The organism is Thalassospira tepidiphila MCCC 1A03514 (assembly GCF_001662875.1).
Lineage (GTDB): Bacteria > Pseudomonadota > Alphaproteobacteria > Rhodospirillales > Thalassospiraceae > Thalassospira > Thalassospira tepidiphila.
This window is the reverse complement of record NZ_JPVZ01000007.1, coordinates 1-115,343: the sequence shown is the minus strand read 5'-3', so window position 1 is coordinate 115,343 and position 115,343 is coordinate 1. Positions and strand designations below refer to the sequence as shown.

Sequence of the window (115,343 nt, the reverse complement as noted above, 5' to 3'; positions counted from 1 at the left end):
ATGAACTTTTCGTCCCTGTCCCTTGGCGCGAAGCTGACTCTTGTCAGTGCCGTAACCATCGCGCTCTGCCTGATTGCAGGCATATCTCTTCAAACCGTCCAAACAAGCCAGACCACCGAGGAACTGACTGTCGGCGAAGCACGTGGGGTTGCAAACCATCACGCAGAGCAGGCTGGTAGTGTTCTGAATGGCGGGATGTTGGTCGCAAAAAACCTGGCCGGCGCCTTTCGTGCGATCCGCGAAAAAGGCGGCGTTGATCGCGCGGCATATAACGAAATTCTCAGTCGGACCCTGATCGATAATCCGACACTTGCCGGCGCATGGGCGGGCTTTGAAACCGATGCCCTTGATGGCAAGGATGCCGACTACGTAAACGAGGGTGAGCCATTCGGCGATGGCAGCGGCAAATACGTCACTTATTATTATAATTTTGGTGACGGTATTACCCCCTACCACCTGACTGGCCTCGATAACCCCGAGATCAACGAGTATTACACCACCCCGCGTGACACCAATCAGCCCTATGTCACCGACGCCATCACCTATGACATTCAGGGCCGTGACGTTGTTCTGACATCCTTTGTCTATCCGGTACAGAACCCGAACGGTGATTTTCTGGGGGTGCTGGGCGTTGATCTTGAACTCAATGCCCTGTCAGAACGCTTTGCCGAACTGACACCGTTTGGCACCGGCACGGTCAATCTTGTCTCCGCCCAAGGCACCTGGGTTGCCCACGAAGACCCGGAAATCCGTGGCACCACCCTTGATGGCAACAACCCGATCCATGCGGCCATCCTCAAAACCATGCAATCGGGCGATCCGATGCGCATTGATGATGACACAACCATGCACATGATTGTCCCGGTCGAGATTGCCGGATACCCCAACAAATGGGGCGTTGTGGTCAATGTGCCGCTGGCGACCGTCTTTGCCCCGGCAGACAATCTGCGCAATATCACCCTGATCGGCGGTGTCATCCTGTTGGCCATTGTCATTGCGGTGGTTCTTTTGTCGACCAGAACCCTGGTTGCACGCCCGATGACACGGGTGACCAGTGTGATTGATCACCTTCAGAAGGGTGAGTTTGACATTACGGTGCCCTACCTCAAACGCGATGACGAGATCGGGGCAATTGCCAAGGCGCTTGAAGCCTTCAAGGAGGCCTCAGCACGCATGCAGATGGCCGAACGTGAAAAGCTTCAAGCCGAACAGCGCGCCAGCGACGAACGCAATCGCACGCGCTTGCAGATGGCCGACGAGTTTGAAAAATCGGTCGGCTCGATCGTTGTCAATGTGTCTGACAAGGCCGGAAACATGGAACAAGTGTCCCGGCAAATGCGCCGCGCTGCCGATGAAAGCTCTGAACAGGCTGTTGTTGTTGCCGCCGCCGCGGACGAGGCAAGTGCAAATGTCCAGACCGTGGCGTCTGCGACCGAGGAACTGTCTGCCTCCATTCAGGAAATCAGCTCACAGGTGGCGAAGTCATCTGACATCTCCAACACCGCTGTCGAAGAAGCTTCACGTGCCAACGCCATGGTCACCGGCCTGGCCGAGGCGGCAGACCGCATTGGCGAAGTGGTTAACCTGATCAATGACATTGCCGCCCAGACCAATCTTCTTGCACTGAATGCCACCATCGAGGCGGCCCGTGCCGGTGAGGCCGGCAAAGGCTTTGCCGTGGTCGCACAGGAAGTCAAAAACCTGGCCAACCAGACCGCCAAGGCGACCGAAGACATCGCTCAACAGATTGGCTCCATCCAGTCCGAGACGCAAAATACCGTTGGTGCGATTGAACGGGTGACTGAAACCATTTCCAACATTAACGAAATCGCCACCGCCATCGCGTCCGCGGTCGAGGAACAAGGGGCTGCCACCGCCGAAATTTCAAGTAACGTTCAACAGGCGGCGGCGGGCACCAACGAAGTTTCGTCCTCTATCGGGATTGTTCGCAACACATCCCAGGAAACCGGCGAAGCAGCGTCAAACGTTCAGGCCGGGGCAACCCAACTGGCCGAAGAAGCCCGCAATCTTGACGCACAGGTCAAAAACTTCCTGGATCGCCTGCGCAACATCTAAGGCGTAATAACACCTTTCAGCACATGACAAATCGGACGGCACCTTGATTGGTGTCGTCCTTTTGTTTGATCCAAACTGCGTTCAGTGATTGAATTCGAAAATAGTTTCACAATCCTCTTCACAAGCCGGGAATATTGACATGCTGCCGCTGCCCGTAACCATCTTTATCACCGCCGTTTTTGTTTTGATGCTGACCGTACTCAGCCTGATGGTTTCGATCCGGCGCGCCCAGCTTAATGTGCTGAGCGGGGATGGCGATGACACCACCCTGCGCCGGCGCATTCGCGCGCATGGCAATTTTGTTGAAAATGCCCCGCTTTGCATTCTGCTGATCCTTGCCATCGAGGCGATCCTGGCAACATCGACCATCATCTGGATTGTGGCTGCCATTCTGATCGCAAGCCGGATTTTGCATGCCATTGGTACCCTGACCCGGTCCAAACGCATCATCGCACCGGCCATGGTTATGCAGCATATTACCCTTGCGATCTGTGGTGTCTGGCTTCTGATCCAGTCCTTTGGCAATCTGAGCGCTGCGGGCATGTGATGGGGTCAGGGGGTTTCGCAAGCCCGGATGTTGCGGCAAAATTCAATGCCTGCCCGGCGCACGCCCGGCGGGCATTGATGTCGATCCGCGACTGGATTTTTGAACTGGCGGGCGAAATTGACGGGGTTGGCCCGATCACCGAAAGCCTGAAATGGGGCGAACCGGCCTGGCGGCCAAAATCGGGATCGGGCATTACCATTCGTGCCGACTGGAAAGCCAAAACACCTGATCAGGTCATGATCTTTTTTGACTGCAAGACCGACCTGATTGACCGGACGCGCAGCCTGCTTTCGACCGATCTGATGACCGAGGGCAACCGCGCCATTATCCTGCCGCTGGATCGACCCCTGCCTGAACCGGCGATCAAGACCGCGCTTGGCTGGGCGCTGACCTATCATCGGGACCGGAAACAGGATCTCAAACAGCAGGCCACATAACAGCGATCAAATCTTCTGACCGCCAGCCTCCATCTGATCGCGCATGGTCCGCAAATCGCGGTTCAGGCGTTTGGCGGTCTCGATATCAAGTCCGGTGGCGTCAAGAATGCAGGGCGGAACTTCTTCTGCCTTGTTGCGCAGATCTTTTCCGGCCTCGGTCAGGCTGACACGCACAGATCGCTCGTCCTCCGGATCGCGCTTGCGGCTGACAAGTCCGTTGGCTTCAAGGCGTTTGAGCAACGGTGTCAGCGTACTTGATTCCAGATACAGCTTTGCGCCAATGCTCCGCACAGACTGGTTATCTTCCTGCCACAGGGTCACCATCACCAGATATTGCGGATAGGTCAGCCCCAGATTATCCAACAGCGGCTTATAGACCCGGTTAAAGGCATGACCGGCTGAATAGATCGAAAAGCACAGAAACTTTTCGAGCTGAAGCAGATCATCTTTGGATGAATTGTCCATTTGTCTGGTCCTTTAATGTGGGGCAAAAAGACATCGCATTGCGCAGAATTCTGCGACTTCCATACCCGCCGACGATGTCCGTCTTCTCAAAACATCTTGGGTTTGAAATTTTCGAAGCCAAGTAAAATAAATCGCGCGCGATTAAATAACAAGCGATTTTATTGCATGGCTGGGTTTCTGATTTTTATATCGCGCACGATTAAATTGTGTTCGATATATCATTCAACAAAACGCAACGCCGCCCATCAAACATCCCGGACGGCCCATTTAAAGGATCAGACCCATGAGCCCATTCAATTCAAAAGTTGCTGCTGCTGTCTTCTCTGGCGCACTCTTCACTGGCGCACTGGCAATGTCGACCTCCCTGACCAGCACCGCAGCCTTCGCAGAGCCGGTTCTTGAAAACACCACCCAGGAATTCATTGATGTCCTTTCCGCGTCCGGCGGCCCGGCGATCTACACCCTGACCCCTGCTGAGGCCCGCAACGTTCTGGCGGGCGCACAGTCCGGCGAGGTTGCCAAACCGGCCGTTGATATCACCGACACGGTCTTTGGTGTTGGCCCGACGGGTGCCACCAAGGTCCGCATCATCCGCCCGGCGGGCAATACTGATCGCCTTCCTGTGATTGTTTATTTCCATGGCGCAGGCTGGGTGATGGGCGATACCGGCACCCATGATCGTCTGGTCCGTGAACTCGCCGTTCGTGCCAATGCCGCCCTGGTGTTTGTGGATTACGAACGCTCCCCCGAGGCGCGCTATCCGATCGCGATTGAGCAGGATTACGCTGTCACCAAATATGTTGCTGAACATGGTGAACAGCTCAATATCGATCCGACCCGTCTGGCAATTGCCGGCGACAGTGTCGGGGGCAACATGACCGCTGTGGTCTCGCTTCTGGCCCAGGAACGCAAAGGTCCGGAAATCACTGCACAGGTTTTGTTCTATCCGGTGACGGATGCCGATTTTGACAACGGATCCTATACCGAATTTGCCAACGGCCCGTGGTTGACCGAGCCTGCGATGGAATGGTTCTGGAACCAGTACCTGCCTGAAGGCGTTGATCGTACTGACCCGAAAATCACACCGATCCATGCGAGTGCCGATCAGCTTGCCGGTCAGGCCCCGGCACTTGTGATTACGGCGGAAAACGACGTGTTGCGGGATGAAGGCGAAGCATATGCCCGCAAACTGAGCCAAGCTGGCGTGGATGTTACCGTCACGCGTTACAACGGCACGATCCATGACTTTGTCATGCTCAATGCCCTTGCCGATACCCCGGCTGCCAAAGGCGCAATTGCCCAGGCCGGTCAGTATCTCCACACCGCCCTGCACGGCGAATAACACGACGAATACAGGGGAATTGTCCCCAAACTTTAACACTCTTTCGGGTAGGTGCGGTTGCACCTGCCCGCCCCCGGCGACATATGAACCTAACAGCCGGGTAATCACCAACCGAACCAATGTTCAAACAAAGGATGAAAACCATGTCTGTTGATGTCAAATACACCGCACTCGCTTCTGCAACCGGTGGCCGCGATGGCCGCGCCTCGACTGACGATGGATCGCTTGATGTCAAGCTGTCCACGCCGAAGGAACTCGGCGGTGCTGGCGGTGACGGTCATAACCCGGAACAGCTTTTTGCCATGGGCTACTCGGCCTGCTTTATCGGCGCCATGAAGGCTGCCAGCGGCCAGACCAAGATCAAGGTGCCAAATGACGTCGGGGTTTCGGCTGAAGTCGGTATCGGTCCGCGCGAAGCAGGCGGCTTTGGTATCGCGGTCGAACTCACTGTATCGCTGCCGGGTCTCGACAAGGCCGATGCAGAGAAGCTTGTCGAAACAGCGCACACCATTTGCCCCTATTCCAACGCAATTCGCGGCAATGTCGATGTTACCACGACCATCGCCTGACTTTCGTCTCCCCCCTGCTGGTCAGCTCCCCCCAAACTGCTGACCAGCAATTCCAGGCCCGGTGTCCCCCGCACCGGGCCTTTTTCTGTTCTCTGCCTGCTTGTGAAACAAACATTTGTCCTGCACTGTGGGTGGTGATGATCTAGGCTCAGGACCTACTAATTTGATTTGAATGGCAGAGGTTATATTTGTGAAATCCAAGGAAAAGCCCGCAGGTCGGGCTGGCATCCCGGCCAAGGGATTTGACGCAGGAGTTTGCAAATATAACCTCTGTCCTTCGGATTAACCGGATTTGCACGGGCTACTTTGTCGTAAAACCTTGAAAGATGTATATCTTCCCGCGGCTTTACTTCGCGTATCCGCACAAATCCGGTTAACCATTCGAACCAAATTAATAGGTCCTGAGCCTAGCCAAAAGCCAAACAATTAAAATGACAGGAAACCGAAATGTCCAAGCAGCTTACCGTTGTTGCCACCGCACGCGCCAAACCCGGCATGGAAGAAGAACTCGGCAAACGGCTTTTGGCATTGGTTGAACCGTCGCGCGCCGAGGAAGGCTGCATCAGCTACGACATGCACCAGTCAAATGACGATCCTGCCCTCTGGTTGGCTTATGAAAACTGGCGCTCGGAAGAAGACCTCGCCCGGCATTTCGAGATGCCCTACCTGAAGGCCTTTGGCGAGAGCAAGGATGAAGTGCTTGCACAGCCGCTTGATGTCCGTAAATTCAGCCTCAAATCATAACGCCTGACTTGATCTGACTGGCTTTTACACGTGCTTTTCGCCCTTTTCCTGTCCGCCCTGACATCCGCAACCATCCTGCCCGGCACGTCCGAGGCGGCGTTGGCAGCCCTCATTGCGTCTGGCGATCATGCCATATGGTTGTTGGTGCTGGTCGCCACGGTCGGGAATGTTCTGGGGTCGCTCATCAACTGGTGGCTTGGCCTTTATGCCGAGCATTTCAAGCACAAGCGCTGGTTCCCCGTCTCCGCCGAGGCACTGGATCGTGCATCGCGCTGGTTTGGCAAATACGGACTGTGGTCATTACTGCTTTCATGGCTTCCGATTATTGGTGATCCGCTCACGCTGTTTGCCGGGGTCATGCGGGTGCGCCTTCTGCCCTTCATCATTCTGGTGACCATTGGCAAGGCGGCGCGCTATGCCATGATTGCCGGTGGGGCAACTGGTTTGTCGAACATGTTTTCCGGTTGAATCACGAAATAATTCTTCGAAATATCGAAAAATAAAACCGCTCCCCTTCAGAAAATTCACCTTTGATTTAAATATTTAAAAATAAATCAATTGTAATATTACATCATCAATGTTTTCCTTTGATCTAACAGAGCCGCGAAAAATACTTTTCACGGCCTGATTAAAAGGAATTTTATTTATGGCTATCGAAATCCCTGCATGGACAAAGCCCGGAATTTGGGGCGGCATTATCGGCGCCGCACTGATCACCATTGTCGGTTTCAGCACCGGCTCGGTGGTGTCTGGTGGCACTGCGCAGGAAATGGCCGATGCAAGCGGCAAGGAAGCAACGATCTCGGCAATGGCACCGGTATGTGTCGCCCAGTTCAAAATGCTTTCGCCCAACAATCAGACGGCGGAACTTACGGCCCTCAAGGCCGAAAGCTCTTACAAGCGCGACGATTTCGTGATTGCAAAAGGCTGGGCAACCATGCCGGGCAGTGACGAACCCAACAACGAGATCGCTCCGCGCTGTGCATCGCTTCTGATGGATCTGACGGCAAGCTGATCTGACACCGGTTCCGGCACACCAACCGGAACACGGATATCGACAGCACGCAACGCAACCGGCTCCACATCCGGTTGCGTTTTTTTATGCCCAAAGCCGAAATCAACTTCGCGCAGGTCAATTTTGTTCAATAAACGCGCCGCCAGACAGCGCATGTTGATCAATAACAAAAACACTACCCTGCGAGGAACACCAAGATGTCCGGCTTTAGCGCAACCCTCAGCCTGTATCTTTCGATGGCGGCCTTTGCCTTGGCCGCCTCCATCACACCGGGACCGGTCAATATTCTGGTGCTGAGTTCTGGCGTGCAATATGGCTTTCGCCCATCCCTTCGCCTTGTCTTTGGCGCAACCGCGGGATTTTGCCTTTTGCTGCTTTTGATCGGGCTGGGCCTGCATGAAATGCTTGAAGCCTTCCCGCAACTGACCACTGTCATTCAGTGGGCCGGGGTGGCGTTCTTGCTGTTCATGGCCTGGAAGCTGGCAACGTCAGATGGTGAGTTGGGCAAGGGCAACGCCCAAGCCGGGCCAAAGGCAATCACGGGGGCCGTCATGCAGTGGCTCAATCCCAAAGCCTGGTTGGCATCCATCGCCGGGATGGGCGCCTATGCCGCGTCCGGCACGCCAACCCTGATCTGGGAATTCACCGCCATTTACTTTGTCATCTGCTTTGCCTCGGTCGCGTGCTGGGCCTATGCCGGCGCATTCCTGTCTCGTTTCCTGGGCGAGCCTTCACGCATCCGCGCATTTAACAGGGCGATGGCGGTGTTGCTGATCGCCAGTGCCGCCTATCTGGTTTTCGGATGAATGCGCCTGCCTAACTTGCGGCGACTGATCCCCGCCTGCGCGAGAATGACGAAGCAGCAAACCACCAACCGTCATGCCCGCGAAGGCGGGCATCCACTGCCCCCAACTTACGCCGCCTGGGCCCGGGCATATTGCCGTGGGGTTGTCGCCATCAGACGCTTGAAAATACGCTGGAAATGCGCCTGATCCGCAAAGCCGGTTTCAAGCGCGACATCAACGATCTTTTCCCCACGCCTAAGCGCATGGCGTGCGCGCTGCACCCGGCAATTGATCAGATAGGCATAAGGCGTCATGCCAAAACTCTTTTTAAACGCCCGCACCAGATAGGACCGGGAATAGCCAACCAGTGCGGCCAGATCATCCAGACTGATATTTTCGGCATAATGGGCCCGGATATACTCGCCCACCCGGGCCATCTTGCGATCATGGACCGCACCGTTGGAACGCATCTGTTCGCCCACCAACACACCGCGCCGGTCAAGCTGCACATGCAGATCGCCAAAAAACGACACCAGTGCCGTTTCCTTGCCGAGAATATCGACATCCGGATTGGCCAGCATATCGGCCAGATCAATCAAGCCATCATACAGGTGCGGATCGTGGCTGAGCGTATCGGAAAACATGGCAAACTTTCCGGCCGCATCGGCATCCAGCTCAATCTGCAAATCCAGAAGCCAGTCCGGATCAACAAACAGCATGTCATAGACCCAGTCCGCCCCCTTGACCGGGTTGCAGCCATGCACGTCCTCCGGGTTGAGGATCACGACCGACCCTGCCTGCGTTTCATGGGTTTTGCCCCGGTTCCAATAGGTACTGTAACCACCCTTCACCGTGCCGATGGAAAAGGTATCGTGGCTGTGGCGCTCGTAACAAACAGCATGCCCGTCCGCCACACGCCGCAACTCGACAAACGGCATGGCGTCATCGCGCCAGAAATGCTGATTGCGGGTATTGGGGGCTGCCATTGTGGTCCGTCTTCTTGTGTTTGGGTGTTTGCTTTATAAATTCGAAGATAGGTCAATTTCCCCGGTGGCGCCACTGTCGCTGTCTGCTTATAGTGCCCCAAATGTTCGATGATCGTTCCGAAGAGTCCCAACCGCGTTTCATGCCGCCCAACGCACCAGTCATGGTCGTTGGATTGCGTCATGCCGTGTTTTTATCGCCCGATGGCGAGATCGAGGAACTCCCGCACGGTGCCGCGGCCAAACGTGCACGGTCATCACGCCCCATTCTGGTCCATACCCCGGCCTGTGCAAGGCGGCTGAAATCCGATCCGTTTCCGGCCCATGACCTGCTGGAGCTTTTTGCCTTTGTCCGCCCGGCACAGTTTTGTGTGCCGACCCCGCGCGGTATTGCGCTTGCAACGGGTCAGAAACCGGCCGATGACCTGATCGGTCAGGCAGAGGCACTGGCAGAAGCCATGAAACGGCTTTTGCAGGAACTCGCCACCCTTCATCGCAACAAACGTGGGCCCGCACTTTCGGTTGCATGGCCGATGGCGCGCGGCCACTGGCCGTGGGGTGTTTCGGTTCTGGCCGCCCTTGGGGCTGATGGTGATGGCCCGCATCGGTATGCAGTGTATGAGGGCCTCAAAGTCTGGAAAAAGCTTGGTGAATGGGCTGAACATGCTCCGCCGCCGCCACCGGCCAATTATCCGGTTGATCCCAAGGATGCCCGTAAACGCCTGAAGGAACTTCTGGGCGAAGGCGCGGAAGAACGCCCGCAACAGGCCGATTATGCGTCATCCGTCTGTTCCGCCTTTGGCCCGCGCCTGCATGATGGCGCCCCCAATATCGTCCTGGCCGAGGCCGGAACGGGCACCGGCAAGACACTGGGTTATGTCGCCCCGGCATCGCTTTGGGCCCAGAAGAATGACGGGGCGGTCTGGATTTCAACCTATACCCGTAACCTGCAACGCCAGATCGATCAGGAACTTGATCGCCTGTATGACGACCCCAAGGACAAGCGCCTGAAGGCCGTCGTGCGCAAGGGCCGGGAAAACTATTTCTGCCTGCTGAATTTCGAAGAAGCCCAACGCCCGCTTAATCAACAGCCGCATCAGGCAACGCCACTTGGCCTGATTGCCCGATGGGCATCGCATACCCGTGATGGCGATATGGTCGGCGGTGATTTCCCCGCCTGGCTGACCGAATTGCTGGGCAATCGTTTTACCGGCGCATTGGCCGATCAGCGCGGCGAATGCATCTATGCCGCCTGCCCGCATTATTCAAAATGCTTTGTCGAAAAGACCGTACGCCGCGCCCGCTCGGCCGAGATCGTGGTGGCAAACCATGCGCTGGTCATGGTGCAGGCGGCATTGGGCGGGCTTGATGATGCCTCCATGCCGACACGTTACGTGTTTGACGAGGGCCATCATTTGTTTGACGCGGCGGACAAGGCATTTTCATCGCACCTGACCGGGATGGAGGGGCAGGAACTTCGGCGTTGGCTTCTGGGCGCAGAGCAAAAGGGATCATCGCGTGCCCGTGGCCTGAAGCAACGCCTTGAAACGCTTATTCTGGACCGTGACGAGCTGCGTGATGCCGTCAATGCCGTGATTGTCGCCGCGCAATGCCTGCCTGAACAGGGTTGGCTATCGCGCATTCATGATGGATCACAACATGCCAAGGGCCCGGCGGAGGTCTTTTTGGCCCATGTCCGGGCACAGGTTATGGCGCGTTCCGCCGAGGGGGATCGGGGATACTCAATCGAGACTGATTGCAAACCGGCGCTCAACGAAGTTCTGGCCAGTGCGGCTGATCTGGATCGCGCGCTGGAGGCCATGGAAAAACCGGCCAAATCGCTGATCAAGATCATCGCCCATATGTTGGACGAAAAGGCCGATGAGCTCGATAGTGCCGAACGCCAGCGCCTTGATGCCGCCATAAGGTCGCTTGAACGCCGCGCGATCATGCAGGTTGGCGCGTGGCGTCAAATGCTGGCATCCCTGGTCGAGGAAACACCTAAAACCTTTGTCGACTGGTTTGCGATTGAGCGCCAGTTTGGCCGGGATTTTGATGTTGGCATGCATCGTCATTACCTTGACCCGACCATCCCGCTGACGACATCGCTTGCCCCCACCGCGCACGGCATGGTGGTGACATCTGCGACCCTTCGGGATGGCACGGGCGACGAAGAATTCGACTGGGCCGTGGCCGAGGATCGTACGGGGGCCGCCCACATGCCGCTTCCGGCCATCCGGGCGGCAATGAAAAGTCCGTATAATTACCGCGAGCAAACCCGCGTTTTCATCGTCAATGACCTTGGCCGCGATAACCCGGACCATGTTGCGGCGGCCTATCGCGAACTGTTTTTGGCATCCGGTGGCGGTGCGCTTGGCCTGTTTACCGCGATCAACCGGTTGCGGGCGGTGTATGAGCGCCTGACCGGGCCGATGGATGAAGCCGGCCTGCAACTTCTGGCCCAGCATATCGATGGTATGGATGTCTCGACCCTGATTGACATTTTCCGGGTGGAGCGCGATGCCTGCCTGCTCGGCACCGATGCGGTGCGTGACGGGGTGGATGTGCCGGGTGATAGCCTTCGCCTGATCGTCTTTGACCGCGTGCCATGGCCCCGGCCCGACATCCTGCACCGTGCGCGGAAATCGGCGTTCCAAGGCGCACGCTATGACGACATGCTCACACGGCTTCGTATGAAGCAGGCCTTTGGTCGCCTTGTCAGGCGCGCCGAAGATCGGGGTGTGTTTGTGTTGCTTGACAACCGCATGCCCTCCCGGCTGCTGGGTGCCTTCCCCGAAGACGTCGAAGTCCAGCGCGTTGGATTGCGCGAAGCGATTGAGCAAACGCGAAACTTCCTTGGCAACGACCGGGATAGCGAAGGTTAATCGGTTTCTTTGGCCTCAATTGTGACGGCGGAAAGGACGCATCATGCATGTCATGCTGATGACCTATGGGACGCGCGGTGATGTGCAGCCCTTTGTCGCGCTTGGCCGTGGGCTCATCCAAAAGGGGCACCGGGTCACCGTGGCCGCGCCGGAACGCTTTGCCGGTTTTATCACCGATCATGATCTTGAATTCACCCCCCTGACCGATGCGCTGATTGCGCTTATGGATGATCCGCAATTTGCCCACGCGTCTGATCCGAAGGCATCGGCGTTTCAAAAACTGAGATCGTTACTTGCCATCGGCAAAAAGGCGCGCAGCCTTCAGGACCCACTGCTTGATGACATCTTCCGCGCCATTGATCAGGCCAAGCCCGACGTCATCGTTTTTCATCCGAAAACCTTTGGTGCGCTACCGATTGGCAGGCACTTCGGCATCCCGGTTATGATGGCGCAACTGATCCCGTCCTTCCTCCCGACCGGCGACTATCCGCATATGGGCGTTCCCGATCTTGGGCTTAGAGGTGCCATGGCTCGCTGGTATAACCGCGTGACCGGCAAGCTGATCTATAGGCTGTTGAACGCAACGCTGCGTCGCCAAGTTCACAGATGGGCAGCGCGACGTCAAAACGGGATCAATGCCAAGGGCTTGGACATCCTTCAATCTTGTAACTCCGGCACGCTGCCCATCATCCACGCCTTTAGCAATGCTGTGATCAGTCGCCCCAAAGATTGGCCGGAACATGCAACTGTCACCGGATACTGGTTTCTGCACGGGAGCGCGCAAACAAACCCGCCCGACCCGGCAGTACAAAACTTTGTCGAAAGCCACAAAAACCTGATCTATATCGGGTTCGGGTCAATGCCCGGCAATGATCCGACCGCGATGGCAGAAATGATTGCAAAGGCAGTGTCGCAGGCCGATGTTAGCGCTATCATCGCAACTGGCTGGGGCGGCATGGGTGACATTGACTGGCCATCCAACATCCTTGCAGTGCGCGAGGTTCCCCATGACTGGCTGTTCCCAAACGTCGATATCGTCATTCATCATGGCGGGGCTGGCACCTGTGCGGCCGCCATGCGCGCCGGTCGCCCATCCGTCATCATTCCGTTTTTCGGCGATCAACCTTTCTGGGCAAAATGCCTGCACAGGCTTGGCGTTGCGCCACGCCCGATCAAGCCTGCAAAACTTGATGCCGGGGTGCTGGCCCGGCAAATCAAAACGGTCCTTGAAACGCCGTCCTATCGCAACAACGCCGAACGCCTTGCAAGCAAGATCGCGGCTGAAGACGGCATCACCAATGCGATTGCCGAAATCACGCGCGCGGTTGGGCAATCTGACCTTCCCAAAACTGGAAGCCTTTGACACATCCCGGTGAAGGGCCTAAACACGATCCAGACAAAGCTTGATGGATCGCAACACGTGCAGCGCAAACACCAGATCAGTCTGATGTTCAGACAGGGCCTTTCGGCACTGGTGGCTGTGTTTTTCCTTGCCAATACCATCATGTTTGGCTTCATGCATGTTCCGATGGCAAAGGCCAACGGGGCATCGCTGGCCTCTGTAATGGATGGGGTGGTGCGCATTCCGATTGTCATTTGCACCGGATCCACTTTCAAAACCGTTCTGGTCCGCGCCGATGGGCTGCCCGATGAACCGGGCCAGAATGCAGACGCGCCGGATGGCTTTGAATGTGCGTTGTGCGGTTTGGGTAATTATGCTTTTGGCATGCCGGTCACGCCGGAACTTCCCGAACTTGAAGCAATCCAACTTAGCAACGCAGTTGCTGCCCTTCACATTACCGCGCGCAAGCATGTCTTTTGCGCGATTGCGCCATCGCCGCGCGCCCCGCCTGCTGTTTCTTGACCATTTGCCTTAGCACGCCTGAAAACCCGCAAGTTCCATGACAGGATAATTGCGCGTTCAGGTCTGCTTTTTCCCTAAATTACTTGTGCCCTTGTCGTGCCAACACACCGTCGCACGCCTTGCGCACATGCATGGACAAGAAACATGACTGAAACTTCCAAATCCCCGGCATCACAGGGGAATACAAGCCTGTATCGCGCTGTCTGGCGCTGGCATTTTTATGCCGGTCTTCTGATCCTGCCCTTCATGATCCTGATGGCTATCACAGGGGCGGCTTACATCTATCGCGATGAAATCGATGACTGGTATCACGCCGACCTAAAATTTGTTGAGGCATCGGGCCAAGCGCCCCTGCCGATAAGCCAACAGATTGACGCGGCCCTGCATGCCGTTCCGGGCAGTGCCGCCAAGGTCACGCCCCCGGCAAGTCCGGATCGCAGCAGTGAAATCGTCATTGCCACTGAGGCCGGCGGGCGCGAGGCGGTTTACGTTAATCCTTATACTGGTGACGTGCTGGGCCATATGCCTGATCGCACCACGATCATGTGGGTGGTTCGACGTATTCACAGCCTTGCCGAATTTGGCACCATCCCGAATTACATCATTGAAATTGCCTCGGGCTGGGCGATCCTGCTTGTTCTGACCGGGATGTATTTGTGGTGGCCGCGCGGCAATCAGAAAGGCGGGGTTGTCAGCCTGCGTGAAACACCCAAACGCCGCATCTGGTGGCGTGATGCCCATGCCGTCACCGGCATCTTCATTGGTGTTTTCATTATCTTCATGGCAGCGACCGGCATGTTCTGGTCGGTATTCTGGGGCAAATATGCCAACCAGTTTGCCAATGGCACGCCCAATGGATATCCGTCCGGCGTTCGGGTCGAGGTGCCGCTGTCGACCATTCCGATGATCGATGCATTTGGCGACGTAAGTTGGACCAATGAAAACATCCCGCTGCCGCAATCGGTTGATGGTGGCAGTGATCCGGTGACAACGCCGAACCCCATCGGTATTGATCAGGCCGTCGCAAAGTTTGAGGAAATGGGCATTACACCGGGCTACGCGGTTGCCCTGCCGCGCACTGAGACCGGGGTTTATTCTGCATCGATCTATCCCGATGACTTGTCGCTTCAACGGGTCATTCACTTGGATCAGTATTCCGGACGGCCCCTGATCGATATGGGCGTTGCCGATTACGGGCCGTTTGGCAAGGTCATGGAATTTGGCATCAATGTTCACATGGGTCAGGAATTTGGCATCGCCAATCAGATCATCCTTCTGGTGATCTGTGCCCTGATCATTTTCATGTCGGTATCGGCTGGCGTGATGTGGTGGAAACGGCGCCCAGCCGGTGCCCTTGGCGTTCCGCCGATGCCGCGTGACACAAGCAAGCTCAAAATGGTCACCGCCATCCTTGCCATTGGCGGAATCATCTATCCGACCGTTGGTGCATCGATGATCGCGATCTGGCTTCTGGATTACCTGCTGGTCGCCCGCCCGCAGCGCAAATTACGCACGGCATAAACCCCGCTACCTCGTCGCGGTCCGGATTACGTTCGGGCCGCGACTTTCCAACGTTCTAGTCCTCGACAATATCCGCATCGATATCGTGACGCAGGGCCAACCGGAGCGCATTAAGGATCGCAATCACATCAATCCCTTCCTGCAACAGCGCGCCCGCGACCGGGGCGATATAGCCTGCGGCGGCAAAGCCCATGGCGACGATGGAAAGCACCATGCCGCCGATCACGCTTTGCAAAAGGATGCGGCGCATCGCCATGCTGATGTGAAGCAGCTCGTCAACAGTGACAAGGGATGCTTCGGGGATCACGGCACCTGCGGCATCGGCGGTCACCGCACTTTCCTTGCCAAAGGCAATGCCGACGGTGGCAACCGCGAGTGCTGGCGCATCGTTGATGCCATCGCCCATGAACAATGTCGGGGCCTTGGCAGTTTCTGCGCGGACGATCGCGACTTTCTGTTCCGGGCTTTGCGATGCCAGACTTTCGGAAATACCCAGCAATTCGGAAAGGTAGCTGACCTCGCTTTCGCGGTCGCCCGATAGCAGCATCACCTTTTTGAAATGATGGATATCGCCCAGATGACCGACAAAGCTTTCGCCCTCTGCACGCGGGGTATCGCGGAAGCGGAAGGTCGCGCCATATTTGCCATCGACCAGCACCACGCATTCAAGCCCGGCGGCGGTATCGGGTAGGAGCCCCGCGATATCGGGATCGGATTTCATCAGTTTGTTGCGGTGGGTCACGGCAACTTCATGGCCATCCACCTGCCCGCTTAAGCCCTGCCCCGGCTTTTCCGAGGCATGATTAACCTCATCAAGCGGCAGTTTGCGATCCCGTGCCGCATTCAAAACCGCCGAGGCCAGCGGATGTTTGGAATAACGTTCAAGGCTGGCCGCCAGTCGCAAAACAAGGTTGCCATCCATGCTGGGCCCGGCCAAAACTTCCACCAGTTCCGGTCGACCATAAGTCAGCGTGCCGGTCTTATCGAAAATCGCCGTTTGGCAAGTTGGCAAGCGTTCCAGAACCGTGGGGTCGCGGATGACAATACCGCGCCGGGCGGCGATTGAAATCGCACTCATCACCGTGATCGGAATGGCAATCAAAAGCGGACAGGGTGTCGCCACCACCAGCACCGCCAGAAAGCGCGATGAGTCGTCACTCAGATACCCGACCAAGATCGCGAACAACAGGGCCGCCGGGGCAAACCAAGCGCCGATCTGGTCACCAAGACGGCGAATGCGCGGGCGTTTTTGTTCGGCCTCGGCCATGACATCCATGATCTGGGCATAGCGGGAATCCCGCGCGCGCTTTTCCGCCCGGATGATCAGGACGGCCTCGCCATTGATCGCGCCCGACAGCACATTGGTGCCCGGTGCCTTGGCAACCACATAGGGCTCCCCGGTCAGGTAGCTTTCATCCATGCTGCCATGGCCATCAACAACGATGCCATCGGCGGGCGCAGTTTCATGCGGAAAGACCGCGATCAGATCGCCAATGTCGATCTCATCAATCGCGATATCAGTAATTTCGCCATCATCGGATTTGCGATGCGCGACACTTGGCATGCGCTTGGCCAGGGCATTCAGGGCCGACGACGCCTTGCGCATGGCAAAGCCTTCAAGAACCTGCCCGCCGGTCAGCATCAAAATGATCAGGCTGGCGGCAAGATATTCCGCCAGCACCACACCGGTGACAAAGGCAATGGCGGCCAGAAAATCAGCGCCCATTTCACGCCGCAGAAGCTTGATCGCAAGCTGCGCCAAAATGGGGATGCCACCCACCACAAACAAAACCAAAAGCGGCAGGTCTGCGGTGCGTTGGCCCAGCATCCTCTCGGGCAGACCAAACACCCCGGGAAACATCAGGATAAAATGCCCCGCCATGGCAAGCAGGGTAATGATCAGAATGGCGCGGTTAAGGCCCGGGGCGGACAAGGCATCATCACACCTTTCAAGAACACCAACTGGTGGCGTGTTTGCCATGCCTTACCCCTTATGTGTTTATGGTTTTCGGGCCTGCGAAACCTTGCCCATCGCCATTGATACCATCAGATAGCTGAAACCCGACGACAACAAATTGATGCCAATCAACAAACCAATCGCCCAGGTGGCAGAGCTTGGCAGTTCGGCAAAGATCAGGACACCGGCCAGAACCGAAATCCCGCCAGAAACCAGCATCCATTTCCAGCCCGGAAACTGTTTGAGCCACAGCGCCATCAGGGTTTCAAAAATCCCGTGCAGCAAAAAGGCAATGGCCAGCAACACGGTCAGTGTCACAATGCCGCCCTCTGGCATGAAGGCCAGCCAGCCGCCAATCAGGGCAAAGACAATCCCCTGAACAACATCAAGGCTGCGCCGTGTCGGGGTATCGGCATTCCAGGCCCCGTAAAAATGCCCCAGCGCCCCAAATAGGAACAGCCAGCCAATCACGGTTTTAAAGGCAATTGTCGTCACAAAGGGAAAGGCCACCGCCAGCACGCCCAGGATCAGCATCACCACGCCGACGTTGCGCAACCGTTTGCGCCCCTTTTCCAAAAGGCCACGCATTTCCGGCGTTCCGTCATTAACGATCAAGGTCATGGTAGGGTGCTCCTGACTGCTGTGGATCGCGGCAATATCAACCTGAAATTGCTGCAAATTATAGCCCATCTAACGCCTGTCGAATAGGACAAGTTCCCAAGGGGCTGATCTTAATCACAGGCCTTTGCCGCCGTGATCAGGCGCTCTGCCACCGCACGCACAGCCGGGCGCTGGTCATAGGCCGGCTGCACCAAAAACGTCGCAAGCGGGCTTCGAACCGGTGCGAAAGGCAGCATGATCAGGTCGTGATTTCCAATTGCCGTGCGCGCAAACGGCAGGCGGGCCAAAATCACACCAAGCCCGGCATCCGCCGCAGACAGCCCGACACTGTAATCCTCTAAGCGGCGATCAGATGGCTTGGGCCGATACTTAACCCCATGTTCGGCCAACCAATGCCGCCACCCGGTCGCGTCGCTGTCATTTAAAAGCGGAAGGTTGGCAATTGCATCTGCATCAAGGCTTTGCGGTTCGAGCCCGCCGAGGAGCTTGGGGGAAATCAGCGGCACCAGATCATCGGCAAACAGCAAGCTTGATTTGGTACCCGGCCATTGTCCCTTGCCACAGCGAATGGCGATGTCGGTCTGCCCGCCATCGAAATCGGCCAGCCGTTCGGTAATTTCAAGTTCAAGCCGCACATTCAGATCACGCTCGATCTCGGGCACAAGCTTAAGGAACCAGATCCGGGCATAAGATGGCAGCAAACTTATTTTGATGACATCCGGTCCACGGCGTTGCCGCCAGGGCTGCGCGCCTTGCGACAAAAGATCAATCGCCGCCTGTGTTTCGCGCAAAAACCGTTGCCCATCAGGCGTCGGGCGCACCCCGCGGCCATAGCGTTCAAACAAATCATAGCCAAGCCATTGTTCGACCTGTGCAACATGGCGGCTGATCACGCTATGCGTCACACCCATTTCACTGGCGGCGGCCGAAAAGGACCCGTTGCGCGCCGCGGCCATCACCGCGGGCAAAAGCGCAAGAGGCGGAAGGGAAAGGTCATTGCTGTGCACCATATGCACATCTGATCCCCAAGCTATGTTCTATGTCAACACTCATGATCGCGCTATCAGCAAGACAGAAGACAAATTCATTCGCATAGAACGAGGGGAATGCTGATGTTCTCACAAGCCACTTTGGGCCTTGCCTGTGCCCTGATTACGGTTCTGTCCTGGGCGGCGGCCTTTCCGTTGATCGGGGTTGCGCTTTCGGGGCTTGATCCCCTGCCCCTTGCCGCTGTGCGCTTTACACTGGCGGCCTGTCCGGCTGTGATCTGGCTTGCGATCAAACGCCCGGAAATGCCCAAGCTGGTTGATCTTGCACGGCTTGGATTGGGCGGTGCGCTTGGCATCAGCATCTATAACTGGTTGCTCAATACCGGGCAGCAAACGGTATCACCGGGCGCGGCAAGCTTTATCATCAATACATTACCGATCTGGACGGCGATGCTCGCGACAGTGTTTCTGCGTGACCGGTTCGGGATTGGTGCCTGGATTGCCACAGCGGTGAGTTTTTCCGGCGTTGTCCTGATCGCCGTTGGTCAACCCGGCCCGATGCGTTTTGGCAATGGCAGTTCGTTGATCTTGCTGGCATCCATGCTGTCAGCCACCTATTTCGTTCTGGTGCGTGGGGTGATTGCGCGATATGGCCCGGCCACCTGCACCTGCTGGACACTGATCACCGGTGCGCTATGGCTAACACCCTGGTTGCACGACGGGATGGCACAAATCAGTGTGGCTTCGGTTTCGGTGATTTCGGCGGTGTTGTTCCTTGGTCTTGTTTCCGCATCCCTTGGCTATGCCACCTGGAGCATCGCAATCGGCCATTTCGGGCCGGCATCGGCGGCAAACTTTTTATATCTGGTGCCACCCATTGCCGTTGTGCTGGCATGGACTCTAAACGGTATTACGCCCGATATCCTGACCCTGATCGGCGGCGCGGTGGCGATAACCGGTGTGGTTATGTTGCGCATTTCCATGGCAAGATCGGCCCGCAAGGCAACGGCGTAGCCAAGGGTGTGCCGGGCCTGGCCCGGCATATCAGAACGATTATAAAGAAAAACTGATAACTGGTTCACAATTCGATGCTTTGACATGGGGGTTTCAAGGGTCTATCAAATTCCAGACCTTATCCAATCTGGATGGAAACCCGTGTATTTCACACCGCTCAACAGCTTGGTTGCACGACGCACCCTGTCACTTTGTGTGGCGTGGCTGTTGCTGGTCAACGCGCTGTTTTTCGGGTTCATGCACGCGCCTGTCGCCCTTGAAACAGTGCCGACGTCGAACACGGAAGTTTCCCAGACCTATGTCCCGCTGATTATCTGTACCGCAAATGGCATCAAAACCATTTCGGTTCCAGCCGACCTTGCCGCAGATCGCACTGCCAATCCGCACAGTTCCGACGCCTTTGATGGCTTCCAGTGCGCCAGTTGCGGCCTTGGCAACCACGTGGTCGGCATGCCGGTTGAACCTGAATTACCGTTGATCCATCGGATCCGGCTGTCTAATAAGGTCACGGCCCTTCACATTACGGCACGTCTGCACGATTTCTGCCCGATTGCCGCATCCCCGCGCGCACCGCCGGTCGCCATCTGACCGGATTTCCAAGCACTGTCTTTCAGGGCCTTGTTGGCGGTTTTACGCCACAACTGTATCTGACGGACGTGGTTCTATCCGATCATCATCCCATGCCAGCCGGTAAAGCCGGCGACTTCCGGGACATCCCGGTTCACAGACTGGTGTCGATACGCGACGGCATTGCCGCGTATCTGTAAGGTTGCCAATGGGAGATCCCCATGAACAAAGACGACGCCTTGCTTGTATTGGAAAAACTTGCCGAACCCGCCGTTTTGACTTTGCCATCCGATGCCAGCATCGGACATCACAGCCAGGACCACACATATGTTTACATTGTGCAGTCCGGGTTAGCACTGCGCTGCAAATACACTGAACAGGGGGAAAGGCAGGTCTGCCGGGTTTATCGCCCTGGCGATCCGATCGGCCTTGAAATGCTGGCGGTGACCGACCCGTCGCTTGTGATTGAAACCATCGCACCCTCGGTAATCAAACGCATCCCGATCCAGCGGATCCGTCTTGCCCAGCAAAACGATGCCCGCACGCAATCGGCTGTGACATCTCTTCTGGCAAGCGAGGTCATGGATGGTCAGCAGCTTAAGATCAGTTTTGGCACCGGATCGGCCATGCGCCGGATTTGCCGGTTCCTGTTGTGGTCTGCCCACAATGATCTGGTATCGCTGCCCAACCGTGAAAAGCTTGGCAATATCGTTGCGACCACGACCGAAACGGCTAGTCGCATGATCGCCAATCTGAGGCGTGAGGGCGCAATCACCCGAAACCCGCGCATGCCATCGACCATGCGGATCGATCGCGACAAGCTGTGCAAGGTCGCAGGCGACCCGCAACAGCAATCCGCGGCATAACTGGCCGTCACGATCATCAAACAACAAACGCACCGGGATACCGTTCCGGTGCGTTTTCTTTTGGACCAACACTAATGCTGATTATGAACTGGGTTGGGCAACCGGGAAACGGGCGGGCGAGGTCAGGTTGGCCTTAAGCAGACTTTCCATATCGCTGGCACTGATCGGCTTGCTGAAATAGAAGCCCTGAACTTCATCGACACCCTCGGACGCGATATGTTCAAGCTGGGTTTCGGTTTCAATGCCTTCGACATTGACCGCCATGCCAAATGATCGCGCCAGGAACACAACCGCGCGCACAATCGCGGCATTGCCATCAGAACTGTCGATATCAATGATGAAGGACCGGTCGATCTTGATCTTGTCCACCGGGAAGCGTTTGAGATAGGCCAGCGACGAATACCCCGTCCCGAAATCATCAATCGCAATGCGAATGCCCTGATTTCGCAGGATACCAAGCGTGATGGCGGCTTCGCGCGGATTGTCCATCACGGCCCCCTCGGTCACCTCGAACTGCAACTGATGGGGATCAAGTTCCGTGCGCGAAAGCACTTCGCCGACACTTTCAATCAGGTCTTCGTGACGGGCCAGTTCAAGCGGCGAAAGATTGACCGATATGGTCAATTGGCCATAGCCGGCATCGCGCCATGCCTTGGTCTGTTCGCAGGCACGTTTCAGCACCCATTTGCCGATATCGGCAATGATGCCCATGCGTTCAGCCACCGGGATAAAATCAACCGGGCTGACCTGGCCGCGTGACGGGCTGAACCAGCGCACCAGTGCTTCCATGCCGATGATGCGATGACCGACGATATCAATGATCGGCTGATAGAACAGCTCCAGCTCGTCATTTTCAATCGCATGGCTCAGATCGCGTTCCATCGCCTTGCGTTCCTGAACCTCGACCTGAAGTTTCGGTTCAAAGAAGTGATAGCGATTGCGCCCCTCGGCCTTGGAACAATAAAGCGCCAGATCCGCATTGCGTAGCAGGTCCTTTTCATCGCGACCATCCTGCGGATACATGCAAATCCCGACCGAGGTCGATGCCTGCACTTCATTGCCATCCAGCATGAAACGTTCGGAAATGCGTTCGATCAGGCGCTGGGCGACAAAGGTCACTTCCTCGACCGAGCCCGGCTCGTGGATCAGAACTGCGAATTCATCACCGCCAAGACGCGCGACCACATCCTCGTTGCGCAGGCAAACCCGCATACGTTCGCCCACCCCCTGCAAAAGAAGATCGCCAATCGGATGGCCAAGCGTGTCGTTGATGTCCTTGAAGTTATCAAGATCAAACATCATCAGGACAAAGTGGCAGCGTTCGCGTTTGCTGCGCGCGACTGCGGCTGCCAACCGTTCCTGGAACAGGGTCCGGTTCGGAAGCCCGGTCAGCCCGTCATGATGGGCAAGGAACTGAATGCGCGCTTCGCTGCGTTTGCGATCAGTAATATCAGTGATCGATCCGTCAATAAGGGTCGGACGGCCCTTCTCGTCGCGGACAAGACGGGCATTTTCCTCGACCCAGATGATTTTGCCGTCTTCGCGGCGCATCTCGGTTTCAAAGCCCTGCACAATCCCGTCGCGCAACAACCGGCCGATAAACCGCAACCGATTGACCGGGTTCAGATAATGAAACGCCCAGTCATGTTCCTTGGCGATCAGGCTTTCGACCGCGTCATAGCCCAGAATGGATGCAAAGGCCGGATTGGCCGACAGGATCGGGCCAAGCGGGATGCTTTGAAACAGGCCTTCTGCCGAATTTTCGAAAATGCCGCGGAATTTTTCTTCGGCATGGCGGAGTGCCCGTTCGACCGACAGTTTTTCGGTCACGTCCTGACCGATGCAGATCACACCGGCAACATCGCCATCTTCGCCGAAATGCGCGCGTGCATTCCACTGCAACAGGCGGATTTCACCGTCGCGGCGCTTGAATGACAGGACCTCGTCCTTGATGATTTCGCCCGACAGCAAACGGCGCACTGCGGTGCGGACCCGTGCGCGATCCTCCTCGACCAACAAGAAGTCAAAGAAGTTCTGGCCCGCGGCTTCCATCCAGGAATAGCCGAAAGTCCATTCGCATTCGCGGTTATATTCCAGAATGCGCCCCTCGGCATCGAGGAACAGGATGACGCTTCCCGCCGTCTGAACCAAGGCGCGATAGCGTTCCTGACGCCGACGCAGGTCATATTCCGCCTGACGGTTCTTGGTAATGTCGGTGATGGTAACGCTATAACCCAGCAGCATACCGCCTTCGCCACGAATTTCGGTGGCATTCACGCGCACCCAGATCTGGCTGCCATCGGCTCGGCGCATTTCAATATCGCGGGCCTGAACCCCCTTGCCGGATGCAAGATCACGACGCAGCTGAATGCGGTCGCTGTCGCTGGCATAAAAGGTTTCGGGATGGCGAAAATAGGCCTGGGTCACTTCGCGTACGGAATCATAATTGAACAGTGACGCGGTTTCTTCGTTCACATTGGTAATCGTGCCTTCAGCATTCAGCTCGATAATACCATGCACCGCATGTTCAAGGGCACGGCGATAGCTTTCCTCGCGCGTGCGTTCCTGACCAAACAGCACCAGACAGCCCGAATTTTCCAGCGTGATATATTGCCACTGGAAGAACCGCTGCCCGTAATGGACGGTGCGCGGACTGTCGGTGTCAAATTGCGGACCTTCGTCACTGACCAGCGGGCGCTGGTCGCTTGGATGCATCAGATCAAGCGGCGATGCCATGCCCATTTCAAGGGCAAGCTGCTCTGCTGCGCAATTGGTGCTGCGCAGGCGACCGTTGGTTTCCACCAGCAACACCGGTTGCGGTGAAATCAACGATCCGATGCCCGATGAAACGGTGGCTTCAATGGTTGTAAAGCGGATATAGGTGCGCCGACCGATGCTCAGCTTCCAGCCGAACAACACACATGCAGAGTCCCGGAACCCGCATTCGATATAATGGTAGCCGCCAATATCAAGAAGCCGTCCGGAAAGTTCGGCCAGCGGTTTCGACAGACCTTCAACCGCGTCCGGAGAAACCCATTCGCCGACCTGGACACTCTCGTCATAGGCTTCGCGCCATGCTGAATTTACGAGCAATCGTCCTTCGTCTGGATCATATGCTCCAGACGGCAAACACAGGTGGCTGATCAACGCCGTCAACATACCGACGGAATCGATTGCGTTGATGTCTCCCATAGCGGCTTTATTCGTCATGTTTGTTGTCGCTGCGCGACCATAACTGCTACCCCATGCAGTGCAAAGCCAAATTTTCCCCGACGAGAGCCACCAACCCCAATCATTTTGCTTGTATTTTTGTAGCGGCTTCATTTTTTGTTCTTTTGGTCGCGCATGCCGCCTTTTTCACGGCTTTCAACGCCCGCGCGACCGGTGCCGACAGAATGAACGCGATTTCACTACGTAATCCTTAAAATCCTTGAAAATTCATCGGTTAACTGTTGCCCGTGGAAGTTTATCGGCATACCATCGCTCGGCTCGGTGGTTTTCACACTGTCCGGATCCCAACGTCAAAGTCCGGATAAAAGCGTTTCAGGGAACCATCCTCGATAAGGAGTAACCAACGTGATTTCGCATCAGGACGCCTTGATCTACACAATGGTTATGGTATCGGCCGCCGATAACGATATCACCGACGCCGAACTTTCCGCGATGGGCCGCCGGGTCCGTTATCTTCCGATTTTTGCCGGATTTGACAATGATGGCGTCACCAGTGTTGCGCGCGATTGCGCCAAACTGCTGGGCGAAGAAGACGGCATGGACCGCACGCTGGATATGATCCGCGATGCCCTGCCGCGCAAACTGCGCGAAACCGCGTATGTCTTCGCCTGTGAAATCGTCCTGTCCGACAGCGAAATCAGCCAGGAAGAACTCCGCATTCTTGAATTGCTTCGCCACCGGCTTGATATTGACCGGTTGGTCGGATCGGCCATCGAACGCGCCATGGCAGCGCGCTATGTCCGGCCCGGTGATTTTTGATGTTTGCAACGACGGCTGCGGCACCTTGCCAGCACGGCCTTGTTGAGTGAAAAACGGTTAATTCAGCATTCCAACTTTGTGTTGGGCCTGTCTGATCGAATTTGTGGAACACAAAGCGCATTTTGGGCGTTACGCCCTGAAACTGCTGCTCTTGGTCATCCACAATGGGTCAGGACCCAGCCAACAAAACTTTCCGGTTTCGGGCCAATGGGCGCGGACCGTTTTTGCGTCGCCAATTCAGATATCGCTACCGTCACACAAAGGGATCGCCGTCATGACCGCTCTTTCCGGGGAAAACATCGCCTTTATCGGACTTGGATTGATGGGGCGTCCGATGGCGCTCAATCTTGAAAAGGCCGGTGCAGTCCTGACCGTCAATACCCGTAACCCCGAAACCCTCAATGCCTTCGAAGACCTTGGCATTGCAACGGCCGGCACCCCGGCCGATGCCGCGGCCGAGGCCGATATCGTCATCATTTGTGTTGCCAACACGCCCGCACTTGAAAATGTCCTTCTGGGCGAAGAAGGCATTATTGACGGCCTCGAAGAAGGCACCATCGTCATCGACATGGGCACAACCTCGGTCGAAGCCACACGGCGCTTTGCCGATGTGGTCGAAGAAGCTGGCGGCACATGGATTGATGCCCCGGTTTCCGGTGGCACCCACGGGGCTGAGAACGGCACACTTTCCATCATGGTCGGTGCATCGCCCGAAGATTTCGAACGTGCCCATCGGGTGTTTGACGTCCTTGGGTCGCGCGTCACCCATGTGGGCGATGTCAGTTCCGGCCAGATTGCCAAGGCGGCCAATCAGATGATTGTCGGCATCACCATCGGTGCCGTTGCCGAAGCCTTTTCCATGGCCGATGAAGCCGGTGTCGATCTTGATAAGCTGCGATCTGCCCTGACCGGTGGCTTTGCCGATTCCGCCATCTTGCAAAAGCACGGCGAACGCATGATCGAACGCAATTTCGAACCGGGCGGCAAGGTCGTCACCCAGCGCAAGGACCTGTTCCAGGCGCTTGAATTTTCCGAAGGCGAACTGGGGGTCGAACTGCCCATCACCCGTCTTGCCATGGAACTTTATGACGAATTGATCGACATGGGTCATGGCGACCTTGATCATTCAGCATTGATCAAAGTCTATGAAGAAGACTGATGCCAATCATGTCGAACTGGTCTCGGTTCTGACCTGCCCCGAATGCGGGCATGTCGAAACCGAAACCATGCCGACCGATGCCTGTCAGTATTTTTATGACTGCAAGGGATGCGGCGAAGTTCTGCGCCCCAAGGCCGGTGATTGCTGCGTTTTCTGTTCTTACGGCACCGTCCCCTGCCCGCCGATTCAGTTGCATGGGCGCGATGCGGACGGTGGCTGTTGCGGACATGGCAACTAAGCCTCACGGCTGATCAGGCAACAATGCCCGGCTTGTGACTGCCGATACGATACAGATAAATGTGGTCTGATCCGGTTTTCATCGGCACCTCGCCAAACGCCTGCCAGCCGGAAATGGCAAAGGCGCGTGATATCAAAATGCCGCCATTTGCCATGCGCTGATCCAGCACATCGCCAACATCGCCCATCACCCTTGGGTCAAGAAAACACACAACAACGTCGCCCGGATCACGATCAAGGGTTTTAAAATCGCCCCGGATGAAATCAAGGTTGGGCCGTGCAGCCAAAACCGCCCGCATCCGGCTGATGGCATAGGGGATTGGCGAAAGCTCGATACCGGTTACTTTGACCTCCGGCCTCGAACGCGCAATCGCCAGTGCCAGATCCCCCCATCCAGATCCAAAATCCGTCACCGCCTTGGTATCACCCGGGATATAGGCGATGATTTCGTCGGCTGCCTTGGCCGATGTAGGCATCGGAACGGCCTTTAGGCGGATTGCATATCCCGCAATCAGCGCCAAAATAATGCCGACAAGGGCCAGTACGGATAAATCAGTCATCAACCATCCAGATATGTTAGGGTCCGTGCCGCGCAGTGGTGCCACAGGCATGCGCGTACCGCAAGTCACGGCATACACAGCCAACTGAACACATTTGCAGAAGATACCGGAATGAGCCACGAAGAAACCGACACCCGCATAACCGAGCTTGAAATACAGCTTGCCCACATGGAAACCGTCGTCACCGACCTGTCTGACATGATCAAAAAGCAGTGGGATCGCATCGATCTGCTTGAACGTCAGAACAAATTAATGTCGTCTGATGTTAAACGCATGATCGATTTCCTGCGTACAGCACCCGAAGACGACGCACCACCGCCGCACTATTGATGGCACGCAGGGTTTGCTGGTTTCTGGCAATCGCGCCTGCCAATGAAAGATCGATTTGACCAACCTTTATCTCGACATACCGACCTTTGACGACTTCGGAAAGGTCCTTGATGGCACGGTGTATCATGCCCTGCCAGATGACTGGTGGGTTGGCACATCCGACGTCATTGGATCGACCAAGGCGGTCGAAGCCGGTCGATACAAGGACGTCAACATGGTCGGTGCGTCGGTGATCTGCGCGGTCAGTAATGTGCTTGGCCATTCCGATTTTCCGTTTCTGTTTGGCGGTGATGGCGCAAGTTTCGCATGCCCCCCGGATCAGATTGACGGCGTGCGCGATGCGATGGCCGCCACAGCCACATGGGCCCGTGAAACACTCGATCTTGAATTGCGGGTCGGGCTGGTTCGGATTGGCGACATCCGTGCCACCGGTCGTAATGTGCGTGTTGCCCGCTATGCAGTGTCCAAGCCGGTTTCCTATGCCATGTTCAACGGGCGCGGCCTGCAATGGGCCGAAGACCAAATGAAACAGGGCCATAACCTGATTACGCCGGCACCACCGGGCACCCGCCCGGATTTAACCGGATTGTCTTGCCGCTGGTCACCCATCCGTGCCGAGGACTCTGATGTTATCTTGTCACTCATTGTTGCCCCGCGCGACCACCCGGACCGTTTTGATGAAACGGTCCGCACCCTGTTTGCCATTCTCGATGACAGCCCGCGCAAAAGCAGCCCGATCCCCGAAAACGGGCCCGGTGTCGCCTTCCCGCCGCCCGGCATGCATCTTGAGGCAGAGGCCACCAAACACAAGGAAGGCGGTTATATCAAAGCATGGCTCAAGGCGCTTTATATCGCGCTGATCGCAGCCATCCTGATGAAAACCGGCTGGAAACTGGGCGCGTTTGATCCAAGGCGCTATCGCGATTACACCGGCTATAACACCGACTTTCGCAAGTTCGGTGATGGGCTTTGGATGACGGTGAATTGCAGTTTGACCCGTGCTGAGGAAGTCGAAGCCCTTTTGCATGCGGCAGAACTGCAAGGTGACATTCATTTTGGCACCCATCGCCAACGCAGCGCGATCATGACCTGCATCGTGCCCTCCATCACAAGTGATGCGCATTTCCATTTTCTTGATGGCGGCGAAGGCGGCTATACCGCGGCGGCCACGGCATTCAAGGCAAAAAGAAAACGCGATCAGGACCTTGGCGCATCCCCCGCCAATGCATGAAACGCATCAATTGTGACGCTACAATAGATTTCTTGCATGACCATGAATTATCCCGGACACTTCCCTGATCCCGAACGGATCAGGATAGCCCCATGGACACCCGCGAGCTTGAAACCCTTATCGCCGTTGCAGACGCGCAATCCTTTCACGGTGCGGCAGATCGCCTTGGCCTGACCCAGCCTGCCGTCACCCGCCGTATTCAGCGCCTTGAAGAACGCATTGGCAAAAGCCTGTTTGACCGGGCCACCAAGCCCCTGCAACCAACCATCGCCGGGCACCGGGCGCTTACCGAGGCACGCGATCTGTTGCGCCGCCTTGAAGGTTTCAGTGACTCGGTTCTCGGCAACACCAAACGCCAGGGCCCGTTTCGCCTCGGCGTAAGCCACGGGGCCGCCCCGCTTTTGGCCGCCCAAGAACTCCGTTCCCTGCATCAGGCCTTCCCGGATATGTCGCTTTCGATCAAAAGCGGCTGGTCGGCCGAACTTCTTCCGCTTCTGCGTCGGGGCGAAATTGATGCCATGCTGTCGCTTGACGGGCCTAATGGCATTGTTGGCGGGGTGCAAAGCCGCGATCTGCCGGCAAGCTTGTCACCGCAAACCCTGCTGGATGATGAAATCGTTGCCATCGGCCCGAAATCATCCCGTCCCCATCCGACCACCATCACAGAACTTGCCAAACACCCGATGATCCTGATGCCCGAAGGATGCACCTTCCGTGCGCTTGGCAATGCATGGGCGCATAAAAACGGGGTCGAATTCACCTCCGTGCTTGAGGTATCCGCCCTTGAATTGCAGATCGAAATGGTCGCCGCCGGGGCCGGTTACGGGATCATGGCGCGGCGGTTTTGCCAGCACAGCCCAGCCGCAAAGCGGATCAAGATCCTGGATATTCCCGGCATGAACTGGGGCATGGCCATCACCCTGATCCGTCGCGCATCAAGCTCTGATCTTGACGATATTATCGACAAGGTTGGCGAACTGGTGATTAATGCGGGCAAAGCATCCGATAACCCCCATGCAGAAATGTTATCAGCATCATAATCCGAATGAATTGGACGCATAGCGCCACCGCGTTCAATATCGCCACCAAACAATAATCCCTCTCGGAGGAACGCCTATGAGCCCCACTCAAAGCTCGCCCCAAAGTCCGCCCCACAGCCCCACACGCATGACCATCATGCGGGCAAAAAAATGGTTCCCGTGGCTGGTTCTACTTTCGGGCTGCCTTGTGTTGTCGTTAAACCTTGGTGTGCGTCAGTCACTTGGCCTGTTTATCCCCGATATGCTCAATGACACCGGCTGGAACGCTGCCACCTTTGGTCTGGCCTTTGCCATTCAAAACCTGATGTGGGGCATATCCGCCCCGATCGCCGGTGCCATTGCGGACCGTTTTGGCACGGCCCGGACACTGATTGGCGGTGGCATCGTTTATGCGCTTGGGCTTTATCTGATGGGGACATCCGCGTTCCCCGGCGAGCTCTACCTCACCGCAGGTTTCCTGATCGGTACCGGTGTTGGCATCACGAGTTTTCCGGTGGTGCTTGCCGCCATCAGCCGTGTTTTCAGCAACGAAAAACGAAGCTTCGCACTGGGTCTGGCGTCCGCTGGTGGTTCAGTTGGTCAGTTGGTAATGGCTCCAACCACCCAGGCGCTCAACAGCTCGCTTGGTTACGTATCGGCGCTTGTTATCCTCGCAGCCATTTCGATGCTGATCATCCCGGCCGCCTTTGCCATGACCGGCAAGGCCGAAGGCAACAGCCCGACCGCCCCCCCCGATCTGGGTCCGCAGGGCTTGGCCGCCGCGTTTCACGAGGCCCGCAAACATCGCGGTTTCGCACTGCTCAATGCCGGTTTCTTTGTCTGCGGTTTCCACATCGCGGTGATCGCCACCCACCTTCCAACCTTTACAGAACTGTGCGGCTTGCCCCGTTCTGTCGCGGCCGAAGGTCTGGCATTGATCGGTCTGTTTAACATTGTCGGAACGCTTACGGCCGGCTGGGCCGGTGGCAAATGGCGCAAGAAATATGGCCTGTCGTTTATTTACGGCATGCGTGCGCTGGTCATCGTGATCTTTATCTTCGCACCCAAAACATCTGAAACCATCTTGCTGTTTTCGGCATCGATGGGCGCACTTTGGCTTTCGACCGTGCCGCTGACCAGTGGCCTGATCGCACAGGTCTTCGGGCCGCGTTACATGGCAACCTTGTTTGGCATTGTCATGCTGTCTCATCAGATCGGCGCGTTCTTTGGCGCCTGGATGGGTGGCATTGTCTATGACCTGACCGGTAATTTCGATGCGGTCTGGTGGGCATCGGTGGCACTCGGCGTCTTTGCCGCCATCGTCCATATGCCGATTGACGATCGCGAACTTCGGGTCGCGGCCAGAGGATAACCGACAAGACCAAACTTTGCCTTCACAAAGCAAAGCAGTACCGCAATACAAACGGGCCGTGACGCACAATTTGGCGTCACGGCCCGCTTTTCATTGAAACACTGTGATCAGGCCATCGTGACAATGATCTTGCCGCGTGCCCGGCCCGATGATTGTCGCGCAAAGGCTTGTGCGAAGGCATCAAACGGCACAGTCTGGTCGATCAGAATACGCACATTGTTCTCGTGCAGTGCCGAAACGACCCGTGCCAGGCGATCCGTGTCAGACATATGAAACACAAATTGCGCATCGATATTGTGGGCATTTGCCAATACCTCGTCAGGCGGTGCAACAAGCGATAGCAACTTGCCGCCCCTTCGCAAGACGCCGAACGATTTTTGCTGTGTCTCTCCGCCAATCGTATCAATCACCAGATCGATATCCGCAAGCGTTTCGGCAAAGTCGGTGTGGCGATAATCGATCACCTGATCCGCGCCCAGTATTCGGACAATATCAATTCCGTCACCCGATGCGGTTGCAATCACGCGCGCCCCGGCAGCACGGGCGAACTGAATGGCGAAACTGCCGACGCCGCCCGCACCGGCATGGATCAGAACCGTCTGCCCGACATCAAGATTGCCCATCTCAAACAAGGCTTGCCAGGCTGTGCCCGCTGCGGTCGGGATTCCCGCCGCAAGTTCAAACGCCATACCGTCCGGCACCTTCACAAGATAATGCGCCGGAACACAGGCAAACTCGGCAAAAGCACCGCCCGCAACCGGATCCAGTCGGGCGATAACCTTATCCCCCCTGCGCCAGTTCGTCACATTTGCCCCGACTTCTTCAATCGTTCCGGAAAGATCCGTTCCCGCCGTATATCCGAATTCCAGCGGGAAATATTCATGCAGGACACCGCTTTGCAACTTGATATCCAGCGGGTTCAATGCGGCTGCACTGACCCGGACAAGGACGTCATCCGGACCGATATCAGGTGTGGCAATATCGCCGATTACCGGTGCCCTATTGTAGCTATCAAGTCTGATCGCTTTCATCGTGCATCCCCCTGATCGGCGGCAGGCAATGCGCCCACTTGATGCAGCCAACCAAACCAGTCCTCAAGATGCCAGGTATGGGTCACCTTGCCATTTTCGACATAGTGGAATTCGTGGATCGGCATGCGAAATTCCCGTCCGCTCGCAGCAATCCCGAACCATTCGCCTGAATGCGTGCCTGTGATTTCAGCCCGCACTGCAACCCGGCCCGGCCCACCAATCATCTCATGGATGATGATGTTCAAGTCTGAGAATGCAGCCTGAAACGCCGTGATCAATGGCTTCATGCCATCGCGTCCCGGCTCCTGCCCGGGCGCAAGCGGAATATCCTGCCAGTCGCTGGTCACCGCCTCGTCGAGAAAGTCCACACCTTCTGTAAAGGCGCGATAAAGTGCCTCGACCGCTTTGCGGTCCGGGGCAGACACCCCGGAAATCACCGGTGTATTAAGTTGATCTGTCATTTTGATTACCCATTCAGGATTGTTGAATATCGGGCAATGCTATCGGCTCCTTCAGCATACTTGAAATCAATATAAATTATGCAGTAACATCCACCTGATGGATTTACATGGCATCGACCTTAATCTGCTGGTGGCTTTCGATGCGCTGATGAAAGAGCGCAGCGTCACAGGTGCGGGCATTCGCATTGGCCGCACACAACCGGCCATGAGTGCAGCGCTGTCTCGGTTGCGCGGATTGCTCAATGATGAACTTTTCATCCGCAGTCCTTCTGGCCTGCAGGCCACCCCGCGTGCCCTTGAACTTGCAGAACCACTTGGTCATGCGCTGGCCGAAATTCAGCGCACACTTGATTTTACCCAGACCTTCGATCCGACGACATCCACCGCGACGTTTTCCATCGCGGCCTCCGATCATCCGACCTTCAAGGTCCTGCCTGTCCTATTTGAAGCCCTGCGCCAGAAGGCACCGGGCATCACGCTTAGGGTCGGGAATTTTACGGCGCGCGACGATGCCATTGCGCTGCTTGATGCGGGCGAGGCCGACCTGACGATTGGCGTGCCGCCGACAGCAACGGGACGCATTCTGAACCAGCCACTTTTTTCGGAAAACTTCGTTTGTGTTCTGCGCCGTGACCATCCGGCAACCAAGACACCGCTGGATCTTCCGGCGTTTTTGTCGCTATCGCATTTGCTGGTATCACCGGAAAATGACCGCTTTGGTCTGGTCGATGCCGCACTGGCGAAGATGGGACATAAACGCCGCCTTGCCGTAACCCTGCCGACCCTGTACGCCGCCCCGCTTATGATTGCGCGTTCTGATCTGATCGCAACCCTGATGGCTGGCGTCATACCGGCATCGGGTCAGGCCGACGCGCTTGCGATCCGGCCGCTTCCTTTGGAACTTGAGCCGGTCGTTTTTTACATGTCCTGGCATCGCCGCAATGACGTACACCCCGCCCAACGCTGGCTGCGTGATTTCATCGCGGATCTGTCGCTGGATGGCTGACAAAAAGGGACCTGGCGTGAATGCACAGGTCCCCTGTCATAACGATCGGAATATAAAGTGACGGCCGATCAGCCCGCCTGCATGAAATAGCGCAGGGTCGGCGCGACAAAATGCGGATTTTCCCAGGTGGCATAGTGCCGACGGATTTGCTGTTCCAGTGCGGCGGGATCGCCGGTGGCATTTTGCACACGCTGTCTGACATCGGCGAAATAGGCCAGAACCGCCTCGGGCAATTCAGTACCGGCAAGATTGCCATGGCCGGGCACAATTATGTTGGGTGCAAGGCTGATGATATCGCGCAGAACCGTCTCCCAGCGGGCGATATCGATTTCCTCGGCCTCGATCATCGGCGGGAAGAACGGAACGATTGGAAACATGCGCTCCTCCAGCAAATCACCGGCAAAAACGATCCCCTCGTCTGGCAGATGAATGATCTGGTCACCCGGGGTATGCGCCGTTCCCCATGTCCGCATGTCAACCACTCGATCGCCAAGATCAATCCTTGCCGTTGCACCGTCATACGTCTCATGCGGCCCTGTCAGAACCACACCATCGAGAAGATGGGTCTGCTCGGGTGGCAGAACCCCGTTGCGAAAACCGTCCAGAAGAATATCGCCACGTCGCGCAAGATGATCGCGCTGTGCACTGTTGTAATATATGCGCGCATCCGCACTGAAAACCTGTGCACCAAAGCCGTGTTCGGGATGGGCATGGGTCACTGTCAGAATGATCTTGCGGCCCGGCGCCAACCGCCGCGCGACATCAAGAACATTCTCGGCACTTTCAATACCCAACCCGCAGTCAACGACAAGGACACTATCGCGCCCGACAATGATCCCGACATTGGGCACGAGCGTGATCCGCTTGTCCGGCAGGATGAAAACACCGGGCGCGATCTCAGACGGGAACCGGGCATCGACAACCGGCACCGGATTCGACGAAACCGGCGGATCAACGATGTCACCTGCTTCCTGCGCCATGGCCGGAAAGCCTGGTAACATGCCCGCCAGACCGGCGAACAACGAAAGTTTGAACAAGTGTCGACGGTCCATCGTGGCGAGATCAAACGAGGAGGACTTTTCCATTTCAGTCACCTTTGCAAACAATGATCGGGGTGCGGTGGCACCAGGGACATTTAAACAATGGATAAAGTTTGAGACCGGCGACCATTCCTCTCAAATCGATAATCGATATATGGCTGCATCTACGATTACGATGTCGAAATCGCCTCTTTCCCGCGACACGGCCTTGCGTTAAAACCCGCGAATGGACAGACCGATTTACATCACCCCCGAAGGGCTAGACGCCCTTAAGTCCGAACTCGACCACCTTTGGAAAAAGGAACGGCCGGAAGTCGTGGCCGTTGTCCATTGGGCAGCGGGCAATGGCGACCGTTCGGAAAACGGGGATTACATCTATGGCAAAAAGCGCCTACGCGAGATTGACCGCCGTGTGCGATACCTGCGCAAGCGGATCGAAGACGCCGTCGTCGTCCGCACCGAAGAACAGCCCGATCATGCCCACATATTCTTTGGCGCAACGGTCACGTATGTGAATGCCCGCGACGAAGAAAAAACCATCCGTATTGTTGGCGAGGACGAGGCAGACAGCCTCAATGGCAAGATCAGCTGGATTTCGCCTGTGGCCCGCGCCCTGATGAAATCGGGTGTCGGCGATGTCGTCACCGTTCGCACCCCCTCGGGCGAGGATGAGCTTGAAATCCTTGAGATCAGCTACCCCGGCTAATCATCACGAACCGTGCGAAGAACGGCCAAAACCGCGGGCGATTTGAATAACATATTGATATCATGTACACTTGCCCCATTCAGGACAGATGGAGAGCAAGCTTATGGGGACCGAAAACCCACTTTTGACGCGCGCCTATGCCCTGGCCGGGGACCGCGATGATATTCGCGCGGTATATGCCGATTGGGCCGAAAGCTATGACGATGACACCCTGATTGGCATGGGCTATGTCGCCCCGGCGATTGCTGCCGAAACGCTGGCATCTGAAATCAGTTCGTCGGACCGGGTTCTTGATGCCGGGTGTGGCACCGGACTGGTTGGCAAGGAATTGCATGAACAGTGCGAACCCACGATTGATGGCGTCGACCTGAGTGCTGACATGCTGAAAAAGGCGCGCCAAAAGGGCGTTTACGACGCACTTGAAACCGCCGACCTGACCCAAAAGCTTGATATCAAGGATGATGCTTACGACGGTGTCATTAGTGTCGGCGTGTTTACATCCGGCCATGTCGGCCCGAGTGCTATGAATGAACTCGTGCGCGTGATCAAGCCCGGCGCACCGGCTGTTATCACGGTTCATGAAAAGGTCTGGGACAAAGACGGCTATGCCGAGCATCTTGAGCAGATGGAACAAGACGGCATCGCCAAAATCCGTGAAATCCGCGAGGCCCCCTATCACCAAAAAGAAGGCTATTCCTGCAAGCTTTGCATTCTTGAAGCGGCCTAAGCGCGCTCACCCTACATCCGGCTTTTGACCCGACGCGTTGGCTCGGCGATCAGGGGATCGTCGGGCCAGTAATGTTTGGGATAGCGTCCCTTCATCTCGGCCTTCACCTGCGCATAGGACCCGTTCCAGAACCCGATCAGGTCACTTGTCACCTGAATGGGGCGTTGCGCGGGGGATAGCAGATGAAGCGTCACCGCGACCTTGCCATTCGCCACCTTTGGCGTTTCGGTGGCACCAAACATTTCCTGCATGCGCACCGGCAAAGCGGGTGTTGCACCGCGATAATCAATGCGGATGTTTGAACCCGTGGGGACCTGCCAATGGGTGGGGGCCAAGCGATCCATTTCCTGTCGCTGGTTCCAGTCAATCCCGGCAAGCAGCGCCTCAGACAGATTGATCTGTTTAAGCTGGCCTCGTTTGGTAATGCCGCCGAGATAGGGTGCGATCCAGTCTTCGAGTGATCCCAGAAGGCCGTCATCCGAAACATCGGGCCAGACATCGCCCTCCACCCGATGAAGAAAGGCCAGCCTTGCGCGCAAGCCTTCTGATGCCTTGTCCCATGGCAGGCAATGCAGGCCGAGCTTGCGGATACCCTCGATCATGGCCGCTGTAATCGCATCGGGATCGGCTTCGTCATGGGTGGCTTTTTCATCCAACACCAGTGCGCCAATCCGGCGTTGCCAGCGGGCGGCAACCGCATCGCTTTGCGCGTCCCAGAAGACTTCCGTGCCCTCGGAAATCTGATCAGCAAAACGGGTCTCAAGGGTGGCGCGCGCCACCGGGGCTGCAAGGTAAATCTTGGCCTCGCGCGCCTGCCCGTCGAGTTCGGCCACCGCGATATAGGGCTCCGACGCCAAGCTATCTTCATTGGGCAAAACACCGCCGCGCCCGCCCGACAGGCGATAGCGCGCGTCCGCCCCCTTGCGCCGCTCCCCGATCCGGTCGGGATAGGCAAAGGCCAAAAGCAAGCCAACCTCATCGGCCTGATCCACGCGCGCGGTATCGGGTTTTGCCAATCCGCCGTGCTTGACAGCATCGCGCAATCGGCGGGCAAGTTGCTTGGCGGCCTCCGATATCATTTTGGGCGCCCGGCCCTTGATGATCGCCTCCACCCGAATGCGCAAATCCGCCCCGCGCCCGCGCATGAAATCACGATCAGACAACAACGCCGCCAGCGCACAGGCGACATCATCAAGGCCAAGCTGCGCGCCGCGCAACATCATATGCGCCAACCGCGGATGGACCGGCAATCCGGCCATGGCAGTGCCCATCGGCGTAATGCGGTTTTCGCCATCAAGTGCTTCAAGGCCGCGCAAGACATCGCGTGCCTGATCGATCTTGGCGCGATCGGGCACATCGAGCCACGGCAGCGTTTCGGGGTCGGGAACACCCCAACGCGCCAGCTCCAGCGTCAGCGGTGCCAGATCGGCATCAGATATTTCGGGCGCGGTAAAGGGCGCACGCGCACGCTGTTCATTTTCCGGCCACAGGCGATAACACACGCCCGGTTCCAGTCGCCCGGCGCGGCCGCGGCGTTGCTCGGCACTGGCTTGTGATGATTTGACCGTGACCAGCCGCGTCATGCCCGATGCCGGATCAAACCTTGGCAGGCGTTGCAGGCCGCTATCGACCACCACCCGGATGCCATCAATGGTCAGTGACGTTTCGGCAATCGCGGTGGCCAGAACGACCTTGCGCTTGCCGTCCGGGGCGGGCTGGATCGCGATATCCTGTGCCTTGGCATCCATCGCGCCATAAAGCGGGGCTATGATGACATCACTTCCCACCGCATCCTTAAGCGCGCCTTCAACCCGGGTGATTTCGCCCTGCCCCGGCAGGAAGGCCAGGATCGATCCGCTTTCCTCGCGAAGGGCCGTTTTGATCGCGCCGGTCATTTCCACATCAATGCGGACATTGCCCCATTTATCGGGCTTGGGGGCCAAGTATTTCGTTTCAACCGGATAGGCGCGGCCTTCGGATGTGATCACCGGGCAATCGCCCATCAGTCGCGCAATCGGTTCACCATCAAGGGTGGCGGACATGACCACAAGGCGCAGATCATCACGAAGTGCTCCCTGCGTTTCAAGGGCAAGGGCCAAGCCAAGATCGGCATCCAATGATCGTTCGTGAAATTCATCAAACAGCACGGCGGCAATGCCGGAAAGTTCCGGGTCATCCTGAATCATGCGGACCAGAATGCCCTCGGTCACGACCTCGATCTTGGTGTCCTTGGAAATCTTGCTGTCAAACCGGACGCGATAACCCACACGCCCGCCAACCGCCTCGCCGAGTAACTGCGCCATGCGCCGCGCACTGGCACGCGCGGCCAGACGACGGGGCTCCAACATGATGATCTTCTGATCCCCGCGCCAGGCGCAATCAAGCAACGCCAAGGGCACCTTGGTCGTCTTGCCTGCACCCGGTGGCGCCTGCAGCACGGCATTGGTGCCCAGATCAAGCGCAGAGACAAGCTCTGGCAGGACGGCATCAATTGGCAGGGCGGGAAATCGGGAACTCATATGTTTTCAATACTCAGCTTGGCACGGCAGATGTCTGTTTGCGGGCATTGCCTAGCAATATCCCGGCGGGGTTGGCCGGGGCAATGAAAATCACGCCAGAATTTATTCTGGCAGCGGATGCCGATTGATCGGCCTCAATGCGCGCACCCCTGATCATGATAGAATGATTTTATTGTTTTGGGCAGTTTCCCGCCTTCGACCTGCAAACACGTGACGGGTCATCTGCACATAATGGTCTCATCCCTTCGGAACAGGAGACTTATGATGAAAAGATATCTCGCAATTACCGCAATCGGACTGATGCTTGCCGGTGCGCTTGGCGTCGCTCAGGCCCAACAAAGCCCGCAAATGATGAACCCTAACGGCCAAGGTATGATGCAAGGACAAGGTATGATGCAGGGTCCGGGCAACGGACAAGGTTACGGTCCCTGCAACACGATGCCGTGCAATAACGGTGCGATGGGCCCCGGTATGAGGAATGGTACTATGATGAACGGTGGCATGATGATGGGGGGCATGATGGGAAAAATGCATGGCCCGGAAATGATGATCGTCATGATGGACACCAACGGCGATGGCCAATTGGCGCTTGAAGAATTCCAGGCCGTCCATAACCGGATGTTCAACTATCTTGACGAAAACGGCGATGGCCAATTGACCGCTGACGAGCTGCGCCAACGCTAACCACCGAGTTTAGCCACCGCGCCTGATGCCAAGGATGATGCCCTGCTCCGCCCCGATGCGCTGCAGGGTCTTCATCCCGCGGGTCAGGCCATAAAGCGTTTCCATCGCGCCCTCAGCCTTGGCCCGCGATGCTGCCACGCGTGTGATGTCGTAAAGTGCGCGAAACACAGGTTCGGGCAAGGCGCGCAGGGCCGCCTCTATCTCCGCCCGGTTCGGATCGGGATGGGCAAAGCTGAGTGGCGCGGTCGGGTCAAAATTCGACATGGTTTGATCTTGCGGGCTCGACGGGTTTGGGTCGGTGTTTTCTATCACGATTGACAGTGCCCAGACCATCCACGCCTGCGTCCAGCGCATGTAATTGCGCCGATCCGGTCTGCCGTCCTTCTTGATCCCGGCAAAGAACAAATCGCGACCAGGATCAAAAAGCTTAACTGCTGCCCTTTCAGACACCCGGATCGCTCCGTCACGGTCCCCAAACCGACAAAGACTTGCCATCGCCTGTGCCACTGCATGGGCATCGAGATAGCCATCCCGCCCGGCAAAGTTGCGCGGCAGACCATCTGCTTCAAAGCACTCCGCACGATAAAATTGCCACCCACATGCAATGGCATTGTCCAGCCCCTCCATCCCCGACGTCCGCAAGCGGTCGAGAAGATCAAGAACATAACCCGTGTGAAATCCGTCCACAAACTGGTGATGGGATCGCGTGCCATAGGCCCAACTGCCATCAGCCTTTTGCGCATTGATAACGCGCTCCACTGCCTGTACGGTTTTATCATTCGGCCCGATGATCCGATGCAGCGCAAAGGCGGCCCACAAGCTGGCATTATGGATTTCAACGGCAACATGGTCGAAATAGGCGAAGTAGCCATCGCGCCAGAGTTTCTGCTCGACAAACCTTGCTGCCTCCACGAGCGCAGCCTGATCCCTGTTCATCCCGCCTTCAATCAAGGCATCAACCACGAAACTCGTCACAATCGCATTGCTTTGATGGCGCTCGGCGTGAAAAGCCCGCGCCTGCCATTCAAACGGATATCCCCATCCGCCATCCGGGTTTTGCAGTTCCAACAGGCGATCACGAACGTCACAAAGCACCACGCCCTGCGCGGCCCCACACAGCAAGGCCAGCGTTTTCGGATTGACCATCTTGGGAATGCGAACAACCTTGCGCAAACCTTCCGGACCACGCTTGATTGCCTGTAACCATGCCAACCGCGCCAAGCGAAACCGCCCAAGGCCGCTTGCGCGAAAGACAGCACTTTCAAGCCCGTCAAACGGATCGGCCCCGGCAAAGCCATCGGCGACCATGCCTGCCAGCACGCGATCCCGGATATCGATCAGATGATCCCTATCCATGATGAGGCCCCTCGCGCGCGGCAATCCCGGCAGCAATTCCGCAACAGATCAAATAATGCCCATAATTCAGCGTATTATCCGTCACCATGGTCAGCATGACCGAAAGCAGGATACAGACGGCAAGACGCGCATGGCGCACGGTCCAGAGCATCACAATCCATCCCGCCACCCAAAGCATCGCCCCGATGGTTCCGGATTCAAACAGCATGCGGAAATGATCGTTATGCAGGGCACCAAAGGATGCAAAGGATTGATAGCCAGACAGGATTTCCTCCACCGACCCGGCCCCGAAACCAAGCCATCTTTGCCCGGCAGGGCCGCCTTGCCACATCCCCCAGAAATCCTGCCAGAACGCCAAACGCCCACTGCCATGGGTCAGAAACAGGCGCGGTAGATGCGACATTGCAAACCAGCCAGCCACGGCCAATGCGACACTGCCGACAAGCCAGGTCATCGCCCGCGAAAACCGGATCATGCCCAGCAAATTGACCAACATCGCCAACACCGCAATCCGTGTTTGGCTGAGCAACACCGCCAAGGCCGATCCCGCCGCAAGCAGCCGACAGCCCCGCCACCGGGCAACCGAACAGAGCGCAAAAAGCCCCAGAAACAGAAACGGCTGATTAAGGCGCATGCCTTCATGGGTCATCTGAAACGAACTTGAAAGCAGCAGATAAAGCACCAGAACCGGTATCATCACCCGAAGGCTGTCCCGGCCAATCACAAGCCCGACCAACAGCCCGACCGGCAGCATCAAAAGGTTCCCGATCAGGCGAAGCTTTTCGAGGTTAGCCCCATTCCCAGTGGCGATGACACCAATCAGCCCGGAAAGAACCAAACTGCCAGCAAGCAAATCTGACGTAATGCGAACCGGTCGAGCGTAAGCGCACAGCATCGCAATCCAGAAACCAAGCAGAATAAGCTTAGCCGCCATCCCGCCCGCTGCGATCAGCCAGAGCGAGGCACCCATCAAAAGATTACCCGCAAGCACCAGCCAGATCGGCAGTGATACTGCTTGGCTGTCGGCTCCCGGCCCCTGCCCGGCGTAATACGCAGCCCCGGTCTCAATAGCTTTCATCGCCGAGCCCCCTGCGCAAGCAGCGCGACAGGGTGCGAAAATTCGGCTAGGCTGAAGCTCTTGATTTCAAAGCAGATTGGCTGACCTTGATGCTCTGGCTGGCGCAAACCTGTCTGATGGCGCAGATCATTCTGGCCCCGCTGTTGCTCGGCGGATTGCGGCCATGGGCGCTTGCCATTCTGGCGATCCTGACCGGTATTGGCGTGCTTGCGATTTGCCTGCGCCCCGGTCCCGTGCAAATCGGCAAGTACCTGCTTTATCTTTGGATAGGTATCGCTGCGCTGATTGGTTGGGCGATCCTGCAAAGCCTGCCGATCTGGCCAGTTCAAGCTTATCCGTTCAATGCGCCGCACATTGCACTCGCCCCGTATGGTTGGCTGAATATCGCGGCCTATCTGATCTGGCTGGGCGGTGCTGCGAGCCTGACCGCGCTTTTGGCGCGCCTCAACAACCATCTGAACATCACCATCGCCCGCACCATTGTCATCACATGCGCCGTTCAAGTGGTGCTGGCCGCTGGTACCGATTTGATGGGATGGCAGACCACATTCTGGTTTGCCAAACAAGCCCATCTTGGCGACTGGACCGGCAGCTTCGCCAATCGCACGTCGTTCGGAATTCTGATGGGGTTGGGTATTCTGGCCAGCCTGTTTTTGTATGATCAAAGCAGGGCGCTGAATACGGCCAAGCGCCTTGATCAGGCCGGTGGTTGGCTGGCGATTGCTGTACTTTTTGCAGCGGCCCTTCTCGAAAGCCACTCGCGTCTGGCCTTTATAATGGCGCTGGTTGGCGGGGCACTGTTTATCATTCTGACCCCGCGCGAAAACGCCAACCACTTCAAGCGGCTGATTGTGATCGCCCTTGGCATCATCGCGACCATTGCCGTCACAGCCTTCGCATCGCTGGAACTTTTCGACCGCTTCAAAGACCTTGCCCGCAACGACCTGATCCAGCGAGATGATTTGTGGATCACCGCCCTGCATGCGATTGCAGAACGACCATTTACCGGATGGGGGGCGGACAGTATTGGACTGGTCATTGCTCATTTCACCACCCCGGACCTGAACGCAAATGCCCATTGGTTTAGCAGCCATAACCTTTGGCTTGATGGCGCAATCGTTTTTGGGGTTCCGATTATGCTGATCCTGGCCACGGCACTGATCATCGCGATCAAAACGGTTCTTGCCACCTGCCAGCAACCCGACACGCGTGCGCTTTTGATTGCCCTTTTTTTTATGGCAATGATTGGCAGCATGGGCGACTGGGTCATGCTCATGCCTGCCCTTATTCTGCCAGTTGTGATGCTGGTGATGTCAAGCTTTGAAGCCGCATTTGCAGCCCATCACGCAATGCCTGCACGCGGGGATCACGCGGGGCAATCACCTGCGCCTGATCGAAAAGCTTTGCGCTAAGCGCCAAATCATCCTTGACCACTATTCCCGCCTTCAGCCCCAGCAAAACCGGATCAAATGGCCGTTCGATCAGCCGATATTTGAGTAGCTCGTCAAGTTCCGTACTATCGACCACCATCGCATCACGCTCTGCACCAAAGCCGTCTCCGTTGGCAAAGGCGGCACGTTTATTTTCAAGCTGCGATAGCGCCCTGCCTTCCGAAACCAGGACCATGCCGCCAGAGCCAAGCAACAGCAGGGCAATCACAATCAGGGCTGCCTTCATGACGTCGGCCCCTCGGTCGCCATGGCCGCCTGTGGCTTGCCATAGGCGGCACGCGGCTTGGCACCGTTCAAAACAATACCCTCTGGCACAATATTGGCCGCGCGCAGTTGCGACAGGGCCTGGGTGATATCGCGGCGCTTGCTGTGGCCGCAGCGCAGCACAAACAGCCGGACATCAGCCAGTCCCAGCGCAATCACACCATCCGCAACCGACAGGATCGGCGGGGTATCAACAATCACATGATCAAACCGGGTGCGCAGGCGCTTTATCAAATCAGGCAATTGACCATCTATCATGCCTGTTGCGATATTCCCAGGTACTGGCATACGCGCACCAAGATATCGATACCCCTCGCCGTTTTCTGCGCCGGCGAGGGCGGCATCCAGATCCACAATCCCTGACATCACATCAGTCAGATCAGCAGTCATTTCACCATCATGCCGCGCCCGGTTTGGCGGTGCCGGGTCATGCAAATCGGCATCAATAACCATCACCGATGCCCCCAGGCCGGCCAGCTTTTGGGCCAGCGCATGAACGACGTGACTTTTGCCATCGCCCGAGAGTGCTGAGCCGAGCGCAATCACCTGTCCGTCCTTATCGGATTTGCTTTCTGCATCTCCGCCCTGCACCATGATCCGCATCAAAACTGCCAGATGGCCTGCGGCCTCGTCATGGGCAGCGGCGCTGGCGACCTTGTTCGCCCAGGACCGTTCCGGGATACGGGCAAATAACGGAATGCCCAACGCCGCCTGAGGATCAAAGTCGTCATCAATGCTCTGATCGAAATAGTGACGCAGCAATGCGGCAACCACGGCGGCAAACAACGCCATCATGATCGCCAACATGGCAAGATCGCGCTTGGCGGGAAATTCGGTTGCTGCGGGCAAAGTAGGCGCATGCAGGATCGCCGCATCCCCCTGAAACGCTGCCATTTCACGGCGCAAAGCTTGTACCTGCTGGCCCAGCTCCTGAACATTGGCGCGCGCCATGGCGACAGATCGCACCAGGGCAGCCTGCCCCTGAACGCTTGTATTGCGGAGAGCCATCCGATCCTGCCAACGATCCCGTTGGGCCGTGATCAGACGCAGCTTTTCTTCCGCCCCGGCAAGGGTAATATCCATTTGACCGGCGATGTTGCTGGCGACAGCAGCCAGTTGGTTATGAAGATCATCCAGTTCTTGCTGCTTGCCCTGCATGGTCGGATGCTTGGGACCGTAACGCTGATCAAGCCTGACAAATTCCTGTTTTGTCGTCTCGAACTGGGCCGAGATTTGGCGCACCATCGGATGGCTAGCCACATCGTCAATCGCCAGCAAATCATCAAGGTTTGCCGCCTCATTGCGGCTTTGGCGCGCAAGCCTGAGGCTGACAACCTCCTGCCCCAGTTTTTCAGCCTGCTCATCGAGTGCATAGATGCGATCCAGCATCCGCGCATTCTCATCCGGGTCCAGAATACCGGCGCTGTTTTGCAAGCTGGCCAGATCTCCTTCCAGACCATCCAATTCAGTTTGCGCAGATTGAAATTGCGCCTCCGCCTCGGCAAGTTGTCTTCGAATGGCGGCTTTTTGCCGGTCTTCGCGCTGCCAAAGATAACTTTCAATAACGGCCATCAACGCCTTTTGCGCTGTTTCCGGCTGGCTTGCGACAAAGGCCACTTCAATGACCGCCGCATTGCCAACCCGGGTGGTTTCCAAAGCATTGCGAAGATGAGAGATCCCGTCTGTTTCGAGATCACTGGATACCGGCATATCCGTCAGCGAAACACCCTCTCCGCGCATAACCGAAAGTGCGGTGGAAAGTGTTTTCTGCCCTTTGATTTCCGCAATTGCCGTTTCGATTTCCTGGGCGGTTACAATGCGCCGGTCGGTGTTGAATGCCGCTGGCATCTGGCGTTCCGCGATTTCCACATTTGCAGAAAGCCCGATTTCGGTGACGGATCGATAATCCCCCTGCCAATTGGCGATCCCGCTCAGAAGCGCGATCAGGACCACAACAAAGGTCAGTGCGACAACCCCGCGCCGTTGCCAAAGAATGCTCAACAAATCGCGCAAGGACGGATCAAACCGTTCTTGCGTGACGCCGGTAATCGCGACGGGATGGTTGGGATGCTCTGTCATCTCGGGCTTGCATCCTCAAGTTCTGGAATTCCGATTGGTTCCTGATAATCCTCAACTCCCCAATAGCTATCGACGACGGGGTTTCGCGGGCCACCAACAAAAAGAAGCGAATAACGCAGCGCCCGTTCGGTTTCAGGTGGCCGCACGGAACCGACAACACGCGGTGCGACTTCGGGCTCGATGCTTGCGGTAAATGATTGTTGTTCGCCTGCGAATATCAGTGCTTGATTGGCATTGCGTTCAAACAGGCGCTCTGCCAAATCCGAAGAATTACCCCGGACGATTTCCGAAAGGCGCCCCGGGTCGGGATGAAGATCAAGCAGACGCAGGACCACCCCACCCAGCACGGTCTCCAGCAAAAAACGGCTACTGCCGCCGCCCAGAACCACATCAAACAGACCAAGCAATACTTTAAGGCTGTCCTCTGCCACCTGCCAATCGATGTCAGATTGTTGGTTGGTGCCATCCTCTGACAGCACAGCTCCGATAAGTGCATCAATCAATTTGGCGACGTCTTCGGTGGCTTCGACCTTTGCGATTTCGGCCTCTATCCAGCTGATCGCCGCCTGCCGGTTTTCCAGATCAAACGTCGCTGTGGTTGTTGGCTGCGCCTGTAAATCGGCGGCCGTTGTCAGCATCATAAAGATGAGCGAAATGGTTGCCACTTTTTGTAGGGCACACCAAAAGCGCCGGAGTTGAAAACGCACAATCCGTGGCGCGACAAGGCGGGCAAATGCCCAAAGCCCAGGCCCATAGCGCGGGATCATGTAGCGTGGCTGACAGAAGATACGCCAAAGGAACTCCAACCCGCACCGCTGCCAGATAACCGGGGCCCGCCGGACATTCCCGGCCAGAACATCAAACGCCCCGCCAACACCCATGGCAAAACGGCATCCGGTCTTGGCCGCGTACTGGTCAACGAACAGCTCCTTGCGCGGCGATGGCAAGGCGACAAAAACGGCATCTGGTGTGGCCTGTGCAACACAATCAGCCAGCTTTTCATCATCGGGCTCATAACCGTGATGGGTACCCGCGATGATCAGTCCGGGAAAACGTGCAGGCAATGTCCCCTGCAACTGATCCAACACATCCTGACGCGCCCCCAACAGGAAAACCCGCGTGCCATCCTGTGCGAACTGCGCCAGAAGATCGGTCATCAGATCAATGCCAGTGACGCGCTCGGCAACCTTGATCCCCAACAGGCGGGCTGCCCACACAATCCCCATGCCATCAGCCGACAGGCAATCTGCACGCGAAAGTGCTGCAAACAAACGGTCATCGCGCAGGGCTGCGGGCAGTTTGGTCGCATTCAGGCAATGATGACGAAAACAGGCTCGGTTGGCAGTCGCTGTACCTTTGCGAAGTCCCAAGGCGATATCGGCACAGACGAGACGATGTCGTCTCGTATCCAGCGGCAACCCGAAGAAGGCAGCTTTGTGCCCTTTGAGTTCGTCACGCATGCGCCACCCCTGTCACCCCGGCCCGACACTTAAAAACGGCAGAAACACAAAGTTCCTGCTGTTGGCGTCCGTCTTTCGCAGCCGTCGACGATCTAAGTCACGGCTAATTGGTTGAATTGAATGGTAACTTATGATTGAGTTGCAGGCAATATTAGCATCTCAAGGTGATCGCCGCGGTGAGGGTGACTTTGCTGACCAACCTTGTGCCACCCTACCGATCTGATGCCTATAACGCGCTTCATCATCGCGCGGCGGCCGCAGGCGGAGGTTTGCGTGTACTATGTACCCAACATCGCGAACCACAACGCAACTGGTCGTCCCCCTCGCCTGCGTTTGATCATATGACCTTGCCGGGTGTGCGAATTCCCCTTGGTGAAAACCGAACCCTATCACTTCCGTTTGGCGTCACACGGGCTGTTTGCCGTGAACCAAGTGATGCGTTGATCATAAACGGTTTTGGCATCGCGCAATGGCAGGCTCAGAACTGGGCGCTGAAACATCGCATTCCGACCGTTCTGCAATTCGATGGCTGGGCAGGCTCCGATGCCGCCTATGACAATCCGCTTCGGCGCAGATTACGCCGGGTCATGATTTCCCGTGCCGATGGCTTCGTCGCCGCCAGTTCGCGCGGTGCGGCGTGGTTCGAAAGCCATGGCGCATCGCCAGATCACATATGGATTGCGCCCATCCCTGCGTCATTTCCCTTACCCGATATTTCCGCCAACCAAACCTTGGCGGAACGACAATATGACATCGTCTGGTGCGGTCGCACGACGATTTCAAAGGGCTTTGATCTCTTCATGCGGATCGCAGCGGGACTGTCACAAGCAGGCATTGCAAAACGCATCGCCATCGTTGGCAGTACCAACATTAAAAACACCACAAGGCTTACGCAATCTTCCGGCCTTGGTGATCAAGTGGATATATTCGGACAACTTCCCCCCAATCAACTGCCGCCCATTCTGACCAACAGCAAGATCGCCCTTTTTCCAAGCCTAAATGATGCCTATGGCGTTGGCGTAGTTGACGCAATTGCCTGTGGTGCAGTGGCGCTTGCAAGTCCACTCACCGGCTGCGCCCCGGATATTTTGCGCGATCCCGAAATCCTGCCGATCGATAATCCTCAAGGTTGGATCGCGACCTGCAAACACCTTCTTGATGCTCCGCAACTTCTGGAGGACACGCGCCTGCATCAAGCAAGGGCAATTGCCAATAATAACCCCGCCCATCACAGCGACACCATGTGGCAGGCAGTTCATCAGGCGGTTAATCATAACCCGGACGTGCGGCGGTGGGGATGATCACACCGCATCGCAATCGCAGTCTGAAATCCGAACCTTCGGTCTGGATGATCAGCCGTGTCGATCAGGCCAGAATTCTTGCCAAGCACCTCGCCGATCAGGAACGGCTGGTACGTTGGGACAGTTTTTGGCGCCATGACGGTACGGGTCTTATCCGCCCGCCATCACGCCATGTCGGCACTGCGCTTTGCAAAATCCCGGGCCGTCACCTTCTGCCTGATCTGCTTGGCAAAGCGGCCCAAAAGCTTCGGTTACCGGCGCGCAATCTTTATTCTGATATTCCCCTGTCGCTGCTGGCCGCCTTTCAAATGCCAAACGCCGACATCCTGCATGGGCAGGGCAATTACAGCCTGCCTGCGATGCGCCGGGCAAAGGCACGCAACATGATCACGATCTCCGATGTTACCGGCCAACTGGCCGAAACCCGCCATGTTCAGCTTGTCGGCGAATATGCATCCCACGGTCGCACCCACCGCGAAATATCGACCTTCCTTGCCGGTCGGCGCACGACCGAAGCCCGATTTGCCGATGCGGTATTTGCGCCCTCGGATACGGTCGCGGACGGTCTGCAAAGAACCGGTATTGCGCCTGACAAGATATATCTGGTCCCCTTCACATCACCACATTGTCAGGCGCTATTGGGTCGAAAACGCTTCGCGCGCGACGATACAGTCATTCGGCTTCTTTATGTCGGCAACCTGTCGCTTGCCAAGGGCACCGCCCACCTTCTGGCGGCTTGGACAACAATTCGCCGCCAGTTCCGCTTAAGGGTCGAGCTTACCCTGATCGGGGCGGCACAACCCTGTGCCAAGGGCCTGCTTTCAAATCTGCCCGACGGGGTGAAGTGGTTTGGCACCCTGCCGCACGATCAGGTTGCTAATCACATGTTATCTTCCGACGTCTTTGTCTTTCCCAGCCTGACAGAGGGCAGTAGCCTTGCCACCATGGAGGCCATGGCAGCCGGTTGTGCTGTCATCACCACATTCGATGCCGGAAGTCCGGTCATCAATCATCAAAGCGGCCTGATCATCCCACCCAGGGATCGGGATGCGCTTGTAACAGCCGCAGCGGCACTGATCACACAGCCTGAGATGCGTCGAATCATCGCCCGAAAGGCCCGCGATCAAATCGCCAGCGATCTTCACGACGCCTATGGCACGCGGGTCGATCATGCATATGAAACCATTCTGTCGCGCCATGGCTAGATGGTCCGCCCTCCCAAAATCAGCGGGTATTCGCCTATATCCTATGTGGATGATCGGCGCCAATATGATCGCGCGGTTGGGCGGTATGGCAATCCTTGTTCTGATTGGTCATGCCTATTCAGAGGCCGATCTTGGCACCTATTTCCAATTGCTCGCGATGGTCGGTCTTGCCGTCACGGCAACGCAGGCTGGCAGCGGTCCGCTTCTGGTACGACTGGCACAAAATGCGGCCTTTGGACAGGCCATACATGTTGTCGGAACAAGGTTCGTAATTGCGGGGTTCACCTCGATCCTGATTGTCACGACAACCAGCGTCCCGTTTGCGCAATATTGGCCACTAACCCTGGTACCGTTTGCCGCCGCCCTTTCGCCTGACTGGATGATTGTGGCCAAAACCCGGTTTTCACGGCTTGGCATGATTGCGGTTATTGGTCAGGCATGCGGGATAATGGTGTCGGTTTGGGCGTGGCTTAGCCCTTCAGATTTGGCGCTTTACCTCATTGCACCTGCGATTTCTCTGACAAGCCTTGCGCTCGCAACAGTATTTGCATTTGAACAATCCTCCACCAAAGCCCCACTGGCCAGTACGGGCAGCGCATTCGGTCTCGTCGGCTTTACCCTGCTCGCCGGGTTCCTGCCAAACCTTGACTTTGTCCTGTTGGGCGCAGACAACGATCCACTATTTCTGGCACAGCGGATTTTCCTGTTTTGCGCTGGCCTGATTGCGGCCATTGCCTCAACCCTGTTTGCCAAAAACGAGGTGGGCCAAATACGTGACATCTGGCTTTTGGCACCAATGGTATTGATCGCAGGCCTGCTGTTGTTCCTGCCAGACAAATTGGCCGATCTATTTTATGGCAGCCCGTCAGATGATCTGATCACGATCCTTCAGGTCGGTGCAGGCTGGCCGGTATTGATGGCGTTCATCGCCCGACAGATCCTGATCTTGCAGGAAATATCAGCGGCAAAATGGCTGGGTTGGGGATGCCTTGCACTGATGATCATCTCGGCATCGGCCATGCTGCCCCGCGACCTCGCACTCGACATCATGATGCTGATCGAAGTCCGCTTGGCCTGTCTGGTTCTGATCCTGCTGGCCTGCCAAAAAGTCGCAACAAGACGGCAGGTCATGGCATGACGAAACCGACCGTCACCATCACCAACAATAAGCTGATCAAAGGCCAGTATGGTGACATCATCTTTGGTCCGTGGGGTCTGGAATGCTCGGACCAGCATTCATTTGTGACACTCACCGACCAACCGCGAAACGCCAAACAGATCAGCGATGTCTGGCACCTTTCTGGTGGTCGAATACATATCGCGTACGAAACCCGCAAGCGCACCCCAAACACAATCGGACTTAAGCTACGCATTCGGGCACTGGACAATATCCTGCTGCAAGATGCCGTCATCCGGCTGGTATTTGACAAAACTGCCATTCAACATGGTTGTATCGCCGGGAAGACAGTTCACCACACCAACAGCGACAAATACCGTCTTCATCCAACCAACAAGGTCACACTGATCGGGAAGGATGGCGCAACCATATCCGTGACACTGGATCACGCCGATGGGGCGGGCCGGTTTGACCCATACATGTATCTCCGCGATCGCGACGATCACTGGATCATTCATGCACGCCTGCTGCCAAGTGATCCGGTTGATCAGGTCTGGCTGCGCTGGGCAAACCGATTTTTCACGCTATCGGCACCGGGTTGGCTTTCAGCTTTGCTCTGGCGTATGCCGGTTTTGAAAAAGCTGCTGTGGCGCTTGCGCGAACGCATGGGCCGTCACTGCCCGGAAATTCAGGCCGTACCCCTGAACTGCCTCTGCGCAGGCCAGTCCTTGTCGATGGAGGTGACATGTCACTTTCAGTAACCCATGACGCGCTTCGCTTACGCTGCCTCAATCTGGCCAAGCGGATTGCAGACGATCTTGCAACACGTCAACTGACGACTGGGCATTTTGAACAGCCGGACTTTTACGCCAAGGCCTTCGCCGTAAATCTCTGGACGCAGACTGATCCTGTTAAATTTGGCCCCAATATCGACCGCGCCCTTGATGCCCTCCGATCAGAGCCGCGCGATAAAACCTGGCACCGCGAGTTCATCGAATATGCGTTGCTGGATACGCCAGGCCTGTCATCGGATACCATCACCGACATCCTTCGGGGTGCGAAACCGCAACGTCCCGATGTCGCCAACTGGCAAATACTTGGCCTGATCAATCGGCAGAAACGAAAAGCAGGACTAACCGCAAAGCTCCTCAACCACGCCCATTTCGGGTTCATCTTGCTTCGCTATTGGCGTGCACCGGTTTTCATGGATCGACCAGACTGCTTCTCCGCACAATACCACGCCTTTTGCACAGCACTTCTGTCTGACAGTCCCAATAAACGGCATCAACGCATTGCCAACCGGGCCACCGAAATGCTGGGACAACTTGCTGGCACCCATGGATTTGTCAATCTGCTCGGACGTGGTGCTGGGCAAAGTTTTGGCGCGACCTGCGGGCTTTATGTGTTGCTTAAAACCGGCTACCCCAACGAAGCTGATGCAATCCTTCATCGGCTCGAAGACGCTTTTTTCAGGGCAGGACACCTGCCGCTCAACCTGCTGGCACCTGCCCCGTTGCCCGAGAATCCCGGCCCCGAAAATCCACAAACACCGTGCTGGTACAGCTATAACCGCCATGATGATTACCTCGCCTTTGCAGGTTATTGGCTTCTGAAGGCTTCACAACTGCCTGCACCAAAGATCCGCTCACACGCATCGGAAAACACCTCGAACAAGATAGTCACGCAGTTTTCATCCTCGTACTATCAAGCGCAAATGACACTACGTGGCCGACAGAATTTTGATGTCTCCGGCGCCCCCGTCATTGTTTCGGGCCACGGAAAATCTGCCCGCATCTTCCTTCCTCCAACTGGCGGAGAACAGGATGCGCCCAGCCTTTATGATCAAGCCTCAAACCCGCTTCCCGCCATTGGCGAGACAGAATTTGCCCGCTTTCTTCAAACCCGCCAGATATCTGACAACAAGATTGATGTAAGCTTCGAGCTTGCCGGTATTGTTGGTCATCGAATAATCGAATTTCAAAACGCCCGCGTCATCATCTCTGATCAGATTCCCGACTGCGCAGCTAACGAACTCGAACTCTTCCGAATTCTGATTGATGGCAACATCGGCCTGACTCAGATCGCAGAAGACACCATCATCTGTCCAGAACTCGGAATAAAGCTGACGGCAAATGCCTCGCTACACATGATCCCACAAGCAACATTCAGCGCTGCTGGTCAGGCAACAAGGATCAGTGCGAAGACAGGGCAAGGAAATTGCGCCACTCTGACCATCTCATGGGGAGGTTCTGATGCGTGGTGATCCAATCACCATCATCACGACCGTGCGCGATGGCGACGCCTATCGGGATCGCTATTTCGGCAATCTGCGACAGATACTCGGTCCCCATGATCATGCGGTTATTGTCGATGACGGTTCAACCGCGCCCCTTGCAACGCCATCAGACTGGCACAACGAACAGAGACTGATCATCCTTTATCCCGGCAGGATTGGACGCGGCGCTGCACTTAATCTCGCGATTGAAAACAGCCCGACCGATCTGATTGCCATTCAGGATATTGATGATCTTTCTCTGCCTGATCGGCTGGGTCGACAAGTTGACGTGCTTTGCTATGACCACAATCAACTTGTCTTCGCGCGCGCCATGTCCGATCCGTGGCGACCGACTTTGGCGGCCTTACAACATTTTTCACCCGCACGGCTTTATTTCAGCAATCCACTGCACCATTCGTCACTTGCCATGCATCGCTCTGTTTGGGCTCGTGCGGGTGGTTATGCGACGGATTTGCCCTGTTGCATTGATCTGGATTTCTATCTGCGCGCCTGCTGCGTTGCCAAGGCCCGTATCAGTCGACTTAACAGGCGCCTGATCGAACGTACCCTTGATCCGGGCACTCGCCATTTCGCAAGGATACCGAACGCGCTCTATAAGAAAACGCGTGCGTCCGTTCTTGCGCGTTACCGCCCTGACCTGCCTTGGTCAATCTGGCTGGCGGCTGCCAAACTCCGCGAGTTGCAATTGTTTTCGGCAAGGGACGTTCGATGATCAACCGCCCGAAAATCATTGCCATGGTTCAGTTGCCACCGCCCATGCACGGGGCGGCCCAAATGAACCAGTTTGCCATTACGGCTTTGGCGAAAGAATTCGATTTGCATGTCATTGAAATGCGCTTTGCCCGGACATTATCGGAGGTAAATCAATTTTCGCTGCGCAAGATCGGGTTGGCGGTTTGCTTGTTGCTGCGTCTGATCCGGGCATTTCCGCGCACCAAGGCGCTATATATCTGCTTTGCGCCAAATGGTTTCGCCTATTACCGCGATTGCCTGTATGTGCTTTTGGCCAAGCTTTTTCATGTGCCTTCAATCCTGCACCTGCATGGTCGCGGTCTTCCCGAAATGCGAAGATCCAAGTGGTCTGACTTGCTTCAGAAGACGGTTTTTAAAGGGCAAACCGTCATCCTGCTCGGCGAGAGCTTGCGCGCTGAAATCGAAGGCCTTGATTGCAAGTCTGCCATCATCGCCAACTGCCTGGATGATAGTGCCTTCGTCGGTCCAGCCACCAAACAATGGGTGCCCCATGATCCGATCCGGCTTTTATGGTTGTCCAACCTGTTTCAGGCCAAAGGCATCGAAACCCTGCTTGCCGCCTGTGAGATCCTGCGCGCGCAAGGTATCGCTTGCCATTTGGCAATTGCCGGGGCCGAAGGCGACATCAGCAAAGTCGAACTCGCCACATTAATTGAAAAATATCACATGCATACGGCAGCGACATATCTGGGACCAGTTTCCGACCCTGAACGGCAGGATGCCTTTGACAACTCCGACCTCTTCATCTTTCCCAGCCACTACCCCAACGAAGCCCAACCGCTTGTTGTACTCGAAGCCATGGCGGCCAATGTGCCGGTAATCACAAGTAACATCGCAACCCTGCCCGAGTTTGTCCGGGACGGCGAAACCGGGCGACTGTGCCCGCCAAAAGCCCCGGAACAATTGGCAAAATCGATCATCTCAGCAATCAATTCTCCCGACATAACAACTGCTATGCGCGATGCTGCCTATCAGATGTGCCGACAGAACTTCCGTCAAGACAGGTTTGCCGAAAAACTGCGCCAACGGGTTCACAGCATTATCGAAAATCACTGACGTTCGGCGGGTGATTGCGTACCATCAACACCAACGGCAAACGCATGAACAGGATGGCCAGAATGGATCGGGACGAATTCAACGCCTTTTGCAAATCCCTGCCGCAGACAACCCACGTTGTTCAGTGGGGTGGCGCGGATGTCTGGAAGGTCGGCGGCAAGGTGTTCGCCATTGGCGGCTGGGCCACAAAAGAGACATTGGGTGTCACATTCAAGACATCCGAAATCGGCTATGAAGTCTTGAAAGATATGCCCGGCCTGCGTCCTGCGCCCTATCTGGCATCGCGTGGCATGAAATGGATCCAGCATTATGATACGCCGGGCTTGAGCGACGATGACCTGATGGACCATTTAAAAAGCTCGCACCGCATCGTCGCCAAGGGTTTGACGAAAAAACTGCAACGCGAGCTTGATCTGTATCAGGACAAATAGGACCGGAAGCCTAGAGACGCCAAAGGTCGATGCCGGTCGGCACCGCATCGCGCGGCAAAACCGCACGTACATCAGCCACGAAGCCCTTGCCATCTTTAAGCAAGCTGCTGACGAGCGGCCAGCCCTTGGCAACATATTCCTTGTGCGACACGGCCAGAACCACCGCATCGGCGGGTTCCAAGCAATTATCCGAGCAAAGCTTCAAGCCATCAAATTCGTGTGCCACTTCGTCCTCATCCGCATGCACGTCATGGACCTGCACAGTGACACCGGCCTCTTCGAGCGACCGAACGATATCAATCACACGCGTATTACGAATATCAGGAACGTCTTCCTTAAAGGTCAGACCAAGTACCGTGACAGTCGGGTTCTTGGTTGCCCCTTCACGCAGTAATGCCCGGATGACCTTGTTGGCCACCACATCGCCCATGCCGTCATTGACCCGGCGACCGGCCAGAACCACCTGCGGGTAATAGCCTAGCTCTTCGGACTTATGGGTCAGGTAATAGGGGTCAACACCGATGCAATGACCACCGACAAGACCCGGGGTGAACTTCAGGAAATTCCATTTGGTGCCTGCAGCTTCAAGCACGTCACGGGTATCAATGCCTGCGCGGTCAAAGATCAGTGAAAGCTCGTTCATCAGTGCGATGTTCAAATCACGCTGGGTGTTTTCAATCACTTTCGCCGCCTCGGCCGCCTTGATGGTCGGGGCCTTGTGAATACCAGCGGTCACCACACTGCCATAAACAGCGGCGACGATATCAAGCGTTGCCTGATCCTGACCCGAAACAACCTTGGTAATGGTAGTAAAGCGATGTTCGCGATCACCCGGGTTAATACGTTCCGGAGAATAGCCGACCGTGAAGTCTGTGCCCGATTTCAGACCCGAAAGTTCTTCGAGGATCGGCACACATTCCTCTTCGGTCGCCCCCGGATAAACCGTGCTTTCGTAAACAACAATGTCGCCCTTTTTAAGGATAGCGCCAACGGTTTTCGAAGCAGAGCGCAGCGGCGACAGGTCCGGACGGTTGGAACTGTCGATCGGTGTCGGCACGGTTACGATATGGAAATCGGCCTCGGCAAGATCCTTGGCCTCAGCCGTCAACAAAAGATCGGCTGCGGCAAGTTCATGGTCATCGACTTCGCCGGTTGCGTCATGTCCCGCTTTAAGCTGGGCAATGCGCGCCTGATTGATATCAAAGGCGACGGTGCGACCACACGATGTGCCAAATGCAACCGCCACTGGCAATCCGACATAGCCCAACCCGATAACTGAAATCTTGCGCCCGTGGCTCATTGGTAAAACCTTGCAAATAATCTGGTCGCCGATTTGTAGCCAGCCGACCATGCCCCGTCAATTGCTAAGCGCTTTGCGGCAATAGAGAGCGCCCTTGTGCCGTCTCCCGGAACGTGATCTAGTTTCTTCTCATGCTCTGCAACATGCGACCTTATTTTGATGCGCTTTGTCTTCCTCGCCTTTGGCTGCCTTCTAATGTTCACCGGACACGTATTGGCCGCGCCATCATCGTCACCGATCCGGGTGGTTTTTCCCTATATTCCGCTGATGGCGGAAAGCAAGGATCACGGTGTTTTCATCGATATGTATGCGGAAATAGCAAGGCGGTCGGACACTGACGTCGTCATTGATATTCTGCCGGTACGGCGCGCGGTGCAGGACTTCATAAGCGGTAAATATGATGCGCTAGGCGCATATCCGTCGCTTTCTGAAATTCCGGTCTCGCTGGCCTCTGTCCCGTTTTATCGCCGCGAAAACCTGATCTTTTACAGCACTGATCAATTTGGTCATGGCAATGTCACCAAGCTCGAAGACCTTGATGGCACGCGCGTTGGGCTGGCCGCTTATCATTACCCTGACTACATTCTCGATCGTCAGGAACTCAACCTTGAGCGCGTGCCCGACGATGCGTTTTTATTGCGCATGATTGCCAGCAACCGCCTTGATGCCGCCATCATCGAACGTTTTTCGGGCAACCATGTCCGAAAGCTGCTTGGCCTTGAAGACACCATCTCTGTCTCCGAGGATCCGGTCACCAGCGAAAATGTCCTGATCCTGTTCAAGGCCGATCTTGCCGGGATTGAGAACCGCAAGGCCTTTAACAAGGCGATCTATGAAATGCTGTGCGACGGGAGCCTGGCAAAACTGTTTGGCCGCGCAAGCCTGCTGCCAGATCAAAAGATCATTGAGCGCGAATTGCCGGCCTCCGCAATCATCAGCGATTGCGACCCCAAGGCCATCTTTGCAGACCGCTAACCCGCGACGAAAAAAGGGCACGCTGCCAAAGCAACATGCCCTTCTCGTAAAATCCATCCTCGCAGTCTGGGCTTAGCCCTTCACCACGATATTGACCAGTTTCGGCGTCGGCTTGGCGACGTAGATCACCTTAACGATCTCCTTGCCGTCCAGATGGCGGGCAACGTTTTCGTCGGCCTTGGCAAGCGCTTCGACCGTTGCCTGATCGGCATCGGCTGCCACCATGACAGAGCCACGCTTCTTGCCATTGACCTGAACCGGCACTTCGAACTCGTCATCCTTGGCCTTTTCAGCATCGAACTCGGGCCAGTCGAACTTGATCACCGATTTCTTGGCACCGAATTCATCGGCTGCCATCCGGCTCATCAGTTCCTCGCCCAGATGCGGGGCAAACGGGGCGACCATCAATGCCAAGGCCTTGGCATGATCGTCATGCACCGCATTCTGCTTGGTCAGCGCGTTGGTGAGCTCGATCAGTGCCGCAATCGCGGTATTGAGGCGCAGATCGGCAATATCGCCGGTCACCTTGGCAATCGTCTTGTGCAGAAGCGTTTCGATCTTGCCATCGACGCTATCTGTCCGCTCCATCTGGGTCGTGACTTTCCAGACGTTGGACAGGAAGCGCATCATGCCGACAATCGCATCCGACTGCCACGGTTTGGAGCTATCAAGCGGCCCCATATACATCTCATACGTTCTGAACGTATCGATGGTGTACTGATCGCAGATTTCCTCAGGCGGGATACCGTTTTTGTAACGCTTGCCCATCTTGCCCGGAACGGTAATCAGCTGCTCGTCGGTTTTGGCGTTGAACGGTACCTTCTTGCCATCGACATCGCGCATTTCAACATCATGGATGTCGACATAAACGCCGCGCGCATCGGTATAGGCATCGGCCGTAATCATGCCCTGGTTAAACAGCTTCTGGAACGGCTCGGGCGTTGCGACATAGCCAAGATCAAACAGAACCTTGTGCCAGAAACGCGAATACAGAAGATGCAGCACCGCATGTTCCGCGCCGCCAACATAAAGGTCAACCGCACCCGGAAGGGCATTGCCATCCTTGTCCGTGCTGTTTGCCCAATAGGCCGCCGCATCATCTGATGCAAATTTCGCATCATTCTTGGCATCGAAATAGCGCAGGTAATACCAGCACGATCCCGCCCAGTTCGGCATGGAGTTGGCATCGCGTTTGAACGCGCGCACTTCATATTCCGCGCCCTCATGGGTGTGTTTGGTGCCAACTTCTGCATCCACCGGCAGAACCGAACCATCAGAAAGGACGATGCCGGTAACTTCCATCCAGTCCTTGGCGCGCGCAAGCGGCGGTTCCGGCTCGGAATTCGGGTCTTCGTTTGATTTCGGTTTGAAATCGGTCATTTCCGGCAGGACGACCGGAAGCGCCGCCTCGGCAATGCCGTGAACCTGATCGGTTTCCTGATCGAACAGAACCGGGAACGGCTCCCCCCAATAACGCTGACGCGAAAACAGCCAGTCGCGCAGCTTGTACTGCACGCGACCACGGCCAATGCCCTTGGCTTCCATCCATTCGATGATCTTGGCCTTGGCATCCGGGGTCGAAAGACCGTTGATTGAAATCTCGTCATTGGCGGAATTGATCGTCTCGCCAACTTCGGTCTGGGCAAGTTTGAATGCGCCCGGCTCCGCCTCATACCGTGCAAGCAGAGTTGCCGCATCAGCATCCGCCGCATCTGCCGGTGCGTTGTCCTTCAACCAGCTCTCAGATGGCTTGGTGGTTGCCTTGATCGGCAGATCGAATTTATGGGCAAATTCAAAGTCGCGCTGATCGCCAGCCGGCACAGCCATGATCGCACCGGTGCCATAGCCCATCAGGACATAGTCGGCAATCCAGACCGGGATTTCTTCGCCGGTGACCGGGTTGGTCGCATGCGCGCCAATAAACACACCGGTCTTTTCACGCTCGGCATCATCCTTGGCCGAAACAGCCTTAAGCTCGGACGCCTGCGCACGATAGGCCGCAACATCGGCCTTTTTATCCGCTGCACACAGCTTATCAACCAGCGGATGCTCAGGGGCTAGAACCATATAGGTCGCACCAAAAATCGTATCCGGGCGGGTGGTATAGACCGCGATTTTTTCATCCGCACCATCGACAGTTTTGACCGGGAAGTTCACCCGCGCACCAACAGAACGGCCAATCCAGCCCTTCTGCATCTCGACCACGCCGTTTGGCCAATCAAGTCCTTCAAGGTCGGCCACCAGACGATCGGCATAGTCGGTAATGCGCAACATCCACTGTTTCAGCGGACGTTTATACACCGGGTAATCCCCACGTTCGGACTTGCCTTCGTTGGTGACTTCCTCGTTCGACAGAACCGTACCCAGCATCGGGCACCAGTTGACCGGCACTTCATCAACATAGGCCAGACGCCCGCGATCAATCGCACGATCAATCTCTTTGCCCTCGGCTTTGGTGCCTTCGCCAATCACCGATTTCGGCTGCGGCACGCCATCTTCGTCAAGCAGCCATTCGCCGCTCTCAAGCAACGGGCGCAGTTCGGCAATCGGGCGCGCGCGGCCATTGATCACCTGCCCCTGCGGGCCTTTCCATTCGACGGTCGGATCATAGAAGCTGTTGAAAAGCTGCAGGAAGATCCACTGCGTCCATTTATAATAATCGACATCGGTCGTGGCGAAACGGCGATGCGGGTCATGACCAAGGCCAATGACCTGCAGCTGACGCAGCATGTTTTCGATATTGGCTTCGGTCGTGATGCGCGGATGCTGGCCGGTCTGGATGGCGAACTGTTCTGCCGGCAGGCCAAAGGCATCAAAGCCCATGGAATGCAGAACGTTTTTGCCACGCATGCGCTCAAAGCGCGCCTTGACGTCGGTCGCGATATAGCCCAGCGGATGGCCGATATGCAGGCCAACCCCGCTTGGATAGGGGAACATGTCCAGGATGACGCTTTTCTTTTTGCTTGCGTCGAAATCGGCATCGCCGGGATTTGGCGTGCGATAGGTATCATTTTCCCGCCAGTAATCCTGCCAGCGCTTTTCAAATTCCCGCGCACTTTCCTGATAGTTCGCCACGCTCAATCAACTCCTGCCTGTCCAACTCCGACCCTGACGTCCGGCGCCGCCCAAATGGCGCGCCTCCCCCGGATCGGGTTCCAAAATATTCTTAAGCTGTGTTCATAAGCGCGCTTTGATCGACGTGCAACATCAGATAACGAGATTTCTGGCGAAAACCCGACGATTTTGCCAAACATTCGCCACCTGCCACCAACCACCCGCGCCAACCGGGCGGAATGCATACGCCCGTGCCCCACCATCAACCCGAACTTGCACATCAGCCCTGATACAACAACACTGGATTTTCCCGGCCATCCATGCCATATTAAAAGGTGAAATTTGCCAAGTCTTTGTTCGCGCGCGAAACTGTCGCGCGAGCTTGCTTGGAAAAGTGCTGATTGTCAGCACAGCTCTCAAAGCTCTCCGTCCAGGGAGGACGATTATGGATATCACCATTGGTGGTCTGTCATCCCAACAATCCGGCGCGTCTACGCGTTCGGCACAATCCTATTTGCCGGGCCAAGGCGATACTGAAAAAGCTGGCAACAATAATGGCACGTCCGCCTTTGCCGCTGCGACGTCTGTGTCGCTGTCTTCTGAATCGGCAAACCGGCTGTCGGCGGACAATATCGTTGCCGCAATCAATGAAAGCCTGCAATCGACCGGCCTGTCGATCCAGGGCGTTAATCCCGACGATTACACGCCCGAAGGTGTTGCTGACCGCATTCTCGCCCGCGTTGGCGATCTGATTGCATCGAATGCAAGTTCCGAGGCCGAAGCCCGCGAGATCTTCGATCAAGCCAGTGAAGGCATTCAAGCCGGTCTTGAAGATGCCCGCGCCATCCTCGACGGGTTGGGCGCGCTGAATGACGAAATCAACGGCAATATCAACGAGACCGAAGAACGCCTCAATGAAGGCCTGCAAAGCATCGAGCAGCGCCTGACCGAGCTGTTTAACAGCAGCGCGTCAGAAGAAGCCGCCGAAGCCGCAACGCCGGAACGCGATGAACAGGTCCTGCAATCGCAGGTCACCCAGACCGCACAGGCCAGCCAAGCCTACGCCGAAGCTGGCAGCAATGCCCAGCGCAACGCGCCGCGCTACGGCACGAACGGCTAACGCCCCAAACATCTCGTTCGCACAGATTAAAACCGGCTCCCTTGGGGCCGGTTTTTTGTTTTCCGCACCTGCGACTGCCTTCAGCAGACAAAAAGGTTCTAGTTTCTTCGCTCTGCGCCTATTTCGGCATTAGAAAAAAATGAAATATCACTATGTCTCTCATTGAGTCGTTGAAAACATCCCAATTTTCGACTTAAAATTGAAGCAACAAATTACCTTACCCCATCCCGAGGAAGTGCCACTTTGCCCTTAGAAGAAGAAGTAAAAGCCGCGCGAACTGAAATCGTGTCCGATGGCTACGAGATGTCAATTGGCGAGATAATCAACCTTTACAAGGATCAGGAACTCATAATCGACCCTGCGTTCCAGAGGTTGTTTCGCTGGGATGACACAAGGAAAACTCGCTTCATAGAGACTTTATTACTTGGAATCCCTGTTCCACCAATCTTTGTTTTCCAAGATGAAAACGGTGTGTGGGAGTTGATTGACGGCCTCCAACGTTTGTCAACTGTATTCCAGTTTGCTGGCGTACTCCGAAAGAATGACGGTGAAGCGATCCCACCTCTTCATTTGAACGCAACCAACTTCCTACCAAGCTTAAATGGCAAAACTTGGGATGCATCTAATGAAGACCCTGAGAGCGGAATTGGCCAAGCACTTCAACTTGAAATAAAGAGGGCAAGAGTTCGAGTTGAAATTTTAAAAAAGGAAAGCGATGCTCAGGCGAAGTTTGAACTCTTCCAACGCTTGAATACCGGTGGCGCCCCTCTGTCGGAACAGGAAATCCGAAATTGCGTAGCTGTTATGGTTAACCGAGAGTTTTACGACTGGTTGATCCAACGCTCGGATAACAACGACTTCAAAGTCACGACCGCTCAAACTGAAACTGCGATAGCCAATCAGGCCGGTGTTGAATTGGCCCTGCGCTTCATTGCATTTAGACACTCGCCATACGACGGAAAACTCGATGTCCACGAATACTTAGATAACGCAATTTTCCAGATTGCTTCTGATAAAGCATTCGACAGAGCGAGGGAGACCGAGGTCTTTGAGAAGACATTCGCACTCCTGAACAGCTCCTTAGGAACCAATTCCTTTAAGCGCTGGAACGGCAATGAGTTCAAAGGAAAGTTCTTAATGTCGGTATATGAGGTGATTGCGCACGGAACAGCATCAAACCTGGACGCTATATCGGCACTGCCAGAGCAAGAACAGCGAGAGTTTATAATCAACAAAGCGAAGAGCCTCTGGGATGAAAAGACGTTCGACAACAATAGTGGCGGTGGCGTACGTGGAACCACCAGACTCTCGAACTTGATTCCTTTCGGCGCTGAGTTCTTGAAACCCTGAGATCGCATTCGCATGGGCAAAAAAATCAGGAATTTATCTCAACTCCAAGACAAGCTAGACCAAGAGCTGTCTTGGAGAATTAAAGAGATATCATATGTCAAGTCTGCAATTAGGGGATCTAAGGAGCTACCTAAGCGAACCCTGTTGCGGGCTGGAGTAGCAATACTCTACTCCCATTGGGAAGGTTTCATTAAGAATGCGTCTGTTGATTATCTAAACTTCATAAACTGCACGGGAGAAACGTATTCAAATCTCAAAGACTGCTTTGTTTTTCTTGGCGCAAAGAAACATCTCAACACTCTCGCTGAAACCAAGAAAGCCGAAATGGGCGTGGCTTCACTAAACTTCTTGAGAGACAAATTGGATGAACCTGTAAATATTAACTATGAGCTGGCGATAGATACTCAATCCAATTTAAGCTCTTCTGTATTTGAAAACATTGCAAAAACTATCAACGTACAACTGACATTCTACCAACCATATTACAATCTAATTGATGAAAGCCTTTTATCGAAAAGAAACAAAATAGCACACGGAGAAACGCTAAACATTGAAGGGAAAGACTGGGAAAAACTTTCTGACGAAGTAATAAAACTAATGAGAAAATACAAAACAGACATTGAGAACAACGCAACACTTAAAGATTATATTATCTAGACAACATCAATATACCTAGATATACAGAACCAACGACTTTCGCGCAGGACAGATAATCATATTTCTGTAATAAATACATACAAAAATATTAATATCTGAGAAATTCACCACACAATCTCGAATACCTAAGTTACCACCGAACAACTTAGTACTGTGAACAGCCCGCTAGCCTGACCCCAGATTATCCGCCACCCGAAACCACTTTTTCCGGTGAACTGGATGCGGGCGAAGGCGTCTTCGGCCATAATGCCCGAAACAAAAGCCATGAAGGTGACAAAGAACGGGCAAATTCGATTTTGGCGGAGCCGTCCGGGCCACCCTAGCTAACCATAAGCATTGCGGCCTCGGCACAGGAGAAGATGATCATGTCAGTGACAATACCCTCGCAGGACATGACCCACAATTGCTGACGATTCGAGGATTTGGCTCAATTACACCCATCTGTGCACGGGGGATGGCGTGTCAGTTGTTTTTGCGTCTTCAGACTCAGCCATGTCGCGAACTGATTTCAACATAGACAAAATGCAAAAAGAGCGCTCGACCCAATTACGGGGAGCGCTCTTAATGGATGGGAAGGTCTACCGTTCCAGCTATCCAACTTGCCGAAATTGCACAATATACAGACAGTACAGTTTCGAAGGTTAGAGTTGCGGAATTTACCTCGCTGCGAGCCACGTAAACGTTGTTTCGTTTTTCAAATATCATGGAATACTCCTTTCGCTTTAGTAGCCAGAATTGGCCAAGTACAAGAGAAGCAACCACGACAAGCAAGATAGCAGGATTTGAACCTACGACCATCCCCGAAAGACATGCTAATATATACTCGTTAAGGTAGAAAAAATCAACCCTCAACGGAATCAACGTGTCATGTAACAATCCTAACACTCCACACCATCGCCCAACGCACTATCTGACAGTATCTAGCGCTCTCCACCCGCCCTAACCTCACCCGTGATCATCCGTCACCCGAAACAGCTTTTGCCCGGCCGCTTGAATGCGGGCAAAGGCGTCCTCCGCCATAAAGCCCGAAACAAAAGCCATGAAGGTCACGAGAAACGGGCTGATGTCGATTTGCCCTGATCCGTCGGGTCCGCCCTGGCTGACCATCAGCACCCCTGCCTCTGTGCACAGGAAGATGGCCATGGCGGCAGCGATCCCCTCCCCCGTCATGACGAGCAGCCTTGCGGCGGGTTTCAGGCTTTTGCCAAGCTGTGCCCATCCCTGAAGCCTCGGCAGTGTTTCAGCCTGCGGCGCTGGCACTGCCTCCGGCGCGTTTTCATCCATGGCATTTTGATCTGCGGCATTGTGATCCGTGGCATTTTCATCAGGCGGTGTTTTGGGCAGCATTTTGGGCGGGGGTGGCTGGCCGAAATTCTGCCTGGTAAAGGCAACCACCGCGCCCAATCCGCCTGCGGCGACTGTGACCAACAAGGTCAGCATGATGGTGGGCAACTGGATCAAATAGGAAAGCATATAGCCTACGGGGTGTTGAAACAGGGCGACCAGCGAAACCGTGTCCTGGCCAAACTCTTCGTCCTGACGCCGGATCTCTGCCTCGATCTCGGCCAGCTCATTTTGCAAGCTCGTTCTGAGCTTTGCGGCGTGCTGGTTTTCTGCGCGGATATTGGCCCATTCGATCTGGGCACGGGCGTTTTTCTCGTCAAACCGGATCATTGAACTTCGGATGGCATCAACTTGCTGGCCGGCGCGATCCATCAGTGTTTCCGGGGCTTTGTCGGTGAATTTCGGGTGATCAAGCAGGGCGTGAAGCCGGGTCATGATTTCAATCCCGTCGGCGCGACGTTTCCTGTCCGCATCGCTTTCCCCGAAGGGCACATCAAGCATTGGCGATCCGGCGCGGCCAAGGGTTGTACCGCCGCCGCCGACCATTCCGGTTGGCGCATCAAACAACCCGTCGGTCGGCATGGCGGTTTGCTGGCTTGTCACGAATTGATGCGCCGCATTGAGCGCACTCAAGAACGCGCCTGCGAATTCGGGGTCAAATGCATCGCGATTACTGGCAACGGTTGCGCCAAGCCGTGAATAGCTGCCAAACGCGTCCCACCATGCGGCAATCGCATCCTTGCGCAAGGCCAATCCATTGCGGGTTTCTTCGAGGGATCTGGTATCAATCGCGCGCATATCATCGCGCAAAGTACCGGCCTCTTCGCGCAACGCGGCTTCGTGAAAGGCTTGCAGGACCAATCGTTCCAACATGCCAGGCGATGACACGCCGAGTTCGCGCAGCAGGGAATCGCGCTGAATATCGGCGGTAAATCCGGCGAAAAGCGTAATCACAAACCCGAAATAAAGCACACAGGTCAATCCGGCCAATATGGATGACCCCGCCAGCCGCCAGATGTTCAGGCCTTCTTGTGTTTCTTGCTCCATCGGGCACCTTCATGCGTTTCGTCCCCTGTCGACGTGCAGCGAAAATGCCTGTGAGGGCGCGCGTTATCGCGGGTTTAAGTTAACAGCCGCAAAACAGCTGTTTTCCATCCGTATGAGACACCCCCTCTTTCGCGTAGGGTGGCATATTTCTTATATTTTTCAGATACTTAATATTAAGAAGATTCTAATATTAGATATTGCCATTTAAGTTTTATCTAATTAACATTGCCCTCAGCCGATCTCAGGAGGAGGTCGTCCACGCCGCCACCCTTTATCTTTGCTTGTTCAGGTAGGAACTGCGTTATGGCGTTAAATATCATATCCGACCACGCGGCCAATCTGGCGCACCGCAATCTGGCGCGTGCCGAGGAGGCCGCGAACAGATCGCTTGCCAAGCTGTCATCGGGGAAACGTGTGGTCTCTGCCCGCGACGATGCCGCGTCAATGGCCATCGGGTCGCGGCTGAACTCGACGGCCTCTGCTTTGACATCGGGGATTGTCAATATCGGTCAGGGCAATTCCATGCTGCAGATTGCCGATGGGGCCATGGCCACCATCGACGATGTGCTGGTGCGCCTGAACACACTGGCCGTTCAGGCCGCATCGGAAAACCTGTCGGACACGGAACGCGGGTTTCTCAATGACGAATTCGTCGCCCTGCGTACCGAGATCAATCGCATTGCGGCCGCAACCAATTTCAACGGCATCCAGTTGCTGGGTGATGGCAGTGATGTGTCCCTTGATTATTCGGATTTGCAGGCTGGTGGCTCTGCCGAGGTTCTTTCGGTTGCCAATGGCTTTTCAAATTTCACCATCACCGATGACAATTACTGGGCGCGTGATGCCAACGAAAACGGATCGGCGGACAATCAGCTTCGCTTTGATGTGCTCAAGACCGGGGATCGCATTTTGCTGAGTGCCATATCCGAAATCGATGGCACCAGCCCGCACCGGACCCAAAGCATCGATGTCACCGATTATGCGTCCGGTGGCAGCAAGGCGCTTAATGCCGGTCAGACACAGACACTCGATTTCGGGGATGTCGGTGTGAAAGTGAACCTGAACTTCAATATCGCGACCACCATCACCAACGCCCTGGCCCAAGGGTCCGATGGCGCCGGTGCCGATGGAACGACCACGACCCAGATTTTTGGCGCCAGCCCGGTCTTCTCGGTTCTTGAGGATCAGGGCAACAAACTGCCTGATAAGATCTATTTCCAGCTTGGCGGCGGCAATACCGGCGGTGCGCAGCTTTCGATCCCGACAACCGCGGTTGATGGTGCCGCCCTTGGCACCGGCAAAAACGGCACGGAGACAAGCCTTGATGAGCTGGGCAGCAATGCGATTGCCACATCCGCCAAGGCCCAAAGTGCGATCGAGGCCGTGGCGCGCGCGATTGATGACCTGCAACGCGCACGGGCAAATATCGGCACCAACCAGAACCGTCTGGATGCTGCCAGCGAAAGCCTTGCCTCGACGCTTGAAAACGTCAAGGAGGCGCGCTCAAGCCTGCTTGATCTCGACGTTGCGATGGAATTGACCAACTACGCATCGAAACAAATCCTGATCAAATCAAGTGTCGCGATGTTGGCCCGCGTCAGTGAAATGCGCCAGAACCTGATACGCTTGCTGGCAGGTTGAAGAGCCACCTCTCAGCGAGTGTAGGAAGCCCCGCGCCCCCGCGCGGGGCTTCTGACCCTCATTGCGCTGCAAAACATCCTTTAAACGGCATGGGGTTTAAGTCTATGGTCTTTGCGGAACGCAAAGGGAAACATATCGACCATGACCACCCCGACATCCGACAACACACCCGACACCGCCGCCGATAAATCATCCCAAACCTGGCAAAACCTCTCGACCGACTGGATCACCTGGGCCGAACGCCTGGCACCGGCGGCCGAAAAGATCAACCGCCACATGATCGAGGCGGCTGACCTTCCGGGGCTTGCAACTTTGCGCAATGGCGCGCCACTTGATGTGCTTGATCTGGCATCCGGGGTGGGCGAACCGGCCTTTTCCTTTGCGCGTGCCTTGGGCAGCGGCACGGATGATAGCGCTAACATCCCCGGAGTTGCGGGGCACGTGACCGCCTCCGATATCGTTTCGGATATGTGCGATGCGCTTATGGAACGCGCCGCCGAGGAAGAAATTTCCAACATCAAGGCCGTTCCGGCCAATATGGAAAAACTGCCGTTCGAGGATCAAAGCTTTGACGTGGTGTCGTGCCGTTTCGGCGTGATGTTTTGCGAGGATCCGGACAAAGCGCTTCGCGAGGCATTCCGCGTTCTGCGCCCGGGTGGCAAGGCGGTTTTCATGGTCTGGGCGCCGCTCGTGGATAATCCGTTATTTGCCGCCATGGACGCGGTTCTTGGCAACATCCTTGGCATCGGGTTTGATGCCGCCGGGCTTGACCCGTTCTGCTTTGGCGATGCCGATCAATCCATGATGCGCTTTGAGAAAGCAGGCTTTACCGGGATTGAAGCAACCACCCACAGCCCGGCGGGCCGTATTCCCGAAAACGCCCCGTTCTGGAAACCGCAAATGGATATGCTGTTTGGCAATGTCCTGCGCAAATCATCGGACATGGAAGTCGGCGCGATCAATGCCGCGATGTTTGAAACATTGGCGCCCTATATCGAAGACGGCCATTTTCAGGTCCCGATTTGTTTTCATGTACTTAGCGCAAAGCGCGCCTGATCCGGCCACCCCGTCTGATCGCTGATTTCGTGTAAAACCCAAGCATTCCTGCGCATCACGCATGGCCGCATGCGTGGATTTGTGCTTGCGTTTTGGCAACCGGCATGGCAAACCCCGCCCCCTTGGAAGGATGATCCTTCCCCTGTCGTAGCACCAGGTTAAAAACACGAAAGACTGATCATTATGAAGACGATTGTCGTCTGCTCTGGCGGGCTGGATTCCGTCACGCTGGCCTATAAGGTCGCGGCCGAGCACAAGCTCCATTCCCTGATTTCGTTTGATTATGGCCAGCGCCATAAAAAGGAACTCGATTTCGCCGCCCGTGCGGCGCGTAATCTTGGCGTCAAACATCACATCGTTGATCTGACTCCTGTCGGTGCGCTTTTGACCGGATCGTCGCTTACCAGTGATGATATTGATGTGCCCGATGGCCATTACGCCGAAGAAACCATGCGCATCACCGTGGTGCCGAACCGCAATGCGATCATGTTGGCTGTTGCCTTTGGGGCGGCGGCCAGTGCCGGGGCCGATGCGGTTGCCGCCGCCGTGCATGGCGGGGATCATTTCATCTATCCCGATTGCCGTCCCGATTTCATCAAATCGTTCCAGACCATGCAGGACCACGCCCTTGAAGGTGTCAAGGACGTCAAGCTGTATACGCCGTTTGTCAATGTCTCCAAGGCCGATATCGCGCTTGAGGCCGGGCGTCTGGGCGTGCCGGTCGATCTGACTTGGTCGTGTTACAAGGGCGGGGAAACCCATTGCGGACGGTGTGGCACCTGTGTCGAGCGGCGCGAGGCACTTGAACTGGCGCGCGTCAAGGATCTGACCGTTTATGTCGATCGCGATTACTGGAAACAGGCCCGTGCCGACCATATGGCGCGCAAGTTTGCCAAAGGCGAAAACGACGCCGCCGAGTAACTCCTTATAACGGCCTTGCTGTATGGATGCCCGCCTGCGCGGGCATGACGTTTGGCTGTTGTGTTGCCAAACGCGTACCGTCATTCCCGCGAAGGCGGGAACCCCGGGCCAAGCGCACCCTTCAGCAAGACAAGACGACACCGAAAGAAAACCGATGTTCACCATCACCAAACAATTCGCCTTTTCCGCAAGCCACCAACTCAGCGGCCTTGAAGAAGATCACCCGTGTGCGCGCCTGCATGGCCATAACTATATCGTCGAGGTGGAGCTTAAAGGTGCCAGCCTTGATGAACGTGGCTTTGTCCGTGATTACCGCGAATTGGGGCCGCTCAAACGGCTGATTGATGACGAGTTTGATCACCGGCATCTGAATGAAGTTCTTGGTCACGATCATCCGACTGCCGAACGGCTTGCGCTGTTCTTTTACGAATGGGCGCATGATCGCTGGCCGGAAGTATCGGCCGTGCGCGTGTCCGAAACGCCGAAAACCTGGGCGGAATATCGTCCATGACGGTGCACGACCCCAACCTTGCCGACCTTCACGATGCGCGCGGTAAAATCCGCATTTCGGAAATCTTTGGCCCGACCGTGCAGGGCGAAGGGGCGCTGATCGGCATGCCGACGGTGTTTGTCCGCACCGGGGGCTGCGATTTCCGCTGTTCGTGGTGCGACACCCTTTACGCCGTCGATCCGGCCTTTCGGGCGGACTGGAAACCGATGTCCGCGACCGAGGTTCTGGATGCGGTCAAAAAGCTTTCCGGTGGCAAGCCGATCCTGATTACGCTTTCGGGTGGCAACCCGGCGATCCAGCCACTGGGCGACCTGATTGCCATGGGCAAGGACGAAGGTTTTACCTTTGCGATTGAAACCCAGGGCAGCATCGCCAAGGACTGGTTTGCCGACCTTAATTTCCTGACGATCAGCCCAAAGCCACCAAGCTCCTCGACCAGTTTTGATAAGGATGCGCTTGCTGCCTGTATCGAAGCAGCGCAATCCGATGGCATCCTGAATGGTCCGGCCATTACCTTGAAATTCCCGGTACGCGATGCCGCCGACCTGATGTTTGCCGATTATGTGAGGAACCTTCACACTGGCATTCCGGTCTGTTTGCAGCCGGTCAATACAACGCCTGCCGAGCCGCACCCGGATGGCGCAGACGGTGTTGATATCGACGGCCTGACCGAACGGTATCGCTGGCTGGTCGATGAAGTGGCAAGGCGCAAATGGTTTGATGTGCGCGTGCTGCCGCAATGGCATGTGCATGTCTGGGGCAATCTGCGCGGGGTCTGAACCCCGCTTCCCACTTTGCCAGTGATGACAAAATATATTTTATCCGAAATAAGCGAGCCTTTCCCGCACGATTGCGCCAGATGACCCGTTACAGGTCGTTTGGCATGTTTGCTATTTGCCTGCACGCGCACCACTTCCCCATTAGCGGGCGCGCTTTGCGCCGGCAAATAGAAAGATCACATCATGTCATTTCGCAGTTTTTCAACAAGCCAGGGAAAAGCGGGCTCGAAGCCGGATGCAAAATCGTCAGATAGCGCGTCGGCCCCTGCCGCGAAGCCAAAGCCAGAAAATTCCCCTGCCGAAACCAAACCGACCGCGCATCAAGGCGCGAATGACTGATACCGTGCTGGCGGAGGTTATCCTCCGCCATCGCCTTTTCTGGCCGAACTTACCGAAAATCATGAACAAGCAGGAAACGCCCGTTTCCCGCTTCATAAAGGGCTGGTGCCATGCAGCACAGCAGGATGACGCACAAAACCGTGACCTTTGCTCATCCGTTTCACTTGCGCGGACATAGCGATCTGTTTCCACCGGGAAGCTATGTCGTCGATACCACCGAAGAACTGATCGAAGGCGTTTCGATTACGGCCTATCGCAGGGTGTCGACCGATTTGCATCTGAAATACAAACATAACGGCATGATGGTTGATCGCATTCTTAGCATCAAACCGGTTGATCTCGATATTGCGCTGACACGCGATGCAGATCCAGACCGGCCGGAACATCGTTGAGCCAGCCCTCCTTTGAAGTCCGCCGCATTTTATCCCGCGTTTTTTCAAACATGGATGGCGCACAGATTTGTGCGAAACGTTGTGTTTTGGCCGAAAACCCCCATATATAATGTATACACCGTGCCTGTTCGCAGGCAGGGTGACACACTTGGCGCCTGACCAATGATACCTGTGCGTCCCGAGCATATGACACAGGTATCGGTGCCTTACCGAATGACCCGAAGAGATCGGGGATTGCGGATCTTAAGCCGCCCCAAAGGGGTGAACACTCAAAAGAAAATCAGATCCGCACCTTCAAGGTCATCTTCCGGATGCTCGAAGGAGCCATGATCATGAGCATAACCCGCACAACCCATCGTACGGTGACGTTCTTTCATCCGTTCCACTTGCCCGGTCATGCCGGGTTGCTTTCGCCTGGCGAGTATGAAGTCGACACCCTTGAAAAACTTGATCCCGATGCTGCAATGCGCAGCTATATCAAGATGGAATGTCATGTCCATCTCTGGGCGAAGGAGGACATGAAGGACGGCGTTGACGTCCTGATGGTCGAACCGCAGGTGCTTGAAGCCGCCCTTGCCCTTGATTCCGATCCGTTGCGTGAAGATGAACGCAATCAAATGATCAAATCCTTTGGCGGCAGGCCAACGGATAACGCCGCCGCCTGAAGGCATGCAAAGCCGAAAGGGGGCAGCATAAAGCACCCCGGGCAGAGAACGTTATCAACTGATCGCGTCCCAACATCTCTGCCCTGCATAGAATCATGGATTTATGGCAACCAGAATACCGGTTTCAGCCACCCGTGATCTTGCAAGATTTTGACACCTTCCAACACAGGAATGGCAATCCAGAACCACATCGCATCGCGGGTGGTGGCCAAAAACAGGGCCGGTCGGCACAAAATCTCTTTCTCGTCACGCCAGCGGAACCATGTCGGGCGAAAGCGCGGAACCGTATTCACATAGCGTTTGAATGCCCGGCCAAACCGTTCCGCCAGCATGGCTTCCTCGCGCAGCACAACATGCCGGAACACCGCCCAACACAAAACAGCCGAGACCAACCCGATGGCAATACTGCCGGTTTGGGCACCGGCACCAAATGTACCAATGAAGCTGAAAACATAAAGCGGGTTTCGACACATAGAATAAGGGCCGGACGTCACCAGTTCGGTCTTTTTGCGCCCGCCAATATAAAGCGAACACCAGCCCCGCCCCACGATGCAGACCATGATCGCCATCATCCCGACAACCTGGATAGCGTGGTGCCAAACACTGTTGCGATCAAATCCTGCACGGGTAAAACAAACCAATGCCAAAAGCAGAACAACACCGACGCGAAGCGTCCATTTTCGGTAGCGCTGAATGCGCTGTAGATCTTTTGCCGCGTGTTCGTCTGTTGCAGAATTTAAACTGGGTTGAATAATAAAGCGTGGTTGCAGCATGTATGCCCCCTTGGGAAAAAGAGGCCACAGCTTCCGCGATCACCCGATATTTGGCGTCCAATGCTGTTGATCCGGTCCTGCAATTGGCGGTTCGGACGTCACCGACGCGGACAACACTTCCCGCCTTGCTGCCTCGCGCACCGCACTTGGGGTTTCACCCGTGATTTTCTTGAAGGCAAGATTAAAGGTCGATTTCGAATTGAAGCCGACACTTAGCGCGATATCAAGAATGGTACGATCAGGCTCAAGCACCAGAACCGATCGGGCTTCGCGTATACGCGCAGAATTGACGAAATCAAAAAAGCTTTTGCCGACATGATGATTAAGCACATAGGACAGCTGATTGGGTGTTATGCCAACCGCACGCGCCAGTTTCGGCAAGGACACCAGCGGATCGAGAAGAATATCCCCACGCGCCTGAATGTCTTTAAGGCGTGCTAACGCCCGGTCTACACCATCGGGATCAAGCAACGGACGCGGGGCAACCGCATCCGGCGCGCCATCATCGACCACGGGTGCTTTCTGGGGCAAATTTCCACCTGTTGAAGGGGCACGTTCGCTCTGCAACTCATCTGCTTCATCCACGTCATCAGACATATCGTCGGATGGCCAATCGGGCATCACAAACAGCGCCGGCTGCGTTGCAATTTCATAGCTCATGGCGAACAGAACCAATACCAGGGCGATCTCGCTGCCAAATAGTTCCGGGTTTTCTGGCAGGTAAAGACCAACGATCTTCCCGACGGCGACCGTGATGAAAACAAATGTCAGCCCGCCCAGCACAACACAGATCCAGCGCTGCATCACCTTGCGATCCGCGCCAAGCTGTTCTTCGGCTTGGCGCTGATAGCGCCATGCAATGCGCCACAACAGCACCAGATAAATCGCGATCTGCACAAAGATCGCCACCCAGCAAAAAGCTTCAACCAGTTCACCTGTGGTATATGCGCCGCTGCCAAGAACCGCGCCGCCGCCGCCATGGATCACAACCCAGGCAGTCAGGTTAAACACCACCAGCAGCAAAACAAAATGGCCCCACGGAAGGCGGGACGGATTGCCTGAAATCTCGCGGAAATACAGATATATTGCCGGTCCAATGGCGAAATTGATTGGTTTGAAAAGCAACTCAAAGAAGCCGTTAAAATCGGCCGACACAAGCGGATCGGCGACATCTTCGATCAGGTTAAGCGCAACACCCGCAATAAACAGCATCATCCATCGGTTGGCCCCAAAGGCACGCGAACCTTCGGACCGCAGGATCAGACACAGGAACACCGCCTGCACCACGCCAACGGCTGCGACCACAACACTTACATAATGCGTCCAACCGGTCATTCCGGCGTACTCCTGATTTTTCAGATGGCTCTTCAGACGGCGAACTATGTTCGGCCCGATCGACTATATCGTTTCAATAGACACAATCGGACACTATCGGCGTCCGATTATGCACAGGCGGACGCCGCCCGGGATCGAGTTTGCGAAAGTGATCACCCGATGGCTGCCGATACCCCGACCCCATGGCCGATCATCACAACAATCATGTTGTAACACGAACCAAACATGCTTCGTCCAGATTGAAGGGCTGTCACAAAAGGTTCCATCATATTTATTTGACTATATCGAATTGATATATAATAGTTCGATATATATCGGATTGATATAGTCGCTTTGGCACCTTTCCCCGCCGCGGCATACTCAGTCCCGAATGCGTAAATAAGGATACAGAACACAAGATGGACGTACGTACTTTATGTCTGGGTGCCCTGATGGGCGGCGAGGCAACAGGATATGAAATCCGCAAGATGTTTGAAGATGGCACATTCAGCCATTTTCAAATCGCGTCCCTTGGTTCGATCTATCCGGCCCTGACCAAACTGACTCAGGACGGTCTGGTGACATTTGTTGAACATGAACAGGAAAACCGACCGGACAAGAAGATCTATCAACTGACATCCGAAGGACGTCGCACATTCCTGCGCACGTTGTTGCAGACCAGACCGGCCGAGGATCGTTATCGTTCCGACATTTTGTTCATGCTGACCTTTGCCGAAGAAATGCCAATTGAACTGACCGAGGCGCTGATTGATGAATTTGCTGCCCGTCATGAATTGATGAGCCAACAGATTGATCCGGAAAACACCGACAAACCGGCACATCAAAAATCGAATGCCCGCGATGAAAACGGCGAACTCAGACCAGGATGCTGTTTCGTTGCCGGACTGGGGCAGGCCATGTGCAATGCGACGCTGAAGTTTATTCGCGAAAACAAGCAGGGCCTGCTTGATGAGTTAAAGGCGCGCAAGGCCAACAAGTCCTAGGACGAAACCGAACGCTGTGCGCAAGACGTGCCCAACAGAGCCACTGACGCATTCCGCTAGCGGAATATTTGAGGGAACAGAACAATGAATGCTTCACGCCTGATCGCCATTCTTTTGGTCGTTGGGACCGTTGTATGGATCGGCAGCGCCTATTTGACGGGTGGTGATGAGACGACGGAACAGACCAGCGCCTCAGATGCTACCACTGAAAACAAGGCCGCCAAAACTACGGCGAGTGTGCGCACCATCACCAGCCACGCTGTGGATCACGTCGATCATTTGCGCATCACCGGCCGTACCGAAGCGGTCATTTCTGTTGAAATCAGTGCCGAGACCGAGGCACGCGTGATTGAAGTTGGCGCGATCAAGGGCCAGGCTGTTCAGAAAGGCGATCTGATCGTACGCCTTGACACCGGTGACCGTCAGGCCCGTGTTGCCAAGGCGCGCGCGCTGGTCGCACAGCGTGAACTTGAACATTCCGCCGCCGAAAGTCTGGCCCAAAAGAACTATCGGTCCAAAACCGGTGTGGCACAGACACTTGCCCTGCTTGAAGAAGCGCGCGCTGATCTGATGATTGCGCGCACCGAGCTTGGCAATACCGAAATCCGCGCCCCGTTTGATGGCATCGTCGAAGAACGCCCGGCCGAGATCGGTGACCTTTTGTCAATTGGGGATCGGGTCGCAACCCTGATCCAGGGTGACCCGATGCTGGTCGTTGCCCATGTTCCCGAACATTCGATCAGCGCGATTGACCTTGGCCAACTGGCAAGCGTCACCCTGTTTGACGGCAGCACCCATGACGGTATCGTCCGTTACACAGCCCGGGCATCTGACAATGACACCCGCACCTTCCGGGTCGAGGTTGAGATTGATAATCCCGATCTGCGCATTCCTGATGGCATGACCGCCGAACTTGAAATTCCGGTCGGCATCAAACGGGCCCATCAGGTAAGGCCGTCGGTCCTGACACTCAATGACGAGGGTGAACTTGGCGTCCGCGCCATTGTCGATAACAACAAGGTCGATTTCCTGCCTGTCGAATTGCAGGGCGGCAATCGTGACCGGATCTGGATCGGTGGCCTGCCCGATACGTTTGAATTGATCGTTGTCGGCCATGACTGGGTCAAGGAAGGGGCAACTGTTGAGGTTGTCCACCTTGAAACCGACAAGGATGGTCTTCCGATCATGCAGGATGACGAAGCACCTTCGACGGCATCTGACGATACCGGCCCGACCCTTTCGGAAAACTCCGCGCAATAGCGCGTATCATGAGGAGATAAGAAATGTCCCTGATTGATCACGCGCTCAATCGATCGCGCACCGTCATTCTGGTTTTGATCCTGCTGCTTCTGGCTGGCTCGGTTGGCTATAACGCCATCCCCAAGGAAGCCGACCCGGATGTTCAGATCCCGGTTCTTTATGTCACCATGCATCATGACGGCGTATCGCCGGAAGATGCCGAACGCCTTCTTTTGCGCCCGATGGAGCAGGAATTGCGATCCATCGAAGGTGTGAAGGAAATGAGCTCCCAGTCCTATCAGGACGGGGCATCGGTGACGCTTGAATTTTACTCCGACGTCGATATCGACGAAGCCCTTGCCGATGTGCGCGAACGCGTTGACATCGCCAAATCCGAATTGCCCGAAGACACCGACGACCCCGAAGTCCACGAGGTCAACCTGTCGCTGTTCCCCGTTCTGGTGGTAACCCTTTCGGGTGACGTGCCCGAACGTGCGCTTCTGCGCATGGCGCGCGATCTGAAAGACGCCATCGAAGGCCTGCCTGCAGTGCTTGAAGCCAAACTTGCCGGTGATCGGGAAGAACTGGTCGAATTCATCATCGACCCGATGAAGATCGAGGCCTATCGCCTGAATGGCATCGACATCGTCAGTCTTGTGCGCAATTCCAATGCGCTGGTGGCGGCCGGTGCGATCGATACCGGTACGGGACGCTTTAACATCAAGGTGCCCGGCCTGTTTGAAAGCATAAATGACATTCTTGATATGCCGCTGATCGTTGATGGCGATTCCGTCATTCGGTTCCGCGACATCGGCGACGTGCGCCGGACATTCAAGGATGCCAAAAGCTTTGCGCGCCTTAACGGCGAACCGGCCATCGCGATTGAAGTGTCCAAACGTGTCGGCGAAAACATCATCGAAGTCATTGATGCGATCAAGGCGGTCACCGCCGAGGCACAGGAAGCATTTCCGCCAAACCTGACAATCAGCTATTCACAGGACAAGTCATCTGACATCCGCACCATGCTGACCGATCTTCAGAACAGTGTGATCCTTGCGATCCTGCTGGTGATGGTGGTTGTCATCTGGGCGCTGGGTTGGCGGTCGGGCCTTCTGGTCGGGCTTGCCATTCCGGGCTCGTTCCTGACCGCGATCCTGATCCTTTGGGCGCTGGGCATGACGGTCAATATCGTTGTTCTGTTCAGTCTGATCCTGGCCGTCGGGATGCTGGTCGATGGCGCGATTGTTGTGACTGAATATGCCGACCGCAAGATGATCGATGGCCTGCATCGCAGCAAGGCCTATCCGCTGGCGGCAAAACGCATGGCGCTTCCGATTATTGCGTCAACCGCAACCACGCTTGCAGCCTTCCTGCCGCTGGCCTTCTGGCCTGATATCGTCGGCGAGTTCATGAAATTCCTGCCGATTACGGTTCTGTTCACGCTGACCGCATCGCTTGCCATGGCACTGATCTTTGTGCCGACCGTGGGCGCGTGGTTTGGCAAACCGGGCAGTGAAAGCAACGAAAGCCTTGAGGCCATCGCAGCCGATCATGGCGATGACATCCACAAGGTCAAAGGCGGCACCGGGCTCTATGTCCGTATCCTCAGCGGATCGCTTCGCTTCTACTGGCTGGTGATCCCGGCAGCGTTTATCATTCTGATTTCGGTCTGGGTGGCGTTTGGCAAGCTTGGCAAGGGTGTTGAGTTCTTCCCGGCGGTCGAACCCGAAGTCGCCGTGGTTCAGGTCCGTGCACGCGGCAACCTGTCCTATTACGAACAGGATGCCCTGCTTAAAGAGGTCGAGGACCGCATCCTTGCCCTTGATGCCCGTCACGAAGGCGAACACTGGTTTGATACCGTATATGCCCGTTCCGGCGATGGTGCCGGTGGCAACGAGGCATCCGAGGACGTAATCGGCACGGTTCAGCTTGAATATGCCGATTGGCAAATGCGCCCGCCCGCAAGCGAGATTGAAAAACGTATCCTTGCCGATACGGCCGATCTTGCCGGTATTCACGTCGAAGTCCGCGCCGAAGAAGCCGGTCCGCCGCAGGGCAAGGACATCCAGATCCAGCTTCGTTCTTACTATCCTGAACTTCTTGATGAAACGGCGACCATTCTGGTCAACGGTCTTCAGGAAATGGGCGGCATGTACAATTTCGAAGATGGCAAGTCGCCCCCGGGCATTGACTGGGAATACACAGTTGACCGCGCCCAGGCTTTGAAATTCGGTGCTGATATCAACCAGATCGGCAATGTCGTCAAACTGGTGACCAACGGCATCAATTTCACGACCTATCGTCCAGATGATTCAACCGAGGAAATCGATATTGTCGGGCGTTACCCGGCCAAGTATCGCTCCCTCGACGAGCTCGAAAACCTGCAGATCGTGACCGATAAGGGTCTGGTGCCGATGTCGAACTTCATCACGCGCACCCCCAAACCCAAAACTGGCACGCTGACCCGCGTTGACAGCCGCCGCGCCCTGACCGTCAAGGCCGACGTGCAGGAAGGCGTTCTGGTCGACACCAAGCTTGGCGAGGTCAAGGCATGGATGCAAACCCTTGATATCGATCCGCGCATATCGGTCGAATTCAAGGGGCAGGATGAAGAACAGCAGAAATCGGCAGACTTCCTGATGAACGCCTTTACGGTGGCCCTTTTCATCATGTTCATCATTCTGGTCACCCAGTTCAACAGCATCTCGAGCTCGCTTCTGATCATGATCGCCATCATCATGTCGACGGCGGGTGTGTTCCTTGGTCTTATGATCACCGGGCAGGCTTTCTCGATCGTCATGAACGGCATCGGTGTTGTCGCACTGGCCGGGATCGTTGTGAACAACAACATCGTTTTGATCGATACCTTTGACCGGCTCAAACACACCGCCAGCAGCATCGAGGCCGCCATCCTGCAAACCGGTGCGCAGCGTCTGCGTCCGGTGATGCTGACAACGGTGACGACCATTCTTGGTCTGGTGCCGATGGTCATGCAGATCAATATCGACTTCACGTCTCGTGAGGTCACGGTCGGGGCACCGTCCACCCAGTGGTGGGTACAGCTTTCAACCTCGATCGCGTTTGGTTTGGCCTTTGCAACCGCTTTGACCCTGATCTTTACGCCTTGTGCGTTGATGATGCGCCACAAGATTGCCAACCGTCTGCGCAAGACGTCGATTGGTAATCGACTGAAATCGCTTGTCTCCTCGCGGTTTGGACGTAACAGGACAAAGCCATCAGGCCCGACTGCATAATCGATCGCTTTAACCCAATAGCCGCGCGACTTTTCCCCCGACCCCGCCGTGCGGTTATACCGGCCCCCTCCCCGGGGGCCGGTTACTTTTTTCTTCAAGCCGGCAATCAAAGCCGTGTGGTTTAATCGCGATGTAACCTTTTGCATTCAAACATCTTAATCATTTAATTTTTCGCCCCTTTCTACGTCTGCGAAGGCCGGAATACACACTTTCCTAATGTTTCCGGGCGTATTTTTAGAATGGTTATCGAGAACTGTTTTCCGGCGGAAACAAAGGATCTATATGGTATGGGCTGTTTGGCATAAAGCGCGATCACAGGTATTTGGACTTGTCTGCGCGCTAGGCGCGTTTGCCCCCCATGGAGCGACGGCGGAAAATGCCGTGCCCGACCAATCACTGATCTGGGCGGTCCCGTCCTTTGCGCCGGCATTCATCAAGGATTACGGCGAACTCAGCGGCTATGCCGCCGACACCCAGAACTGGTTCGCAGCCAGGCTTTCACAGTATCAGCACCGCATTATGCATGTGCCCCTGGCCCGGCTTCTGGCGGAAATGAAAAGTGGCGATGGTGAATTGCGTTGCTCAACCACGCTGATCCCGACGCCGGAACGGCGTACCTATATTACGTTTGCCAAAACCATTCTGCTGCATTTGCCGATCTCGATCGTTATCCGCGCCGAGGATGAGGCCCGTTTTGCGCCCTATCTGAACGACGAAGGCCACATCAGGATCGAGGATCTTCTTAAAGACGAGGAACTTGCAACCGCGGTTCGAATTGGGCGCGCTTACGGGACCCTGGTTGACGGACAGTTGAACCGGTATCGCAATACAGACCGCCTCATGGAGGTCGCCGAAGACACCAAGTTCGTGCGGATGCTTGATCTCAAACGGATTGACTGGACACTCTATTTCCCGTCCGAGGCGGAATTTTACCGTCGGTCCCAGACGCCCGACCTTTTGATAAAGGCCCTACCGATTGCCGGAAACACAACCTTGCTTGAGGCCACTATTGGCTGTGCAAAAACACCAGCTGGCAAAAAGGCCATTGAAGCCATCAATGCCATTGTCGATGCACATCCGAACATGCCCTGGACGGACTATTATGCCGACTGGCTTGGTGCGAGTGACCGGGAATGGTTCTATGCCGCCCGCGATCAATATATCCATGCCGAGCATTTCGAAACCCGTCTGGAATACCGCCCGTCATCGGCGCAATAACAAAAAAAGCCGGCAAAGATGCCGGCTTTTGTTTTGATCTTTTGATCAGTTCTGATGGACGCGGTTCAATCCCTCGTCGGGATCATCATCGGGTTCGCCATCATCATCTTCCTCGTCCGCTTTATCCTGTTCTTGCTGGTTCTCGACGCCCATACGGCGATAGGAACGATAGGACAGCGGGAAGGTAATGAAATAGACCCCGGCAATCACCGAAAGTGTCAGCCACGGCGAGGACACCAGAAACGCCACCGACGCCCCGAACGCCAACATCAATGGCAGTACCCAAGCGCGCGGCACCTTGACCTTCTTGAAACTGAATGTCGGCAAACGCGACACCATCAGACCGGCGATAATCACGCCATAAGGTGCTACGATATACGGGCTGTCAAAGATGCCTTCGCCAAACTGGAAGGTCAGGACAATCGGCCACATCGCAAGGGCGGCCGCCGCCGGAGCCGGAACCCCGGTAAAGAACCGATAGGCCCATGTCGGCAATTCCGGTTCGCCCAGCATCTGCGTATTGAAGCGCGCCAGACGCAGCATCATGCAAACGGCAAACAGCAGCGACAACGCCCAGCCAATGCCGCCAAATTCATGCAGCGACCAGAAATACAGCATCATCGCCGGTGCGACGCCAAAGCAGACAAAGTCCGACAGGCTGTCGAGTTCACCGCCAAAGCGGCTGGACGCATTAAGCATGCGGGCCAGACGGCCATCAAGACCGTCAATGATCCCTGCAATCAGAATGGCGGCAACGGCAGCCTCCCAGCGATCCTGCATCGCAAAGCGGATCGAAGTCAGACCGGCACACATGCCCATTATCGTTGCCACATTGGGCACCAAGCGTGTCAAAGACAGCGCCTTGAAGCGACGGGGACGACGAATGGGATCGATGCCGCCTGCCATTAGCGGATCTCCCCGACCGCGGCTTCCTTGCCCTTGGCCGAAACATCGGCAAGAACAGTTTCACCGGCAATCGTGGTTTGACCGACAATCACGTTGGGTGACACGCCTTCGGGCAGGTAAACATCCACGCGCGAGCCAAAGCGGATCAGACCGAAACGCTCACCCGCCTTAAGCTGCGACCCGGTGCCGACATCACACAGGATGCGGCGTGCGACAAGACCGGCAATCTGGACAACACCAAACTCGCGGCCTTCCTTGTCACGAACAAGCAGGATCTGGCGTTCGTTGTTTTCCGATGCCTTGTCGAGTTCCGCATTGACGAACTTGCCGGGCACATAGGCCTCGCCAACGATCTCGCCATTGACCGGGCAGCGGTTCACATGAACGTTGAACACATTCATGAAGATCGAAACACGCGTGCGCGGGGTTTTGTCGTCAAGCTCAAGTTCCTTGGGCAGCGGCGCCTGCGAAATCATGCAAACACGGCCATCTGCCGGGGAAATCACCAGATTTTCATCGGTCGGGGTAATGCGATCCGGGTCGCGGAAGAAGTACGCGCACCAAAGTGTCAGGATCACGCCGATCCAGCCCAGCGGTTCCGCAATCAGGAACAAGCCCACAGTGATCGCCGCAAAGATCGCAACGAATTTCCAGCCTTCGGGATTGATCGGCACAAGAACGGATTTCAAAGTCTTTATTCCCTGGTTGCCATGGTTGGGCGTATCAATTTGGTACGCATGGTACCGTGCGGGCGCCTTCCTACCATCTAGTGATGACGATGGGCAACGCAACCCGCGTTCAACTGTTTGGCCCCAAACTTAAAAGGGGCAAAACACACTTACCATGTGCTTTGCCCCTCGCAAAGAAAAGTGATGCTTATTGCTGATTTTCTTCGTTCGGCAGTGCGAAAATCTGCCCCGGATAAATCAGATCAGGATCGCGGATCTGGTTGCGGTTCTGATGATAGATCACCCAGTATTTCAGGCCTTCGCCATAAGTACTGCGCGCAATCCGCCACAGGCTGTTGCCAGGCTGAACGACATAGCGTGACCCCGGCTCAAGAATTTGGTCTGGCCGTGCACGTTCGAACGGAATTTCAACGCGTGCGGTCACCTTGCCGGAACTGTCAAGCTGATCGGCGCGCAGCGTGTAGTTGCCCGGCTCAATCGGCTGCCCGATGGTCAGTGCCCAGTTGCCGTTTTCATCGGCCGGCGCAGTGCCAACATGGTTGTTATCAAGGTAAACCCGAACTGTGTGATTAAGGTCGGCCTTGCCCGACATTGCAACGCGGCCCTCGGTATCGTAGTCGACAACATCAATCGACAGACGCGGAAGCGTCGCATTTTGCGTATCAGAACCTTCTTCCTGTTTCGCTGCGGCCTCGGGTGCTGGTCCCTGCATTACGGTTACCGCACCGTCACCATCAGATGGCACCTTAAGCGCGATCACAGGCTGCTTTTCGCTTGCCGGTTCGCTGTCGGTGGCCCCGGCGGTTCCTGTGGTCTCGCCGGTTTCACCGCTTTGTTCACTGGTAGCTGCCGGTGCCTTTTCCTCTGGGATCAGGACAACAACCTTGTCATCTGCCTTGGAAACATTCCCGGTGGCGTCTTCGGCTTCAAGCGACAATTCCCGATCGCCACTGGCCAACGGTTTGTTTGGCAGAACGACCCATTCACCGCGTTCGTCAGCCGTGGCTTCGCCAATCACTTCTTCACCCTCGCGGATGCGAACCGTGCTGTTGGGTTCGGCGCGGCCTGCAATGACGGCATTTCCGTCCGGGCCGATGCGCACGACATCAAAGCTTGGATTGGTGATCGCAGGTGCGTCAGTGGCCGGTTCAGACGCCGGTTCGTTTGGCGTCGTCTCGGTGGTAACCGCAGGCGCCTGTGTTACTGCCGGTGCGGTTTCTTCATCCGCACTCTTGGTCAGCATGTAATTCAGCGCAATCGCTGCAATGATCAGTACAACGCCGACAATGACGAGGATATAGGGTCGCTTCACCGGAAATATCCTTGAACGATGTTTATGTTTATAACTCTTATGCTCAAGACACTGAAATTGCTTGCCATATTCCCCTCAAACAACCCGTGCGAGCACGTTAATTAGAAACTTGTACTACTTTGTACGTGCAGTTTCCATAACGTAACCTACAAACGATACATCGCAACCGTTAGGCAAAGATGAAGAGAGCAATACCGCTCAGCTCAAACACCCTTGAGCTCAAAGGCTTCTGGCCGCCATCTCCGCCCCGACATAGGCCACAAGGGCGGCCATGATCAGTGGCAGGGCCAGAACACCCACCCGGATCATCATACCCAAAAGTGCGGCCTGTGCCGGGTTATCGGTGGGCAGATGCGCCGCCAGCCTGACCGAGGACTGACGTGCGGAGACCACCAGAAGCAACACCGCAAAGGCAAGGCAGGATGCTGGCACCATGATCATCGCACTTGCAGCCCCCGACATCAGCGCACCAACAACGCCAAGCCACACCGCCACCCGGTATTGCGGGGCCGCCTTTTCAGAAATCAGCGCGACAAACAGTGCCACCGTCAAGGCCGCCTGAAACACAACATGATCGGCAAGGCCAAACAGATGAACGATGATCCCCTGCCCCAGAGCCAGGGTCATTAAAACCGCAATCGGTCCGGGTTTCGCGATTGTTTCCACGTCGCTTTTGGCATCCGTCGTCGACTTGCCGGATTTTGATTTGGTACTTTTGGCTTTCCTGCCTTTGGCGGGTTTTGCCCCGTCATCGTCATCCTCGGTGAAATCCGGGCGCGTCACCCATAGGAAACACCCGCCGACAATCAGAAACGCCAGCCATGCAAAAATCTGGATCGCACCGGGATGGTATGAAAGCCCCCGGATCGGTGCCGCCAGCACCAGCCAGCCGCCCAAAAGCAGCGTCAGCCCGGCAACGCCCAGCGATATGCGTTCCGATAGTCGCGAAATATCCATGATCGCGCCACAGACACCGCCAAGCACCAACATCAAAAGTGCTGCGCCCACGCCACCACGTGCGGTTTCAGGCAGTCCGATGGCCGCTGGCACGGCCACGGCAACCGCCGGAATGATCGCGCCCAGAACAAGGCGACGCGCGATGGAACGTTCCAACCCCAGCCACAAGGCCAGCATCAGAACGGCGGCGATAATGCCCGATATCACAATGGCGAGAATGAATGGACTATCGACAAACACGTTGGGCGGTCCTGCCTTCTTCTTATGAATATGCTTAACGCAGTTTCCTGCTGTGAGAATTACCCATCCCACAATCAGGTTCAGAACTTGTTAACCCTGCGACAAAAAGCGCGCGATTTGCGGCCTTCGGCGGCTTGGCCGTCAATGCCATAGCCAATTGGCAAGATTACGGCCAAAGGCGAACAAATCAGGGCAGGATCGATAAATTTCAGATGCTGCTATGCGGAAATTACTGCCACAGATGCGATCGGATCGGTTAAGGTCCCTTTCCGTACGGGGTTTCGTTCAGAAATGCGTGGCCCCGCTACCTGCGAAACAAGAAACACAAGGCAGGTCGCCATGACAAAAGTAAAATCAATCTGTGTCTTTTGCGGTGCTTCGGATGGCAAGAATCCGCAACACATGGAAAATGCCATCGCCTTTGGCAAAATGATGGCCGAACGCGGCATCACGCTGATTTATGGCGGCGGCCGGATCGGTCTGATGGGGGCCGTGGCAGATGGCGTTATGCAAAATGGCGGATCGGTCGTGGGCATCATCCCGGCCCATCTTGACGATATCGAAGTCGGCCATACCGGCCTGTCCGAACTGATCGTTTGCAAATCGATGCATGAACGCAAGGTCGAGATGTTCCGTCGCTCGGACGCGTTTGTCACCCTTGCGGGTGGGCTTGGCAGCCTCGATGAGGCGTTCGAGGCCATGACGCTTCGCCAGCTTGGCATTCATGACAAGCCGATGGTGTTCCTCAATGCGCTTGGCTATTGGGACAAGTGCTTTGACATGATTGACGCCATCATCGACGAAGGCTTTGCCCGCCCCAGCCACAAGAACCTCTATACTGTGGCCAACACGCTCGATGAAATCTTTGAACAGCTTGCCGCCGAACCGGCCCCGCGCTTTGACCCGCGCGAAAAGCTGTTCTGATCTCGGCAAAATAGCCTGACCAAAGCCCGGCCAGCCTCACCTGACCGGGCTTTTTTTTGCTGTAACCACGCCACTGGAAGAACCGATACTTCAGCTCGAATGAAGATTAACGGGAAAGCTCGCAGGTTGGTTTATTGGCAATCTTTGCCATGCGCTGATCAAACTCATCGGCCAGATCGGCCAATGTGACAGAGGCAAATTTTTCGATCAGCAGTTTTTCAGCAGCCTCGAACGCACTGCCAAGTGCCGAATTAACCGCCTGTTCAACAAGGCATTCCGGATGATCGACGGCAACTCCAACGGCAAAGAAAGCGGGATTGCCAATGGCGCGGTGTATATCGAGCATCGTGATTTCCGATAAGGGCCTGGTCAAAACCCAGCCACCACCGTGACCTTTTTCCGAATGCACATACCCGTCATCGCGAAGCCCTGCCATGGTTCGTCGCACCACCACCGGATTTGTCCCAAGCATCTGCGCGATTTGATCAGACGTCGCAGCACCGTCTATCCGGTCCATATGAATAAGAACATGCAGCATGCGCGAAAGTCGGCTGTCACGGCGCATTGCGAACTCCTGATGCGGGTTTGATTTCCAGCAATTCGTAGCACTTGGCACATCTCGCAACAACAAAAGTTTCGAATTCCTTTGACTCACTCATATCACGATACTTATAAAGTTACATGAAACACATCCATATGTTTGACGAGGAAATGCAATGTCACCAAATGTCCCTTCTGCTGCCCAATCAACCACGGCAAGCAAGAAACAATATGACGTCGCCGTTATCGGGGCCGGGTTCGCCGGGCTTTCGGCAGCGATGCAGCTTGCGCGCGCCCGGTGCGATATATGTGTGATTGATGCCGGAGAGCCCCGTAACCGTTTTGCAATCACCGCCCACGGAGTTCTGGGTCATGACGGCAAAACCCCGGCCGAAATTCGCACTACCGCCATTGATCAGCTTTGTCGCTATGAAACTGTTGATTTTCGTCGCGGGCTGGTCACCGACGCCATGGCCTGCACGCTTCGCGATGCATCCGATCCGCTGTTTGGACTGAAACTTGCCGATGGTGGGGCCCTTGAAGCCCGGCGTATCATTCTGGCCACCGGCGTACGCGATAGCCTGCCCGATATTCCCGGCCTTGCCGAACGCTGGGGCAAAACGGTTTTGCATTGCCCATATTGCCATGGCTATGAAGTGCGCGATAGCCAGATCGGTGTCATCGCGACCATGCCAGCGTCAAGCCATCAAGCAATGATGCTGCCTGACTGGGGACCGACCACCTATTTCAGCCAGTCTGAACATATGCCCGATAACGACATGGTACTGGCCATGCGTGATCGTGGCATCACCATCGAACATTCGCCGATTGTCGAAATTCTGGGCAAGGCACCGGTCATTGATGGTGTTCGGTTGGCGGACGGGCGCATTTTGCATATTCAAACCATTTTCGCCGGTCCAACCGTTTCCATGCCAAACCCGGTTGCCGAGATGCTGGGGTGCCGATTTGATGAAGGACCACAGGGTCCGTTCATTGCTGTTGATCCCAGTCAGGAAACCAGTGTGCCAGGGGTATTTGCCGCCGGTGACGCCGCAACTGCACGTCACAATGCAACGTTGGCGTCGGCCGCCGGTGTCATGGCCGGGTTTGGCGCGCACCAATCGTTAGTGTTTCGATAAGATCGTAAACTATGGACAAACTTCAATCATATCCGAACAGGCACCGCCACGCATACCGCGCGGCGGTGCTTTTGTTACACGCCCGTGCAAAATGGATGATCCGGGAACGGTGTTCATCTGATCATCGCCCTAAAAACCCATAATTTCCGCGCGGTTCGCAATCGTCTGAATATTCATATGAATGTCACGCTTCTGAAATCTTAGTGACAACGAAGCCGCGTATGATCGCTTCAATGTTCAAAACAACAAATTGAACGATCAAATGAATATTTCTACGCGACAGCGCGACATCATCGATATCCTGCGCCGTGACAGCTTTGTCTCGATTGACAAGCTGGCTGAACATTTTGACGTTACCCCGCAAACCGTGCGGCGCGACGTCAATATGCTCAGCGACGCCAATCTGGTGCGCCGTCGCCATGGTGGCGTTGAATATGCTGGCGAACCGGGGATGAACCTGTCCTATGACAGTCGTCAGGTCACCAACATCGCGGCCAAGCACGCGATATCGCTGCATGTCGCAAGCCTGATCCCTGACGGGGCATCGATCCTGATCGGGATTGGCAGCACGCTTGAACTGGTTGCGCTTAATCTGGTCGATCATCGCCATCTGACCGTGATTACCAACAACATGAATGCCGCCATGGCGCTGGGCAACAATACCAGCAACCGGATTGTCATTCCGGGTGGCACGCTGCGCCTGCCCGATCGCGACGTCATCAGTCCCGAGGCCGAACTGATGTTTAACAAGTACAAGGTCGACTATGGCCTGTTTGGCGTCGGCGGTGTTGAGCCCGACGGGACGCTTACCGATTTCGACCATCGCGAAGTATCGCTTCGTCAGGCGATTGCCGCCAATTGCCGCAGATCCATCCTTGTTGCCGATCAATCCAAATTCGGCCGCCCGGCCCCGGCCAAGGGCGGACATCTGACCGATCCTGACCTGATCGTGGTTGATGGTGTGCCCGGCGGCGTTTTCGATCCGTTGTTTGACCGTCAAGACGTTCGCGCGCGTCTGCAAATTGCCAAAAGCGAAAGTTACGAATGACCAACCAGCCCCCCTTTATTCGCATTAATTCTGTGTCGCGCGTGTTTAACGGTGGCAATGGCGTGCATGACCTGTCACTCGACATTCCGCGCGGAAGCTTTGTCGTTCTGCTGGGGCCATCGGGCTGTGGCAAGTCGACAACCCTGCGTCTGATTGCCGGTCTTGAAACCGCCGATCAGGGATCGATTGCGATTGATGGCAAGGACGTCACAAGTGCGCCGCCATCCAAGCGCGGCCTGTCGATGGTGTTTCAGTCCTATGCCCTGTTCCCACATCTGAGTGTTGCCGAAAACATCATTTTTGGCCTCAAGGTCCGCAAAACCCACAAGGACGAAATCAAGACCCGCCTAGAAGATGCCCTGCGTGTGACCGGCCTTGAGGGGTATGAAGACCGCAAACCCGCCCAGCTTTCCGGTGGGCAGCGTCAGCGCGTGGCACTGGCGCGCGCCATTGTTGCCGGTCATCCGCTGTGCCTGATGGACGAGCCGCTTTCAAACCTCGATGCCAAATTGCGCCATGCGGTGCGCAAGGATATCCGCGACCTGCAACAGCGCCTTGGCATTACGGTGGTTTATGTCACCCATGATCAGACCGAAGCCATGAGCATGGCCGACATCGTCATTCTGATGAAAGACGGTCGGATCGAGCAGATTGGCAACCCGGCCGACCTTTACCTGAAACCCGCCACCGCCTTTGCCGCCGGATTTGTCGGAAGCCCGCCGATGACCCTGATCCCGGCCAGTGCCCTGCCAGCCTCGGTCATTCCCGATGGCCTTGATGCCAATAACCTGACATTTGGCATCCGGCCTGAAGACCTGATCCTGTCGACCGGGCAGAACGACCATCCATGGGGCATTCCGGCGACCGTTACCGGCAGCGAGTTTTTGGGGGCCGAGACATTTATATTTGTTGCGATCCCGGGAACGGATGGGGCCACCGCCCGCCTGCCCGGTCGCGTTGAAATTTCGCCCGGGACAGAAGTCTCGCTCAGTTGGGCTGGCGCTGCGGCCCACTGGTTTGACGGCGAACACGGTCATCGTCTGACACCGACGGTACCGGGCACATCAGCGCAAGATACCAAGATCACCTCTCAACCTGACACTGCAACTTCGACACTTTAACAGGGAACTTTTGTTCATGCGTAACATCGTAACCAGTGCTGCATTCGCGGCCGGACTGATGGCAACGGCGGCGAGCCCGGCCTTTGCTGCCACTGAACTGACCATGTATTATCCCGTCGCTGTTGGCGGCCCGCTGACCAGCGTGATTGACGGCATGATCGAAGGCTTTGAGTCCGAAAACCCGGACGTCAAAGTCAACGCCATCTATGCCGGCAACTATGACGACACCCGCCTGCGCGCGGTTTCGGCGATCAAAAGCGGCGATCCGGCACAGCTTTCTGTGATGTTTTCAATCGACGTTTACGACCTGATCGAACAGGACCTGATTGTTCCGTTTGATGATGTCGTCAAAACAGCCGAAGACAAGGAATGGCTTGAGGGCTTCTACCCGGCGCTGATGGCCAATGGTGAAGTCGATGGCAAAACCTGGGGCATCCCGTTCCAGCGTTCGACCATTGTCATGTACTACAACAAGGACATGTTCCGCGAAGCCGGTCTTGATCCGGAAATGCCGCCGCAAACCTGGGAAGAACTGGTAACGACTGGCAAGGCACTTTCGAAAGACGGCAAATGGGGCCTGATGGTGCCTTCTACCGGTTATCCGTACTGGATGTTCCAGTGCTTTGCCATCCAGAATGGCAAGGAACTGATGAGTGCTGATGGCACCGAAACCTATTTCAACGATCCGGCTGTTGTCGAGGCGCTTGAATTCTGGCGCGGCCTTGCGACCAAAGAAAAAATCATGCCGGAAGGCACGATTGAATGGGGAACCCTGCGTCAGGCCTTTGTTCAGGGCCAGACAGCCATGATGTGGCATTCGACCGGCAACCTGTCGGCGGTCAAACGCGAAGCACAGTTTGATTTCGGCGTTGCCATGCTGCCGAAGCACAAACAGCCGGGCTCGCCCACGGGTGGTGGCAACTTCTATCTGTTCAAGGACTCAACCGATGAGCAGAAAGAAGCATCGCTGGCGCTGATCAAATACATGACCGCACCGGAACGTGCGGCGGAATGGTCGATTGCGACCGGTTATGTTGGTGTCACTCCGGATGCCTACGAAACCGACGCGCTTAAGGCCTATGTTGCGGACTTCCCGCCGGCACTGGTCGCGCGTGATCAGCTTGAAGTCTCGGTTGCCGAGTTTTCCACCTATGACACCGCGCGTGTCCGCGAAGGTCTGAACAACGCCATTCAGGCGGCCCTGACCGGTGAGAAGACCCCGGAAGAAGCCCTTGGCGATGCCCAGTCCGAAGCAGAACGTCTTCTGCGGGCCTTCCACTAAAAACGGCCGATCTGCACGCCGAAGCGGGATATTCCCCGCTTCGGCACCTTTGTTTGATGACTTTGATTAATTGATTTCTTCGCAGGACGTGCCGACCATGAATGAAATGGCCCGACTTCAAAAACGCAGGCTTGCGCTTTATGGCTGGATGCTGGCCGCACCGGCATTGGCCCTGATGAGCCTGTTTGCCTTTTACCCGGCCATTGCGACCTTCTGGCACAGCCTGTTTAGCCGGGGCACATCACGCCGACCGTCGGTGTTTGCCGGGTTTGAAAATTATGGCGATCTGTTTGCTGATCCGACCTTCTGGACAGTTGCGACCAACAACCTGATTTATGCCGGGGTCACCATCCCGGTTTCGATCATCTTTGCGCTCGTCATGGCGCTTTGGGCCAACGCCCATATCCCGGCACGGTCATTCGTGCGCAGTGCCTATTTCACGCCGACCATTTTGCCGATGATTGCCGCGGCCAATTTGTGGCTGTTTTTCTACACCCCCGATCTTGGGGTGATTGACCAGATTACCGGGTTCTTTGGCGCATCCCCGACCAACTGGCTGGGCCAGCCGGAAACGGCACTGGCATCCGTGATTATCGTGACGATCTGGAAGGAAGCCGGGTTCTTCATGATCTTTTATCTGGCAGCCCTTCAGACCATCCCGCCGGATCTGCGCGAAGCCGCCCGGATCGAGGGTGCTGGTCGCTGGACCTACACACGCCGCGTGTTGTTGCCACTGTTGATGCCGACGACGATCTTTGTCTTCGTCAATGCGATGATCAATTCGGTCAAACTGATCGACCATCTGTTCATCCTGACCAAGGGCGGGCCAAACAATGCCTCCAAACTGATCCTGTACTGGATCTGGGAAATGGCATTTGCCTATTTCGACAGCCCGCATGCGGCCGCTATGACCATTCTTGTGTTGCTGGCCCTTGGCCTTGTTGCCGTCGCGCAGTTCCGACTGGTTGAAAAACGGACCCACTACCGATGAAAACAGATACCGTCTCTGCCAACACTACACTCAAACTGCCTGATCTCGACAAGGTCCTTGATACGCTTGGCGCATGGGTTCTCGCAATCGTCTGGATTTCTCCGCTGCTGTTTGCCGCGTGGGCGGCATTGCAACCATCGGGCACGGCCCTTGGTCTGGATTTCTCCAATCCGCTGACCTTTGAAAACTTTGTTTATGTCTGGGGCGCCGTGCCGTGGGGTGGGTATTTTACCAATACCGTGGTGCTTGTGACGCTGATCCTTGCGGGGCAGCTGGTGCTGTGTACCCTTGCCGGTTTCGCATTTGCCCGGTTTGAGTTCAAGGGCCGTGATACGGTCTTTATCCTGATCCTGTTGCAGCTTTTCATTCTGCCGGAAGTCCTGATTGTCGAAAACTACGCCATCGTGTCCAAGCTGGGTCTGTTTGATACAGCACTTGGCATCGGTCTGCCTTACATGGCCAGTGCGTTTGGCATTTTCCTGTTAAGGCAGGCATTCAAATCCGTACCGATCGAGCTTGAAGAAGCCGCCCGGATCGAAGGATGCAGCTGGATGGGCGTTCTGTGGAAGGTCTATGTACCTGCGGCCAAGCCGGTTTATCTGGCCTATGCGCTGGTATCGATTGCGACGCACTGGAACAACTTCCTGTGGCCGTTGATCGTCACCAACTCGCCAGAAACACGGCCGCTGACGGTGGGCTTATCATTGTTTGGCGCACCGGAAACCGGGGTGGATATCTCGGTGATCAGTGCGGCAACCATCATGACGATTGCGCCGCTTTTAATGGCGTTTCTGATTTTCCAGCGGCAATTCATTCAGGCGTTCCTGCGCGCTGGAATTCGATAGTGTATGGTCCACTCGTCTTAGGCGTCAGCCGACGGGTGGACATCTTCCCAGACCAGATCACCGGTGTACCGACGCGATAGCTTGCCAGCCCCTTCAAATGCCATCAAATGAAGCCAGCCGTTATCAAACAGGGCGCGCACGGTTGGATGCCTTTCCAACACATCAGAAATCGCAGATGTCGGTGCATCAATGCACACGGTTAACCGCACCGGTTCGTGCCCAGCCCCGTCATCGCCAGATACCGATTGCATCGGCAACCCGGTGCGTAATTGCCCACCATTGCCTTCATAAACGCCAATCCCGCCAACAACGTTATGCAGCAGTTTGTTGCCCGAACCATAAAGCTCTGTCGCAACGCTTGATGCGTAATATTGCAGGCTGATCCAGCTTGCCACGACGACCGGTGCCGTCAGGATCAGTTCAAGAACCGCATAATCGTTCTTCTGATCGGCATGGTGATCATAATCATGCAGGAAGCTTTCACTCGAAAGACTGGTCTGCGCACTATAACTACGCGGAGCGGCGATAAAGTATTTACAACCCGCAAGCCCCCATTCCGGGCGGGTTTCCGCCCAGTTCGCAGCCCGTGCCATAACATCGCGTTCGGACTTGGCCCCGGGCAATCGAGCCGTCCGCTCGGCACGTGCAATCATCCCGGCCTTGCCAATAACATCCAAAAGCCGATCAAGCGCCGCGCGATCCATCGGGCGATCAATATCGCCATCATAAAGGGTCACACTGTCGGTTGTGGTATCATGCAAACCGGCAACGAAAACCGTCGCATCGGGAATGCCAATACCGCGATCTGCCAGACCATCGCGCACCGCCTGATCATTAAGCAGATCTGCCAAAAGACGCGCATTCACATCCCCGGCATGCCCACCGCACGCCCCGCAATGAAGCGCACTTTTATGCGGGTTATTGGTGACATTCGCGCCATGACCGGCCAACAAAACCGTTTGTGCAAAACCATGGGTCAGCGACATCGCACGCAGGACCTTTTCGGCAATATCGCATTTCGCCCCATCATCAAGTGCAGTTTGAAACACCGGCTTTGGCGATTTTTCTGCTTTGCCTTTGTCCCCAGTCAGCCCCATCGTGCTTTTCGCCAGTTCCCAGATATAAGTTGGCCCAATCGCATCGACATAGGCAAAGGATGTCAGTGCGGCTGTCTTGACCTGATGCCACGGGCGGACGGCCTTATGAAGAAGCTCGTTAACAAGGCCGCTTGTTTCGGCGTGATCATGGGTGCAGCTTTGCAATCCCGGTGACAGCAGGACCGGCAGGCGGCTTTCGCTAAGCGCTGAGTTGGCTGGACCATGGGCGACCGGCAAACCAAAGAACCCGGCAAAACCAAGGGTCACGATATCGTCTGATACGCTTTCAAGCGCCCGACGAAACACCTCGGAACGGACATCAATGCAAAATGCGGCTTGGATTGATGGTGCCAGATCCTTGCGGTCATTCGCATCCACTGCCCCAAGCTGCTTGGTCAGGTTGCCCTGCAGGGACCGTTCATAGGCGTCTTGCGCAATTTCACGCGCAATATCAAATTCGGATGCACTGATCGGCATTGCATGGTCTGACAAGGCACTCAGCCAATGGACTTCGATTTGGGACTGCAACGCCTGATAAAGGGCGAAATCCCATGACAACCGCACTGCCAAAAGATCAATGATCGTATCATCAGAGCGGCCATCAAGCTCGGCGATCCAGCGCAAATAACGCCCATGCTGCGCCCAGCCATTGATCGATAGCAATGCCTGATGCAATTGGCCATCAAGACCAAGGTTATGCGGATTAAGCACTGCAACCATTTCATCGATTGCCGCCACCGCATCACTTGGCAGATCGCGAACAGTCGCCCGAAAATCGGCCAATCCCAGCAATTGCGCCGTGCGATCATGTTGCGCCCAGAATTGCCAGGACTTCCAAGCGGTTTGTGCCTGAGAAGCCCCCTGCCGAAGTGCGCCGCCACGATCAAAATAGGCCGCAGCCCATCGACCAATGCAATCCTCGATAATCGTTGGCCAGTCGGTGCCCGTTGCCGTCATGGCAATATCGGCAAGGGTTGGCACCTTGCAGGCTGATGCCCGCTCTGCGCGCAGCGCGTCTTCAAGTTCGGCAACACCAACAGGCTTGACGCAATATGGCGCGGCATCCAATGCCTCGCTCAGGGCGTGTTTGGCAATTGCGCCTGACTTGATTTTGCCAAGATACCAGTCACCCGGCTGCAAGGTGTCCGTCCCGATCAGCCTTTGATGCTGGGCTGCGACCTCTGCCAGACGTTTACTGGCCTGTCCGACAAATGGATTAACTGCAACCGTACTTTCAAGCGGCCAAGCCGGGGCGATGTTTTCAATCGCGCGCCCAATCGCATCATCAATCAAGGATGGCACCGCGCCGTCATCTTCAAACGCGATATTGGTCACGGTAACATTCATGATTTTTCTCCACTTAAACTGGCCGGTGTTGCCGGAATGCGCCAGGTGCCAAACACCCGGTCCGTGATCGCATTAAGGTAAAATCCATTGCAAAGATGAACGTAAAATCGCGCCAACCGAGGCGACGGCGCCTGCCCGAACAAAACATGGTTTTGCATCAGACCAAGCAACGCAAAGCTTACGATGACAAGGATGCTCATCGCCCACATGACGATGGGGCTGCCCTGCCAGTCGGGGAACGCATCAAGCCCTGCGTGATGGGCCAATGTGTGAAAACCGAAATAGGTCACGCAGATAATCACGGATGTCAGCGCGCCAATCAGCCAACTTTGCGAAATAGCCCCTTCCTTGCGGACCGAACAGACAAGGTGGAAACTTGCAAAAATCACCACCACGCTGATCGCCATCACCGCGGGCGCACCCCCGTCGCCAAACAGCGCACCGATCCCAACCGAGATTGCGATGGCCAAAACCAGGCTTCCGATAACCGATGCCGTGCCCATGGATTTTTGCGGGCCAAGCTTGCGCAAGGTGTGAAGTTTCTCAATCGTGCTGCCTGACGACAGAAACGCATATGCCTTGTAAAGCGAATGGGCCACGATATGCAGTAAAGCCAAGGCAAACAGACCAAGTCCGCATTGCAGGATCATGAAGCCCATCTGCGAAATGGTCGACCACGCAAGCCTGGTCTTGACAGCCGGTTGGGTAATCATCACCGCGCTGCCAAACAGGGCCGTCACCAAACCGACCATGGCAATGCCAACCATCACATTGGGGGCCACAACCACAAGATCCGATAACCGGATCAACAAAAACCCACCGGCATTGACAATGCCCGCATGCAACAGGGCGGAAACCGGTGTCGGGGTTTCCATCACCTCGACAATCCAGGTATGGGTCGGAAACTGCGCAGATTTCATCATCGCGGCAATCCCGATCAGGCCGACAATCCACGCAACCGAACCATCAAAGCCAATAGCCCGCACAGCTTGGCTGATTTCGGAAATATCGAACGTCCCGAACTGAAGATACGTCAGAAAAATCGCACTGATCAGGGCAGCATCCCCCAACCGCGCAATGACGAATTTCTTGCGCTGGGCCCGCTTGGCGGCCTTGCGGTCGGCATAAAACAGCAACAACCGATGCAGAAGAAAACTGGTGGTCACCCAGAAGATCGCCAGCTGGATCAGGTTGGCCGACTGGACAAAGGCTGTGACACTTGCCAGTGACAGACCAAGATACCCGACAAATTTTCCCTGACCGTCTTCGGCACGAAGATAGCTGATGGAATACGTCAAAATGACCCATGCCAGAAACGCCACAAGGCAGAGCATGGTGACGCTGACAATATCGATCATCAGTTCAAACCGGATCGGACCCACTATCGGCACCACCGCACGCATGTCACCGCCAGTTATCAGAACGACTGCCGTGGCAACCGCACTTGCCAGCCCCGCAAGGGATAGCCCCTTGATCAGGCGTTCATGACCGCGCGACAGGCGTTGGGTACTGCTAAACCCCGTCAAACCGGCCGCCAGCAGGCAGGCAATGGTCAGAACTGGCAAAAAAGATGCGAAAACCAATGGTTATCTCCAATCCGCTCGATTTCCGCAGACAATAGGGTCAAAGCCATGGTAAATTAAAATATATAGATTCTATTTTTTTGTTCTGTTTATGTGAACGATATGGCCGAGCTGAATTATCATCACCTGCGTTATTTCCATGTTGTTGCCCATGAAGGCCACCTGACCCGGGCGGCGGAAAAGCTGCATGTTTCGCAATCGGCGCTTTCCAGTCAGATCAAACAGCTGGAAGAACGTTTGGGGCAGCAATTATTTGAACGCCGTGGACGGTCCCTGATCCTGACCGAGGCCGGCCGCATCGCGCTTGATCATGCGGACGCAATTTTTTCTGCCGGGCGTGAATTGATCAACACGCTGAAACAATCGGGCGTCGCACGCCGGGCTTTGCGGATTGGGGCGATTTCGACATTGTCGCGTAACTTTCAGCTGTCCTTTCTGGCCCCGGTTCTGGGCAACACCGACATTGAACTGATTTTGCGGTCCGGCAGTTCGGCCGAACTTTTGAACGCCCTGACCGCGCATCAACTCGATGTCGTGCTGACCAACCAACCGCCAGATTCCGATGCCCTGTCAGGATTTGTTGTCAAAACGATTGATACCCAGCCGGTCGGCTTGATCGGCACACCAAAGTTATGTACCGCCAATGACAAGCTTGAAGACCTTTTGCGCACTGTGCCGCTGATCTTGCCATCCTCATCGAGCGGCATGCGCATGGGATTTGACGCATTGTGTGACCGTCTTGATATTGTGCCACAAATCGCCGCCGAGATTGACGATATGGCAATGATGCGCCTTTTGGCCCGTGAAGGGGCCGGACTGGCCGTTATTCCGCCGATCGTTGTCAAAGACGAAATTGCCCGTGGTGAGTTGATCGAGGCACAGGTTCTGCCCGACATTGTCGAGACATTCTATGCCGTAACGATGCGTCGACGCTTTCCCAACCCGGCCCTGGCGATGGTGTGTTAAGCCGTCAACACGTAAACAGTATTTCACCAGGTCGCTTCGAGCACCTCAAACAAGGCCGATACCATCGGTAATTCCTTGCGCCGTTCGGTTGTGATCAGGCTCAGGCAGGCCGGGATGGAAACGGTGTTGCACACGGCAAGGCCGAAGGTCTGCTTTTCATGCAGTGCTATGGAATCACGACACAAGCTTAACCCCACGCCGGACCGAACCATTTCCAGCATCGAGGCTTCCTGATCAACACGCGCGACGCAATTTTGCGTGCAGTCATACTGATCAAAAATCCGCTTAAGCAGCCTTGAATGCACCGACGCGTCCGTCGTGCCGATCCATGGGAGCTTTGCCAGTGTCGTCCAGTCGGCATTCGCGACCTCTTTTTCCCAACCGACCGGGGCAATCACCCGATAATTAAAATCGGCAAGCTTGATTGCGTGGATTTCTTCGGACGAAATGGCGGCAATATCAGCATCGACATCCGGCCCGCTCAGATAAAACCCGGCATCGATCTGATTGCGACAGACGCGTGTCAGCATCTCGCCACTGACGCCATGGACCAGTTCGGTTTCGATATCGGGGTAATCAATGCGCATCTGGCTTAGCATCCGGCCAAGACGGATAAATTCCGGATCAACGATGGTTCCGATCCGAAGCTTTCCGCCCACACGCCCGGCACGCTTGCGCGCACTGCGTCGAAACTCGTCCATCGCATCCAGCACAAGCTCGGCCTTCTTGAGCATCGCCTGCCCGTCGGGCGTGATTTGCAGGCCGGTTGATGTCCGCTTGAAAAGCGAAATGCCGGTTTCCTCACCAAGACGCTTGATCTGGTGACTGATCGCCGGTTGCGTCAGGTTCAGCACCGATGCGGCACGCGAAACGCTTCCCTCGCGCGCGACGGTGACAAAGGCCAGCAACATGTTGATGTTCGAAAAACGAGTCATATAAATAACACTAATATTGCTATTTGGATTTTGTCATTAGATTTATGCGAAGCTTGCCCGCTTAATACACATTCGGTGTTCGCACCAAATGAAGACCGCTTGCAGATCAAAAGAACAAGCGGCCATCGGAATTGCCTTTGCAGGCCTTTGGTTGCGCGGCCCTTTGGGCCGACAGCCAAACCGATAGAAACCAACAGGGAAGGCGCGTCACAACGATGACAACCACAGAATACTTCGACTATGTGATCATCGGAGCCGGTTCTGCCGGTAGTCTGCTTGCCAATCGGCTGAGCGCTGATGCCAAGAACAAGGTGCTGCTGCTTGAGGCCGGCAAGGCAGATAACTATGCATGGATCCACATTCCGGTTGGCTATCTTTATTGTATTGGCAATCCGCGCACCGACTGGATGTATCAGACCGAACCGGACAAGGGCCTGAACGGCCGTGTCTTACGCTATCCGCGTGGTAAGGCGCTGGGTGGCTGTTCATCGATTAACGGCATGATCTATATGCGCGGTCAGGCCCGTGACTATGATAACTGGGCCAGGATCACCGGCGAAAAAGCCTGGGACTGGCAGCATTCCCTGGCCGATTTCAAGCGCCATGAAGATCACTACAAGCTTGATGACGGCAACACCCCTGCGACACAAAGCGGCAAACCGTTTTCCGAGATGCATGGTCATGGCGGCGAATGGCGCATTGAAAAACAACGGCTTCGCTGGGACATTCTTGACAGCTTCATCGAGGCCGCCGGTCAAACCGGGATCGAGCCGACCGATGATTTCAACGACGGCGACAATACCGGCATTGGCTATTTTGAAGTCAACCAACGGTCCGGCTGGCGCTGGAACACGTCAAAGGCCTTTATCCGCCCGATCAAGTCGCGCCCGAACCTGACAGTCTGGACCGAGGCACAGGTCGAAAAACTGACCTTTGCGACCAATGCCGATGGCCAAACGGTGTGCACCGGGGCAATCGTCAACAAGGCGGGTACGTCACTTGGCGTTACGGCCAGCAAGGAAGTCGTCCTGTCTGCCGGGGCTGTGAACACGCCGCAAATCCTGCAACTGTCTGGCATTGGTCCGGCAGAACTCCTTAAGCAGCATGGTATTGACGTTGTGCTTGATGCGCCCGGTGTCGGGCAGAACCTGCAAGATCATTTGCAAATTCGGGCGATCTATAAGGTGCATGGGACGCGCACGCTCAACACCCTTGCCAACAGCCTGATCGGCAAGGCGCAGATCGGCCTGCAATATTTACTCAGCCGTTCCGGCCCGATGAGCATGGCCCCCAGCCAATTGGGCGCCTTCACGCGGTCCGATCCATCCCGGCAATATTCAAATCTTGAATATCACGTCCAGCCGCTGAGCCTTGAGGCCTTTGGCGGTGATCTTCATGACTTTCCCGCCGTGACGGTGTCGGTCTGCAACCTGAACCCGACCAGCCGCGGCAGTATTCAGATCAAGTCCGCGGACTTTCGCGACGCGCCGCAAATTGCGCCCAATTACCTTGATACCGATGAAGACCGCAAAGTCGCCGCCGACAGTTTGCGACAGGTCCGCGACATCATGTCGCAACCGGCCATGGCAAAATACCGGCCCGACGAATTCAAACCGGGTGTGCAATATCAAAGCGATGAAGAACTCGCCAAGCTGGCCGGCGATATCGCCACGACCATTTTCCACCCGGTCGGAACCGTCAAGATGGGCCGCAAGGATGACACATCGGCCGTTCTTGACCCGCATCTTCGCCTTAAGGGCGTTGCTGGCCTTCGCGTTGTCGATGCGTCCGTGATGCCCGAAATCACCAGCGGCAACACCAATTCACCGACCCTGATGATTGCCGAAAAGGCCGCTGGATGGATCCTGTCTGACCAATAAGTGCGATCTGCGCGCGGCCTTTTCAAACAACTGAAAACCAGGCTTTTGTTTTCATGAAATAAATTCAGATATTAATACCGAAATTCCTGTCGCGCTTTTTTCGTGTTTGGTGCAACATGGCCGAAGATCATAACTTTTAAAAATTCTTCATATGCCCGTATTGCTCCTGCTTTTTAGCACTACACTCGTCTGGGCCCTGATGTTGGTCAGCAACCGCATTGCGCTGACCAGTTTTGCGGTTGATGCCTATGCCATGACCTGCTGGCAGCTTGTCTTTGGCGGGATGGCACTTGTCCTGATTGCACCGGGGCGCCGCATTCCGTGGCGGCAATTCGCCCTTCCGATCAACTGGGCCTATGGGTTCTTGCGTGTGTTGACCGGGGTCAGTTGGACGGCATCCCTTTTATATATCAGCGCACCTGAAAGCGGTATTCTGTCGCAAACCGGCATGCCGATGGCAGCCCGTGCCGCGACCTTTATCCTTGGGCGCGCACCGGGGCGTTCGGAATGGCTTGGCCATGCGATCCTGATATCCGGTGCCCTGTGGCTGGCCTGGCATTTGCCCGGCGGGTTTGCCAACCCGGCCGTGCTTTTGATGCTGGCATCCGAAGTCACGGCAATTTCGTCCTCGGTTCTGGCGGAACTTCATCCCGACAATCAGGTCAAGGACACCTGGGCGCATCTGCGCTTTACCGGGGTGTTGTTGTTGATCACGGCCTCGGTCTTTTTGATTGCCCCGCCGGTGGTCGAATTCATAAGTCCGGTTGCGATCCCCTATATCTCGACCGATGGGCTGTTTGGCACCGAAACCCTGATTGCCGGACTTTTGATCGGCATTCTGTTCCGCGGGCCGGCAATGGTTTTAACCCTTCGATCCATCAAGATTGCCGGGGTCGAGAAATACATCCTGTCGACAAGCATCCTGCCCTTTGTCCTTTTGGGCCTTGAGATGCTGGCCGCCAAATTCGACCTCACACCGACACCAACTCATGACAGTGTGTTCTGGATCTCTTCCCTTTTGGTGATGATAGGGATTATCCAGATAACAGCTTCAAAACATCGCCACGCCGCAAAGACCAAACGGCTTGCTGCGACGGCAAATACGCCTGCAACCCAAAGCACGACCTGACCAAAGAAGACAAGACCACGATCTCCCTGCAGGATGCATCTCTCCCCTCCATCGGAGAGAACATATGACCTTCCCCGGTCGCTATGTCCCCCGGCATCTTGCGCCTTTCGGTGTCCCCCCGAAAGGCTGAAACGCCCGGGCCTCCCACCCGGGCGTTTTCTTTGGCCCGCACGGATTGCCAAGGCGCATTTGCGAATTCTCATTATTGAAATTCAATTTAAACCATTGATATAAAACGTTATTTAATTAAAAAGTTGATGTATGTCACGGTTTTACAACCCCGTTTTTGGTCTAGTACCCGAACCACCAAAAATGGGAGAGAGAAATGACATCCCGACGCCTGTTTTCCAAAGCCCTTCTGTCCACCGTTGCGGCATGTGCCCTTGGCGGTGCGGCAATCGCGGCAGAACCAGCCGAACTTCGTGAAAGTGCGCTGGACTATTTTGAAGTCATTCCGTCGATGGTTCCCGCCATCGAAGGCAATGCCGTCACCCGTGAAAAGGTCGAACTGGGCAAGATGCTGTTTTTTGAACCGCGTCTGTCGGCCAGTGCAATCATTTCATGCAACACCTGCCACAACCTTGGCATGGGTGGGGATGACAATCTGGAAACCTCCATCGGACATGGCTGGCAGAAAGGCCCGCGCAATGCACCAACCGTTCTGAACGCCGTCTTCAACGAAGCCCAGTTCTGGGATGGTCGCGCCGAAGACCTTAAGGCACAGGCCAAAGGCCCGGTTCAGGCCGGTGTTGAAATGGCCAGCACGCCGGAACGTGTCGTGACCGTGCTAAAATCCATCCCGGAATATGTCGACCATTTCAAAACGGCATTCCCGGGCGAAGATGATCCGGTGACCTTTGACAATATGGCAAAGGCGATCGAGGCATTCGAAGCAACCCTGATCACCCCGGCCTCCCGGTTTGACCAGTTCCTTGAAGGCAACGACACCATCATGACCGAAACCGAGATGACCGGTCTTGAACTGTTCATCGATACCGGATGCGCATCCTGCCACAACGGGGTGAATGTCGGCGGTACGGGTTATTATCCGTTCGGTGTTGTTGAAAAGCCGGGCTCAGAAGTCCTGCCACCGGATGACAAGGGCCGATTTGCAGTCACCCAGACCGCAAGTGATGACTATGTGTTCCGTGCCGGTCCGCTGCGTAACATCGCGCTTACCGCGCCATATTTCCATTCCGGCAAGGTCTGGGATCTGGAACAGGCAGTTGCGATCATGAGCAGTTCACAACTGGGCACCGAGCTGTCTGAGGATGAAGTTAAGGCGATCACCGCCTTCCTTCAAACCCTGACAGGTCAGGAACCGCAGGTCACCTACCCGATCCTGCCGGTCAGCAGCACGGACACGCCAAAACCGGCCGCGATGATTGCCAACTGATATTGCATCCGCGCGCAATATCAAGTTGATCCGGTGCCCGTCACCCCACCTTGGGTGGCGGGCATTTTTTGTTGCCGTCAAAAGGCAAAGGATACCCGTGCCTTTGCCTCCCAGATATCAAGCCCGTTCTGCCCGATACTGAGATACCCGGCCCCGACGTCAAAGGCGATCCGGTCCTCATAGAAAAACCGCATCCCGCCGCGGATGGTGCCGGTCACAGGCGATGTGTCTTCAAGTCGCAGATCACCCGAAAGGATTTTTCCGTCATTGGGTCGATCGAGTGCGATATGCAGCCCAAGCTCGCCATAGGGCATTCCCAAAAGGTCATCGCCAAGATCGACATACCGGCTGGCCTCACCAGACAGTTCCGCCGAACCATAGCCAAAATGATCCGAGCCGATATTGACTGTCACCGGCGTGGTGTTGATCGTACCGCTCAGATCATAGTCCTCGACAAAGGTTTCGGCATAGGAAAGGCCAAAGCGCGGGCGCAAGATCCATTCTTCATAGCGATACTGCCCGTTGATCGCGGCCGCGGCGGAAAGTTGATGGGAAAAGTAATTCCCTTCAAGAACGACAACCTCAAGATCGTTTTGCAACAACATATAGCCAAGCGATCCCTGCACCGCCCAATTCGGGGACAGCCGATGGGCAAAATACGGCCCGACCGAAAAGCCATAGGCCGCGGTTTCCAGCCCGCCGTCATATCCATCAGACCCGCTGGTTTCAAATGATGCGGAAATACCGGCAACCGTATCCTCGGCAATTTCGCGATCAACCCCGAACAGGACCGAACCGCTGTAACCTTCGGTATCAAGATTATGTCGACGATCCTCGGCATAAAATCCGCGCGTTTCCGACCAGAAGTTCCACAAGGGTTCCCGAATGAAATCGCGCCCCGGCGTCAATGGCACGTCCGACTGTTCAAGCAAGGATGCAACCGTAATCCCCTCATAGCCACCCTGACGGACCAAGGTGCAGGGTGCGGTAAAGATCGCGCCGCTTTCATCGAGATACAGATACCCATTCCCTTCAAGGATCGCACAGGTACTGTCCGCAAGATATGCGTCAGGGCGCTTTGAAAGCTGCGCATTGGCAACTGTTTCGGGCACGTTTGGCGATGGCGGGGTGATTGCTGGAACCTCAGGCGTAATCGGTTCCGGGGGCAGCACCCCGATGGGTGGTTTTGTGCCGATGGGAAGTTCCGGGGTGATCCCGGTTGGCGGCAACGTGCCGATTGGGGGTGTGACACCAATCGGGAGCTCCGGCGTAATCAGATCGGGTGGCAGAATGCCGATGGGCGGTTTGACGGCAATCGGGACCTCGGGCGTGATGCCGGTCGGCGGCAGGATACCGATTGGCGGGATCACAGCGATGGGGATTTCCGGTGTGATCGTTTGGGGCGGCAAAATCCCGATCGGGGGCTTGATCGCCACGGGCGGATCAACAACCGTCGGCACCTCGGGTGTCAGAAAATCAGGAAATAGCCGTCCGATCGGCGGCAGGTTCACCCCGCCTTTCTGGTTCTGGTTATCAAGCAGACAGCCCCCACCGCTATTGTCATAAAGATGGTGCGTGCCGCCATTGCCGGTCGATACAACATCCGACAATGTAAGATGCAAACCACGCCGCGCCTGGTTCCAGCTATCCTTGGTTGCCCCTTGTGCGTCAAGGCGAAACGCCCCTGAACTGGTGCCTGACAACCACACTGAATTCGAATTATCGGCTGTTTTCCCGACAAAAATCAGCCCACCATCTGCGGCACAATTGGCAGCCCGCGCCTCCGACAGCGACGCCGTTGCAAATAACGCCCCAACACCCGCAATCGCCCAGTGACCAGCAAACTGGCCAACAACTGACCGTCCCATATCAGCCCCCCCCATCATGGTATCCAAGTTGTACGCGCAGCACCTGTCGGTTTGATCCGACTATTCCCCACAGCATTGATGCTGTTCAAAGCGGTCCCAAACCTGTCTTGATATCCACCGGTTATTTCGGAAACAGGAATGTCAAAATCAGTCGCGCGCCCCACCCGTCGGGCCCCGCATCCGGACTATCGACCCAATAACGTACACCTGCCCCGACACTGATTTTCTGATCGCCGATGCTGGTCAGCTTGGAAACGATGCCATTGACCGGCACCGACCATTGTTCGGCGGTCCAGTTATAGGTGCTTTCGGTATTCAGCGCGAAAGTCCAGGCATTCGGCGTGGTGTAATTGATAAAGGGCTGGAAAAAACTGGCGTTGGTCGCCGAGGCCGCAGACCCTTCGTCCGCGCCCCAGATATGATTGGTCAACATGCCATAGGTCCATGGACCATCGGCAAACAAACCGACCGCCGTTGGCCCGGCACCCCATTGATCAACGCCAAGACTGCTTTCACTGGCTGTCGGCAATAACAATGCCGGACCAACACCCCAGATCAGGCCACTTTCGGTGGGTTTAACCGGCGAGAAGAAGAAGCTTTGAACCGTATCGCCAATACCGGTATCGGTGCCACTATTGCCATTGATATCGTTCTGGTGCACCAACGGCAGAATGGTGCGCGAAATCAGGTTCCAGTCATCATTCAAGCGCATCGGCATGACCGGTTGCACATTGATCAGGTATTTTTCCCCGTCTGCCGATCCATACCCGCTGTCATAATTGCCCTGGAACGGGACGCTGATCAGATTGGCCACCGGATTGGCCAACTGTTTGGCAAGATCGGAATTGTCACTTTGCGCAACCGCCGGGACCTGCATCAGCATGATGCCACCCCCTACTGCACTGGCAAGGACCCGCTGGCGGACGCAAAATTTTAAAAACCTTACGAAAAGCATGGTCTGTTCCTTTCTCAGTTGATGGGGCGCATGTCGCGGCGACAACCGATGCACAGATCAAACAGCATTTTCTGACAACAAAACCGCCGTCAGTCGAAAGGGAGGATCATTGGATATCCCTGACGATGCGAAATCCGATATGGTTGGAACCGATATGCCCCTCGGCCGGTTGTCGGGCTGCCGGGCGATAGCGCAGGCAGAAATTTGGCGCACATAACCATGATCCGCCCTTTACCACCGTCATCGGGCCGGTTGCACTGCTGGCAAAACGTACGGCGAGCTTCATCGGCGGGCCACTTGGGTCCGTCTGGGCAGTGTTTGGATGCCCTGGCACCCACCAATCATTGACATGTTCCCAGACATTTCCGGCCATGTCGTAAAGACCATACCCATTTGCCGCAAATTGCCCGACGGGTGCCGTTCCGTGATAACCATCATCGGCCAGATCGTCCGTCGGGAACTGCCCCTGCCAACTATTGGCTTTCCAGCCCTGGGTGGGGTCATATGTGTCGCCCCAGACATAGGCCTTCCGCGACAAGCCACCGCGCGCGGCAAATTCCCATTCGGCTTCGGTGGCAAGCCTGCCACCCGCCCATTTGGCATAGGCACGTGCATCTTCGATGGACACCTGCGTTACCGGATGATCATCAAGGCCATCGATGTTGCTTTCGGGTCCGGTTGGATGTTGCCAGTTTGCCCCGGCTACATATCGCCACCAGTTTCCGATATCCCCCATATCCACAGCACCTGCGGGTTGGGCAAAAACCATCGATCCGGGTTGAAGCAGTTCTTCGGGCACACCGGGATAGTCCGCCGGATCAAGCGGCTTTTCCACGGACGTCACATATCCGGTTTCTTCGACAAATTCGCGAAACTGCGCATTGGTGATTTCGGTTCGACTGATCGCAAAGGGCGAAACCGTCACCTGATGGATTTCGGTTTCTTCCCGATAGATGCGGTCCTCCCCCATCAGGAAGGTGCCACCCGATAGTTCGACAAACTCAGGCAAGTCTGCCGCACTGGCGGCCGGCGCTGCAAAAAGGCCTGCGACCGCCAAAGACAGGATCGGGAGATCGCCCGGACAAATATATCTCCCAAAGACCGTCAGTCCCTTCATCCTATTGACGTCCCTTGGCAAGGAAATCCTGCACCATGTTCGACATGTCAAACGAGGCCCCGCCCTGCACAGGCGGATATTCACCAAGCGTCTGAAGATGCTGGGTCATCAGCACACTGACAGGCTGCATCAACCACGAAACCTTCTGTGCAAGATGGCCATAGGAATCAATGCTGCTATAGCTTTCAAACGGATCCATCCGCAGATTGAAGATCATCGGGAAGTTCCGCGGCGTCATGTTGTCGTAGTAATCTTCCTTAAGCGCGAAGTGCAGCTTCCACGGCCCGACCCGCACAGCCGTCAGCTGGCTTTCGAAATAATAGAAGATGTGATCACGTGCCGACTGGTCGGTTTCGCCTTGCCAGTACGGCAGGTTGTTCACCCCATCGATATACTGGTTTTTTTCTTCCATCACCCGTTCGGCAGGATCATCAATCCCCGCAGCAACGGCAAGCGATGTGAACATGTCCTGATGGCCCTGAATACCGTTCAGTATCTTGTCTTCAGGCAGTTTACCCGGCCAGCGGATCATGGATGGCACCCGCACACCACCTTCATAGGTGGTCATTTTCTCGCCGCGGAACGGAGTTGTCGCGCCATGCGGCCAGGATGCATGCTCAGGCCCATTATCGGTCGAATACCAGACGATGGTGTTTTCAGCCAAACCCTGCGCATCAAGCCAATCAAGCACACCGCCGATATCGTGATCGTGCTGCAACATGCCGCTGCCGTGATAATCGGCCTCGGATGTATATTCCTCGGCGGCGTAACGCCACTGGTCATTCAGGCGGGTGTAAAGGTGCATGCGGCTGGTATTAAGCCAGACAAAGAACGGCTCATTGGCATCCTTGGCAGCGGTCATGAAATTGATCGCCGCCGGGATGATTTCTGCCCCGTCAAAATCCTTCATCCGTTCCTGGGTGAGTGGACCGGTATCCTGAATGATCTGTTTGCCGACCCGGCCAAAGCGCGGATCGACCGTGCCATTGTCTTCTTCGGTGGCAAAGCTGTGTAACACCCCGCGGGTACCAAAGCGGGCGTCATATTCCTCAAGCGATCCGGCAAACTGCTCGGCAAAGCGTTGATAATCACGCTGCTCGGCTTCTTCCTGCGTATTGAGGTGATAAAGATTGCCAAAGAACTCGTCAAAACCGTGAACGGTTGGCAGATGTTCGTTGCGGTCACCCAGATGGTTCTTGCCGAACTGCCCGGTGCGATAGCCCTCTTCTTTCAGAAGCTCCGCCAGTGTCGGGCTTTCCTTTTGCAGGCCAAGGACCGCGCCCGGCTGGCCAACCGTCGTCATGCCGGACCGGATCGGATATTGTCCGGTGATAAAGGCCGCACGCCCGGCCGTGCAGCTCGGTTGTGCATAGTGGTCGGTAAACCGAATGCCTTCATTGGCGATCCGGTCAATATTGGGGGTCGTGTAACCCATGGTGCCAAGCCCATAGGATGACAAGTTTTGCCAGCCGATGTCATCGCCCCAGATCACAAGGATATTGGGCCTTTCCGCGTCCTGCGCAGATGCTGGAGACCAGATGAAATTCAGGGAAACCGCCGCCACCGCCGCTACCAGAAACGTCTTCATTATCTGCTCCTATCCTTCGCGCTTTCGCAAGCAATGTCGGCAAGAGAATTTCCGGGGAATCCAATCAGGGCACGTCGCCGAAACCCAGGTTGCGCTTAAACCTGTGAGGCTTGCATTGAGATACTGATAGTACCCCATAAAAACTTTGGGTTGAATAACTTGTTTGTGAAATGGGACACACATGCGCATCCCAAAAGGAACCGGCCCCTTCATCGCAGGGGCCGGTAAGGTCGCACGCAAGCATATGCTTGCCGGGGTCGGGGGGAACTGTGTGCGACCTTGTTCTTGTGTCCTTGGCGCGCCTTTTCAATAACCTTTAATGCGCAGCATCCACGCCTGGCTCAGCCCGGGGCGGCTTGGCAAGTGGCAGCAAAAGGAAGGCAATCAGGAAGGCCGCCGCCATCGCCAGATAGACATCGTTGAACGATATGATTGAGGCTTCACGGTTGACGATATTGACGATGAATTTCATTGCTGCGGCATGCGGATCGGCAAGGCCCATCTCGCCAAACCGTGCGGTAAGTGTGGCAAGATAATCCTTGAACGCCGTGCTGGCCGGGTTGATGTGATCGGACAGGATCGAGAAATGATAATCGATCCGCTTATCAAGCAGCGTATTGATCGCCGCCATGCCAATCGCCCCGCCCAGATTACGCATCAGGTTATAAAGCCCGCTGGCGTTTTTGATTTTTTCGGGTGGCAAGGTGCCCAGTGCCAGATTGGTCACCGGCAACATGCAAAACATCAGTGCTGCACCACGCACAACCTGCGGCCAGATCAGCTCGTTAAACGAGACCTCGCTGGTGTTAAAGCCATGCATGGCAAGGCCGGTGGCAAACAACGCAAGCCCGATGCCCAGCACCACGCGCGGCGGATATTTTGCTGTCATCTTCCCGGCAATCGGGGCGGACAGAAACTGGGTAATACCGGTCACCGCCATAACAATCCCGATTTCAAGACTGTCATAGCCCCGAACACGCCCAAGCATCAGCGGCATCAGATAAACACTGCCATAAAGCCCGACACCCAGCGTAAAGCTGAACACGCAGCCCATGGTGAAATTGCGATCGCCAAAGGATTTCAGATCCACAATCGGCTTGTCATAGGTAAACATCCGCCAGAAGAAATAGATCCCGGCTAACGCGCATGTGACGGTGCCATAGATGATCGCAGTTTCGTCAAACCAGTCATCCTTGGGCCCTTCATCAAGGACATATTCAAGGCTGCCCAAAAACACCGCCATCGACAAAAGCCCGCGCAGATCAAATCCCTTAAGCAGGCCGATATCCCCGCGATCCACGCGCAAGGTCATGGCGACAACGGCGGCAATCATCAGTCCGGGGATAACGTTGATCAAAAACAGCCAGTGCCAGGACAGTGACTGGGTCAAAAACCCGCCAAGGGTCGGGCCGATGGTCGGTGCCATGGTCGCAATCAACCCGGTCATCACCGAGGCGGCATTGCGTTTGTCAGGCGGGAAAATGATATAGGTCGTGGCAAACACGGTCGGGATCATCGCCCCGCCCAAAAAGCCCTGCATGGCGCGAAACCAGATCATGCTTTCAATCGACCAGGCAAAGGCGGACGCCACCGACATCACGGTAAAGCCAACTGCAGAAATCACGAACAGCCAGCGCGTTGACATCAGGCGCGACAGGAAGCCCGACAGCGGGATCATCACCACCTCGGCAATCAGATAACTGGTCTGAACCCAGCCGATCTCGTCCGGGCTTGCCGACAATCCCGCCTGAATGTTTTCAAGCGAACTTGCAACAATCTGAATATCAAGGATTGCCAGAAACATGCCAACAACCATCGCCACCCAGCCGACAAACTGGGCGGTTTCCATCGGGCGTGTTTCAGATTGCGGCGCTGTTGTCGGGCTGACGGCTGCCATCAGTTAAGCTCCGAAAGTTCCGCCGTCGGGACGATCCCTTGCGCAAGACCAACACCGGCGATTTCTTCTTCGCCACTGGCATTGCGGGTATCCACATTGACCACCACCGACAGGCCCGGTCGCAATGCCTTGGCCCATTTGCTGTCATCAAGCTCGATCCGAACCGGCACGCGCTGGGTGATTTTGGTGAAGTTGCCAGTCGCATTTTCCGGCGGCAGCAAACTGAATTGCGCACCGGTTGCCGGGGCAAAACTTGCAATATGGCCAACAATCTCGGCATCCGGGAAGGCATCCACCTCGACCGCGACTTTCTGACCCGGCGCCATGTGGCTGATCTGGGTTTCCTTGAAATTGGCCACGATATAGGTGCCGGGCAAAGGCACCAGCACCAAAAGCTGCTCACCCGGCTGGACCAATGCGCCGGTCTGAACCGACCGGTTGCCGACCACGCCATCAAACGGCGCAAAAATCCGGGTATCATCAAGCGCCTGTTGCGCCAGATCACGTGCGGCTTCAGCCTGTTTCACAGCCCTCTCCGCCTCGATCTTCTGGGCGCGTAAAACACCAAGCCGGCCCTTTTCGACGGCCAATGTGGCGTTGGCCGCCGCAACCTCAGCCTGCGCGGTTTGACGATCGGCCTTGGCGTAATCGAATTTCTGGCGGCTGGCAGCACCCTTTTTGACCAGATCGTCGTAACGCTTGAAATCATCGCTGGTGCGTTCCAGCTCGACCCGCGCGATATCAACATTGGCCGCGGCCTGATTGATTGCGGCTTCCTGAAGGGTGATCTGTTCTTCCATCGTACCAACCGCAGACCGGCGTGCCTCAAGGGCCGCCTGAGCCTTGGCCAGTTCAAGGCGGAAGTCCTCATCCCGGATGGTCAGCAGAAGGTCGCCTTTGCGCACCGGCTGGTTTTCGGCCACCCGCAAATCCCCGACATAGCCTGACACCTTGGGCGATACCGCGACCTCATCGGCCTGAAGATACGCATTGTCGGTACTTTCATGGTACTGACCTTCGGTCATCCAATAGAACCCGTAATATCCACCGCCACCAATAATCGCTGCTGCGATCAGGGGCAGAATGATCTTTTTCACACTCATTGCCTGATTTTTCCTTTTGGTATTGATCAGTACCATTTGTCTATTTATGGTACTACTCAGTACCAAACGTCAAGTCCGGAATCGGAATCCCCTGTGCAAGACACCAAGAAGATTGATCCCAGAACCGTAAAACGCCGCGAAGCCATCATCGCAACGGCGCGGGAATTGTTTTGCGAACATGGGCTTGCCGGTACGACGCTCGAAATGATCACGGCCGAGGCCGGTGGATCACGCCGAACGATCTATGAGCTGTTTGGGAATAAGGATGGCGTGTTTGAAGCCGTCATTCGCGATTGCACCGGGCGAATCACATCCGTCATGAGCGACCTTGAAATGTCGGACTTGCCGCTCCGCGCGGCCCTGATCCATTACGGCGAAACGCTGATGACGCTTCTGACCATGCCCGACACCATCCGGTATATGCGCCTGTTTCTGGCCGAGGTGCCCCGCTTCCCGAAACTGGGAAAGGTCTTTTATGAAAGCGGACTGATGACGGGGCGTCGATACATTGCGTCTTATTTCGAACGCCAGATGACGGAGGGTAACTTCCCCAAAGGCAATCCTTGGCAAGCTGCCGTGTTCTTTTCCAGCCTGATCAAGGCGGACTACGATATCCGGCAAATGTCCTATATCGATTGGGAACCGCAGGAAAAAGACCTGCGCAGCCATGTGATTGCAGCGGTCGATATGTTCCTGCGTGGCCACGGGCTAGATCCGGAAAAAATGACTTCCTGATTTAGCCGTTCAAGCCCGCAATCCATGCTGCGACTGGCGCATAACATCCCCTGCCCCGTTTGGCACACCCAGACAAAGCCTGTTACGCAAACAGCGTCAACAGCCGCCAGGCAATCGGTCCCAGCATGGTCAGCACACCGACCCACATCATCGCAACGCCCCAGTTGCGATCACGATTGGTAAAGCCGAAACCAAGCAGGCAAAAGCCGACGACGCAGATGATCAGGACAATGATGTTTTCACTTGCCAAGTTCATGACAGTTCCCCTTTGATGGCGCTCCGGAAATCGGAGTCTCCCCCATCCACCGGCAATACGGTCACAATATCGGCTAACGGATCAATCGGTCATTGATCCGGATCAGAAAAATCAACTCTGCGAGGCCGATAGACAGTTTTTTCGAACTTCTCGTCAAATTCGCCTAAACGATCAGGATTATTGATCTTTTTGGCAACAAAAATCGCCAATTCACCTGATCGAAATGCCCGGATTTCCGGGTTTTGCGGCCCTCATCACATTGTTGTATTCCAGCCCTCTTTGATTTTCTGGTGGCTTCCTGTATGTTGCGGGCTCCCGACGCGGCCAGGGCGCTCCCTCGCGCGCCGGAAGACAGAGATTTAACCATCTTGAATGGCAGCCGCGCTGCATGTCGGCCGCGGCCAGCAAGGGAGTATTCTATGAGCAAGATTAAAGTTAAGAATCCAGTCGTCGAGCTTGACGGCGATGAGATGACTCGCATCATCTGGGACTTCATCAAAAACAAACTGATCCTGCCGTATCTCGACATTGACCTGAAATATTACGATCTTTCGGTTCAGAAACGTGACGAGACCGACGACCAGATCACCATTGATGCAGCAAATGCCATCAAGGAACACCGCGTCGGTGTTAAATGCGCGACCATCACCCCCGATGAGCAGCGCGTTGAAGAATTCGGCCTGAAAAAGATGTGGAAGTCGCCGAACGGCACCATCCGTAACATCATTGGCGGTACCGTTTTCCGTCAGCCGATCATCTGCTCGAACGTTCCGCGTCTGGTTCCGGGTTGGACCCAGCCGATCGTTATCGGCCGTCACGCATTTGGTGACCAGTACCGTGCGACCGACTTCAAGGTTCCGGGCGCAGGTAAACTGACCATCAAGTTCCAGCCGGCAGACGGCGGTGAGCCCATCGAACACGAAGTCTTCGACTTCCCGTCTTCGGGCGTTGCGATGTCGATGTACAACCTTGATGACAGCATCAAGGGCTTCGCACGTGCTTGCATGAACTATGGTCTGTCGCTCGGTTGGCCGGTTTACCTGTCGACCAAGAACACCATCATGAAAGCCTATGACGGCCGCTTCAAGGACCTGTTCGAAGAAGTCTTCCAGGAAGAATTCAAAGACAAGTTCGAAGCAGCTGGCATCACCTACGAACACCGCCTGATCGACGACATGGTTGCATGTGCGATGAAATGGAATGGTGGTTTCGTTTGGGCTTGTAAGAACTATGACGGCGACGTTCAGTCCGACACCGTGGCACAGGGCTTTGGCTCGCTCGGTCTGATGACCTCTGTTCTGATGACCCCGGATGGGCAGACCGTCGAAGCAGAAGCGGCACACGGCACCGTGACCCGTCACTATCGTCAGCACCAGCAGGGCAAAGAAACCTCGACCAACCCGATTGCGTCGATCTTTGCCTGGTCACAGGGCCTTAAGTACCGTGGTGAATTCGACGATACCCCGGAAGTCGTCAAGTTTGCTGAAACCCTTGAGAAAGTCTGCGTCGACACTGTCGAAGCCGGCTTCATGACCAAGGATCTGGCACTGCTGATCGGCCCGAACCAGAAATGGCTGACCACCAACCAGTTCCTCGACAAACTGGACGAAGGTCTGAAAGCTGCAATGGCCTGATCCATCTGATCAAGCGGCAGTTTGCCAATCAGGAAAACCCCTGTCGGGAAATCGGCAGGGGTTTTCTTTTATCAATACTGAAATTCGGACAAAAAGAACCCCGCCGGCGGGGGGCCAGGCGGGGCTGCAAGTTGCTACGGCCCAGGCTCAGGCCGCGGCGGTCAAAGCAGGATCAGCTGCTTTGAACTGGGATGTCTTAAGCAGCAGTGTCACCAGTATCGGCGGAGTCACCGCTATCTGCTCCGTCACCGGTGTCACCACCCGTGTCACCTGTATCTCCGGCGTCACCCGTTTCACCCGTGGTGTCGCCCGTATCTCCAGTATCTCCAGTGTCACCGGTATCTCCGGTATCACCTGTGTCGCCTGTATCACCCGTATCCCCGGTGTCACCGCCGGTATCACCGGTATCCGGCTCGCCATCATCTGGCGTATCACTGTCATCACCTGCGCCTGGCCCGGTCAGTTCTTTCCAGCCCTTGGTAATGATGTCGCGTTCGACATCCGGATCGACATCCGGACCGGTCGGCGCGCCGAACACCCGCTGGATCCCCGGCGGCAAAGCACCAGCAAGCCCCGGTGCATTTGCAATACCCGGCGGCATGCCTTTTTCACCAGTGACACCTTCTCTTGCAGAGGATGCACCACGGCCAACGCCCCCGGCCTGCATACCCAGACCCTTGGCGTTGGAACGCGCGGCTGCACCTTTGCCTTGTGCTTCGGCACCATTACCTTTGCCGCCGCCAT

At 55.8% G+C, this 115,343-nt stretch carries 99 protein-coding genes and 1 pseudogene; 64 read left to right on the top strand and 36 right to left on the bottom strand.

Annotated elements, in window-relative coordinates; all coding sequences use genetic code 11:
* The 3 genes from TH4_RS15265 to TH4_RS15255 all read left to right on the top strand — a co-directional run bounded on the left by TH4_RS15265 (position 1) and on the right by TH4_RS15255 (position 3,060).
* Positions 1-2,076: a methyl-accepting chemotaxis protein gene (locus TH4_RS15265; RefSeq protein WP_064781793.1), complete on the top strand. Its 2,076-nt coding sequence runs from the start codon at positions 1-3 to the stop codon at positions 2,074-2,076.
* 139 nt (positions 2,077-2,215) lie between these two features.
* Positions 2,216-2,623: an MAPEG family protein gene (locus TH4_RS15260; protein WP_064781792.1), complete on the top strand. Its 408-nt coding sequence runs from the start codon at positions 2,216-2,218 to the stop codon at positions 2,621-2,623.
* Positions 2,623-3,060 (top strand): DUF1801 domain-containing protein, encoded by a 438-nt coding sequence (locus TH4_RS15255; protein WP_064781791.1) that lies wholly within the window; start codon positions 2,623-2,625, stop codon positions 3,058-3,060. The genes TH4_RS15260 and TH4_RS15255 overlap by 1 nt, the downstream gene beginning before the upstream one ends.
* A 6-nt stretch (positions 3,061-3,066) precedes the next feature.
* Here TH4_RS15255 and TH4_RS15250 read toward each other — a convergent pair whose 3' ends face one another.
* A complete protein-coding gene (locus TH4_RS15250) occupies positions 3,067-3,525 on the bottom strand; it encodes a MarR family winged helix-turn-helix transcriptional regulator (protein WP_064781790.1) in 459 nt (152 codons plus the stop codon).
* 283 nt (positions 3,526-3,808) lie between these two features.
* Here TH4_RS15250 and TH4_RS15245 point away from each other — a divergent pair, with 283 nt between their 5' ends.
* From TH4_RS15245 to TH4_RS15220, 6 genes are all read left to right on the top strand, one after another.
* Complete coding sequence (locus TH4_RS15245; protein WP_064781789.1) at positions 3,809-4,867, top strand: alpha/beta hydrolase; 1,059 nt, start codon at positions 3,809-3,811, stop codon at positions 4,865-4,867.
* 143 nt (positions 4,868-5,010) lie between these two features.
* Positions 5,011-5,436, top strand: coding sequence for an organic hydroperoxide resistance protein (locus TH4_RS15240; protein ID WP_008890243.1), 426 nt, complete (start codon positions 5,011-5,013; stop codon positions 5,434-5,436).
* Between the two features lie 447 nt (positions 5,437-5,883).
* Complete coding sequence (locus TH4_RS15235; protein ID WP_064781788.1) at positions 5,884-6,180, top strand: putative quinol monooxygenase; 297 nt, start codon at positions 5,884-5,886, stop codon at positions 6,178-6,180.
* Positions 6,181-6,210: 30 nt separating this feature from the next.
* Complete coding sequence (locus TH4_RS15230; protein ID WP_063087747.1) at positions 6,211-6,648, top strand: YqaA family protein; 438 nt, start codon at positions 6,211-6,213, stop codon at positions 6,646-6,648.
* A 178-nt stretch (positions 6,649-6,826) separates the two neighbouring features.
* On the top strand, positions 6,827-7,195 hold the full coding sequence (locus tag TH4_RS15225) for a hypothetical protein (protein WP_064781787.1): 369 nt from the start codon (positions 6,827-6,829) through the stop codon (positions 7,193-7,195).
* A gap of 197 nt (positions 7,196-7,392) precedes the next feature.
* A complete protein-coding gene (locus tag TH4_RS15220) occupies positions 7,393-8,001 on the top strand; it encodes a LysE family translocator (protein WP_064781786.1) in 609 nt (202 codons plus the stop codon).
* A 107-nt stretch (positions 8,002-8,108) separates the two neighbouring features.
* Here the strand turns inward: TH4_RS15220 and TH4_RS15215 are convergent, their stop codons facing one another.
* Positions 8,109-8,966 carry an AraC family transcriptional regulator gene (locus TH4_RS15215; protein WP_064781785.1) on the bottom strand — a complete coding sequence of 286 codons (858 nt, stop codon included), beginning with the start codon at positions 8,964-8,966 and terminating at the stop codon, positions 8,109-8,111.
* Between the two features lie 101 nt (positions 8,967-9,067).
* On the opposite strand from TH4_RS15215, the gene TH4_RS15210 reads away from it, so the two are divergent.
* The 4 genes from TH4_RS15210 to TH4_RS15195 all read left to right on the top strand — a co-directional run bounded on the left by TH4_RS15210 (position 9,068) and on the right by TH4_RS15195 (position 15,233).
* A complete protein-coding gene (locus TH4_RS15210) occupies positions 9,068-11,848 on the top strand; it encodes an ATP-dependent DNA helicase (RefSeq protein ID WP_064781784.1) in 2,781 nt (926 codons plus the stop codon).
* 43 nt (positions 11,849-11,891) lie between these two features.
* Entirely contained in the window at positions 11,892-13,211 is a 1,320-nt protein-coding gene (locus tag TH4_RS15205) for a glycosyltransferase (protein WP_064781783.1), read from the top strand.
* Between the two features lie 57 nt (positions 13,212-13,268).
* Positions 13,269-13,712 (top strand): DUF2946 domain-containing protein, encoded by a 444-nt coding sequence (locus TH4_RS15200; RefSeq protein WP_245227930.1) that lies wholly within the window; start codon positions 13,269-13,271, stop codon positions 13,710-13,712.
* 144 nt (positions 13,713-13,856) lie between these two features.
* On the top strand, positions 13,857-15,233 hold the full coding sequence (locus TH4_RS15195; protein WP_064781782.1) for a PepSY-associated TM helix domain-containing protein: 1,377 nt from the start codon (positions 13,857-13,859) through the stop codon (positions 15,231-15,233).
* Positions 15,234-15,288: 55 nt separating this feature from the next.
* Here the strand turns inward: TH4_RS15195 and TH4_RS15190 are convergent, their stop codons facing one another.
* From TH4_RS15190 to TH4_RS15180, 3 genes are all read right to left on the bottom strand, one after another.
* The gene (locus TH4_RS15190; RefSeq protein ID WP_064781781.1) at positions 15,289-17,214 is read right to left on the bottom strand and encodes a heavy metal translocating P-type ATPase; all 1,926 of its coding nucleotides are present in this window, start codon (positions 17,212-17,214) and stop codon (positions 15,289-15,291) included.
* An 18-nt stretch (positions 17,215-17,232) separates the two neighbouring features.
* Positions 17,233-17,811, bottom strand: coding sequence for an HdeD family acid-resistance protein (locus TH4_RS15185; RefSeq protein WP_245227928.1), 579 nt, complete (start codon positions 17,809-17,811; stop codon positions 17,233-17,235).
* A 110-nt stretch (positions 17,812-17,921) separates the two neighbouring features.
* Positions 17,922-18,821, bottom strand: a complete 900-nt coding sequence (locus tag TH4_RS15180; protein ID WP_064781779.1) for a LysR substrate-binding domain-containing protein — start codon at positions 18,819-18,821, stop codon at positions 17,922-17,924.
* Positions 18,822-18,923: 102 nt separating this feature from the next.
* Between TH4_RS15180 and TH4_RS15175 the strand changes: the two genes are divergently transcribed.
* From TH4_RS15175 to TH4_RS15165, 3 genes are all read left to right on the top strand, one after another.
* Complete coding sequence (locus tag TH4_RS15175; protein WP_083997140.1) at positions 18,924-19,814, top strand: DMT family transporter; 891 nt, start codon at positions 18,924-18,926, stop codon at positions 19,812-19,814.
* Between the two features lie 141 nt (positions 19,815-19,955).
* On the top strand, positions 19,956-20,402 hold the full coding sequence (locus TH4_RS15170; RefSeq protein WP_064781777.1) for a DUF2946 family protein: 447 nt from the start codon (positions 19,956-19,958) through the stop codon (positions 20,400-20,402).
* A 200-nt stretch (positions 20,403-20,602) separates the two neighbouring features.
* A complete protein-coding gene (locus TH4_RS15165; protein WP_008890258.1) occupies positions 20,603-21,247 on the top strand; it encodes a Crp/Fnr family transcriptional regulator in 645 nt (214 codons plus the stop codon).
* 81 nt (positions 21,248-21,328) lie between these two features.
* On the opposite strand, the gene TH4_RS15160 is transcribed toward TH4_RS15165, so the two are convergent.
* Positions 21,329-24,340 (bottom strand): sensor domain-containing protein, encoded by a 3,012-nt coding sequence (locus TH4_RS15160; RefSeq protein ID WP_245227926.1) that lies wholly within the window; start codon positions 24,338-24,340, stop codon positions 21,329-21,331.
* 483 nt (positions 24,341-24,823) lie between these two features.
* On the opposite strand from TH4_RS15160, the gene TH4_RS15155 reads away from it, so the two are divergent.
* From TH4_RS15155 to TH4_RS15145, 3 genes are all read left to right on the top strand, one after another.
* On the top strand, positions 24,824-25,237 hold the full coding sequence (locus TH4_RS15155; RefSeq protein WP_008890260.1) for a tellurite resistance TerB family protein: 414 nt from the start codon (positions 24,824-24,826) through the stop codon (positions 25,235-25,237).
* A 274-nt stretch (positions 25,238-25,511) separates the two neighbouring features.
* A complete protein-coding gene (locus tag TH4_RS15150; protein WP_063087726.1) occupies positions 25,512-26,396 on the top strand; it encodes an NAD(P)-dependent oxidoreductase in 885 nt (294 codons plus the stop codon).
* Positions 26,383-26,634 carry a GDCCVxC domain-containing (seleno)protein gene (locus TH4_RS15145; protein ID WP_064781775.1) on the top strand — a complete coding sequence of 84 codons (252 nt, stop codon included), beginning with the start codon at positions 26,383-26,385 and terminating at the stop codon, positions 26,632-26,634. Before TH4_RS15150 ends, TH4_RS15145 begins: the two co-directional genes overlap by 14 nt.
* 13 nt (positions 26,635-26,647) lie before the next feature.
* Here TH4_RS15145 and TH4_RS15140 read toward each other — a convergent pair whose 3' ends face one another.
* Complete coding sequence (locus tag TH4_RS15140; RefSeq protein WP_064781774.1) at positions 26,648-27,193, bottom strand: class I SAM-dependent methyltransferase; 546 nt, start codon at positions 27,191-27,193, stop codon at positions 26,648-26,650.
* 111 nt (positions 27,194-27,304) lie between these two features.
* Between TH4_RS15140 and TH4_RS15135 the strand changes: the two genes are divergently transcribed.
* The 4 genes from TH4_RS15135 to TH4_RS15120 all read left to right on the top strand — a co-directional run bounded on the left by TH4_RS15135 (position 27,305) and on the right by TH4_RS15120 (position 31,145).
* On the top strand, positions 27,305-27,523 hold the full coding sequence (locus tag TH4_RS15135) for a SlyX family protein (RefSeq protein ID WP_008890264.1): 219 nt from the start codon (positions 27,305-27,307) through the stop codon (positions 27,521-27,523).
* A 55-nt stretch (positions 27,524-27,578) separates the two neighbouring features.
* Positions 27,579-28,754 (top strand): DUF3095 domain-containing protein, encoded by a 1,176-nt coding sequence (locus TH4_RS15130; protein ID WP_064781773.1) that lies wholly within the window; start codon positions 27,579-27,581, stop codon positions 28,752-28,754.
* A 92-nt stretch (positions 28,755-28,846) separates the two neighbouring features.
* A complete protein-coding gene (locus TH4_RS15125; RefSeq protein WP_064781772.1) occupies positions 28,847-29,794 on the top strand; it encodes a LysR family transcriptional regulator in 948 nt (315 codons plus the stop codon).
* Positions 29,795-29,870: 76 nt separating this feature from the next.
* Positions 29,871-31,145, top strand: coding sequence for an MFS transporter (locus TH4_RS15120; RefSeq protein ID WP_245227922.1), 1,275 nt, complete (start codon positions 29,871-29,873; stop codon positions 31,143-31,145).
* A 107-nt stretch (positions 31,146-31,252) separates the two neighbouring features.
* Here the strand turns inward: TH4_RS15120 and TH4_RS15115 are convergent, their stop codons facing one another.
* Entirely contained in the window at positions 31,253-32,176 is a 924-nt protein-coding gene (locus tag TH4_RS15115; RefSeq protein ID WP_064781770.1) for an NADP-dependent oxidoreductase, read from the bottom strand.
* Positions 32,173-32,637 carry an ester cyclase gene (locus TH4_RS15110; protein WP_064781769.1) on the bottom strand — a complete coding sequence of 155 codons (465 nt, stop codon included), beginning with the start codon at positions 32,635-32,637 and terminating at the stop codon, positions 32,173-32,175. Before TH4_RS15110 ends, TH4_RS15115 begins: the two co-directional genes overlap by 4 nt.
* Before the next feature lie 97 nt (positions 32,638-32,734).
* Here TH4_RS15110 and TH4_RS15105 point away from each other — a divergent pair, with 97 nt between their 5' ends.
* On the top strand, positions 32,735-33,643 hold the full coding sequence (locus TH4_RS15105) for a LysR family transcriptional regulator (protein ID WP_083997129.1): 909 nt from the start codon (positions 32,735-32,737) through the stop codon (positions 33,641-33,643).
* Positions 33,644-33,711: 68 nt separating this feature from the next.
* Here TH4_RS15105 and TH4_RS15100 read toward each other — a convergent pair whose 3' ends face one another.
* Positions 33,712-34,728 (bottom strand): MBL fold metallo-hydrolase, encoded by a 1,017-nt coding sequence (locus TH4_RS15100; protein WP_209272235.1) that lies wholly within the window; start codon positions 34,726-34,728, stop codon positions 33,712-33,714.
* A 181-nt stretch (positions 34,729-34,909) separates the two neighbouring features.
* Here TH4_RS15100 and greB point away from each other — a divergent pair, with 181 nt between their 5' ends.
* Positions 34,910-35,389 (top strand): transcription elongation factor GreB, encoded by a 480-nt coding sequence (gene greB / locus TH4_RS15095; protein ID WP_064781767.1) that lies wholly within the window; start codon positions 34,910-34,912, stop codon positions 35,387-35,389.
* A 103-nt stretch (positions 35,390-35,492) separates the two neighbouring features.
* Positions 35,493-36,116, top strand: coding sequence for a class I SAM-dependent DNA methyltransferase (locus TH4_RS15090; protein ID WP_064781876.1), 624 nt, complete (start codon positions 35,493-35,495; stop codon positions 36,114-36,116).
* Between the two features lie 11 nt (positions 36,117-36,127).
* On the opposite strand, the gene hrpB is transcribed toward TH4_RS15090, so the two are convergent.
* Positions 36,128-38,635, bottom strand: a complete 2,508-nt coding sequence (gene hrpB, locus TH4_RS15085; RefSeq protein ID WP_064781766.1) for an ATP-dependent helicase HrpB — start codon at positions 38,633-38,635, stop codon at positions 36,128-36,130.
* Between the two features lie 264 nt (positions 38,636-38,899).
* Between hrpB and TH4_RS15080 the strand changes: the two genes are divergently transcribed.
* Positions 38,900-39,319, top strand: coding sequence for an EF-hand domain-containing protein (locus TH4_RS15080; RefSeq protein ID WP_064781875.1), 420 nt, complete (start codon positions 38,900-38,902; stop codon positions 39,317-39,319).
* Positions 39,320-39,328: 9 nt separating this feature from the next.
* Here the strand turns inward: TH4_RS15080 and TH4_RS15075 are convergent, their stop codons facing one another.
* The gene (locus TH4_RS15075) at positions 39,329-40,675 is read right to left on the bottom strand and encodes a prenyltransferase/squalene oxidase repeat-containing protein (RefSeq protein ID WP_064781765.1); all 1,347 of its coding nucleotides are present in this window, start codon (positions 40,673-40,675) and stop codon (positions 39,329-39,331) included.
* A complete protein-coding gene (locus TH4_RS15070; protein ID WP_064781764.1) occupies positions 40,668-41,753 on the bottom strand; it encodes an O-antigen ligase family protein in 1,086 nt (361 codons plus the stop codon). Before TH4_RS15070 ends, TH4_RS15075 begins: the two co-directional genes overlap by 8 nt.
* Before the next feature lie 89 nt (positions 41,754-41,842).
* Here TH4_RS15070 and TH4_RS15065 point away from each other — a divergent pair, with 89 nt between their 5' ends.
* Positions 41,843-43,165: an O-antigen ligase family protein gene (locus TH4_RS15065; RefSeq protein ID WP_064781763.1), complete on the top strand. Its 1,323-nt coding sequence runs from the start codon at positions 41,843-41,845 to the stop codon at positions 43,163-43,165.
* A 261-nt stretch (positions 43,166-43,426) separates the two neighbouring features.
* Here the strand turns inward: TH4_RS15065 and TH4_RS15060 are convergent, their stop codons facing one another.
* Positions 43,427-45,547 (bottom strand): GumC family protein, encoded by a 2,121-nt coding sequence (locus TH4_RS15060; protein WP_064781762.1) that lies wholly within the window; start codon positions 45,545-45,547, stop codon positions 43,427-43,429.
* Positions 45,544-47,007 carry a WecB/TagA/CpsF family glycosyltransferase gene (locus tag TH4_RS15055; protein WP_064781761.1) on the bottom strand — a complete coding sequence of 488 codons (1,464 nt, stop codon included), beginning with the start codon at positions 47,005-47,007 and terminating at the stop codon, positions 45,544-45,546. Before TH4_RS15055 ends, TH4_RS15060 begins: the two co-directional genes overlap by 4 nt.
* A 164-nt stretch (positions 47,008-47,171) precedes the next feature.
* Between TH4_RS15055 and TH4_RS15050 the strand changes: the two genes are divergently transcribed.
* From TH4_RS15050 to TH4_RS15015, 8 genes are all read left to right on the top strand, one after another.
* Positions 47,172-48,308 carry a glycosyltransferase gene (locus TH4_RS15050; RefSeq protein WP_083997127.1) on the top strand — a complete coding sequence of 379 codons (1,137 nt, stop codon included), beginning with the start codon at positions 47,172-47,174 and terminating at the stop codon, positions 48,306-48,308.
* Positions 48,305-49,513 (top strand): glycosyltransferase family 4 protein, encoded by a 1,209-nt coding sequence (locus tag TH4_RS15045; protein WP_064781759.1) that lies wholly within the window; start codon positions 48,305-48,307, stop codon positions 49,511-49,513. Before TH4_RS15050 ends, TH4_RS15045 begins: the two co-directional genes overlap by 4 nt.
* 85 nt (positions 49,514-49,598) lie before the next feature.
* Entirely contained in the window at positions 49,599-50,651 is a 1,053-nt protein-coding gene (locus TH4_RS15040) for a hypothetical protein (RefSeq protein ID WP_157097764.1), read from the top strand.
* Positions 50,648-51,391, top strand: a complete 744-nt coding sequence (locus tag TH4_RS15035; protein ID WP_064781757.1) for a hypothetical protein — start codon at positions 50,648-50,650, stop codon at positions 51,389-51,391. Before TH4_RS15040 ends, TH4_RS15035 begins: the two co-directional genes overlap by 4 nt.
* Entirely contained in the window at positions 51,376-52,893 is a 1,518-nt protein-coding gene (locus TH4_RS15030) for a hypothetical protein (protein ID WP_064781756.1), read from the top strand. The genes TH4_RS15035 and TH4_RS15030 overlap by 16 nt, the downstream gene beginning before the upstream one ends.
* Positions 52,883-53,638: a glycosyltransferase family 2 protein gene (locus TH4_RS15025; RefSeq protein ID WP_064781755.1), complete on the top strand. Its 756-nt coding sequence runs from the start codon at positions 52,883-52,885 to the stop codon at positions 53,636-53,638. Before TH4_RS15030 ends, TH4_RS15025 begins: the two co-directional genes overlap by 11 nt.
* Positions 53,635-54,735 (top strand): glycosyltransferase family 4 protein, encoded by a 1,101-nt coding sequence (locus tag TH4_RS15020; RefSeq protein WP_064781754.1) that lies wholly within the window; start codon positions 53,635-53,637, stop codon positions 54,733-54,735. The genes TH4_RS15025 and TH4_RS15020 overlap by 4 nt, the downstream gene beginning before the upstream one ends.
* 62 nt (positions 54,736-54,797) lie before the next feature.
* On the top strand, positions 54,798-55,166 hold the full coding sequence (locus TH4_RS15015; protein ID WP_064781874.1) for an MmcQ/YjbR family DNA-binding protein: 369 nt from the start codon (positions 54,798-54,800) through the stop codon (positions 55,164-55,166).
* A 10-nt stretch (positions 55,167-55,176) separates the two neighbouring features.
* Here TH4_RS15015 and TH4_RS15010 read toward each other — a convergent pair whose 3' ends face one another.
* Positions 55,177-56,466 carry a nucleotide sugar dehydrogenase gene (locus tag TH4_RS15010; RefSeq protein WP_064781753.1) on the bottom strand — a complete coding sequence of 430 codons (1,290 nt, stop codon included), beginning with the start codon at positions 56,464-56,466 and terminating at the stop codon, positions 55,177-55,179.
* Positions 56,467-56,661: 195 nt separating this feature from the next.
* On the opposite strand from TH4_RS15010, the gene TH4_RS15005 reads away from it, so the two are divergent.
* Positions 56,662-57,441, top strand: coding sequence for a substrate-binding periplasmic protein (locus TH4_RS15005; protein WP_167351224.1), 780 nt, complete (start codon positions 56,662-56,664; stop codon positions 57,439-57,441).
* 72 nt (positions 57,442-57,513) lie between these two features.
* Here the strand turns inward: TH4_RS15005 and leuS are convergent, their stop codons facing one another.
* Entirely contained in the window at positions 57,514-60,516 is a 3,003-nt protein-coding gene (gene leuS, locus TH4_RS15000) for a leucine--tRNA ligase (RefSeq protein ID WP_064781751.1), read from the bottom strand.
* Between the two features lie 424 nt (positions 60,517-60,940).
* On the opposite strand from leuS, the gene TH4_RS14995 reads away from it, so the two are divergent.
* The 3 genes from TH4_RS14995 to TH4_RS14985 all read left to right on the top strand — a co-directional run bounded on the left by TH4_RS14995 (position 60,941) and on the right by TH4_RS14985 (position 63,622).
* On the top strand, positions 60,941-61,615 hold the full coding sequence (locus TH4_RS14995; protein ID WP_064781750.1) for a DUF5610 domain-containing protein: 675 nt from the start codon (positions 60,941-60,943) through the stop codon (positions 61,613-61,615).
* Positions 61,616-61,858: 243 nt separating this feature from the next.
* A complete protein-coding gene (locus TH4_RS14990) occupies positions 61,859-62,965 on the top strand; it encodes a DUF262 domain-containing protein (RefSeq protein ID WP_064781749.1) in 1,107 nt (368 codons plus the stop codon).
* 12 nt (positions 62,966-62,977) lie between these two features.
* Entirely contained in the window at positions 62,978-63,622 is a 645-nt protein-coding gene (locus tag TH4_RS14985; protein ID WP_064781748.1) for an MAE_28990/MAE_18760 family HEPN-like nuclease, read from the top strand.
* 945 nt (positions 63,623-64,567) lie between these two features.
* On the opposite strand, the gene TH4_RS14980 is transcribed toward TH4_RS14985, so the two are convergent.
* Positions 64,568-66,013, bottom strand: a complete 1,446-nt coding sequence (locus TH4_RS14980; protein ID WP_064781747.1) for a hypothetical protein — start codon at positions 66,011-66,013, stop codon at positions 64,568-64,570.
* Between the two features lie 303 nt (positions 66,014-66,316).
* On the opposite strand from TH4_RS14980, the gene TH4_RS14975 reads away from it, so the two are divergent.
* The 7 genes from TH4_RS14975 to TH4_RS14940 all read left to right on the top strand — a co-directional run bounded on the left by TH4_RS14975 (position 66,317) and on the right by TH4_RS14940 (position 72,317).
* The gene (locus tag TH4_RS14975) at positions 66,317-67,654 is read left to right on the top strand and encodes a flagellin N-terminal helical domain-containing protein (protein ID WP_064781746.1); all 1,338 of its coding nucleotides are present in this window, start codon (positions 66,317-66,319) and stop codon (positions 67,652-67,654) included.
* A 141-nt stretch (positions 67,655-67,795) separates the two neighbouring features.
* Positions 67,796-68,710 (top strand): class I SAM-dependent methyltransferase, encoded by a 915-nt coding sequence (locus TH4_RS14970; protein WP_064781745.1) that lies wholly within the window; start codon positions 67,796-67,798, stop codon positions 68,708-68,710.
* Between the two features lie 183 nt (positions 68,711-68,893).
* Complete coding sequence (gene queC, locus TH4_RS14965) at positions 68,894-69,631, top strand: 7-cyano-7-deazaguanine synthase QueC (RefSeq protein WP_064781744.1); 738 nt, start codon at positions 68,894-68,896, stop codon at positions 69,629-69,631.
* A 154-nt stretch (positions 69,632-69,785) separates the two neighbouring features.
* Positions 69,786-70,142 (top strand): 6-carboxytetrahydropterin synthase QueD, encoded by a 357-nt coding sequence (queD, locus tag TH4_RS14960; protein ID WP_064781873.1) that lies wholly within the window; start codon positions 69,786-69,788, stop codon positions 70,140-70,142.
* Positions 70,139-70,921 carry a 7-carboxy-7-deazaguanine synthase QueE gene (gene queE, locus TH4_RS14955; protein WP_064781743.1) on the top strand — a complete coding sequence of 261 codons (783 nt, stop codon included), beginning with the start codon at positions 70,139-70,141 and terminating at the stop codon, positions 70,919-70,921. Before queD ends, queE begins: the two co-directional genes overlap by 4 nt.
* 464 nt (positions 70,922-71,385) lie before the next feature.
* Positions 71,386-71,652: a hypothetical protein gene (locus tag TH4_RS14945; protein WP_083997126.1), complete on the top strand. Its 267-nt coding sequence runs from the start codon at positions 71,386-71,388 to the stop codon at positions 71,650-71,652.
* 332 nt (positions 71,653-71,984) lie between these two features.
* On the top strand, positions 71,985-72,317 hold the full coding sequence (locus TH4_RS14940; protein WP_064781872.1) for a hypothetical protein: 333 nt from the start codon (positions 71,985-71,987) through the stop codon (positions 72,315-72,317).
* 101 nt (positions 72,318-72,418) lie between these two features.
* Here TH4_RS14940 and TH4_RS14935 read toward each other — a convergent pair whose 3' ends face one another.
* Entirely contained in the window at positions 72,419-73,090 is a 672-nt protein-coding gene (locus tag TH4_RS14935; RefSeq protein ID WP_064781740.1) for a methyltransferase family protein, read from the bottom strand.
* A 39-nt stretch (positions 73,091-73,129) separates the two neighbouring features.
* Positions 73,130-74,425, bottom strand: a complete 1,296-nt coding sequence (locus tag TH4_RS14930; RefSeq protein WP_064781739.1) for a helix-turn-helix domain-containing protein — start codon at positions 74,423-74,425, stop codon at positions 73,130-73,132.
* Between the two features lie 398 nt (positions 74,426-74,823).
* Here TH4_RS14930 and TH4_RS14925 point away from each other — a divergent pair, with 398 nt between their 5' ends.
* From TH4_RS14925 to TH4_RS14910, 4 genes are all read left to right on the top strand, one after another.
* Positions 74,824-75,408 (top strand): PadR family transcriptional regulator, encoded by a 585-nt coding sequence (locus TH4_RS14925; protein WP_063087656.1) that lies wholly within the window; start codon positions 74,824-74,826, stop codon positions 75,406-75,408.
* Between the two features lie 84 nt (positions 75,409-75,492).
* A complete protein-coding gene (locus TH4_RS14920) occupies positions 75,493-76,668 on the top strand; it encodes an efflux RND transporter periplasmic adaptor subunit (protein WP_064781738.1) in 1,176 nt (391 codons plus the stop codon).
* 23 nt (positions 76,669-76,691) lie between these two features.
* Positions 76,692-79,901, top strand: coding sequence for an efflux RND transporter permease subunit (locus TH4_RS14915; RefSeq protein ID WP_064781737.1), 3,210 nt, complete (start codon positions 76,692-76,694; stop codon positions 79,899-79,901).
* A gap of 381 nt (positions 79,902-80,282) precedes the next feature.
* Positions 80,283-81,119 (top strand): transporter substrate-binding domain-containing protein, encoded by an 837-nt coding sequence (locus TH4_RS14910; protein WP_245227917.1) that lies wholly within the window; start codon positions 80,283-80,285, stop codon positions 81,117-81,119.
* Between the two features lie 45 nt (positions 81,120-81,164).
* Here TH4_RS14910 and pssA read toward each other — a convergent pair whose 3' ends face one another.
* From pssA to TH4_RS14890, 4 genes are all read right to left on the bottom strand, one after another.
* Positions 81,165-82,025 carry a CDP-diacylglycerol--serine O-phosphatidyltransferase gene (gene pssA, locus TH4_RS14905; protein ID WP_063087647.1) on the bottom strand — a complete coding sequence of 287 codons (861 nt, stop codon included), beginning with the start codon at positions 82,023-82,025 and terminating at the stop codon, positions 81,165-81,167.
* On the bottom strand, positions 82,025-82,753 hold the full coding sequence (locus TH4_RS14900) for a phosphatidylserine decarboxylase (protein ID WP_083952836.1): 729 nt from the start codon (positions 82,751-82,753) through the stop codon (positions 82,025-82,027). The genes pssA and TH4_RS14900 overlap by 1 nt, the downstream gene beginning before the upstream one ends.
* Before the next feature lie 148 nt (positions 82,754-82,901).
* On the bottom strand, positions 82,902-84,026 hold the full coding sequence (locus tag TH4_RS14895) for an Ig-like domain-containing protein (protein ID WP_064781735.1): 1,125 nt from the start codon (positions 84,024-84,026) through the stop codon (positions 82,902-82,904).
* Between the two features lie 219 nt (positions 84,027-84,245).
* Entirely contained in the window at positions 84,246-85,223 is a 978-nt protein-coding gene (locus tag TH4_RS14890) for a hypothetical protein (protein WP_064781734.1), read from the bottom strand.
* A gap of 339 nt (positions 85,224-85,562) precedes the next feature.
* Between TH4_RS14890 and TH4_RS14885 the strand changes: the two genes are divergently transcribed.
* Entirely contained in the window at positions 85,563-86,147 is a 585-nt protein-coding gene (locus TH4_RS14885) for an LOG family protein (RefSeq protein ID WP_008890311.1), read from the top strand.
* Positions 86,148-86,253: 106 nt separating this feature from the next.
* On the opposite strand, the gene TH4_RS14880 is transcribed toward TH4_RS14885, so the two are convergent.
* A complete protein-coding gene (locus tag TH4_RS14880) occupies positions 86,254-86,712 on the bottom strand; it encodes an Rrf2 family transcriptional regulator (protein ID WP_064781733.1) in 459 nt (152 codons plus the stop codon).
* 151 nt (positions 86,713-86,863) lie between these two features.
* Between TH4_RS14880 and TH4_RS14875 the strand changes: the two genes are divergently transcribed.
* The 6 genes from TH4_RS14875 to TH4_RS14850 all read left to right on the top strand — a co-directional run bounded on the left by TH4_RS14875 (position 86,864) and on the right by TH4_RS14850 (position 93,113).
* On the top strand, positions 86,864-87,826 hold the full coding sequence (locus TH4_RS14875) for an NAD(P)/FAD-dependent oxidoreductase (RefSeq protein ID WP_064781732.1): 963 nt from the start codon (positions 86,864-86,866) through the stop codon (positions 87,824-87,826).
* A 262-nt stretch (positions 87,827-88,088) separates the two neighbouring features.
* Positions 88,089-88,874 carry a DeoR/GlpR family DNA-binding transcription regulator gene (locus TH4_RS14870; RefSeq protein WP_064781731.1) on the top strand — a complete coding sequence of 262 codons (786 nt, stop codon included), beginning with the start codon at positions 88,089-88,091 and terminating at the stop codon, positions 88,872-88,874.
* Positions 88,871-89,995 (top strand): ABC transporter ATP-binding protein, encoded by a 1,125-nt coding sequence (locus TH4_RS14865; RefSeq protein ID WP_064781730.1) that lies wholly within the window; start codon positions 88,871-88,873, stop codon positions 89,993-89,995. The genes TH4_RS14870 and TH4_RS14865 overlap by 4 nt, the downstream gene beginning before the upstream one ends.
* Before the next feature lie 16 nt (positions 89,996-90,011).
* Positions 90,012-91,277, top strand: a complete 1,266-nt coding sequence (locus tag TH4_RS14860) for an ABC transporter substrate-binding protein (protein WP_064781729.1) — start codon at positions 90,012-90,014, stop codon at positions 91,275-91,277.
* Between the two features lie 97 nt (positions 91,278-91,374).
* Positions 91,375-92,268, top strand: a complete 894-nt coding sequence (locus TH4_RS14855) for a carbohydrate ABC transporter permease (protein ID WP_064781728.1) — start codon at positions 91,375-91,377, stop codon at positions 92,266-92,268.
* The gene (locus TH4_RS14850; RefSeq protein WP_064781727.1) at positions 92,265-93,113 is read left to right on the top strand and encodes a carbohydrate ABC transporter permease; all 849 of its coding nucleotides are present in this window, start codon (positions 92,265-92,267) and stop codon (positions 93,111-93,113) included. The genes TH4_RS14855 and TH4_RS14850 overlap by 4 nt, the downstream gene beginning before the upstream one ends.
* A gap of 17 nt (positions 93,114-93,130) precedes the next feature.
* On the opposite strand, the gene TH4_RS14845 is transcribed toward TH4_RS14850, so the two are convergent.
* On the bottom strand, positions 93,131-95,557 hold the full coding sequence (locus tag TH4_RS14845; RefSeq protein WP_064781726.1) for a YbcC family protein: 2,427 nt from the start codon (positions 95,555-95,557) through the stop codon (positions 93,131-93,133).
* Positions 95,554-97,140, bottom strand: a complete 1,587-nt coding sequence (locus TH4_RS14840; protein WP_083997125.1) for a proton-conducting transporter transmembrane domain-containing protein — start codon at positions 97,138-97,140, stop codon at positions 95,554-95,556. The genes TH4_RS14845 and TH4_RS14840 overlap by 4 nt, the downstream gene beginning before the upstream one ends.
* A 102-nt stretch (positions 97,141-97,242) precedes the next feature.
* On the opposite strand from TH4_RS14840, the gene TH4_RS14835 reads away from it, so the two are divergent.
* On the top strand, positions 97,243-98,106 hold the full coding sequence (locus TH4_RS14835; protein WP_064781725.1) for a LysR family transcriptional regulator: 864 nt from the start codon (positions 97,243-97,245) through the stop codon (positions 98,104-98,106).
* Between the two features lie 23 nt (positions 98,107-98,129).
* On the opposite strand, the gene TH4_RS14830 is transcribed toward TH4_RS14835, so the two are convergent.
* Complete coding sequence (locus tag TH4_RS14830; protein WP_064781724.1) at positions 98,130-99,041, bottom strand: LysR family transcriptional regulator; 912 nt, start codon at positions 99,039-99,041, stop codon at positions 98,130-98,132.
* Between the two features lie 215 nt (positions 99,042-99,256).
* Between TH4_RS14830 and TH4_RS14825 the strand changes: the two genes are divergently transcribed.
* The 3 genes from TH4_RS14825 to TH4_RS14815 all read left to right on the top strand — a co-directional run bounded on the left by TH4_RS14825 (position 99,257) and on the right by TH4_RS14815 (position 103,446).
* Positions 99,257-100,921: a GMC family oxidoreductase gene (locus tag TH4_RS14825; RefSeq protein WP_064781870.1), complete on the top strand. Its 1,665-nt coding sequence runs from the start codon at positions 99,257-99,259 to the stop codon at positions 100,919-100,921.
* A gap of 151 nt (positions 100,922-101,072) precedes the next feature.
* Positions 101,073-102,050 carry an EamA family transporter gene (locus TH4_RS14820; protein WP_064781723.1) on the top strand — a complete coding sequence of 326 codons (978 nt, stop codon included), beginning with the start codon at positions 101,073-101,075 and terminating at the stop codon, positions 102,048-102,050.
* Positions 102,051-102,375: 325 nt separating this feature from the next.
* Positions 102,376-103,446, top strand: coding sequence for a cytochrome-c peroxidase (locus TH4_RS14815; RefSeq protein ID WP_064781722.1), 1,071 nt, complete (start codon positions 102,376-102,378; stop codon positions 103,444-103,446).
* Between the two features lie 77 nt (positions 103,447-103,523).
* Here the strand turns inward: TH4_RS14815 and TH4_RS14810 are convergent, their stop codons facing one another.
* The 6 genes from TH4_RS14810 to TH4_RS14785 form a co-directional block, all read right to left on the bottom strand.
* The gene (locus TH4_RS14810) at positions 103,524-105,314 is read right to left on the bottom strand and encodes an autotransporter outer membrane beta-barrel domain-containing protein (protein ID WP_157097763.1); all 1,791 of its coding nucleotides are present in this window, start codon (positions 105,312-105,314) and stop codon (positions 103,524-103,526) included.
* Positions 105,315-105,435: 121 nt separating this feature from the next.
* Positions 105,436-106,197, bottom strand: a complete 762-nt coding sequence (locus TH4_RS14805) for a transporter (protein ID WP_245227915.1) — start codon at positions 106,195-106,197, stop codon at positions 105,436-105,438.
* 178 nt (positions 106,198-106,375) lie between these two features.
* Entirely contained in the window at positions 106,376-107,386 is a 1,011-nt protein-coding gene (locus TH4_RS14800) for a formylglycine-generating enzyme family protein (RefSeq protein ID WP_083997124.1), read from the bottom strand.
* Position 107,387: 1 nt separating this feature from the next.
* Positions 107,388-108,974, bottom strand: a complete 1,587-nt coding sequence (locus tag TH4_RS14795) for an arylsulfatase (RefSeq protein ID WP_083997123.1) — start codon at positions 108,972-108,974, stop codon at positions 107,388-107,390.
* 316 nt (positions 108,975-109,290) lie between these two features.
* On the bottom strand, positions 109,291-110,871 hold the full coding sequence (locus TH4_RS14790) for a DHA2 family efflux MFS transporter permease subunit (RefSeq protein WP_064781719.1): 1,581 nt from the start codon (positions 110,869-110,871) through the stop codon (positions 109,291-109,293).
* Positions 110,871-111,974, bottom strand: a complete 1,104-nt coding sequence (locus TH4_RS14785; RefSeq protein WP_083997138.1) for an HlyD family secretion protein — start codon at positions 111,972-111,974, stop codon at positions 110,871-110,873. Before TH4_RS14785 ends, TH4_RS14790 begins: the two co-directional genes overlap by 1 nt.
* 93 nt (positions 111,975-112,067) lie before the next feature.
* Here TH4_RS14785 and TH4_RS14780 point away from each other — a divergent pair, with 93 nt between their 5' ends.
* Positions 112,068-112,709, top strand: coding sequence for a TetR/AcrR family transcriptional regulator (locus TH4_RS14780; protein ID WP_064781717.1), 642 nt, complete (start codon positions 112,068-112,070; stop codon positions 112,707-112,709).
* Between the two features lie 82 nt (positions 112,710-112,791).
* On the opposite strand, the gene TH4_RS20785 is transcribed toward TH4_RS14780, so the two are convergent.
* A complete protein-coding gene (locus TH4_RS20785) occupies positions 112,792-112,965 on the bottom strand; it encodes a hypothetical protein (protein WP_167351223.1) in 174 nt (57 codons plus the stop codon).
* A 419-nt stretch (positions 112,966-113,384) separates the two neighbouring features.
* Between TH4_RS20785 and TH4_RS14775 the strand changes: the two genes are divergently transcribed.
* Positions 113,385-114,599 (top strand): NADP-dependent isocitrate dehydrogenase, encoded by a 1,215-nt coding sequence (locus TH4_RS14775; protein WP_063087614.1) that lies wholly within the window; start codon positions 113,385-113,387, stop codon positions 114,597-114,599.
* A gap of 196 nt (positions 114,600-114,795) precedes the next feature.
* Here TH4_RS14775 and TH4_RS14770 read toward each other — a convergent pair.
* Positions 114,796-115,343 (bottom strand): annotated as a pseudogene (locus tag TH4_RS14770) (hypothetical protein); the annotation flags it as partial.

What these genes read in the sequence shown, in the direction of transcription:
- TH4_RS15265 (WP_064781793.1), top strand. Translation starts at nt 1, where the DNA reads ATGAACTTTTCGTCCCTGTCCCTTGGCGCGAAGCTGACTCTTGTCAGT.
- TH4_RS15260 (WP_064781792.1), top strand. Translation starts at nt 2,216, where the DNA reads ATGCTGCCGCTGCCCGTAACCATCTTTATCACCGCCGTTTTTGTTTTG.
- TH4_RS15255 (WP_064781791.1), top strand. Translation starts at nt 2,623, where the DNA reads ATGGGGTCAGGGGGTTTCGCAAGCCCGGATGTTGCGGCAAAATTCAAT.
- TH4_RS15250 (WP_064781790.1), bottom strand. Translation starts at nt 3,525, where the DNA reads ATGGACAATTCATCCAAAGATGATCTGCTTCAGCTCGAAAAGTTTCTG.
- TH4_RS15245 (WP_064781789.1), top strand. Translation starts at nt 3,809, where the DNA reads ATGAGCCCATTCAATTCAAAAGTTGCTGCTGCTGTCTTCTCTGGCGCA.
- TH4_RS15240 (WP_008890243.1), top strand. Translation starts at nt 5,011, where the DNA reads ATGTCTGTTGATGTCAAATACACCGCACTCGCTTCTGCAACCGGTGGC.
- TH4_RS15235 (WP_064781788.1), top strand. Translation starts at nt 5,884, where the DNA reads ATGTCCAAGCAGCTTACCGTTGTTGCCACCGCACGCGCCAAACCCGGC.
- TH4_RS15225 (WP_064781787.1), top strand. Translation starts at nt 6,827, where the DNA reads ATGGCTATCGAAATCCCTGCATGGACAAAGCCCGGAATTTGGGGCGGC.
- TH4_RS15220 (WP_064781786.1), top strand. Translation starts at nt 7,393, where the DNA reads ATGTCCGGCTTTAGCGCAACCCTCAGCCTGTATCTTTCGATGGCGGCC.
- TH4_RS15215 (WP_064781785.1), bottom strand. Translation starts at nt 8,966, where the DNA reads ATGGCAGCCCCCAATACCCGCAATCAGCATTTCTGGCGCGATGACGCC.
- TH4_RS15210 (WP_064781784.1), top strand. Translation starts at nt 9,068, where the DNA reads ATGTTCGATGATCGTTCCGAAGAGTCCCAACCGCGTTTCATGCCGCCC.
- TH4_RS15205 (WP_064781783.1), top strand. Translation starts at nt 11,892, where the DNA reads ATGCATGTCATGCTGATGACCTATGGGACGCGCGGTGATGTGCAGCCC.
- TH4_RS15195 (WP_064781782.1), top strand. Translation starts at nt 13,857, where the DNA reads ATGACTGAAACTTCCAAATCCCCGGCATCACAGGGGAATACAAGCCTG.
- TH4_RS15190 (WP_064781781.1), bottom strand. Translation starts at nt 17,214, where the DNA reads ATGGCAAACACGCCACCAGTTGGTGTTCTTGAAAGGTGTGATGATGCC.
- TH4_RS15185 (WP_245227928.1), bottom strand. Translation starts at nt 17,811, where the DNA reads ATGACCTTGATCGTTAATGACGGAACGCCGGAAATGCGTGGCCTTTTG.
- TH4_RS15180 (WP_064781779.1), bottom strand. Translation starts at nt 18,821, where the DNA reads ATGGTGCACAGCAATGACCTTTCCCTTCCGCCTCTTGCGCTTTTGCCC.
- TH4_RS15175 (WP_083997140.1), top strand. Translation starts at nt 18,924, where the DNA reads ATGTTCTCACAAGCCACTTTGGGCCTTGCCTGTGCCCTGATTACGGTT.
- TH4_RS15165 (WP_008890258.1), top strand. Translation starts at nt 20,603, where the DNA reads ATGAACAAAGACGACGCCTTGCTTGTATTGGAAAAACTTGCCGAACCC.
- TH4_RS15150 (WP_063087726.1), top strand. Translation starts at nt 25,512, where the DNA reads ATGACCGCTCTTTCCGGGGAAAACATCGCCTTTATCGGACTTGGATTG.
- TH4_RS15145 (WP_064781775.1), top strand. Translation starts at nt 26,383, where the DNA reads ATGAAGAAGACTGATGCCAATCATGTCGAACTGGTCTCGGTTCTGACC.
- TH4_RS15140 (WP_064781774.1), bottom strand. Translation starts at nt 27,193, where the DNA reads ATGACTGATTTATCCGTACTGGCCCTTGTCGGCATTATTTTGGCGCTG.
- TH4_RS15135 (WP_008890264.1), top strand. Translation starts at nt 27,305, where the DNA reads ATGAGCCACGAAGAAACCGACACCCGCATAACCGAGCTTGAAATACAG.
- TH4_RS15125 (WP_064781772.1), top strand. Translation starts at nt 28,847, where the DNA reads ATGGACACCCGCGAGCTTGAAACCCTTATCGCCGTTGCAGACGCGCAA.
- TH4_RS15120 (WP_245227922.1), top strand. Translation starts at nt 29,871, where the DNA reads ATGAGCCCCACTCAAAGCTCGCCCCAAAGTCCGCCCCACAGCCCCACA.
- TH4_RS15115 (WP_064781770.1), bottom strand. Translation starts at nt 32,176, where the DNA reads ATGAAAGCGATCAGACTTGATAGCTACAATAGGGCACCGGTAATCGGC.
- TH4_RS15110 (WP_064781769.1), bottom strand. Translation starts at nt 32,637, where the DNA reads ATGACAGATCAACTTAATACACCGGTGATTTCCGGGGTGTCTGCCCCG.
- TH4_RS15105 (WP_083997129.1), top strand. Translation starts at nt 32,735, where the DNA reads ATGGATTTACATGGCATCGACCTTAATCTGCTGGTGGCTTTCGATGCG.
- TH4_RS15100 (WP_209272235.1), bottom strand. Translation starts at nt 34,728, where the DNA reads ATGGAAAAGTCCTCCTCGTTTGATCTCGCCACGATGGACCGTCGACAC.
- greB (WP_064781767.1), top strand. Translation starts at nt 34,910, where the DNA reads ATGGACAGACCGATTTACATCACCCCCGAAGGGCTAGACGCCCTTAAG.
- TH4_RS15090 (WP_064781876.1), top strand. Translation starts at nt 35,493, where the DNA reads ATGGGGACCGAAAACCCACTTTTGACGCGCGCCTATGCCCTGGCCGGG.
- hrpB (WP_064781766.1), bottom strand. Translation starts at nt 38,635, where the DNA reads ATGAGTTCCCGATTTCCCGCCCTGCCAATTGATGCCGTCCTGCCAGAG.
- TH4_RS15080 (WP_064781875.1), top strand. Translation starts at nt 38,900, where the DNA reads ATGAAAAGATATCTCGCAATTACCGCAATCGGACTGATGCTTGCCGGT.
- TH4_RS15075 (WP_064781765.1), bottom strand. Translation starts at nt 40,675, where the DNA reads ATGGATAGGGATCATCTGATCGATATCCGGGATCGCGTGCTGGCAGGC.
- TH4_RS15070 (WP_064781764.1), bottom strand. Translation starts at nt 41,753, where the DNA reads ATGAAAGCTATTGAGACCGGGGCTGCGTATTACGCCGGGCAGGGGCCG.
- TH4_RS15065 (WP_064781763.1), top strand. Translation starts at nt 41,843, where the DNA reads ATGCTCTGGCTGGCGCAAACCTGTCTGATGGCGCAGATCATTCTGGCC.
- TH4_RS15060 (WP_064781762.1), bottom strand. Translation starts at nt 45,547, where the DNA reads ATGACAGAGCATCCCAACCATCCCGTCGCGATTACCGGCGTCACGCAA.
- TH4_RS15055 (WP_064781761.1), bottom strand. Translation starts at nt 47,007, where the DNA reads ATGCGTGACGAACTCAAAGGGCACAAAGCTGCCTTCTTCGGGTTGCCG.
- TH4_RS15045 (WP_064781759.1), top strand. Translation starts at nt 48,305, where the DNA reads ATGATCACACCGCATCGCAATCGCAGTCTGAAATCCGAACCTTCGGTC.
- TH4_RS15040 (WP_157097764.1), top strand. Translation starts at nt 49,599, where the DNA reads ATGGCAATCCTTGTTCTGATTGGTCATGCCTATTCAGAGGCCGATCTT.
- TH4_RS15035 (WP_064781757.1), top strand. Translation starts at nt 50,648, where the DNA reads ATGACGAAACCGACCGTCACCATCACCAACAATAAGCTGATCAAAGGC.
- TH4_RS15030 (WP_064781756.1), top strand. Translation starts at nt 51,376, where the DNA reads ATGTCACTTTCAGTAACCCATGACGCGCTTCGCTTACGCTGCCTCAAT.
- TH4_RS15025 (WP_064781755.1), top strand. Translation starts at nt 52,883, where the DNA reads ATGCGTGGTGATCCAATCACCATCATCACGACCGTGCGCGATGGCGAC.
- TH4_RS15020 (WP_064781754.1), top strand. Translation starts at nt 53,635, where the DNA reads ATGATCAACCGCCCGAAAATCATTGCCATGGTTCAGTTGCCACCGCCC.
- TH4_RS15015 (WP_064781874.1), top strand. Translation starts at nt 54,798, where the DNA reads ATGGATCGGGACGAATTCAACGCCTTTTGCAAATCCCTGCCGCAGACA.
- TH4_RS15010 (WP_064781753.1), bottom strand. Translation starts at nt 56,466, where the DNA reads ATGAGCCACGGGCGCAAGATTTCAGTTATCGGGTTGGGCTATGTCGGA.
- TH4_RS15005 (WP_167351224.1), top strand. Translation starts at nt 56,662, where the DNA reads ATGTTCACCGGACACGTATTGGCCGCGCCATCATCGTCACCGATCCGG.
- TH4_RS14995 (WP_064781750.1), top strand. Translation starts at nt 60,941, where the DNA reads ATGGATATCACCATTGGTGGTCTGTCATCCCAACAATCCGGCGCGTCT.
- TH4_RS14985 (WP_064781748.1), top strand. Translation starts at nt 62,978, where the DNA reads ATGGGCAAAAAAATCAGGAATTTATCTCAACTCCAAGACAAGCTAGAC.
- TH4_RS14980 (WP_064781747.1), bottom strand. Translation starts at nt 66,013, where the DNA reads ATGGAGCAAGAAACACAAGAAGGCCTGAACATCTGGCGGCTGGCGGGG.
- TH4_RS14975 (WP_064781746.1), top strand. Translation starts at nt 66,317, where the DNA reads ATGGCGTTAAATATCATATCCGACCACGCGGCCAATCTGGCGCACCGC.
- TH4_RS14970 (WP_064781745.1), top strand. Translation starts at nt 67,796, where the DNA reads ATGACCACCCCGACATCCGACAACACACCCGACACCGCCGCCGATAAA.
- queC (WP_064781744.1), top strand. Translation starts at nt 68,894, where the DNA reads ATGAAGACGATTGTCGTCTGCTCTGGCGGGCTGGATTCCGTCACGCTG.
- queD (WP_064781873.1), top strand. Translation starts at nt 69,786, where the DNA reads ATGTTCACCATCACCAAACAATTCGCCTTTTCCGCAAGCCACCAACTC.
- queE (WP_064781743.1), top strand. Translation starts at nt 70,139, where the DNA reads ATGACGGTGCACGACCCCAACCTTGCCGACCTTCACGATGCGCGCGGT.
- TH4_RS14945 (WP_083997126.1), top strand. Translation starts at nt 71,386, where the DNA reads ATGACGCACAAAACCGTGACCTTTGCTCATCCGTTTCACTTGCGCGGA.
- TH4_RS14940 (WP_064781872.1), top strand. Translation starts at nt 71,985, where the DNA reads ATGAGCATAACCCGCACAACCCATCGTACGGTGACGTTCTTTCATCCG.
- TH4_RS14935 (WP_064781740.1), bottom strand. Translation starts at nt 73,090, where the DNA reads ATGCTGCAACCACGCTTTATTATTCAACCCAGTTTAAATTCTGCAACA.
- TH4_RS14930 (WP_064781739.1), bottom strand. Translation starts at nt 74,425, where the DNA reads ATGACCGGTTGGACGCATTATGTAAGTGTTGTGGTCGCAGCCGTTGGC.
- TH4_RS14925 (WP_063087656.1), top strand. Translation starts at nt 74,824, where the DNA reads ATGGACGTACGTACTTTATGTCTGGGTGCCCTGATGGGCGGCGAGGCA.
- TH4_RS14920 (WP_064781738.1), top strand. Translation starts at nt 75,493, where the DNA reads ATGAATGCTTCACGCCTGATCGCCATTCTTTTGGTCGTTGGGACCGTT.
- TH4_RS14915 (WP_064781737.1), top strand. Translation starts at nt 76,692, where the DNA reads ATGTCCCTGATTGATCACGCGCTCAATCGATCGCGCACCGTCATTCTG.
- pssA (WP_063087647.1), bottom strand. Translation starts at nt 82,025, where the DNA reads ATGGCAGGCGGCATCGATCCCATTCGTCGTCCCCGTCGCTTCAAGGCG.
- TH4_RS14885 (WP_008890311.1), top strand. Translation starts at nt 85,563, where the DNA reads ATGACAAAAGTAAAATCAATCTGTGTCTTTTGCGGTGCTTCGGATGGC.
- TH4_RS14880 (WP_064781733.1), bottom strand. Translation starts at nt 86,712, where the DNA reads ATGCGCCGTGACAGCCGACTTTCGCGCATGCTGCATGTTCTTATTCAT.
- TH4_RS14875 (WP_064781732.1), top strand. Translation starts at nt 86,864, where the DNA reads ATGTCACCAAATGTCCCTTCTGCTGCCCAATCAACCACGGCAAGCAAG.
- TH4_RS14870 (WP_064781731.1), top strand. Translation starts at nt 88,089, where the DNA reads ATGAATATTTCTACGCGACAGCGCGACATCATCGATATCCTGCGCCGT.
- TH4_RS14865 (WP_064781730.1), top strand. Translation starts at nt 88,871, where the DNA reads ATGACCAACCAGCCCCCCTTTATTCGCATTAATTCTGTGTCGCGCGTG.
- TH4_RS14860 (WP_064781729.1), top strand. Translation starts at nt 90,012, where the DNA reads ATGCGTAACATCGTAACCAGTGCTGCATTCGCGGCCGGACTGATGGCA.
- TH4_RS14855 (WP_064781728.1), top strand. Translation starts at nt 91,375, where the DNA reads ATGAATGAAATGGCCCGACTTCAAAAACGCAGGCTTGCGCTTTATGGC.
- TH4_RS14850 (WP_064781727.1), top strand. Translation starts at nt 92,265, where the DNA reads ATGAAAACAGATACCGTCTCTGCCAACACTACACTCAAACTGCCTGAT.
- TH4_RS14845 (WP_064781726.1), bottom strand. Translation starts at nt 95,557, where the DNA reads ATGAATGTTACCGTGACCAATATCGCGTTTGAAGATGACGGCGCGGTG.
- TH4_RS14835 (WP_064781725.1), top strand. Translation starts at nt 97,243, where the DNA reads ATGGCCGAGCTGAATTATCATCACCTGCGTTATTTCCATGTTGTTGCC.
- TH4_RS14830 (WP_064781724.1), bottom strand. Translation starts at nt 99,041, where the DNA reads ATGACTCGTTTTTCGAACATCAACATGTTGCTGGCCTTTGTCACCGTC.
- TH4_RS14825 (WP_064781870.1), top strand. Translation starts at nt 99,257, where the DNA reads ATGACAACCACAGAATACTTCGACTATGTGATCATCGGAGCCGGTTCT.
- TH4_RS14820 (WP_064781723.1), top strand. Translation starts at nt 101,073, where the DNA reads ATGCCCGTATTGCTCCTGCTTTTTAGCACTACACTCGTCTGGGCCCTG.
- TH4_RS14815 (WP_064781722.1), top strand. Translation starts at nt 102,376, where the DNA reads ATGACATCCCGACGCCTGTTTTCCAAAGCCCTTCTGTCCACCGTTGCG.
- TH4_RS14810 (WP_157097763.1), bottom strand. Translation starts at nt 105,314, where the DNA reads ATGGGACGGTCAGTTGTTGGCCAGTTTGCTGGTCACTGGGCGATTGCG.
- TH4_RS14805 (WP_245227915.1), bottom strand. Translation starts at nt 106,197, where the DNA reads ATGCTGATGCAGGTCCCGGCGGTTGCGCAAAGTGACAATTCCGATCTT.
- TH4_RS14800 (WP_083997124.1), bottom strand. Translation starts at nt 107,386, where the DNA reads ATGAAGGGACTGACGGTCTTTGGGAGATATATTTGTCCGGGCGATCTC.
- TH4_RS14795 (WP_083997123.1), bottom strand. Translation starts at nt 108,974, where the DNA reads ATGAAGACGTTTCTGGTAGCGGCGGTGGCGGCGGTTTCCCTGAATTTC.
- TH4_RS14790 (WP_064781719.1), bottom strand. Translation starts at nt 110,871, where the DNA reads ATGGCAGCCGTCAGCCCGACAACAGCGCCGCAATCTGAAACACGCCCG.
- TH4_RS14785 (WP_083997138.1), bottom strand. Translation starts at nt 111,974, where the DNA reads ATGAGTGTGAAAAAGATCATTCTGCCCCTGATCGCAGCAGCGATTATT.
- TH4_RS20785 (WP_167351223.1), bottom strand. Translation starts at nt 112,965, where the DNA reads ATGAACTTGGCAAGTGAAAACATCATTGTCCTGATCATCTGCGTCGTC.
- TH4_RS14775 (WP_063087614.1), top strand. Translation starts at nt 113,385, where the DNA reads ATGAGCAAGATTAAAGTTAAGAATCCAGTCGTCGAGCTTGACGGCGAT.